Source organism: Aquimarina hainanensis (assembly GCF_042684685.1).
GTDB lineage: Bacteria > Bacteroidota > Bacteroidia > Flavobacteriales > Flavobacteriaceae > Aquimarina > Aquimarina hainanensis.
The window spans coordinates 173,014-288,356 of the sequence record NZ_JBHULX010000003.1; the positions used below are offsets into that span (position 1 = coordinate 173,014).

A 115,343-nucleotide genomic window follows, 5' to 3' on the forward strand; every position below is an offset into this window, starting at 1 on the left:
CTATTTTTCCGTTTTTAGATAGTATAATACTCCCCATAAATTTATTGTTTTTGTCATAAGCTTCTAATAGGCTGTCGATCTTGACTTGATAGTTCGTCGGTACTTGTTTTGTGGATTGCGTAGATTTTTTGTTTTCTGTACAAGAAAATAAGAGGGTGGTGAAGAGTACTATTAACAAGGTTTGATTATTCATTTTTACTGTTTTTTGATTGATTTTAATTGATATATCAATTAAAATTAAAAAAATAATTGATATATCAAATAATTGTTGTTGTTTTTAAGAAATACTTACTAAAAATAGGGGGGCAAGCTATAATGATCTAAGGGATGTATAGTAGCGGATTTATTAGAATTGACTATTAGTTAAATATCATCACCTGCCCATCTTCTGGGATTAATGTCTTTTCTATCAATCCTTGCCTGCTCAATTCATCTGTTAATTGTTTTCTTGTAATGGGACAATGATTAACAGCTTCTAAATGATTCGCTATTACTTTTCCTGGGGAGTTTTTAACAAATGTCACAATGTCCTCCATCTTCATTAATAATGGTTGAAAAAGGTCTAATTGAGCTCGTCCACTAGCTACAATACTAATTTCTGGTTTGTATTCAGATAGTACTTTGTGAACATCATCTGTATAAATTGTATCGGAACTTATGTACATGGTTTTTTCGTTAGGCAATCGGATATAAACCCCCATTACAGCTCCCATTGGTTTTGCTATAAACCCGTAGCCGTGAACCGCGGGGATACCTTCGATTGTTCCTCCTAAAAACTCAGAAGTTTCCCAATAATTAATTACTTGTGTTATGTTTAACCGGCGTTTAAGAAGTGTTTTTTTATCTTTAAAGCTGCATATCACAGGAATGTTTTTTGATTTTAAAAACTTTTCGGCTTCTTTATCTAAATGATCGGGATGTACATGAGTTATTAAACAATGTGTAGTTTTTTTCACTATTTCCATTGCATTAATTGGCAGGTCAAGTATTGGGTTTCGTTTGGGTTTATACCTAAATAATGTGAAAGAAGGACCGGCGGTTCCTTTTTTGCCAAGCATTGGATCTACTAAAATTACCTTGTTGTGGGTCTCGATAACCATAGTAGCATTTCTCAAATGATGTATTTTCATAATTTTATCTTTTCTCAACGACAAAATTAGAGTGTCAATTCTCTGATTACATTGATTTGAATCAAGAAATACGTTTGCGAATCCTGCTCAATGTTTCAGGGGTAATATTTAGGTAAGAAGCTATGTGATACTGAGGAATCGTTTGTAACCAATTTGGTTTGTAAATCAGAAGCTCGTTATATAATTCTTCGGATGATTTGGTTATTCTGTTGAATTCAAACAGTTCTTTTTGCTTTAGTAGTTTTCGAAAAGACAGATCAATGAATGACTTTCCACATTCGTATTTTTTTAGGATGTTTCTAAACGAATTTTTATCAATAACCAACAACTCTACAGGGGTTAACGTCTCTTGATATTTTTTTGTTTTGGTATCGTTGATAAACGAAGGCAAATCGGTAATAAATTGTGGTTTTGTATAAAAATTTATGTTAGTTTCTTTATTGGCAGAGGCATAAAATTCTCGAATACCCCCTTTGTTTAGAAAGCGTAACTGATTTTCTTCGGTGTTTGCAGCAAGAATCAGAGTGTTCTTTTTGAGCTCTTTTGTGCGGAATAAATCTAATAACTCTTTTAAGCCTTCTCTATTGAGGGGGTATTCTGTTTCAAAAAATGATATTATTTTGGTTATATCTGGTTTCATTCTGCTTGTTGTTAACAGCTTTGTACGTAGATAGTAGGTGATTTCATGCACTTCTTTTTTTTCGATAAATATTGTTCAATACGGGATATTAATTCATAAACGGAGCAGGGGTAACGTTGGGAATCACAATAATATAATCAAAGCCATGCAATGTTTTCTTTAAGGTTTCATCCTCAATTTGAAGTTTATCAGATTTAATTGTTTTCAGAATCTGAGAAATATCGAATAAACTCCAATGTATAGCATCTGAAGCTTCAAAGAAAGGCGCATAATGCTTTAAGTCATTACCAGATGGGTTTATTTTTTGAGGTTCCATCCCTTCAAAAGGGACTCCTTGTATTCCATTTTTTCCTATTATCATAATGTGTAGGGAACTTTCAAAATTTGCATCAGATATATTAGAGACGAAATTACCGATATCATATCCACCTAATATGCTTTGAGCCTTGTTTACGTGAATAGCCCCGTACTTGAATAAGTTTTTACCAGTATTGAATGCTTCAATATTCTTTAGTATTTCATTTTTCATCAATTGAATTCTCAGATGATGATTTTGGTCACGATATATTTCTCGAGATAGTTTTAAGCTGGCTATGATCTTCTGTTCACTGGCACTTAATTTAAGCTTTTCAAGTTCTTGTAGGTTTTGTTCAAATTCATCAGTGAATAAATATGGGCTTCCTTTTCCAGAGGTAAACAACCCAAACTGTTTTTTAGAGTTTATTGCGATATTCGAATAAAGCTCTTTGGCTTTCTTATGTTGTGTGATTTCTTTTAATTTAGAAGCTATTAATCCATCTGCGGTTAATGCTATTTGATCTGTACCAATGATGTTTGTACCTTTTTTTATCAATTTTTTCAGCAACTGGAATTCGGGTGCTAATGCATAAAAAGAAAATGCGTACTTATAATCCGTAATAAATTGATCCAGCTTATCCTGAGGGAGCTTATGTATTTTTTGAGAAATAAAATCTCCAGAATACGGGTCGATCTCACAGAAAAAGTTATCAAATTTTATTTTGGATGTGATTTCAGAAACAAATAATGGGATCTCATTAAAAAAGTGGTCTTCTCCAATTAATGTATTTTTATGAGATGCAATCTCCGTCATAATTTTATCCCAGCCATCACCTTTGAACTGACCTTGCTGGCATGAGAACGTGGCTTTATTAGTATTGATTACTTTTGCTAATGCTGCCTGTCCATAAGTATTTACGGCAAGAAAAAATAACGTTAGTGCTATGTATAGTTGTTTCATTCTTAACTTTTTATTAATAGACGAAAAAATAATTATTTTGTTACTCCAGTAGTTGTTAATACTTTTAGTTAGACAAGATACTTAATAAAAACAACAGCGGTTTAAGTTCACTCCTAAACCGCTGTTGTTTTTATATGCTGTTGGCTATTGGTTTTGCCTAATAGAATACCTCATAACCTAACTATTTTTTTCCTTCATTTAAATTCTCGATTATTTTTAGGGCGACCTCTCTGGATGACAAATAATTTTGCCCGGTTATTAACTTCCCATCGACTTCTACGTGCGCTTTATTTCTGGGAGAGAATTTAAAAACAGCACCTCGGTTTTCTAATGTTTTCTGAATTAAAAATGGAAAATGCCTAAAGTATTCTGCATCTTGTTTCTCGAATGAATCAGGATATCCGCTAACGACTTTATTCTTAAACAGATAATTACCCTCTCTAGTTTTTAGATTTACAATTCCCGCTGTTCCATGACAGACAGACGATACAATCCCATCATGTTGCTCATAGATCGTCATTACTAATGTTTGAATTTCTTTGTTTTCCGGAACTCCAAACATCGCAGCTCCGCCACCTATGTAATGCACGGCTTTATAATTAGCAGGAATGATTTCATCAGGTTTGTTTGTGTTTTTTAAAGCATACATAAAATCGGAATTATATAGATATTTCTTTTCCTGGTCCTTCCTTTTCCCAACGTTTTAGGTCAACAATTTTGGAATTGTCAAACAGTCCTATATAAAAGTTCATAGCCTGTTCTGCATTTTCTTTTTGGAATGTTAAGAATGTTGCGATTTGTCCCTTCATAGTATTTGAGTTTTCTCTTTTTAATTTATTTAAGCTGTCAAGTTCAGCACGTAATTGCCTCAATTCCTCAATTTGTTCATTATTTTGCTTATTTTCAGTACAATTGAATGCTAGTAAAGCTAAGAATAGGATTAATATACTTTTTTTCATAGTTGGTGCTTTTTTCGCCTTTAGAGAATGTCTACATATATGAATAGTAGTAATATATGTCTTACCATTCTAGGGGGTGTTGATTTTAAAATTACAAAACTGCTTTTGATTTATCCCTTAACTCCCTATTATTTTTATACTTTGTAAGCGGTGATATTATTTTCTAACCCAATCTTTAAATAAGGGAGTCCTATTAACGGATGTGATTAATGTACTGTTTTTATTTCCAGTTAATTTGATAGCCACTTTATTCTTACCGTATTGCTCATACATTGAGATAAACTCAATATTGATGAGTTGAGATTTATTGATTCTAAAAAAACATCTTTGGGGATAGGGTTGCTTCGATATGACTCAGCGTTAAGGTTTCCTTTATTATGAATTTCTTATCAGATTCAGTATGCGCGAATAAAACACCTCCTTCAATTTCGATTAATTTAACCAGGTTTACTTTTAGAATACTTACCTTTCCTTTTCCTGACTGAACTACAATACGCTTTCTATAATCGGGGTCTCTAAAGATTTGTAGTGCTTCTATATTACGTTCATTTGTGCCTGAAATTTTTGTTTTTAAAGTAAAGTAGTTTGCCATTACTTTTGAAAATTGTTCATAGGTATATGGTTTTAATAGATAACCAAAACCGTGATTTTCAAGAGCATTAAATGAGTAATGATCATAAGCAGAAATGAATATGAAAGGACAAACGACAGGGGTCTCAGTTAATAAATCAAAAACATTGCCGTCTAAAATTTCAATGTCCGAAAGTACTAAATCTATTGAATGATTAATAAGTGTATGTATAGCTTCTTTAAAAGAACCAGTACTCAACACTATATTTATGGAAGGATCATATCGTTTTATATAATCTTCTACCTTTTTTCGGGATTGTATTTCATCTTCTATAATGAGTATCTTCATTGAGGGGGTAGTTTTCGATAATTAAAGGAATAATGATGGTAAATATATCGTCTTTGTCTTGTATTATTACTTGTTCATCAAGACTAAGTTGATATCGTTCAACTAAGCTTTTTAATCCAGTTTTATTAGAGGTTGATATAGGTTTCTTTGACACTTTCTTAGGGTTGCTTATGATCAATGTTTCGTTTCGTTTTTCAATTGTCAATTCTAGTTTTTCGCCCTCCTTACAGGTATTGTGCTTTACGAAATTCTCAATTAGAACCTGGAGCGTATTAGGGACTAAAAATATGTTTTTAAAATCGTCAATAATAAATCTGATTTGGTAGCAATTGTTGAATTTTACATTAATAATATTCAGGTATTTCTTAGCGAAACTAATTTCCTGACTTAGCGGAATGATAGCTTGATTATTTGATTTTATGATATGACGGTATAAAACAGCAAGGTCTGTTATAAAATCTTTCGCCTCGTTTTTATCTACATCTACCAGATGATGCAATATATTTAGATTATTGAATAAAAAATGAGGTTCAAAACCTTTGTTGAGCAAATCGAGTTGATTTTGTAATAGTGCTTTTTCATGATCGTCTATCTGTTTTCGTAGTGTTACATTTTTATGCATATAAAAATAGCCGAGCATTAAAAGTATAATCGGAATTCCAAAGGATATTTCCCAGTCAAGTGCATTAAGTAATATCAAATTGAATGGGATACCGATGCCTCCGGAAAAGATAAATCTAATAAGCACAAAATAAATGAGAGACCAAATTAGTGTAAGAAATATGGCTAAGAGTAATATAAGAATGTATTGCCGGATATTTGGGTAATAGATTTTGGTATCGAAATACTTAATGACCGGGAATAATACGATTGGAGTTAATATACAATAGCACAGCAGAATTAAATGAATGTCTAGTCTATAAAACTGGACATCTCCTCCGGTTGTATATGTATACTTTATATAATAATTGACGGCACTCCAAATTATAGCATATACAATTAGAAGCGCCCCAATTAAAATATTTTGTCCGGTTTTACTATTTCGAATATTGGTGTACCACATTTCCTTTCTCATCTAAAATTTGGAATACAGCTTCGTCATTATCGTCTACTTTCAAAATAATGCGGGCATTTTGTTTGCTATCATACAGTGTCAATGCAGCATTATGATTTTCGACTCCTAAATTGACTCTGGAAACCATCTGAGATTGTAAAATTTTGAGTTGTTCTCCGGGTTCATTCGTATTAATCTTTGAGTTTCTGGCTTCTTCAAGAAACTTCTTTTTGTCAAAACCAGCATCTTTTCTTGGACTGTCTAAAACCACAAAATGTGCAGCAGAGGTTTCAGGGGTTTGAATTCGGTTATAACCAATTGCCTCTAAGGGAACACCCGTGTAATCCAAACTATTCAAAGCAAATGACATTTCCTTGGTACCTCCGTAACCAATACCGCCAACTTCATCTCCGTCTGGACCTATAAATATAATGGCAGCCATATTGGGAGGCACGTTTCTTTCTATTTCTTCTCCTCCAAAAGGTGCGGTAGTTAAGTCAGTTGTCATTCGGATTCTTTCTGTCCCTAAACTATCGATCATTGTCAGTTTCTTAACCACGATTTCATCAAAATGCTGAACATTGGTGCCTGAGCTTTTAAAGGCGGATATAATAAGGATTATAGAGAATATACCTATGATGGTTACCACACTTTTTAACAAACGATTTTGTTGTTTGATGGCATCATAATTAGAATGTGTATTCATTTTACTTTTTTTTAATTAGTTAAAAATATTTTGATGCAAAATTGTTCTGAATACCTTCTTATTACAAGTGCTTTCCATTTAACTTAGGTATTTATAGGTTTAACTTGGTTTAATCAGGGGTAACTGTTTTTAGTGTATGATTTTGTCATGTATTGGCGGAACTAATTTAGTAAATACAGACAGTATAGAAAACCTGTATGAATTTTCATAAATAGGAGAGTGCTAACTATATTTTATACGCCATGTTGGGAATAATTTTTTATGCTTTCTAAAATTGCTATTGTAAATAGAATAATATCTATAAAATAGGACGTAAACTACCACGTGTTACCAGGTAGAGGGCGATGATGATTACATACAATGTTATATTTTTTGCCAATTTATTTATGCAGGATATGTTCATCTTACTCTAGGGAATCACCGATTCCATCTAAACGTATTTTTATAACCTTGTTACTAGACATGGTGTAAAAACCGGATGACTCAGAACTTTTTACGCTAAGATCATTCGATGAGTTTTCTGTCATACTTATGTCTGATCCAATAAAGCAACGTTTCTCCAGATCAAAATAATATGTGGAGATGCCAGTTATTTTTTGGGTATAATGTCCTTCCAGGTCCTTTGTTAGCTTAAGGGTTGAAATATCCAATAGCCCTTTCAAAATGGCACATTTTCTACCTTGTATCGTTCTAATTTTAGTAAAAGTTATTGTATTAAATCCTTCATTATATAATGAGGGGTCCTCTTCAAGAGGAAGCTTAAGTGGAATTTTATAAGATTCTCCTCTTTGTATATTTGAAGCGGGAAGGGGCATTAAAAGTTTAAAATACATATCAGCATCTGATTCCCCAAAGTTTCCATTTGGTGTTATATCGGCAATAGTTTTTGTAGGAATAGTCAAAGAAGATGAGTCGTTGAGAGTCCCATCTTCTTTGAACCATTTATACTGTAATTGTAAGTCTTTTATACTAAAATCGGCAAGTTGATTTGGCTTTGCCTGAACAGTAATAGTACTCTTTTCGACTATTGCCGATTTTAGCAGAGGACTGTTTTCTGACTTCTTAAACTCACTTGATACCGTTACTTTTAGTGAATAGACGTATGTATTGTTATTACTGAAATCCCAAATTAATTTAAAGGCTTCAGAATCATTATTGATATTTTTCTTTGGGCTCCCACAACTGGCAATTACTATACTTAGTAGTATAAGTATTGTTTTATTCATATTAATTTAGTTATCTATAACAGTAAATATAACAAACGTAGTTGAGCTGAAGAGGCATTATGTTTTGTTATATTGTGTCAATAGCTTTTATTTTTTAATTGCTGGTACAATATATTCACTTAGTAGTTTAGATGTTTGATTATGAGATTTCATTCCTCCGTTGTAAAACGAACTAGTCAGAACAACGACCATATCTAAATCAGGGAAAACAACTACTTTATTTCCACCTGTTCCTGTCATATAATATGCTTTTTCATTACCAAAATCTGAAATCCACCACAAATAACCATATTTATATTCTCTATCTACATTGAATTTTGCTTTGGGAGTTGTTGATTTAGTTACCCAATCTTTAGAAATTATTTGCGTTCCTTTCCATTTACCTTGATTTAAATAGAGTTGACCGAATTTGAGTAAGTCCCTACTGCGAAGCCCTAATCCACCGCCAGTCATTGGGATATTTATTGGAGTCATCTGCCAATGATAATTTGATATACCTAATTTATTAAACAATGATTTCTTTGCATAGGTGTCTAAATTACCGGAAATATGATTTATAATATCCCCCAAGACAACCACTCCGGCAGTACAATAACTAAAACTTCTTCCGTATTCAGAATTTTCAGGTTTTGTTACCCATTCAGGATATCCTTTTATAGGCAAATCCCAGTAGAATTTTACCCAATCTTCTACTAAATACATCCGTTCTTCATTTCCTCTTGATAGTTGATTCCAGTCATCACATTCTAATGATGACGACATTGTAAGCAAATCTTCGATGGTAATACTATCTTTTCTGACATCAGGGTAATAGATGTTTTTTCTTTTTGAATACTTCGAAGCAAATTCCTTTTCGGATGTCAGTTTCTTATCATCAATTAAACAACCAATTAGAGTTCCGGCAATCGTTTTGGTAGCAGAACGGGTATTGTGAAGCGTTGAATCTTTAGCCCCGTTATAATATTTTTCGAACACTAAATTTCCTTGGTGGGCAATAACAATACTGGTGATTTGTTTAAAATGACTGGAAGCGATAAGGCTATCCATTTTTTTTAAAACCTTATTCCCAGTTAAGGAATTACTTGTATTCCAGCCATCTTTTAGTTGTCTGGGAGTGAAAGAGGTTTCTTGTCCAAGAAGTACTTGAGAGAAAATGAGTATAAATAGTGTTAGCTTGAATTTGTACATTATGATGTTTTTTTAGCAAAGAACTCAATTCTATTTCGTAAAAAATTGGAAATTCTTAACCTAGAATTTTAATCACCTCTTTCGGGGTGTATTTTAGGTGTTTTTTAAATTCTAAAATCATATGACTTTGGTCGTAATAATTCATTAAATATGCAATGTCTGTTAGCGTGTGTTTTTTGGTCAGAATAGCATTCAGTGTTTTATTTAATCTAATCTCTCTGCAATATTGACCAAAAGTTTTTCCATAGAACTTATGAAATGTTCTGGAAAGATATACTGGATGTAATTTCAGTTCATTGCTTATTTGCTCAAGAGTGATTCTCTCTTCTGAATATTCGTAAATCAATTCTTCGAGTTTTTTAAACCAGTGAGGCTTTTTTCTATCGGTCTTTTCATTCGATTCCTTAATTCTTGATAATAGCTGTAATAGTAACAATTCAATACTAGCTTGATTAAAATTATCTGATTGTTTTGATTCGAGTAAAATTTTGAAAACAAGATTCTTGGAGAATGAATCTTGAACTTTTATGCTCCCTTCAATATTGGCGATGTCAAAATTCAACTTCTTAGCCCAATTTCTATTGATTTCTATATGAGCTCCTCTCGTAAATTCGGGAGGTTTTATATTTCGATGAAAATCCTGCCAGTTGTGAAATAAAAGAGCCCCTTGAGATAAGGTATACTTTTCTTTTTTATTTTCTTCAATTAGTTTGCCCTGAAGTAAAAATGTAAAATAAGGGTTTTCGTGTGAGTGCCAGTCCACGTAGTCATGTGTGTATTCTGTATCAGTTACTGTGATTCCATTAAAACTCAGCTTATGATTTAACTCTCCAAAATACTGTCCTTCTTTTAATTGTTTAATCATTTTTTGATGGGGTCTAATTGATACTATGGTTTCCTATATGTATCGTAGTAATGCAAAATGTTACTGCACGGTTCTATTTTTCTATGCAGTAGCAATTAACATTTTCATTGAATAAACATTGTACTTTATCAAAAATACAGCAATCATTTGATTGATTCCTTAGTTGCTATAATTACATATAATAATGATGTTAGAGTATATTATTTTTATTTTACATTAGATTTTTACTTCAATCAAATTCAGTTTTTTTCATTTCTTAACATATCTGCTCAAATAAATTAACCGTTTCTAGTTTTAACTAATAAGCCGTATAGGAGAGGTCATAGTTCCTATGAATATTTTATATTTTGCGGATAGTTGTTATCTAGTTAATAGAATTTATGTACGGCACAATTTTAGAGTACCTTCTCAGACTTGAACATTTCTTTTCTTGTCAACACCAGACCGATAGCCATCAATATGCAAAACATAAAAGGGAAGATAAAGAATGGTACTCCCGTCTCGGTAAAAAACCTAAACACACTATACGCATCCTGAAAACCGAGCCAGATAAGGGCGACCAACATATACCACCAAGCCCACTTATGACCATCTCTTAAAGCAAAGCGACTAATCATAATGATTGAGAAAGCCCCTATAATTATGTTGACAGAGCTTAGGGCGGAGATGAGGTCAAGAAAATCACCAGAATCCTCTGACACGTTGATCATATCATTATAACTAAAGTCCAGCTTAGCGATAACCAAATCCCAGGTGGAGTCCGGATTACTTTTAGACATCATCGAAGTAATGAACATTGTCCAGCCTGCCATGAAAGGAATAAAACCAGCTGCAAAATTCCACTTCCAGCTTTTTATTTCATTGTGTTGTGTTGTTGATTTTTTCATCTTACTGATATAATTATTGCAAGTATTGAATGTATATGGTGAATTTATTAAAATTCAAACCCCAGATGAAACCCCATTGTTCCTTCTACTTCCTCTGAGATAACTGTACCGATTACGGGACCGAAATGAAACCAGGCTGTCGGTCTGATATTGATCTCGGATTCGGTATAGGCTCCAAGTTTAAAATCCCTATGATCACTTGACAAAGCAAGGTTTACCCCTGCATTGACAGTAATCCAGGGGGCTGGATTTATACCTCCAAGTAACGCTATATCGTGCAAGGTTTCCTCTTCTTCAAATTTTGCAGTATAAGAAAAGCCTGCTCCCCATTTATGAGTAAACCAGTAAGTAAAGTGAATTTCTGTACCTATTACTCCTTTGTCACGTTCAAAAGAATAGGCATAAATACTGGAAGTTATGATTTCGTAAACACCTGTTTCCTGTTCTTTTTCATGTTTATGCTCTTGTGCAAAGGACAGATTACCCATGCTTATAAAAAAAATGCATAATGTGATTATGATGCCTTGTCGCTTCATTTTGTGCAGATAACTTGTGAATTAAAATTATGTACTGGCCTTTTGGCTATTCAAAGAAGTTGTGCCAGCGAACATGACACAACGGTCTCATCATAGTTTGAAAGTCAATCAGCTGATACTAAATATGGAAAACTATCGGTAAAGTTTGCTGTTTTTACATCAGTATAGTTAGGAAATGGTTTACCTACCAGGATTTCCAGAGCAGTATCCATTGCATTGTCTGTAAGGTTTCTCCCGTTTATAACAGGCATCGTATAGGAAGCAGGTGTACCTACAATATAGGGGACATAATCCGGCAATAGTAGTTCTGCCATTTTTTTAGCATAAGCCTTTGGGTCTGATTGTGATTTTGATAAGCTCGCATAGGTCTCTATTACCCTAATACAGTTTTCTCTTCGTTCATCATCATCTAGTATATTCCCTGCATTTTGTTTATCTCGATCTCCTTGTGTTTCCATATACAGATGAGGTAATAGTACATGACCAATTCTGTTGACTCGATGCCAGTGTGCGTGATCATGTCCTTTTTCAGTCCCCTTTATTTTAGCTGCTGAAGAAGCATGGTAGTAAATTTTATTTCCCAACATTTCATTTGGTACATCCACCACTATGGTTGCAATTTTAGCCGTTTTAAATAAGTCATTTCCTTTGTCTGAGGAAAATACAGTTTCATCCCATTCTCCTTTTTCAACAGTTGCCTTCAGTTTTCCATATAAAGCTTCTCCATTTCCATTAAAAGGATCTTTCACAATACCAGCCCATACTCGCATCCCATTCTTTAAATGAATAGTTTCATTGATAGTACCTTTGCCAATTCTTTTTCCTTTATCTCCTAATTGAGGATTGGGACTTGGAGCGGCATAAATTCTGATATTGTTATTAGAAAAACTAAATCCGAAAGAAATACCACGATCCATATTTTCATCAAAGCCAATGTGTAGTTGGCGATATCCGTTTTTGTCTCCAAAGTTTTTATAAAATGTAGAATCTGTAGATGCCTGCGGGTTGAAATCTACAATAAATGTGGTCATGCCCTCATTGGAAGAAGGGAAGCAATAAACATCTGTTAAGTCGTACATAGGGTACTTCTGAGCCAATTCGGTTTCGAAGTGATGTCCTGCGGTTAGTATAATAAATCCTAATGCCAGTAGCGGGATATACCTTAACTTTTGAATTTTAGACAGCATGATAAAATATTTTTATGAATTATTGGTGCAAAGGTAGGCTAGGGGGCAGGATTCGTTGATAGCATTTTTCCCTTTTGATTTAGCATTATCTCAAAATGTTTTGAGATACAGGATAGTAAAAGTGATTGATATTGAGGGGGATGCTTTTTCTATTTTGTTAATTGCTTTATCTTTTTCCTATAATGTGAGGGAGAAATTCCTGTATTTGTTTTAAAAAATCTGCTGAATGTATAAATGTCTGTAAAACTCAATTCTTCGGCAATTTTACTAATTGATTTAGAAGTATGCTTTAGTAGTCTTACCGCTTGCAATTGTCTTCTTTCTTTTATGATTTCAAAAGGAGTTCTGTTATCGTATTTTTTAAAAAGATTGGAAAGGGATTTTGGAGAAATATGAAGCATCTTTGCATAAGCTTCTACAGTTGTAATCGTTTTATAGTGTTTTTCAATTAAAAAATGATACTCTTTAATGATATCTACTTCAAAATTAGTGGAAATGAATTCGATATTTTGAACTTTGAAAGCTCTGGTAGATACTGCAATAATCAGGTCAATCGTACTTTGTAATACAGGTAATTTATAGGCATCTCTATTCTGCAATTCCTCAAATAACCAATTCCATGTCCATTCGCAGAAAGATAGCATTTCATTTGTTAATGAAATCTTTGGAATATTAGCCGATCCAAAAAACAACACGCCTTGACAACCAAGCTCTGAGTGTTTTTGGTCTTTGCAAAAAAAAGCATGATTGAAATGCATGATGCGTAATGTAGTAAATTTTGTATGCTCTATTACATTTGCTTCGGTAAGGAATAGAACACAATTTTGTTTAATGGTAACCAATTGATTATCTATATGAAAGGTAGCGGGTTCTCCCACATTCCATATAATACAGAAACTCCCTTGTGTTAAGTGATTCAATTCATCAACCTCATGATACTGAACTTCTAGCATTGTAAACACTTCATTTATCTCTGTTTGGTAATGTGACGAAATCATATTAGCTATTTTGGTACGGTTCTATAAAGGGGATAATATCACCTAAATTAGTATAACTTAGTTTGTCAGTTTTACCTATTTATTTGTCAATGCTTCAAATTATGGGCTTTGTTTGTTTTTTTATGACCACCGAGGATTCGACTATAAATAGTTGCTTATAGTTATAAGGTAGTAAAAAGTAATAAAGCGAGGAATATTCGCAAGAATATTCCGATTGGCACTTACATACTCAATTATTAATAGCTTTATTTTATGTCAATTTCTTTTACCATTGACTTAACAGGAATTGCTGTGATCTTTTCTTTTGTTTTCAAAAAGAGATATTCACTGGTTTTCCCAATAAGTATTCCTTTTCTTATATCTCCATCATTAAATTTTACTCCAATCGTTTTGCCTTCAGTTTCAATTTGTTTTTTAATGGAATTCCCATATCCATCTGAGGCAATGTACAGGTAGCTCAAAAGAATGATAGAGTATACGGTATATCTAACCGGGTTAAACCATTTTTTCTTATCCATTCCCATATTAATCTTTGAGTAAGATTCTGGATTCTTTTTTTTCCAATAAACATCAAACCGGATTAAAGAGAACCCAAAAAATATTGAGCCAAAGGAAAACAATAACACTTTTATGTCAGAAAACGGAGCGATTAAAAAATCAAAGATATCTGCATACTCGAAAATATTAATTCCAAATTGGTGATATTTTTGAAATGAAAATAACATTCCTATCCCAACGGTTATAATATAACTTATCGACATTAGGGTTTGTAATTCTCCAATGATTACTTCGTAAGAGTTTTTTATTAGTCCTTCGTCTGTTTGTTTCATATTACTGTTAATGTTATGTATAAGAAACGTAAGACTGGTAATAAGCGATACGTTCCGGGTTGGTATTAAGTCAAATATAAATATTTTGCTTTTATCATTTTTTGATATATCTAAAACTTTTCTATTTCCGAAAACTTATTGGGGATGCTCTATCCTTATTTGACAGATTTAGGTAGAAGTCAATATAATATTTTGTTTCCTGATTTTTCTGAGTGATATACAATATCGGTCTTAGCCGTGATTTCGTTATAGAGTTATCAGGGAGATATTTCGTCGAAATTCAGTCGTTTTATTAATATGTTTGTTCGTTGTCTATTCCGTATAACCCTAAATCCTTCCAACCCGTGTTTTCCTGGCAGGCTTTTATACCATGACGCATTTTTCTTTGTAAAAAGAATACCATCCGGTTTTACTTTTCTGAATTCAGAAAACGCAGTATCAATTTTTTCTGTTATTATTTTTTCAAGTAGCGTATAATACTTTGGAATTGTTAATAGCGATTTTTTTTGGTTAATTATTATCTCCAATTTGATAGAAAAGAATTCTTTCGCTCAGGTAACTTTTACTATAAATTAAAATTCCAATATCTCTAAAGTCATGATTTATATCTTCAATTTCGAAAAAGCCAAATTCTTCGATATCACAATTAGGAATGTTCGTTAGAAATAATTTGAAATCCTCGATAAAATTATCAAGAAGAGCTACTCTATCTCTCATCATGTTTCCATGGAGTATTTTTTTGAATTTTAGACAGATATTCTCAGGATTCGTTTTTTTTAAATCTGGATTAAAAGTTGCCTCTGGAAATAAAATTTCTAAAAACCTAGCGCTAAAAGAGCTTTCAAGTTCATCTTCTCGATTTTTAAACAATTCTTTGTTGTCTTGATAAATTTCAGTTTGATAACCGACGGTATTTATTTCACCAAGTATTTCCTTTGTTTTCGTATGTATATCGTTGTTCTCGAAGCTCCTTTCATACAATAATTCATTGGTTGTTTTTAATTCATTTTCAGCAAAGGAATAAACATGGTTTGTAAATATTGTGGGGATATACCCACTAAACTTAGTCCAATTAACAAAAGCTTCTCCATACTCACTAAACAGGTCATTTCCGTATTCTTTGTAATAATCAATAAATGTACGTCTCATAGTTTACTTTCTTACTACTAACTGTTATGGTTAGTACGGGAATTAAAAAACAATTAACTTCTGGTTTAGCGTTAGCCAAAATTTTGCTGTTGTTTTTATTTTTTTAAAGCCAAATATGAGTTCATGAGTACTGTTGAAAACAGGCATTCTGCGAACTACATCAACGATTCGGCGGATACTATAAAAATACACTAAACTTTGGATTCTCCCTCAAACTCCATGTTAATTATACTCCATGAAGTGTGTCATTTTACTTTTCTAGTATCTATACCTGACATTTCTTTTCCAAGGACTTTAAAACAATGCTAATTTTCCGGAACTCCTCATCAGATTCCAGGGTTACTCTTTTTTTATCCGCAGTACTTTTCTTCTTGGGCTCTAACAATAAAGGGATACATCCATCTATTAAGAGATGCTCTAATTTCATATCCTTTAGGAATTTCTGTATTAGAGGATGAAAGAGCTTCTGGATTTGATTTTTTTAATCTGTTTTTAGAATAGTTTCCGAATTGATCTTAATAATTAATGCTTTTTCAATGTTTTGATTCTGCCATTTTACAATCTTTTTTTCGATTGTTAAATGATCGAATTGCCAGCGGTTCATTTTTAACTTATTACAGATGTGAAACAAAAAATTATCTGAAGAACTAATATGTTCAAATCGCACTATTTTCTACAATGTTTCTGGTTATTAAAATAAAAAAGCTACTCAAATAAGGTGTTGGTTCTTTTTTCCAGGGTTTCAAGGTCAAAGTTATCATAAATCGTTTCAAATCCGACTACTTTTTTATTTAGAATCCAGCAGATCTCTCCATATCCGTGAAGTCTGTTTTTAGGGCTAAACTTTTTGATAGTCATAATTCCTTCTTTTGCCCAATCTCCATTCTCTTGTTTACGCAACCAATCAGGATAGTAACTCTCAGGACCAATAACAGAACAGTCTATAAGTATTATTTCCCGCTTGTATTGTTTTTCCCATTTCTCCACAATCTTTTTTGAAATTACAGAATAACCAGACCAATTAAAAAAGCAGAAAACGATGCATTTATTTTCTGTTTCAATGAGCTTGGAAAAGTCTGCTTTATTTTGGATTGATTTCAATTGTATTTTATTTTATTTCTGAGAATTATACCTCATGTTTTGATTATATGGTGTTTTAATGCAGTTTATATTTTGTTTACTTTTCTACCTGATTATTGATCCAGATCATTAATTGATCTTTATTTATTGCATTCCAAGTTGCCTGGGTATTCTTTTTTTGTGATTGATTATCTTGTGGTTGCAATACAATTAATTCGGTGTTTTTATTACCCATCAGTTCCAATTCGGCTAAAAAACCAACCATATCGGTCGCATTATTTTCATATAAAGTCCTTAGTTGATTTTTTAGCTTGTACTTTATTGCAGGTTCTACATACGCTCTAACAGCATAATCTTTATAAGTCTTAATATTTCTATTCTGTTCATCAAAGTAACTGTAGGATGAAAAATCATAATAACTCTCTGGATTTGTTAGGGGAGTACCTTTCAAATAGGTTTCCAACATATAATTTATAAATTTTGGTTCCCAAAGGTCAATTCGGTTGATTCTTATATCTCGTTTATGCTGTTTCCATTTTCTTGTAAAGTCTAATGTAAAGTTGCAAATGACAATACCTTTTATGTCGAGTCGAAACTCGTAATCACTCTCTGTCATAAATTTAATATATCGCATTGCTCTATGACCGACTAAACTGGCTCCTAAAAAGAAAATATTGTCATTTGGTAAATTATATTTTTCAAATACTTTTTGAATCAGATTATGAACAGAATTCATAGATTCTTTAGAAAAGTAAAAATCAAGAGGGGTTTCAGTTGAGACCGACAATACAGCAAAGCCTTTCTCAGAGGCTTGATTATACAACTGTTTTGAGCTCATATTTTTTTTGTCATACGTTGAATCCTCCAGGAAGATGAGCACTCCTTTACTTTTCTTATTTTCAGGAAGCATTAGTGTATATCCTTTTTGGATAAAAGGCAAAAAATCATTTTCTCCAGTTCCGATTCTAAGACTATCTTTTTTTGCGGGTGCATACTCTTCAATTATTTTCTGCGAAAAAGACTTGACACTGAAAATGATAAAGAATAGGAAAAAGAATGATTTGAACGATATTTTCATTATCGATTATTTTCAATTGTGTATAGGGTTTCTTGGATGATGTGTTTGCTTTCCGAAGGAGATATATTTTAATCCCAAATTCCATTTGATTCGGTTAAAACTATAGGTTTATAATCTGTGATTAATATTGTTTGTTCGTGTTGCGTTACATACCCACCTTTATTACCAACTAAGGTCCATCCATCACTTAATTCCACCGCAACAGTAGACTTTGTTGCTATAAAAGTTTCTATTGCAACGGTAGTATTCTTTCTAAACCTTTCTCGATTTGTTTTAACCCTATAGTTTAAAATATTTTCCGGGGCTTCGTGTAAACTTCTCCCAACACCATGACCCGCTAAGTTTTTAATTACTTTAAAACCTGATTTTTTAGCTTCGGTTTCTATTAAATATCCAATGTCAGAAATTCTTACTCCTCCTTTGATATTGTTTATTGCTTTGCGTAAAATATTTTTAGAGGCATTTACCAGCGGTTGGTGATTATGGATGTCTTTTCCCAGGACAAAGGAGCCTCCGTTGTCAGACCAAAAACCATTTAATTCGGCAGATACATCAATATTAATCAGATCACCTTCTTTCAATATTTTTTTTTCGGATGGTATTCCGTGAGCAGCTTCTTCATTTACACTGATACAAGTGAATCCGGGAAAATCATAGGTTATATTAGGGGCTGATGTTGCTCCATAGCTTTTTAAAATTTCACCCCCATATTCGTCCAGTTCTTTGGTAGACATTCCGACTTTAGCATATGCTCTCATCAGTTTTAGTGTGGTTGCGACTACCTCACTCACTCTTTTCATTCCAACTAATTCAGATTCTTTTGTTATTGACATGCTATGTTCATTTAATTGGTTACAATGCTAAATATATGAATAGGAGAAAAGCAAACAAAGTTGAATCAATCAATTTCTCTGTGAATTTTTATTTCTTATTAAACTTATAAAAATTTGGCGTCACTGCAAAAACCAAATGAACCTTCCATCTGAGACTAAACTTTGCTCTGATTTTATATATAATGTTAGCCATTGTTTTTTATTCGTTTGATATTTTTGATCAAACTGAAAACCCCAATAATAAAAAATAAACCAGTCAAAAATTGCCAAAAAGAAAATTCATTTATTTTCCAAATGAGCAAGGGTGTCAATATACCTGTGAACAGAATCAAAAAAATACTGAACTTAAAATCTTTTTTATTGTAAAATCCAATTTGATAAAAAAGTCGCTTGCTTTTATTCTCATTCTTATTGTCAATTACTAGGACTAAACCAATTAGTGAACAGAGTAAAGTCAAAACAATTCAACCATTGAATTCATCTGAATTATTAATTAAGTCAATCGTCCAAAATCCAAATCCGATAAATACAGTAATACCAGTGAAGAAGTTAGTAAAGTTCGTTGAGTTGTTGTCGAATGAGTTATTTAGATTTCGTTTGATTTTTTCTTCAATTTCATCAGTTTCAAATTTGTCTGCACTTTTTAATTTCTTCAGTATTTCCAAATCAAGTTTTAATTCTTGTTTCTTTTTAGTAGAAGCAAAAAATTCCCTCAGTTTTCCGAAAGCTGCTGCTACTCCAATTATTCCAATGATAATTTTTAAATAAACTTCTATTTGAGTAATACTATCCATTTTTTTATTCAGAAGCAGACTTTGGGTCTTCGCAAAGTTTCCACCACTCGTCAAACTGGCTAAAGTCAGTTAAAGGTTCTTTAGATTCCTTAAATTCGATCATATCAATAATCATAGTATAGTCTTTCATTATGATTTCTGTCCTGATTGAAGCCCTACCGTTAGTAGCTTTCATTTTGGACACAAAATCAAATGCTTGATGATTTAAATATAATTTGGGGTCTATATAGAATCCGTCAGTAACGTATTGATGATAGGTAATGTTTGGATATTCCAGAACTATCAGTTCACATTCTACTCCGTTTATATTGAAAGAACCATTCTTTTTATATGATTTGGTTAAAGTATCTCCCTTATTTATAGAATAGTCCTGGCAAGAAATATTACTTTGTTTAAGATTATATCCTAAACAACTATTTCTTTCACTATCGTAGGTATATATTAGTCTATTTTCTCCCGTAAAAGTTATTCCTTGATAAATGTTATCATGAAAATAATAAATATCTCCAATTGATTTGTTTTGGGCTATTGAATCAGCTTTGTATTTATCACTTTTATAAGAGTGTTTGTGCTTTATCATGCCATTAAAATATTTGGAGGTTTGTCCAAATCCTAAAAAAGAAATCAAAAGAATAAAGATTAAAAATGTTCTTTTCATGTTTTGTAATTGTGGCTAATGCTAAATATATGAATAGGAGAAAAGCAAACAAAGTTGAATCAATCAATTTCTCTGTGAATTTTTATTCCCTGTTTAATTATTAAAAGTCTAATGCCAGTAAAAAAGAAGGATGTTAATTTAATACATTTTTGCACAGTGTTGGCAAATGACTTAGGTTATTGTTTTTCTCCTCTAAACCCATCCCATCTTCTAGGTTCAATTAATTTAATACCGGAAAACGAGCTGTCATTGAAAACAGTCAAGGCTAGATCGGAAACAACAATCAATCTCCTAAAAAAGGTTACTCTGCAAATAGCAGAAGTTGTAGGCTGTAAAATGAGTTTATTGATTCTTCTAATCCCTCTAAGTTTTCCATTTATTATTCTTCCCTTGAATTCAGATTGTTCTGTGTCTATGCATGATTCTAATTTTGAAATGTTTAAAGCATAAAAATTTGAATAATGATCTTTATTATAAGAATTAAGAACTTGAGCTGGATAAAAATGAATATTTTCAATTTTTTCTTCCTGTAGTTTATCCTTTAGACGTTCTGATACTAATGGGCATCCTATATCACTTATCAATAAGTCAATCTTTTTTTTAGGGGGAGGACCTTCACAGATGAACTCTAAGTTGGATAAATCATAAATATTTTGATCGATATGACCACCATCTTCCCAGATCATTTCGTAACAACTAGCCTTATCACTTAGTGTTATATTGGGCGTTTTTTTTATATCAGGAAAAAGTAATTTTTGCATGATCAAATGTATTTAAAATTTGTTAGTGAAATTGGCAGATATCTAAACAGATTAATCAGGCTATTACGATAAGGAATGTAAACTTCAATTTGTTATTCTTTACTATTTGCTAGCAGTTTATACTTTGTGACTGTTACATGATTTATTTTTTTATTAAGTGTTTTAGCATAGTATCAAAAAGATAGTTGCGAAACGGTTACCATTGTTTGTAGTCGTTATTTTTCTATCATTTTTATAAACTCTCCGACATATTTTTCCTCATAGTCATAAATTCCCATAATATGTTTACTATCAATATCCCAGAATCTAGTATTGTTTTTATTTGCTTTTTCAAATATCTTTTTTCCCAATTCATATGGAACCTGCTTGTCGGATTTGCTATGTAAAATCACAGTTGGGATCGTTAATTTTTTTATATTTTCTTCTGTAGGGAAATCATTATTCATTATCAAAGGAACTATCCATTTAAAATTTTCTAAATTCAGTGCGTTCGCATAAACTTTTCCGATATCAGGAAATGAACTAAAAGTTCCTTCTAATACCAAACCCTTTATTTTTTCTTGTCTTTCACTAGCATTCATAGAGGCAAATGCTCCACCTAATGATTGTCCCCATATTAGAATTGGTTTGTTTACAACATTATCCAATTTTATAATTTCATCAAAAATGAATAAAGCATCTTTCTTTAAAGTTAAAGAATTAGTAGCATCGCCATTTGATTTTCCAAAATTTCTACGTTCAAAACAAAAAATTTGAAATCCTTTTTTCAAAAGCGGTTTGTATGATTCTTGAATAGAAGACATTAAATGCATTCCTTTTCCAGAGTAATGAAAAATTGTTCCTACCGAAGCAATTGAATCAGGTTTAAAAAGTACTCCGTGTAATTTCACATCATCATCTACATCAAAATAAAATTCTTCATGATTCAAGTCGGTTCTAAATTCTGCATAATCGGTTCCATTCATTTGATAAATCATTTTATCAGAAAACCTTGAAAAACGAAGATATAAAATGGATAAAATTATGAATGAAAATGTTATAATTACTACCCATTTTATGATTTTTAAAAATTTACTCATATGTTGATTGTGATTGTTGCCCGACCCAAAATATTTTAAGAGTCATCCTTAGTTATTGTTAGTGATAAAATGTTTACGGTTTTGCTCAGTATTTTAATTTAATATCAAAAAAATAGTTGTGTAACCGTTACCGTTGTTATAAAGCATATGCTTTTGACTTTTCTAATTAATTGTTTTAGCCATTAAAAGTATTTCTTTGTTAATTTTTTCAGCATTCTCTTTTTTTGTAATTATAGAACCATGAGTTGCATCCATATAAAACTGTTTTCCTTTAGTGGATAGTTCTTTTAACTCTTTTTGCATTTCAAACCATATTTGAGATTCTCCATACTGTTCATTTGCGGTAAAAACCAAAACGGGTAATGAATCTAATTTACTTGCTTGACCTGCTCGCGAAAGTATATTTTCATTTATTTCATTTTCCTTTAGATACCTGCGGTAGACATCCCCGGAATAAGCAGTAAGGCTCAGTTTGCGATTCTGGCAATCTTTTGGCAAATTATCATCTATAATTTTTGGAGTGCTTATTACATTATAAACTCCCATAATTCCTATATCGGACAGGATTGCAAGGTACTTTATAGTTTTCATTTGATTTTTTTCAAACAATCCATTCTCTGCTAATCGTTTCCATTGTTCGGGATGACTCGAATCCAGAAAAACAAGCCCTTTTACTTCATCTGGATATAAGTCTCTGAATATGCGGTTATAAGGACCGCCCATAGAGTGACCTACTAATATATAAGGTGGTTTTTCACCATTTTTTTCTAGTAATTTATGTAATTGGTGAGCATAAAATTCTGATGTAATACTGTCATTACTAGGTTCACTAAACCATTTTCCTTCTCTATCATAACGGACAACTCTCAATTCTTCTTTTAATCCTTCTGCAACCCAATGAAACACATCTGTATCATTTCCTGCTCCTGATTCTAGAACAAGGGTTGGTAGATTATTTTTTGGGCCTTCGGCTCTTATATGAAGTTTGGTTCCATCAACATCCACTAATTTTCCTGGAGGAGTGGGGTTTGAACTAAATAACCGAAAGCATACTCCTGATAGTAATATCAACATTATAAGTCCGCCTAAAATTTTACCAATCCACTTTAAGGTTTTTAACATTAATTTCATTGTTGTCTTCAATATGTTTTACAGCGATCTGGTCAAGTGTAGTTTAGGTATTGTCAGGAACAGTTATTATTCCTCTATAAATTCAAAAACAACTTGATCTAATGTCTCTCTGGAAATAGATTCGTTGTTTGTAATTGTTTGCCCTCCAATTAAATAAAACTTGTTGTTGTGTTTTACAGGGATAGAAACATATCGACCTTCATAAAAATTATTTTTAACTTCCTTAAACTCGTTGGTAGTAATATTGTAATAATAGAATTTATCATTATTGCCAACGGCAGCTTCTCCTCCTAATCCAAAAATAATATTATCATTGTAAACAAAACCGGCTCCTTGAGCTATGTATTCTGATTGATATTCATTGAGTAATTGGAACTTTGTAAAGTTATCAGTCCATTTGTATATTGAAATTTTGTTATAGTTAGATAGTTTTGTGAAATAATAAGTTTCTCCTATTTTAAAAACAGACTTGACTAACTGTCCATAATTTTTTCTTTGGTCAAATGTACTGTGTTCAATCAGGGTATTGTTCTCAAAATCATATTTGTATACTTTGTCGAATATGTCTGAAAATAAAAAAAGTGAATTATTGTGATATATTCCAATTAAGGATATTAAAGCGTTATCAGTAAATTCTTTTATTTTTTCCCAGTTATTAGTCGAGAAATCAAAAGTCCATAAAGCATTTTCATTGATAATGTTCCATTTTCCTTCTCTAATAAAGCTAACATTATAGTCAAAATACGGGAAGAGAGCGACTCCAACACTATTTGTATTAACTGTTTCCCAATTATTAGAACTGAAATCATATTTATATGTATTCATTTCATTAACCACATATAGGTCATCATCAAAAATAATTGCTTCTCTAGGCTTAGAAAAAGGGGTGTTCGATATGCTCTTAGAACTAGTTATTGTTAAAGTTTCGACAGGCTCAGAATTATTTTCGTCAATCGTGTTATTGCTATCATTATCACTTGAGCATCCTAAAAATGTTAGGACAATTATAATATTTAAAATAAGTTTAATTTGTACTTTCATTTTTTCAGTAATTATTACGAATGGTTACTATATATGTCGTGGCAAGGCAAAATGTTACCAAATCATTGACTTTGTTCTGCGTAGATCGCTAACTTTTACACCCAGGGAGTATTGCATCTTATCAAAAATAGAACCCCCATTTTATTAAAACTCGAACTGTTTGTTATGGTCATATATATGGTGTAGTTGTTACTTAACTTAATTTTTTTTAGAATTATCCTTATGTTATTTTCTGCGCAAACAGAACTAATCGATTTTTAGTAGTAAAGTGTTTGTGGTTTTGTTCGGGATTTTAAAGTAATACCAAAAAGGATAGTTGTACAACGGTTATTATTGTTAATTACCATATTTTTCTATCAGTTTTGGTAATTTTTCATTCAAAAACTTCATTTGTTGTTCAATTCCGTTTGGCGTGTCATGATTGTGGGTAGTAACAATAATTAGTTCCATATCAGGAATCATAATTATGAATTGCCCACCGTATCCCATTCCGTAATCAACTTTATTTCCTCTAAATTCAGAATGGTACCAACAAAATCCGTGTTTGGAATTTCTTAACCCCCATTTTGTTTTAGACTTTTCATTTTCATCAAATAGTTTTTGGATCCATTTTTTTGATATTATTTGCTTTCCATTCCAGATCCCATTTTTTTCTAATAATTGACCTATTTTAATTAAATCAATTGGTTTCATTTTAAGACCAAGTCCACTTCCATCATAATAGCCTTTATTCCTTTTTTGCCAATTAATCAGATTTATATCCAGAGGGTGGAACAGCACTTTATTTCCGAATTCTAAAGCTGTTTTTCCTGTGGTTTTACTTATAATTACTGATAATAAATGTGTAGCACCAGAATTGTAATTATAATTTTTGCCAGGTTCATATTCTAAATCTTTGTCTAGTACAAAAGAAATGGGATCTTTGCTGTTCAGCCATTTTTCGTGTTCTAAATATCCTTTCCAAGATAGACCTGATGTTTGGTTTAAAATGTGCCTAATTGTAATCAGGTTCTTTTTTTTGGCTGTTACATTTTTAAACTCGTTCGGGAAGTACTGTGCGATAGGCTCATCTACATTTTTAATGTACTCTTTGTCAATTGCTATACCAATAAGAATGCTCATAATACCTTTTGTCAGAGATTGAACATCACAAAGACTATCTTCCGTTTTTCCATTATAATATTCTTGAAAGACAATTGTTCCACTTTTAGAAATCAGGGTAGAGAAGATATTACCTTCTTTAGGCAATACTTCTTTAGATAATTCTGTTTCTTCAATCTTTTCTTTCTTGATTTCTTTACAGGAAATGGCTCCAAATAATAGAGCGGTCAATAAAAAATAAAGCTTGTTTTTTGTTGTCATTCAAAATGTTTATTTATAAGGTAGTAGCGTCTTGACTGTGGCTGGCACTGGCATTAAAAGCAATTAACTTTTGATGAAGCACTTGGTCAAAACTTTTTATTTTGTTTTATCTTTTTTATTCATAAAACCAACTTCTTTTCATATTTCCCTAACGGGGAATCTAAAAAGATTTGGTAGGCTTTATAAAAATACACTAAACTTTTAATACTCTCTCCTATATTAATTATCCCACCTGTTATATGCTGTTTTAATTTATTTAATTAGCATAGGTCTTATTAGAATTAAACTTTTCTGTAAGTGAATTTGATTCTAAAATTTTGAGTAGCACTTCTCTAACAATAAGATCAATATCTTTTGAAGTGTTAATGATTTTTTCTGTTTGTCGGTTGTATTCTTCTGAATCTAAGATGTTTCCGTGAATTGTTTTAGACCTTAAATCATAAGCTCTAGCAACCTTGGAACGAATAAAATTGTAATCTTCCGTATTAGCAGTCAAGAATTCAGCTACTCGGTTAATCAGGTTTTGATAAATGCGTTTACCATTATCAATAAATAATGATTCTAAAGCTGTACAATATAGCGTAATTTTAATTCCAATTTCTTTATTCATTCGAGCTCCCTGCAAATAATAAAAAGCTCTTGAAATACGCGTGCTTTTTTCTGTTAATTCGGTATTTAGATGTGTACTGTCATTAGTCTGTATTTCTAATAATCTGGGGAAGAAACTTTTGGCTTTTTCGAGTTCAATAGTATTAAAATGAATTACCTGACCAATTCCGTTACTTGTTGAGTTTATATGTGCAATATAATTACTGTGGAAACAATCATTGTTTCTTCCATATTTAAGAAACGATATTTGTTTGTAAACACTATTATCTTTTACTAACCATAGGCAATGGTTAAACATATGTAATTTAAAAATGAATGTTTCTAGCGCGTTTTTTTCTGTTTTTGGATTTAATTTTTTATCAGAAATAGCAAATGCTAATACGGGAATATCAAAAATTGATTTATATTCTAGAAAACCTAAAACACCAACGGAATTTTTTCCTAAAACCTGCTGTTTTATATGATTGTCTATTGTTAAATAAAGTCCCTTTTCTAATTCAAATACAGGCTCATTTGATATTTTCAAATTATGTAAAGAACTAAAGTATGTACTAAGGTTATCTGTCAAAATTGTCTTTATAAATGATTGTTTGTTGTTGTATCAGAAATTATGTAAACACATTGGGAGGTGATTTCATTGTACGATCATTCGAGAGTACTACTCCGAGAAAATACCAGACCTTTATTGCAAGATAAGAATGTACGGTTAAGAAATTACACAGTAATGAATTATAGGTGTTGATACCACCCGTTATTTTTTGATTTTTTTAATATTATTCTATGCTTTTCACTTCCAAAATTCAATATCTCCAGTCCTTTTTTAGTAACATTTACTATTGGACACATCTCGATTCCATAGTAGTAAGAGGTCATATTTAAAAAATAGAAACCATTTATTTCAGTTATGATATATCGAATAAGTTTTTTGTATTTAAAAATTGTTTTTCCCTTTTTAAGTTCTTCTTTTCCAGAATCAAAAAAATACAAAGAGTCCTTCGAAGATGTTATTAAAAACCGATTACTATTAGTTTTTTATTTTTCATTTGCTCTCTTGACTACTTCAGCTCTTATATCATTTGCTTTTTTTATAGAAGCCTTCTGTTCAGCTAATGTTTCTACTCCATATGCAATACGTTCTTTATCTGTTACTTGGGTTGTGTCAATTTCAGCATGTTTAATTAGATAATTATCCATGGTTGTAAATATTGTTCCGTATATCTGAGGTTTACCTATGCTTAATAAATATTGGTCAGTTATTGTAGCGTATGTTTTTTTATTGATTGTAGAATCCATTTCTACAGCTATTTTTATCAGATTAAGGGCTTTTTTGAGATTAGTGGAGTCCTTTCCGTGTTCAAAAACAATGGCTGCACGTTCAAAATCATTGGCTGTTTTTATTTTATTAGAATCTAACAGTTGATTTACCCTCATCCTTCGGATACTGTCTAAGTCAGAATCTATAATGCCTGAATCCCAACTTGTTTTATCTTCGTAATAAATATTATATAATTCTTTATTGTCAACTACCATAGTTTGTTCTTCTTTATTTTCCTTTTTTTTCTCTTTACAGCCAGAGACTATAAAAAATAGAGTAATAATGAATAATAGTTTTTTCATGTTACTATTTTAATTTTAAACTTTTTTTGTGTTAAATTACTGACAACGTTTGCTATATGTAATTTTGGTATACGTGCTTTGTTGTTAATGTTTTTCAGAATTATTAAACTGCCACAATACATTTACGAGTTGCCATTTTTCATTTAGTTTTACAATGTGCATATAATCAATCCAATCATCTGCTACTAGTTTGACAGAAGCTACCTTATCATAAACATCAAGAATAATAACTTCCTTTTTAGGGTTCTCAGGAAACTTGTCTTTGTCCTGATTATAAGTTTCTGCTAGTAGTATCATTGCATCAGTAAAAGTTTCCCTTAAGTATTCCTTTCTTGTTTTTTTATTCATCCAAAAAGTTCTTTTCACCATTCTTGGATGAGCAGCTCGTTCAAATTGCTCAGGTTTTACATTATGTTGGGATTCAATATAATCTAATGCTACTTGCCTAATTGCTATAGAATCTTTTTTCGTTTGCCCATAAAAAGAAAAGCTAATCAGGCAGATTATAAAATTTAAAGTGAATACGTTTTTTTTCATAATTTCATTTTGTAATGGACTGCAGCGTTTACTGTATGTGTTATAGGAACTTAAAATGTTACCTGACTGGGGACATATCTACACATTGGTTGCTTACTTTACGCTCAGCAAGCGTTACGTCGTACCAAAAATATAAAGACCATTTTATTAAAACTCGAACTGTTTGTTATGATTACCATATTCAGACTTTAAAGGAAAGATTATGTCCCCATGATTGACTACTTAATTAAGAAACAAACTTCGACTTGATGAACCACCGTATACGAGACCCGTACGTACGGGGGTGAGGCATACTCTTCTCAATTATGGAAAGAATCGTCTACTCGATTACCATTTTGTTGCTTTTCCAAATTCAATATTATCTAAGTTTTAAAAGTAAATACTACTTATGATCATTGAGGTCATTATATATTTTATAAGTTAAGTCATTAAGTTTTTGATTTACTCTTATTGAGGACTGATTAGTAAAAACTATAATTCCAATTTTCTTTTTTGGAAAGATAGCAAGCACACTTTTTGCTCGGGAAATACCGCCATCGTGCCTAAAATGTAAATCGTGATTTTGATTACTAATTATCCACCAATAATAACCTATCCAATAATCAGTATCTATTTCAAATATTTTTTTATGAGACTCATTAACAATTTCATTGTTTGTAAATTGATAATGAATGTATTTTAGCATATCAGACGTCGTAGACTTTAAGGCACCTTCAGCGCCCCAGAGAGTGTTAGCAAGATTAGACTTAGGCATAGGCTTACTAAGTAAATAACCATTTGCGAGTCTATTCTGTTTGTTTTTTGATACATTAAAATGAGTGTCGTTCATTTTTGCTTTTGATATTATTTCACTCAATATCAATTCTTGAAAAGGTCTGTTGTAAACTAATTCTAAAATATATCCCATCAGGTTGGTTCCAGAATTCGAATAATTAAATGTTTTACCAGGTTTTTCAGTTATTTTAAGTTTTGATAACTCTGTTAAGAATTTAGGTTTTGTTTGTTTATCCTCAAGACTTAAATGCATTGTTGCATATTCAATTTCGTTTTGTTTGGTAAGACGTATTTCATTTTTCGTGCCTAAAACTCCATTAGGTAATCCGCTTGTATGCGTTAATAAATGCTTTATTTTAATAGGGTTTCCGTTATGTTCTAAATTCGGATATGGTCTGGGTAAATATGTTCTTATGTCATCTTCTAAACTTAATTTTCCTTCTAAAACGGCTTTTGCGGCTAGAGAACCTACAAATGTTTTTGTTATTGAAGCAATTTCATATATAGTGTTATGTGCTGGTATATCTCCTTTTCCTTTTGTTAATTCACCATAATTAAAACAAAAAGATACATTGTTTATGTGTAGTCCAATTGACAAGGAATTTATTAAAGAATCTTTTAAAGTTTCTTTCGCATTTCTATCTATGATTTGTTTTATCTCTTTACCAATTCCATCACTATAAATTTCAATAGATTTATTATTGTTTATGATTACTCTGTTTTCTTTTTTGTTTTGAGATTTACAACTTGAACATATAGAAAACAGAGATAGAAGTATTAAAAATGTTTTTTTCATATTGTTATGGTTTTTATTCGATAAACAAATGAAAGCATATGGTTCTTAAAAAAGGTTCGACTATATAAAGTCGAACCTTTTTTAATCATATTATAGAGTCTTTAAGCGGAGTTATCTTGCTTTTCTATATTCCGAAGGTGTTACACCAGTTTTCTTTTTAAAAGCTGAATAGAAAGAGGATTTAGAATTAAATCCTACAGCATACATAATTTGCTGAATTGTTAATTTGCCTTCTTTCGAGTTAACTAACATTTTTTCTGCTTTCTTAATTCTATATTGATTAACAAAATCAAAAAAATGTTGATTTAAATTACGGTTGATTAGTGTTGAGATTTCATGACTTGATAACTCTAATTGTTCAGAGAGATTTTTTAGTGTTAATGAGGCATCTAAATAGGGTTCTTCATCTTCCATAAATGATAGTAATTTATGAATATCATCTTTGGTGCTTTTATTTATATGTTTGTGGTCAGAATTACTATTTATTAGTAAATGATCTGTATTAATATTTCTAAATAATTGAGGGTGATACATACTTTTTAAAACGATCCAAGTAAAAAAGCCAACTAAAATCAGAGTAAGTATTAATCTTGAAATGTTTAAAATTTCTACATCTGTGCCGAATAATTTATAAACCTGTTTGAAAAATGAAAAACAAAAAATAATACTTAACAAGATAAATAATTGATATAGCCATTTAAAATTAAAAACAGATTTGTTTGAATAATTTTCTAACAATAATTGTTTGTATTTGCTTAACTCTAGAAACATCGCGATTAAATAAAAAAAAGAAATGGATAAGCCAAAAATTATAGATAATTTTCCTTCAGGTGTATCATTTAAATTTTCCAGTAAGAAGTTTTTTGTACTCGTATTTGCGAAATAAAACCTTGGAGAAAAAATGAATACCTGAATTACAAATGGAAGTACATGCAATAGATGTTTAGGTTGTAACTTAAAATCTGAATATATGGAAGATACTACATATAAAAATAACAAGGGACTTGTGAAAAAAGCAATATGGTCACGAAGCATTTCTAAAACAGCTGGTAAAGTGATATATTCAGAATAGAAAAAAACACTAATGTGAACTGCAAAAATTAAAAAATAAACACTTAAAAACATATTCGCTTTTTTATTAGAAGTTTTGACTGTTAAAAGGAATAGTGCCAATAAAAGGGAAATGAAAAGTATAAATATTGTGGTTATTGCTAACATTGAAAAATTCATGGTAAGTCAAATTAACAACTATAAATTATAGTGCTTATTTATTGATAAGTATTATAGGGCTGTTTAGTTAAAATCGTATTCGGGTTTTTATTTTTGAGTTCGCTTTGCAATAAATGGCAATGGTCTTGTATCTAATTTGTTACGTATTTCGAACATCTAATTTAGTAAATACAAATCTAATAGAAAATCCGTGAGAATTTTCTTAAGAGGACCTAAACTAATAGTAAATTATATATGGTGTTTTGCTAGGTTTATTGGTTGTGTTTTGTGCAGGTATTATTTTTTTAATCTTATAACTAATGATAAGTGTTATTTATTTTTGATTTATAGTTTTCAAATATAATTGAACTATCGGTATTAGTTTTTTACCTGTAGGACCATAAGAAGCATTTAAAGTTAAAGCAATAGTTGATTTGAATTTTGGAATGTAAACAGCCATTGAACGAAAACCATCAATGGCACCATCGTGTCCATAAACAGTTATTCCATTAAAGTTATCTACAGAAATTCCCATTCCCATTCCTTCTTTGGGCGTTGTCATTAATTGCAAGCTTTCATCAGAAAGTAACTTTCCTGTAAAAAGTGCATTGTAAAAAATACTTACATCTGTTGCATTTGATATAATTCCACCTGCACCCATAGTTCCTGTTAAATTTGTGTGAAACGCAATGGGGTACCAGATACTATTTTCTAGATAATAACACATCGCTTCATTTTTAGAAAGATCGATATCCTTACCAAAGGAAGTGTTTTTTAAATTTAGCTTATTAACAATTCTTTTTTGTATAATTTCTCCAAAAGTCTGTTTGTCTATATCTTCAGCTATGTAAGCCAATAAAACATAATTAGAATTTGAATACTGTGTTTTAGAATTAGGGTCAAATGAACTTTTGTATTCTTTGATTTTAGTTAGTATTTCTTTTCTATTTCGAGGTTTACTAATCCAGACTTCAAAGTTTTTTTCAGTAGTAATATTATAAATTCCGCTTCTGTGATATAACATATCAGCAATGGTAATTCTTTCTGAATTTGGAATTTCTGAAAAGTATTGATTTAGGGAATTATCGAGTGACAATTTCCCTTCATCGACTAATTGTAAAATAATGGTCGCTGTAAAAGTTTTACTGATAGAGCCAATTCTAAATTTGGTTTCAGCATTATTTTTTTTGTCTAATTCGATACTAGAATATCCAATAGCCTTATTAAAGAACTCCTTCCCATCTTTTAAAATGGAAACAGCGCCCATTGTATTATTTTCTTTTTCGTAATTAGATAATAAGCTATCTAAATTTTGATTTTGAGTGTAGCTATAAGAGTGAGCAAATGCCAAAACAAATAGAAATATTTTTTTCATAAATAAGGTGATTTTAAATATTCGAGTTTTTTGATTTTTTGCTCAAGATTGTTTTTTTATCTACTTAGAAGGAAAAAAAACGATAAATAACTAGTTTTTTATGCTATTTGACTAAAAGAGAAGTATTATCGAAAATCGCATACATTTCGAGATAACTCAAACTGTTGCCCAACGTTTTGGTTAAGCTGGGTTTTAATGCAGTTTATTATTTCTCCATTTCATATCGATCTAAAGATTCGGAATAGAATTTGGGTTTTATGTTGATTACTTTGAATCCGTATTTTTCGAAAAAAGGCGCAATATCTTGTGTTGTCGCCAAACATATCTTCTTGTCTGGGAAGTTCTGGGAAATAGATTTGATTCTATATTCAAGTAGCTTTTTACCATATCCCAATTTTTGAAATTGACGCTTGACCATTCCCCAGGAAAGGTATATTTCGTTCGAATTCTCTACAAGTAAGTATCCTGCACAACCTAGAATATCGTTGTTATTTTCTAGTATGAAATAGTATTCTTTTTCAGAAACAGTGTAAGCTAATAATCCGTTTTCTTGTGCTATTAACCACTCTTTAAAAAGAGCAATCTCCTCGATTGCAAAAAAATCAGGGGTATTACTCTTAATTATTTCCATACAAGCTGCATGGTCCTTTTTCTGATATTTTCTAATGTTCATTCTAATTGTAAATAACGACTTTTGTATGTTGTGTTTACCTGTCAAAGACTACAGATGCAATATACAAATTGTCAGCTGTTTTTGTTTTTTCTGAATATCAACAGAATGTCAGCAATTGGATACGCCAAAGCGATAGCTATTGCGAATATTCCTCGAATTAATTGTCCGTCTTTTATTAATCCGACTATCGAAAAATAAATAATTACTAAGCAAAAAGGATAGAGGAGGAGTCGTGTAATAATTTTAGCAAAAGTCCATTCTTTAACTTTGGATTTATTAGCTATGTTTTATACACTGTATTAAGTGTCGTTTTTTCGGTCGAGCTGTTTCACCTTGTTTTCTATTAAACGTCTGAACTTTTTCAACTCAATAGGTAGTTCTTCTGTGTCAATTTCATACTCATCAATTGTGATTTTCTTTTTTAGTTTTCCATCAGATACTTCTAATATTAATTTATCTTCATTTTTGTTTCCAATGGTGTAAAATCCTTTTAACGATTCATCTAGGATGTCATTAGGTACCTGGTTTATCAAATTTTTGGCAATTTGAAATTGCTCCTCAGACATTATTTCTCCCTTAAAGGTATAACCAGCCTGAGTATGCCTTTTATTGTGCCATATTTCTCTTCTGTCAACAAATAATGCGGAATGAGTCAATTTGTAAATATTATAAGCTCCATAATTGTCACTATAGAATCTTCCAAAAATAAGATAATCAAGGTTTTCGAGATTCAGTTTCTTGTCATTCTTAAAAAGACTATGTAGCACTTTGTTCATTTTCTGTTTATTCAGTTGAGCTTTTAATTCTATCTAAGGAATTTGTATGAGATTAGTTGTGTATTTTCAGTATTAAAGCTAGCAATTAATTTTATACGGTGTTGGGAATAACTTTTTATTTCAGCAAATTACTTCTACAGACTATTCAATTCCGTTAATTTGTCAAGCAATAGATTTCTATAGTTTTCTATATAATCTGGATATACCGCATTTTTAAAACGCCAGGATTTATGAAAACCAGTATCATCTTGATATTCTATATAAAACCCACCATTTTCATTGGTACAGTCAGAGCAATCTAAGTATCCATTCGGTTCATTAAATATTTCAGTAGGCAATTCAGTTTTTAATGTTTCAAAATCCTGATAATTTGCATTGTTCATAAGTTGAAAATTACCTTTAAAAAATGTGTTTTCAGGATAAACAAAATCGATGTCTTTATAAAGAGCTTCAGTATCTATTTTATAAATTGTAGAACAATCTCCAGAACAGTTAACATCAGCAAACCAACCAAAAATAAGAGTTCCATTCCTTTCATTATTTCCATCTCCATTGTCATCTGAGCTACATCCGGTTAATAGAAATAATAAGCTTAATATCAAATTCAGTTTTTTCATTGCGTAAAATTAGGTTAAAATTATTGCCGACGTTTTGAGTAAAATGTGTTTTAAGGCATTTTTGTATAGTGTTAGCGGAATTCCCTGTTATCTACCTTTCTCTCCATCCCCATCCCCATTTTAATTTGGGTAGTTTTGCAAAATCACCATACATTTTCTTCACTTCTCTACGTCCTCGTAATGCTAAGTACTCTAGGTTATTTAACTCTAGTATAGGGGAATAATCTTTAGTTACTAAAATTGCGGCAAGCATTCTGTAGCACTTTAATTGAGGCATTTTTCTTAAAAAATCAATACTCTCAATTCGGATATTTTTTGGTGAAGTTCTATCTCCATCGATAAAAAGGCTCTCTAACGAGATGAGTTTTGAAAAAGCTTCGTAATTAGATATTTTTTGAAAATTTTCAACTTGAAGCCCTTTTAGTTTTTTTAATTCAGTCAAGGGTTCAATACTTTGAACAGCCGATCCGGCACCTATATCTAGAAATTCGATTTCGGTTAATTTTGAGATACTTTTCAATGAATCGTACACTCCCCATTTAATCTCTAATCTTTTTAAACCTCTCTGATGACAAACAGCTTCAAACAATTCTTGAGGCATTCTGGTGCCAAAATATAATTCGTCAAAAGCATTTGGGTTCTCTTGCAGGAAACTGCACCATTCAGCTAAAATTCTTTTTTTATCCTTAGCTTTTTTACCATTTTTTTCAATCCAATAATCGAGTTGAGTACAGTTGATTGATAATTTTCTTTCTCCATTAAATTCGTTTAACTCAACAACACTTTTAATCTTATTGGCTTCATCAGGGAAATAATAATTAAATCCATATTCAATTTGTCTCTCAGTTAAACTCATTTTTAGTATTTGTTGTGTTATTACTGTTAATGGTTTCGTATAACCGTCGGTTACGGATTTTAAGATACTAATTTTCGGTTACACACTGACGCTGGCAATTCCGAGTGGATTCGGACGTAGTCGAATCTGCCGTAATTGCGGTTACACATTGTTGGGATTAGTTTTATCTACTCCATTATATACATTCGGATTATGTTTTTCCATATAAAATTCAGGATTAGGTATTTCCATAAATCCAAACTTTTTATAAAGCCATTCAGCTGTATTAGTTAATAAAATCCAGCGTCTTAGTCCTTGAAGATCAGGGTGTCCCATTATTTCACTTATCAGCCACTTACTTAATCCCTTTCCTCTATATTCCTTTAGAATATAAACATCTCCCAGGTATGCAATAGTTGAATAGTCTGAAATTATTCTAGCAAAACCAATTTGTTTATTTTCGTAATAAAGACCAAAATTCAAAGAGTTTTCAATTGATGTTTTTAAGGTATTGATTGGAATTCCGTTAGCCCAGTCAGTTTCATTTGCCAGGAATTGGTGAATGCTCAAAATATCTAATTTATCCTTGTCTGTTGAAATGGTATAATCATTTTTATGTGCTTCTCTAATTTTCAATTCTGATTCAGTTTTCTAAATGTTCGATAAAGTTTACTATATGTGTCGTAGGAGGACAAAATGTTATCCTGTTTTTTGATGTTTTTACACGATGGCTGACTTTTCCTTTTTGCAAGTATTGCGCCTTCCCAAAAATACAATCCATTCGATTGATTACTTAGCTGCTATGATTATATATATGGTGTTGTAAAACGATTTATATTCCTTCCAACTTACAAAGTTCCTCTCCAGTTTTTAGAATTTTGTTAGTTGAGCAAATATTGCTAATTCGTCCATCCGTAATACTTTCAAATTCCATTGTGATTTTTTCATTTTCTATTTTACATATAACATTCCCTTCTTTCACTAAATCTCCTGTTTGAAAGTACCATTTAACAACTTTGAAGTTACTTAAGTTCCCCAATTCAGGAAGCAATACAGGTAATATTTCGCCTTTTTTTAATATAAACCTATTAGACTTTTTTTGAGTATTTCCTGCTAATTCAACCTCTTCTTTAGTTTTAAATCCTGGGATAGTTTTTAATTCCTCAATTAACTCGTTCTGTTTTTGGGTAGAAGTAAAAAGTTTTTGAATTAGTGATTTTATCATTTTATCTCAATTAGTTACAACATATTTGTGTATGATTAGTTGCTGTTTTTTTATCAAATGTAGATAAAAATCATTGGTTTTTATTTTTAGCGATTATGTTCTAAAGTATCCTTTGTCAATTAATTATACATTGTGTTGTAACACCTTATTGGATTATGGAATTCATATATAGATACTGAAAAGTAATTACTTCTAATTGTAATTTTTCAAAAAAAGATAAAACACCAATTACAGTGGTATCAGACAGGTGAAAATTTATAAAGTCCAACGGATTTCCGTCATAATCTCTAAAACTCGACTTTGTATCAAATTTAGATACATTGTAATTTTTTAACTCCTCCTGAGATGAATTTAAAACCTCCATAGAAACCTCATGGAAATATTGAATTTTTTCTTTCAATGCAAGCCCTCTCTTTGATAAATTATTTTCATTATCAAAAAGTATATTCCTGTAAAATAGAGTATCAATCATCATTTCGTAATTATAATGATCAAAATAATCTGCTTTGGCTTCATCTTTGAACGACTCTATTACCTCATTTAACTCAGAAACCAAAGCCTTAACTTTGTCAGATTTAGATTTTAAATCACCGTATTTTTCTGGTTGAGCAGAGTTAAGCTCATTTAAAGTTTGAACTTTATCATTTATTACATCCTGATAATTCTTAATTGTTAATCTATATACTTCGTTCGCTTTGTTTAATGAGTTTATGAAAGGAACTAATGTCTTTTTTAGTTTAGTATTGCAATCGTCTTTTTCTTGGGCATATGAATTAAAACAAATTAAAACGATTAATAATCTTAGCAATGTATATTTACTTTTCATTTTCTTAAAATGTTACAACGTTTTGGTTCAACTGTGTTTTAATGCAGTTTAAGGGTAGTTAGCTTTTGTTTTTATAATCTTGAATATAAAATATACCCTCCTCCAATTATTAATAGAGGAGAGGCAATTGATAGTAATATTATCGTCCATCTATATAATCCCCAAAATGATATCACTTTTTTTTCATCATTATCTTTAGAGTATACAATATTTACAATATCTCCAACATTATGTGACGGAGGACTAGAACTAACGTCACTTTTGAATTTAACTATATTGTTTGCTCTATCCGTATACTCAAATACAGGTTTATATGTGTATCCATCATCGCCACTTATTTCAATTAGCTCAATAACTTTTGCTTTGGTTTTTATTCCGTTTGTCATCAAGTCCTTTGAAGTATTATAATGCTTAACTGCAAAATAAATCAGTACTACTGATAGTAATAACATTCCAAGGTATAAATATTCTATCATTCTCATTTTTGTTTAATAAAGGTTAACAGCTAGGCTATGAGTAGTTGCGAGAGTTAGTATTTAACTTAGCAAGTACACACCCAACTGAAAATCCGCAAGGATTTTCAGAAGTAGGCGAGAACAAGCAATTACTTATAACCATTGTTACAAACAGTTATTCTGTAAAGTATTTTAAGACTTTATTCTGCGAAATAGCCCAAACTACATTATCGTTATAAGAAATATTCTTAAAGTTTGAAGTGTTGGTATATTCTAATGTCCAAGTTGTGCCACCATCTGTGGTACTGAATATTTCTTTATCTTTAATACACCATCCTCTAGTTTCGTTTTTGAAAGAAAATGCCCCATATTCAAAATCATCTGAAATAATTTGCCATGTATTACCCCCATCTATAGTTTTACATAGTTTATTTCCAGTGGTTGGGCTGAAAATTTGTATAAAACCTATTGATTGAGATATAAATTGAATTTGAGTTACTTTAACATTATCTCCAGGAAGATTTATTTCAACTTCTGTCCATATACCATCATCCAAAAAAAGCAATAGTGGTTTATTTGAATCAGAAGATCTTCCGCCAGCCCATATGTGATTATTATCGATAGCAAAAAAATGTGACAATTCAATATTACCACTAGAGTTATTATAAGTTTCATTAAAATTAATTCCATCTATTGTTTGATATACAACTTTATCAGAAGTTATTATTGTTCCGTTTTGCATATTATTGTTCACATAAGTAGCAATAATTCCAGAATTTATGTCATCAGGATTATCAAATATGAAATTTAAATTATCAGAACCTCCTACTGGAATTCTATTTAAATTAGAAAAATCACTCCACCCTTCATCATTTGAAGTAGCATGAAAAGTACCATTAAAACCAACAGGAGCCCATCTTTCCCAGGATAGACCTCCGTCTATTGTTCTATAGACTTGACCACCGCCGCCATTATCATTTAATGAGAAATATGCTTTATTTCTATTAATAGTTTGAGTTCTCCAAATTCTGTCATCTGAAATATTAAAATCGATACTATGCCATTGATTTATGGAATTTGGAAGTATTCCAATATTACCATTATATTTATTATCAACATTATTGATAATTATTCTGTTTTCAATTTCTATTTTTAAAACAGGTATTGTATTAGAGATAATAGGTAGTTTAACATCTATTTCTAAATTGTTTACAGAATTAATTTCAGCTTCTGTATTATCAAATAATACTTTCACTTTGTCTACTTTATTCGTGAAATTAGTTCCTCGAATAATAATGTTTTCTCCACTGTAACCATAATTTTCAGAATAGGAATTTATAGTTGCTTTTTCTGGAGTAATTGGCTCATCTGTAATACTTTCATCGTTAGATGAGCAAGACATAATTAAGATTAAAATAAATGATAAAATCCCAGTTTTAGTAATAACTTTCATTCAATATTTATGTTTTAATTTGTTTGTAAGGTTTAGTTCTAAAAAGCGTTTTAATGCAATTTTATATAGTGTTAGTGGCTTTTTTTAACTTTTCTATTCCTTTCATTTTCTATTTCACCCGCATTTGTACCGAAGCCTTTTTCATTAAATCCATTCACAAATAGTTTCCCTGTTTCTCCTTTGTTTAGATATGAGATTTGAAAAAGTATTTTTAGATTTTTTTGTCTTGTCTCAGATGCGATATCAGCTTCAAAGTATAAGTCATTTGTTCTCACTCCGTGATAAACAACTTTTCTTAATTCATATTCCGTAGCTATTTTGAAGTGTTCGATACTGTCCTCGAATATTTTATATTTCAATATTGTCTTACCAAGTAAATCTATATTGATTACCTTATTAAAAACGGTGTCAATTTTTTGGGTTAAGAGAATGTTAGTTTCATATTTATTTTTGGCAGAATCTATACGAGGGGTAATGCTCATAAAGTATTTCTCATTATACATCGATAAATCATGCTCATAGATTGTGAAATCTCCTTTAACTTCAGGGGTATCCTCAAGACTGGTATCAATATTTAGAGCGTTATTCTGCAGGTTGATGTCTTTCTTTTCATCAGTATTAGTAGTCCGATGACACCCAAAACAAATAATTATTAACACATATAGTAGTATGCCCTTTTTCATTTTAATTCTCCATAACATTTACTATAAGTGGCGTAGCTAGGCAAAATGTTACCTTTGTGTTGAGTTTTTTCTACGGATTAATTACTAACGTTAACTTTCGGCAAGCATTGCACCTTCATAAATATACAACAACCAATCGATTGATCACTTAGTTGCTATGATCACATATATGCTGTCATTACCTATTACAATCGGCTGGCTATTTCCAATTTTTTATTAATAAGATTCTTTTCACTTTTTTTGATCGTACACTTTAAAGCTTCACGTAAATACTTTCTTTCCATTTGATTGTTACCATTGATTTTATGTAATTCTGCCAATAAACAGTAATAATGGTTGTTCCCATCTAATTCTAATTTATTTGCTTCCTTAATAGCTTCATGTACAGAGTTCGTCTTAGATAAAACATAAGCTCTGTTTAATGCAACAATTGGCGAATACTCAATAGTTAACAATCTGTTGTAAAGTTGAAGAATGTTGTCCCATTTTTTGGGGTTATCCGTTGTGTGCCAGAACGCTATTGCCGCTTCTAAATGATACTTGGAGATAACGCTTCCATGGGATGCTAAGTTCAAATATTTTTTACCTTTCTCAATTAAAGGTTTATTCCATTTAGCTCTGTCTTGTTCATTGAAAAGTAAATCTTCGTTTGAGCTGTTCATTCTTGCATGAATTCTTGAAGAATGAAAGGATATCAATGCGATTAATGCATAGGCAGCAGTTTGTTGTTCGACTTGTATTTTAGACAAAAGCAAAGCCAATCTTAGTGCTTCCCAACAAATTTCCTCACGTACATTATGTTCTTTTATACTGCTATAATACCCCTCATTGAACAGAAGATAAATGATTCGTAGAACAGTATCGTATCCTTGATTGTAGTTTTCTAATTTGAGATTTGTATTTAGTATTCCATTTTCGTTGATTTTCTTTTTTGCTCTATACAGAATCTTATTAATTGCTTCATCATTTGATAAAAGTGCTTTTGCAATTTCATTAATATTAAATCCACATAAGATTCTTAATGCCAAACATATTTTTGCTTTATCACGTATTCTTAGATTGCAAACTACGAAAATCATTTTAAGTTGGCTATCTTCAACTATGTCATTAGAAATTTCTTCAGGCTGGATAGAATTTGTTTTTGATTCTAAATTGACAAGAATTTTCTCCTTATAGATTTTACTTCTTTTATAGTAATCTTTTAAGTTGTTAACAGCCACCTTTCTTAACCAGGCAGTAGGCTTATCAGGAACTCCTTTATGAGCCCACGTTTTCATTGCTTTTAAAAATGTTTCTGATACAATGTCTTCCGCTAATTGCACTTCAGTTACCCCATAATATTGACAAAGTACAGCAATTAGTTTACTGTACTCTGTCTTAAAAATTTCTATTAGTTGAGTATCGTCTATCATTATACCCTTCTTGTAAGATTACATGCCTTCAAAATTCATAATATCTCTTACTTCTACTTTTCCGCCATTTTCTAAGGCAGGACAACCTTCTGCAAGTTTAATTGCATCTTGTATCGTTTCAGAACATACGATAATAAAGCCTCCAACAATTTCTTTAACTTCTGCATAAGGTCCATCTGTAATTGCCCCATCGGGGTGCATTATCTTTCCTTCGAAACCTAATGCCTCTCCAGGGTTTTTGAGTTTGCCTTGTGCATCAATGGATTTCATCCAATCTTGCCATGCTTTTACTTCAGCTTGAATTTGTTCAGGAGTTGGAGTAAGGTCAGGGGTAGGTTCGCTATGAAATAGCATCATAAAATCTTTCATTTTAATCTTTTTTATTGTTAACATAAATAATTATCATATACCTGACGATTGAAATCTATTCAATTGGACATTTTTTTTAATTTTTTTTGATTGCTGATAGGCGGCTATGATTTCATATACACTGTTGCGCTTTCGTTATTTTTTGTTTTCTATTTCATTCTCCAAATCCGTAACTAAACTATGATATTCTGATTTTAAGCTCTTACCTTTTGTAATTACATCACTCATCTTGTTAAGAAGTAGTATGTACATATTCCTAACTTCTTGTGAATTAAAATTTTTAGTATATGAAATTCTATCTCTATTTTCTTCCTCATAAGTTCTTTCTCTAAGTCTAGCTAAAACCTCTGGGTTGATATTATAATTATTGATAAAATATTTTTCCAAATGTTCCTTTGTGTATTCTGTTATTTCATCTTCACTTTCCTGATAATCTTTTACTTTATCATAAAGTTTGGATATTTTATTTTTTAGAGAATCATTTGATATTAACTCTATTTTACCCGAATTAATCATGGAGTTGTAAATACCAGTAGAAGGGTCGAATGTGTGATTCCTGACATTTGTTGTTATTAAAGAATCAAGGTAACTAAGTTGTAGGTCTGAAACCTTAATGAAGATAACTTCTTGTAAGCTACCATTTCTTTGAATTTGAGCAGTGAGAATCTGGTTAAACTCTACAATATTGATTTTTATAGACTCTTGTATGCTTTTTAAAATCTTTAGTTCATCTTTTTTTAATTGTTCATTTTGATTCCAATTATTTATTTGGAGTGCAATTAAAATCCCAATGACGACAAGTATGATTTCACCAATTGCATATTTTAAATATTTTACAGTTTTTCCTTCTGAAAGCGAGTTTTGTCTAATATTTCTAAAGAATTTTATCATTAATTAGCGGTTTCTGATAATGAAGCACAACATTTTATATAAGTAGCGTAGCAGGGCAAAATGTTACCTCTGCGTTGAGTTTTTCTACGCATTGATTGCTAACATTAACTTTTTGCAAGCATTGCACCTTTATAAATATACACAAACCAAGTCAATTGATTACATAGCTGGGATGATCACATATATCGTGTTGTGCTACGTTTTTTATTCAGTTTTATAATGTAATAGTCCCTTTGCATAAAGCATATTTTTGAATTCTTTAGAATTGCAATTCACCTTGTCTGTTTGTATTCCTCTTCCAATTCCATAAATGAAAGGTCCTAGTCGATTACTCCAACCTTTACCAAATTCTCTTGGTTCATAACCAGCGATTCGTCCGCTTATTAAAATCCGATTTTCGTCCGTTATTTTTTCCACGATCAAGTCAACACAAGGATAAATTTTTTCTTCTTCCAGATAAACTTTTTTAGTAATTAATTCGGTCACATTATTTTTTCCCGCTGCTTTTACTTTTTGCGCTAAATGCCATTCAAATTCAAAATCATTAGGAAGTTCTTCCCCAGAATGTAATTCAGCATAAAGTTTCAGTTCTGAAAGGGGCTTTTCTATATGTTTTTTGAATTCGTTTTGAGTCATTTTTAATGTTGCGCAACGTACGCGTGTACAATGCGTTTTAGTGCTTTTTGATATAGTGTTGTGTATAGAATTAATTTTTCATTATTCGTGCTAAGTACATTTTTTTATCTATCTCCAAAGACAATATTTTATAACTTATTTCTTGTCCATCACAATTGAAATGAACCACACCAAAATGACCCGTTACATTTGGTTTTGAATTATCTTGTTGAAAATGAGAGTTTTTTATCGAAACGGTTTTAAAACCTTTCATTTCTACTACAAATGAATTTACGGATTCATTCCATTGATCAATCATTAATTGAATTTTTGGGCGTTCTTTTACCAGCATTTGTTTCTCTTCTTCAGGAGCTGCTGACATAAAGGTATCAATATTTAAAAGAATTCGATTTAAAGCTTTTTTGTCATTTATCCCTTGAGTCAAATCACCGAGGAAGTCGTTCTTTACTTTTCTATCATCTTTAAGGACAGGTTTACCAAAGAAACTACTTCGTTTGATTACTTTTAATAAAAACTCATGGGAGTCATTCCCTTTATTAATTCCCATAGTATGAAAAGTGTAATATTGACTTTTATAAAGACCGATTGCATAGGACATGGTCCAAATTCCATCTTTCTGGTCTTTGTAAACTTCCTGCTTTGAGTAAAAATTATTCTCATTTATTTTAAAGATACTATCTGTTGAGGAAATCAATCTGGAGTCTTTAAATTTTGTATTCCCAAATTCATAAAACCATAGTTCTTTTGGAGATTTGTCATCATAATTATATGACTTTCTTATTGATAATTGACGAGCAAGTTTTCCTGATTCTGAAATTTCATATTGTTTAATAAGGATTTCGGACATATTGCTTAAATCGATTCCCATTGTTGAGTCAATACATATAGAATAATTCCATTTACTCTCCTTAATTTTTTTAAAACAGTTTAATTCCGTTTGAGCTAGGCTTAGGTTGCTTAACAATATTGTTATCGCAATAAGTTTAAATTTCATTTGTCTTATTTTACACACAACGGTAAATATAACAAACGTTGCCGTTCTGAGGGGCAGTTATGTTTTGTTATATAGTGCTATCTACTTTTTTATTATTTCAGCTCGAATTACACTTGATCTATTCATCGCATTTTGAGCATCTCTCATAGTTCGGTATTTACGAATGCGAGTAAACTCAATATCTCCATAGAATCTATTTGTTATACGAACTACAATTTCTTTTTTAGAGGTTTTTCGTCTTCTAAGATTTTTAATTTCTTCGAATTCTGATAAGCCTTTACCGGTTTTTCTCCAACGTTTATTTCCAACTCTTTTCAGATATGGTCTTAGATGTTTTGACCATTCACCACTTCGGAAGTTTCCTTTATGATATGTTTTGTTCAGGTTATTCATTTCAAATATTTCATAAACTTAATTCCTCCGATTCTTTTATTCGTCAAAATATCTAATATTAGTTCACCCTCTTTTTTATCGTGTAAGGTTATATTTTTTTCAAATTGCCATTAAGAACTAGGTTGATTAGCATTTTTAGGGTCAACAAAATATCCATACGCTCTACTTCCCTAATAAATTTGAGTGTAATTTCGGATGGATTGTATAATCTCAACTTTTTCAGGAGTTTGACTTTCAGCCAACCATTCAGAATTATATTTCCCCCATCTGATTTAGAGTACTTATTTCCGCATTACGCTTATAAATTGTTATGGGCTGATTTTAACTTATCCAACCTACCTTTTTTTTCCATTCCAGGATTTCCTGTTTTCTTTTTTCAAAATCAGTTGGTGGTTGTCTATTTTCGTTTTTTACCCTTTCTTTCATAATTTCCGTTTGTTCTTCAAGTAAATTAAGACCAAGAGCTTTTCTTCTTTGATTGACCTTTGCTATGTCATCATATTGATTAGGGTTCATTTCTCCATTTTCGTCCCAATCAAATTGAGTTCCGTAGAGTTGTGGTTTTCCTTCAAAAACAGCTATTCGGTCGGTCAAATATGCTAAACCTTTAGGATTGGCTTTGCTTTCGTTAACAGCTATTTTCAATAATTCTGCGGATTTTTTCATAAAGTAAGGTTGTCCGATAGAATGTTGAATAATTAACCAAGCTGCTTCACTCGCTTCTTTACCTACTTTGTCAACTGTTGGATAGCCGATTGTGTCAATTATTTCATCTAATATTTTTGCATTTCTGCTGTGCAGATTCGCCATTTCTTCGTTATACCCTTCGTCAAGTTGTCCGTTTTGAATAAGTTTGTCACGAAACTCCAAGTCTGCATTCTTCAGTTGAATAATTTTTTTAGCTATTTCTTCGTTGTTCATTTTTGTTGATTGTATCCTGTTCAACTTGCTTATACACCGTGTTAGCAAACAGTTTAATTGGTACTTCCTATCATTGGTTTACGTATCATGAATACTCCAATCCATAAAAACCAAACTATTTGACTTATTCCAAAAATTTCTGTAAAAATATCCAATGGATAGGCAGTTAGTATTCCCGCCACTCCCACTAGAATACCCAAAAAATTTAGTGGTTTGGAAAACAAATTCCCCTTTAAGGCAGTTAGGCTTAATAATAAGACCCAAATTCCTCCAACTATTTCATTCCCTCCTCCGAGACCTTCTGTAATGATATTAGTTGCGGAAAAGACTAACATTGCATTTTCGGGCTCTTTACTTCCCATTTCAATAACAGTGTTGAGACTTATATTGTCGATCATTCCACTTGCAATTACTAACCCAGCCCAAATTATTCCAAAAGCTGATATTATTTGTGAACGAATTGCCGAGTAAGTTTTTAATCGGTGATGAATTGCAACAACCAATACCACTAATAATATCCCAAATAAAATATAACTTGTAAAAGTCAATAGTGAAAAAATCAGATGATTTTCTGCTAAGAAATCGAGCCTTTCATTTGCACTCGCATTGGTATCTGGATAAACTAGTATTGCTCCGTAAATAATGAAGGCAACGATATATATAAGTCCCTCAAGAATTGCACAAACTCCCCCCGTTTTTTGTAATTTCTTTTCATTCATATTTTCCTATCCTTTAGGAGGAAGACGATTCAAAACTTATTCTGTTACGGCACTTGGTCTAATGTTTGCTAACGGCATTTTTTATAAGTAGTTGCGAGAGTTAGTGCTTAACTTTTTAGAAATAGGCGAGAACCAGCAATTACTTATAGCCATTGTTGTACTTACGTTATTTCATTTTTTCTTTATTAATAGTATTTCCTTATTTTAATTAAAGTTTCGAATTAGACTTTATCATTTTGAAATTTTTCAGCTAGTTTATAATAATCAATTAGTTGTAATTCTCTTACGTAGATTTCATCTAACCTATCTCTAAATAATTGTAAGTTTTTGTTTGCCTGCTCCACAGAATTAAATTCAGTTGATAGCATTAAGTCAATAAGTTTTGGAACAGATTCATATGTGAATTTCTGTTGATTATAAATTTTTGATAGTATAAATAATTTATCATAGTTCATATTCACAATTAAAGGGTGAGACTTTGCAATATCCCAAGCATCGCTGGAAGGAAAATCACTCATAATAGTTCCTTTGCTGAATGCTTTGTAAATTGTAGACTTGTCTTTTATGAATGCCTCAATAAAATTTTTATCACTAGAAAGACTATCTATTCTATTAACTATTTCCTTATGGTAAGGAACCCAATAATCCAAAAGCTTTTTATTAGTTATTAGCTCTGAATTTATTTTCAAAAACAATTCCTGAGCATTTCGTTCATTTTTTTTATCCTCAATTCTTTCGCTTAGATACAGCCCTAATACTACACTAAAAACAATGAGAATTACTTGACCAAAATATTTAAGTATTAGGTTTTTTGTAATGCTTGATGTTCTATTATTTTTCATTCAATTATTCGGTTTTTTTTATGGTTCTTTATAATGAAGCACAACGGTTCGGCTCAACTGCATTAAAACGCAGTTTAGGTGTTGTTGTAGGTACTTCTTATTCGTAAAACATCTTTTTTATCGTCTCCTGTATGAAAAATAAATTACTTACTGTAAAAAGCCCAATTGATTCCTCCAAATTACTGTTATTTGGTTTTAGCTCTATATTTTCATCAGAACCTATTAGGTGAATTTGTCCTGCCAAATCGGGTTGATATTTCATTCCGTAAATGGCGAAATTAGCAATGCGCATTTTTCCATCATTAAATTTCTGACCTTTGGCTCTTAGTTTGTTTAATTCTCCCATTTCAGGTATTGTTTCAAATACTCCATCATAAAATTCAAGAATTGGAGCTTCATTAACTCCAGTCAGTTTATGGATGTAAGCGACATAATATTTAACATCTAATTTTATTGAAACAATATCATTCGCTCTGAAGAAAGTAAGATTGTCTGGTTTTCTTGGTTTCCTCTTTAATTCAGAAGGTTTTGTTTTCAAAAAGTCTTTTATCCGACCAGATTTGTTAAAAAAATCATCACTTAAAACTACATCATCATTCAATTTATCTATTGCTTTAATTGCTTCATCAGTTATTGATTTATCAGACAATCCATATTTGTGAAATAAGATGGCTAATGTCAAAGCAACCTTTTCCTTATAGTATTGAGAAACCCCTTTATCTGCGAATAAAACACAATTCCATCTTGTTAGGAGAAGAGGTATGGCATACGCAGAAACATCATTAATACTTCCTCCTTTTTTGAAGGACATAGCAATATTAATTACCCTGGCTAGATCTTCCTCTACTGCTTTAGCAAGTTGCTCGAACCCAATTTTTTCTAAAATCTGTTTATGTGTCATTTTAATTACCTATAACGGTCTCGTATAACCGTCAGTTACGGGTTAATATACGTTAATTTTAGGTTTGGTACAGACGTTAGCAATTTTGAGTGGATTCGGACGTAGTCGAATCCGCCGTAATTGCGGTTATACATTGTTGGGCAACGTTTTTAATTTATTATTTTATTAGCAATTTCCCGTAATTTATCATCATTTGCTCTATTGCAATCATGGGAGGAGATATAACCTTCATATTTTTCAAAGTATTTCGCCTGTTTTGACAAAAATGGCTTCCAAGTTTTCAAGTCCGAAGTACCATGCATAGGAAAAAGTTTAACATGGGCATGATCCACGCCAAAGCCTTCCATCATCAGTCCAGTTCTACCAACATCATCTAATTTTTTATCTAATAATTTTCCCACTTGTTTTGCAGCGACGGTCAATTTTGATAATTCTTCATCTGTCAAATCAAAGCAATAACTGCTTAAGTGTTTTTTAGTTGCCACAACTGTAAAGCCTTCTGTATTAGGAAAAATTGAGAGAAATGCTATATGTTCTTCACTTTCCCAAATTTTGAATGCAGGAGCTTTTCCATTAACGATATCACAAAAAATACATTTACTCATAATTTATTCGAATGTTGCCTAACGGTTTGTGTATGGTTAGTTGTGTATTTTGACCCTAAGTTAGCAAATAAAGCTCAAACTTTGGTTAAGCAATTATTTTAAAAAAAATAGAACCGCAATGAACTATACCCTCACCTCATGTTGGCATTAGTTATTTTTCGTTAGTTTTTTAAATATGATTGGGATACCTCTGTTAGAAGTCATTTCAAACTCATTCTTTGTTATTTTTTTAAAAGTTATGGTTTCATTATTTCTTTCAGAGAAAAAAGTATTCTCGTTAATTTGCATTAATGATAATAATCCGAATCTTTTACTCTCTAGGTATAGTTTGCTTTCTTTTTCTACTATGGTTTTAAGCTCTTTAGATAGCAACGAGTGATATGCCCCAGCATACTCTCTTAAGAGTATTTTGTTTGGGTATTTCGTATTAGAATATTCGGAATTAAGTAACATTGATGCAATTCTAATTGGTGCACTATATGATAATCCAAGATCAAATTTACAATATCCACAATTTCTTAAATGTGCTATAAAAAGGTTTGATTTTGGAAAATACAATACTACAGAGCCATACCCCCAACCTAAACCATCATGTAGTATATAATTATGTCCATTTAAGTTCCCAGTAAATACGCCATATCCATTTCCTGCATAGCTACCATTGTTGTATTTTACTGGCATAATAAGCTTTTCTACATTAGGTTTATTTATTATTTTATAATTCATTAGTGCGTCATACCAAATTGATAAATCGTTAACTGTAGACATTAGTCCACCTGCTGAGTAAAAATAAGAATCATCACTGTCTATTTTTCTAATTTGATAGTCATTTTCGTTAAACGAATCGTATCCAATTGCTCTATTCTCAATAACTTTGGCAGAGTTTTCTAAAAAAGTATTATTCATTTTTAGAGGAGTAAAGAAAACCTCTTTTAAATATGTTTCATAGGTTTTATCGCTAACAAGTTCAATAATGTATCCCAGTAATTGATAGGCTACATTGTTATAATCATATTTATTTCCCGGTTCTGTATCAAACTTTTCTTTTGTAAAATATTCAAGAATAAAATCAGAGTCATTTTCATTTCTATTTCTAATTGCTCTTTTAAAGTCATTACGTTGCTTTTCATCGTTCTTGTATTCCATACCTGAACTATGAGATAATAAATGCCCAATTGTAATATTTTTCCCTTCTTTTGGAAAGTTGGGAACAAATTTTGAGACTTTATCTTGTAAAGAGATTTTTCCTTTTTCTATTAATGTGAAGATTGCTACTGCGGTGAATGGTTTCGTAACAGAAGCAATGTTAAAGACATTATCTAATTGCATATCTATGTCTAATTCAAGATTACTTTTCCCAAGTGCTGCCGAAGCGATATGTTTTCCATTTTGTGTTACAAGAAAAGTTCCTCCTGGTTCATCCGTCGGAAAAAATGATAAAATCTCGGCAATTTTTTTACCATTTATTTTAATTTTTTGGTTTTGTTTTTTTTTAAACTTTTTGTTTTGAGAACAGCAGGTTAACGAAAAAAAGCATAACGTTATTAATGTAATTAATTTATTAGGTTTCATAATTGTAAAAATATTTTTATTGCTAAAAACAACTATAAAACAGAGTTATACGACCGAATAATTTATTCGAACTCTTTTTTTTGAAACTTTTTTCTGTATATGGTTGGTGTAACTCCTGTTGCTTTTTTAAAAGCCGTATTAAATGAAGATTTAGAGTTATATCCTACTTGGTATAAAATTTCGAGTATTGTAAGTTTTGATTGTGATGTATCTTCTAATATTTCTTTTGCTTTATTGATTCTATGTTTATTTATAAATTCGTAAAAGTTCAAATTCAATTGTGTATTTATTAAAATCGAAAGATTTCTTTCTTCCATTTGCATTTGATCGGCTAAACCCTTAATGGTTAAATCTGAATCTAAGTAAGGCTCTTCTTCAGACATAAATTCTTTAAGTTTTGCTTTTTGGCTATCCCAGAGGTCTGTTTCAGGAGTAGTTTTTTCTGCTTTTAATATAGATGCTAATTGTAAGTTTGAAGAAATTCCTCTAAATAATTTAGGGGCATTTAATGCTTTAAGAATTAGCCAACAAGTAAAGCCTAGCATTATTAAAGAAGTAGAGAATCTTAAAATAGAGATAAAACCAAAATGACTCCCAAAGCGGTAAATGTTTTTTACAAGTGCAAAAATGAATAAGAGCAAACAAATCATATTCATTTGAAATAACCATTTATAATTTATGCCTGTACTTTTAGAATAGTTTTCAAATAAAAGTTTTTTATATCTAGTAAGTAAAACAAAAGTGACTACGATGTAAAATAAATTTTGAAGATGTGCTAAGATATAGGATAATTTACCTTCTAATGTATGTGTGTAATTATGATAGAATAAAAGCTGTTCACTTTCATTTGCCAAATAAAAATTTGGAAGTAATAATATGGTGTTAGCAATAAATGGAGTTAATAACAAAAGATGTTTTGATGAGATTTTAAAATCGGAATATATTGTTGATAGTGTAAATAAGAAAAGTAATGGTGCTTGAAAAAACGCACCAATATCCATTCTTAAAATATCAATAATTGGTGTTAATTCTAAATTAAAAGTAAATGGAAGTATATCTACAGTTCTAATAATTAAAAAAACAGCTAAAAAAAAATTACCTATTCTATTCTTTGATTTCACGTAGAATAAAAAGAAAGCAAAAAATAACGAAGTAAAAATTAATAGAATATTTGTGTAATGAAGCAGTAAATCAGCACTCATAAATAGGAAGGTAGATTATTAGTTTATGCACTGACTTGATTTTCATAATTAATGCCAACGGTTTGTGTATGACTCGTTGCGGAAAATGTCCGCCGGACTTTTCCGCCGTAGCCGAAAGATAGCAAATTGCAATGAATTCCGATTAGGAATTCATTGCAATTTGCTATACACGTTGTTGCCGACTGCTTTCTTTTTCATTTATTTAAATTTATCTAATCCAACAGTAACAATCATTTCGGCTAAGTCATCTCCATTTATTACTCTGATTCCATTATCATTCGCCATATTTTGCGCCTTTTCTGTAAATTTCCCTGAAGTTACCACCCAACCAAAAATTGGTTTAGAGTTATCTTCATTATCAATTTTTATTGCTTCGACTATTTGATTTACAGCTTGTTCATCAGAACTTTCTTTATGCTTTTTTACTTGAACATATATTTGTAATCCTAAATGAACGAAATTTGCTAAAATATCAACATCAGCAATTGAATTTTTGTATTTGTTTTTTGTGGGTATTTCGCTTGTTGTTGCTCCAAGACCTAACATTAGTTGTTGCACGAGTTTTTCAAATTTTCGGTCATCTAAATACGCCTCTTTTGAAGTCAAAAATTCAGCTACCTTCTGTTTTAAATTTTCATTCAACTGATTTTTGAAGTTTGGTTTACTTTTCTTTTTTGAAGATTCGAGAGCCAATTTTATATCTTCAATCAAATCCGTCGCACTAACACAAGTTCCTTGATATTTCAATCTTGAAATTAGTCCTGCACCACAATAATCTCTTTGAATTGGTTTTCCGTTATTCATCCATTTCACATTTCTTCTGATTGCGGTATCTGCTTCAACCTTATTTTCAAGATATATTGTTGAACTTGTTATTTCACCTAAATAAAATGCTCTTGGTATTGGAACAATTGCCAAATCTCCAACTTTCATTTCTCTAATGAATCTCCACATATAGCCCGTTGCTTGTCCTAATGAGTATGGATTATTTTCATAGTTAGGATGATAAATTTCCTTTAATCGTTGTTTGAATTCATCTCGATTTAAAGAAGTATTGAACAATTCATCTTTTGTATAAGACCACCCAATTACAATTTGATTTTTCACCAATAATTCATCAAGCCGATTTATTCCACTTGGTGCACATCTTATTATGAATGCTTGTTGGTTGTTCATTTTTTTCTTTTTAGTTGGCGGTAACGGTTTGGCTATGGTTAGTACAGGAATTAAAAATAGTAAGCTTTTAGTTAAGTACTTAGCCAAAACTTTTATTTTTAATTTATCAATTTTAAAAGCCAAATCAACGATTTGGCGGTATTTGTAAATAGCACTGAACTATCGTAAACCAATAAATGCCCTATTTGCGATATACAGTGTTAGCGGTATTTTTTATGAACTCCATCCAAAGTGAAGAGCATAAATTTCATTTTCGCTTTCAAAGATTATATCATCTCCAACCATATCTCCGCCTATTTCATGAGCAAAATATGTATCAATTCCTTCCACTTTATAAGTCTTCAAGTCAGTCATGTTTGAGAGAAATTCGAAAATTGAAATTTTAAATAATTCCTCTTTTGAGTAATAAAATTCTGTTAGTTCTTCTCTGCAATCTAAACTTGTTCTATGTTCTCTCCAATATTTCAATTTATCCTCAATCAAATTTTTATAATCTGGAATTGACAATAGTTTCAAGTTTTCAATTTTTCTTTCTTCAACTACTTTTTGTTCATTACCAATTGTAATAAAGGGTTTTTTATATGCTGCAATATTCAGGAAATATGACTTAAGTCGATTAATTAAAATCTCTCCATTTGGTAGGTTCACTTTTGTGAAATGATATTGACCTCCACAGTTTGGAGATTCTTCTTGCATTTCACTTAGATATGAGTTTATTTTTTCGTACATCTCTTTAATTACCGCTAACGGTTTGGCTAAACTACGTTTTAATGCAATTTAGAGCAACTAGCTATTTTCAGTTAAAATGCATTTTCATTCCTTCGTGTGATTTTTTAAATCCCAATTCCTCATAAAACTTAATCGCTTTAGGTCGTTTTTTGTCTGTCGTTAATTGAATTAAATGTGCTTTGCGTGCTTTGGCTCTATTAATAGCCCATTCAAACATAATTTTTCCAATTCCGAGTCCTCTTTTATCCTTTCTAATTCTTACTGCTTCAATTTGTGCTCTAATTCCACCACGATAGGTCAAGTATTGTATAAATGATAGTTGAAGAGTGCCTATTATTTCCAGATCTTCATTTTCAAGAACAATTAATTCTTGATTTTCATCAGAGTTTATTTTCTCAAAAGCCTTTAAGTATTCAGAAGGCAATGGAATTTGAAAATTTTCCCTTTTCTTTCCAAGTTCATCATCAGCAATCATTTCCACTATTACTGAAACATCATTTTCTGTTGCTTTTCTAAACTTCATTTTACATTTCAAGTTTTCGCTTGTTGCTAACGGTTTTGTGTATGGCTCGTTGCGGAAAATCAGCTATGATTTTCCGCCATGACCGAAAGATAGCAAATTGCAATGAATTCCGATTAGGAATTCAGCAGCAATGAGCTATACTATACACATTGTTGGCAGTAGGTTTTATTCCGATTAATTCCATTCAGTTTTTGTTCCATTTTTTTATTTTCTACGAATCATATAAGAGTTAAATCCTTTAGTTGCATCCATTTGTTGATACCAAAAAATAACAGGAATAATTCCGCTAACAGTTCCAATCGCACCAAACATATTCCACAAAATAATAGCTGATATGATTCCAATTCCTACTCCGATGAGAATTAGCGTATTATTTGGTTCCGCTTTTATGTCATTCACGTGTTTCTTTTCTATTTTTCCACAGTTTTGGCAATTCACGTTAAATTCATCTCCTTTTTCCATTTGTAAATCAGGTCGAGTAGCAGCACTTGATTTTATTCGAATGTCTTTTTTACAAGAGCTACAGCGAGTTATTAATTTCATATTTCAGTCAGGTTATTTTTTAAAGTTTGAGTTGTCTAACTTACTGGCAACGTTTTGGATATGGTGCGTATCCCGCAGGGTATGCACTATACCTGTGGTTGTATGCTTTATTTTCTTTTTTCTCTTAAAATTCTAAATTTTTCGTGTCTTGGATCGGTAAGTTTATATCTTTCAGAGAGTTCGATTGGAATTTGTTTGTAATGATCCTCTGGCAGTCTCCTTCGACTTAAGTCAACAATTCCAATTTTTGAAGATTTAATCCTCCTTCTATAACTTTCGATAAAACTTTCTTGAGTTTGGTCTATGATTAGCCTACTATGTGTCGGATAATTTGGTGTTCGATTGCAAAGTTTTAAGATGTCAAGTTGCTTAATAACAAGTTCTTTATTTGCAAAAATATGTAGTTCTGCAAGTTGTTTCATTGAATTCAAGTCAAATCCAATTTGCTTTAGGCTATTATATGACAAATTTAGTTTCATTAACTCCTTAAGAGAATTCAATTCCTCAGGTAAAGTTTCTAATTTGTTATCAAATAAGGAAAGCGTTTGTAAGGATGTCAATTTTCCTATAGACGGAGAAAGCTTTTCGATTTCATTAAATCCAAGTTCTAAATATTCAAGTTTGGCTAATTTACTCAAATCGAAATCAAGACTTTGTAATTGATTATTGAAAAAGTTTAAGTGTGTTAAGTTTGCTAAATATCCAACCTCTTTAGGCAAATTTAGAACCTTGTTACTATGACCAAATAAGTGTTCAAGATTTGATAAATCACCTATTGTTTTAGGTAATGTTGTCAAATCATTTTGAGAAATATGTAAACGCTTTAACTGTTTAGAACTACCAATATTATTTGGTAGAGATTTCAGATTATTATTAGTAATGTTAAGTATTTCAAGATTCTTAAGTTCGAAAATTTCTTCTGGGAGCTTTTTGATATTATTCCCATTCAAATAGAGTACTTTGAGGTTTTTAAGCCTTGATATTTCTTTTGGAATGACCAGTATGTTATTATCCCTTAGATTAAGGTTTGTCAAATGTTCCAATTCAAATACTTCATTTGGAATATCAGTTAGTCCCTCTTTAGGCAAGCTAAGTAAGGCTAACTTTTCGGTTTTCGCTCGTTCTATTTTAGAAAGTACTTGGTTCATTTCATTTGCTCTTATTGCATACAACGTTTTTTATATGTGGCATAGCAGGGTAAAATGTTACCTCTGTGTTGAGTTTTTCTACACATTGATTGCTAATATTAACTTTTTGCAAGCATCGCACCTTTAAAAATATACAACAACCAATTGATTAATCCTTTAGTTGCTATAATCACTAATGTAGTGTTACCACACGTTTTAATTTGTCAATTTTTTGTATTCATATTGGTTGTCAAACAAATCATCTTTTTCTTTCAAAATTAGTTTTTTGTCTCCAACTTTTATCACTATGTATGTTCGATTTCCCATTGTCAGAACTGAATCGTTTAATTTGAAATTTGAATTTGATTCATTTCCTATTTGACTAATCAGTAATGAATTATTAGGTTTAAAAGTCAAAATGATTTCAGGAGGAGTTTCGGAGTCCGAGTCTGATCCGCCAATTGATAGCTTTTCTGAATCTTCAGGAAAAGAGTCCGATTTCGCAATCATAAGCCATTTTCCAATTAGTTTATCTTCCACATTAGATTGAGCAGAACAGGGGTGGAGTCCAAAAAATAAAGTTAGAAGTAATAATATTTTCATTTTTCCTATGTGTGGTAATGAGTTCGTGTATGATTAGTAGCGGATTTTATGCAACTGCTTTTCGTTTTATAATATACTTTATTTTATTCTAAAACGGTCCGAGTTAGTACGCAAACAGCTATTGTTTATAGTATCCATGAAAAAGCAGTAAGTCAAGTATCTTTAAGATATACTAAAAAAATAAAGACATGATTACTCAAATTACTGCTTTTACCAAAGTCATATATTGGTATTAGAACATTTATCAGGTTATGTTGGTTTAGCTCCAGGAATTCATCAGAGCGGTGATAGTCAAAAGAGTAGAGGAATTACCATGCGAGCACATCGATTAATGCGCAGTTATTTTATAGAAGCTTCTTGGCAGGCGATACGCACAGACCCAGTAATGCAAGCCTATTATCGTAAGCATATAGGAAAGAACTCAAAGACAATTATCATCAAGGTAGCTCGCAAATTGTTGAGTAGAACTTTGGCAGTAATTAAAACAGAGACTCTATACCAAAAAGGAGTTCTAGCATAAAAAAAAAGATAACAAAGCTCACAAAGAAGTAGCAAAGTCTGTATCACAAAACAACGTGGGTGAGCCCATTAACTTGGCATCACATATTTATAGCAAGTGGACAGGTTTATTATAGCTTATAATCATACAGATGCTGGTGACCGCTAAAAGAGCTGTATCACAAATAGGATGCTGAGCAAGTTATAAAGTATTTAAATGTTGACAATCAATCAGCAAATAGGAGCGAATTGCCAACATTTAAACACTCCAAAATAAATATTATGAGATAATTAAAAAATAAAATATTAACTTTGAAGAACTCAGCTAGTGCTTTTCATAGGACACATTGTTGGGCATAGTTTTATTAATTATTTTTTCAGTTAATAGCATTGCGGACACAACAGCACCTTCCATATAGCCGGGATATATAGGAGCGGCTTCTGCTGAAGAGATGAATAATTTGCCATTGAAATAGCTGGTTTGAAATAGTGGATTACCATTATTCTGATGGGGAAACAAAGGAACCTGATTTTCAAAAAATGTTTGCTTCTCCAGACTCCATATCTGTTCATTATAATCTGTGTAACTATTAATACTATTTCCAAAAACACTATTTAATTGTTCTAAAATTATTTTTTTACGTTCCTCAACTGTTAACCTTTTAAAACCGGAATTTACAAAACCACATAAAGCATATTTGTTTTCCTCGTAGTTACAATGATCGTATAGCTCTGTTATTGGACCTGTGTTGCTGAATAAAGTGCCAGATTGCTTCTGTTGTCTCCAAAATGGTTCATTGAAAGTGATAGCAACCTTTATACTGTCTTCCATCCATGTGTGCGTTTTGGTCGCGATATCTTTAAGTTCATTTGGTAATGATGGCGAAAAGTCAATGGTATTGCTCCATAATTTGGGCGGGATTGCCAAGATTATTTTAGAACCTTCAAATGATTTATCTTTGGTATAAACAGTTACGTTGTTTTCAGAAAAATCAATGCCCTTAACATGTTCATTTAATGCTATAACATCATTTCCAACTGCTTTTGCCAAAGCATATATTAAGGAAGATGTTCCTCCAGCTATTCTATAGCTTGGTGGTTGGCTGGGAATAGGTATGGCGCTTGCAGGAGAAGTAGAGAAGGGCTGAAAAAAAGAAGTACCTTCCATATATTGCTCGAAATGAGGAATACTGAGTTCATGTAACAATTGTTTTAAGTGAGTATGTTGGTCTCCAAACCAAGTGGCACCCATTTCTACAGGAGTATCGTTAGCACTCAACAGTGTATGAATGCGACCTCCAATTCTATGTCGAGATTCAATAATTTTAAAAGGAGTTCCTGCTAACTTTAAGCGGTAACCAAGAAGTAAGCCGGATAGTCCTGCCCCAATAATAAGTACATTCGAGTGCATGCTGAAAAAAGTGTATTTATTTGATTATAGTAATAACTTGATTGCCTTTTATTAAAGCCTTTGTTACTGGTGTCTTGTTTGCAAACACAAGTAATTTTTGTTGCTCGTTTTCTGATACTTTGTGTTCAAAACTAAGGGTTCGCTCAAACCTAAATGATTGATCCTCATTTTTATTTACTATAATTTTGATTTTTATTTCCCCAACATTTATATTTTCTTTCTCAGCTTTGTTTAGTAAATACATGGCTGTGCAGCTTGCTAATGCACTATTCATAAGGTCAATAGGACTTGGAGCTTTATTTGTTCCCCCTAAAGCTATTGGTTCGTCTGATTGTACAGAAAATCCTGATACTTTCGATTCTGTATAGTATTTGTTTTGAATCTTAGACCGTACAAGGCTAACATGTTGTTTCATTTTTTAAGTATTTTAATTGTGAAAGGGAACTAAGCTATAACAACTTAGTTCCCTGATGTTTTCTTCAGCTTTTGAGCTTCATATTGACCTTGTCAGTAATGGTTCTATAATTAGGTGAAAATTGACGTACATTGTTAATGATGTCGTTGTACTGTTCTTGAGTTCCATCACCGTCAACATCAAAGGAAAATTCAATGGTGTCAAAACCAATAGGACTTTCGGGGTTTACATTTAAAAAGCCTCTTAAGTCCAAAGTTCCTGTAATATGAAGTTTAACCTTGTTGAGTTTAATTCCTTTACCTGAAGCTCCGGCAACAAAACCAACCATCATACAACCTGCCAGGCCTCCTAATAAATAGTCTTGTGGTGTTGGTCTTGAGTTGTCGCCCAAAAGTTCATTAGGTTCACCAATCTCAAAACTAAAGTCCTTTTGTATTTCGTTGCTTCCCACTTTTTGATTGTGAGTCGTAATTTTTGTATTCACGCCTCCTTGCCATTGAGCAGTAATGCCATAACTAGAGTAGGCTTCTTTTTCTTCTTTTCCAATAAGGTCTGTATATTCTTGAAGACCTTTCAAATTTATTCCGTTTAACATGGTTTGAAATTTTTAACGTTTGATTTAGCACTTCTCCAACCTTTCAATGATCATTCTAATCAAAGAATTTGTATTGCTAAAACTTAAATTAGAAATAAAGGTGAAGGTTTGCCTTCACCTTTATCTAGAGTCAATTATTTTTTCAATCTATCTCTTAATGCTTCAGCAAGAGGTGCTGCAGATGCAGGACTTTGTCCAGTCATTAACGGACCACTAACGACCACATTGGGAGCCCAGTTTTTTACACTTTTATAGTTCGCGCCTCTTCTTTTTAACTCTTGCTCTAATGAGAATAGCAGGTGTCTGTCCAATTCTATTTCAGCATCCTCAGCATCTTTAAATCCTGTTAGATCAACACCTTCTACCAAATACTTCCCATTGGTTAATTTAACATCCCTTAAAATGGCTGGTGCGTGACAAACCATAGCAATTGAGCGGTCAGATTCATAGAAGTCGCGAATAAGTTTAATCAGGTATTGGTCGGAAGCTAAATCATTTAACAAACCATAGCCTCCCGGCACAAAAATCGCGTCAAAGGTATTGTAGTCTATGTTTCTAAGTTTTCTTGTTCTCTTAGCAGCGTACATAGCAACAGGATCATTTAAAAACTTATCGGTATAGTCCGTAGTAAATGGTGCTTTCATACTTAGCCAGTCTATTGGTGTTTCGCCTCCATCTGGTGATGCAAATACGACTTCATAACCAGCTTCTGTTAGAATGTAATATGGTGCAGCTAACTCCTGAAACCAAGTTCCTGTTTGTTTTCCACTAATCCCCATATCATCATAAGATGACATGATTAATAATACTCTTTTTTGTTTGTTGATTTTGAAAGAAGTATTTTGTGCATTAGCTACTATTCCTACAAAAAATAGGAATGTTAATAAGGCTGTTGTTTTTACTAAATTTTTCATTTTACTAAATTTTAATTGTTAATGTTTTAATGATTTGTCTTTTAATTTCTTCCGGCCATAACACCACCATCTATGTCCCAAATAGCACCAGTTACCCATGAGCTTTGGTCTGTGAGTAAAAAGTGGATTGTTTTGGCGATGTCTTCAGGTCTTCCCACTCTGCCAATTGGATGGAAATCATTGAATCCTTGTAGTGCTTCTTCAATTTTGTCTTCCTCAATGAATGCTCCGTAAATAGGTGTTACTACCACTGCTGGAGAAACTGCATTTACTCTAATGTTGTGTTCCGCTAATTCCATTGCTAAGTGTTGTGTTAAACTATGTAATCCAGCTTTTGCCATAGAATATGCCGATGAAGGTGTTGCCTTAATGGCTTGTTTTGCCCACATAGAACCTATGTTTACAATAGATCCACCACCATTATCTTTCATAATTTTTGCTGTCTGTTGAGTAATAAAAAAGAAGGCTTTATTAAAATTGTGATAAAGGTCATAGTCGTCAGAAGTGTGCTCTATGAATAATTTTGGACTAAAATACCCTGCCGCATTTACCAAATACTTTAAGTTAGGGGTAGTGCTGTTAAGGTTATTAATAAAGATTTGTAATTGCTTAGAATCAAAGAGGTCTAAACCTACTGTTTTAACAGTACCGATTTTTGATAGCTCTTCTTCGGTTGTCTTTAAATTTTTGTCTGACCTACCAATAATGGTAACTTCAATACCGTCTTTTAATAATAATTCTGCAGTAGCTTTACCCATACCAGTGGTACCACCTACTATAATTGCTTGTTTGTTCATAATATTTTATTTTTTGATTATTAATTATGAAACAAAAGTATATGCGATAAGTGGCTATAGATGGCAATTTAGAGCCTAAGAATGGTAATCTAGAGTAACCCCTTTTGAAACTGCTTTGGTGTGACACTTACTTCTTTTTTGAAAAATTTGGTAAAGTAAGTAGGTTGGTCGAATCCTAAACTATAAGCAACCTCTTTTATAGAAATGTTTTGACTGGAGAGCATTCGCTTTGCCTCCAATATTTTTAGTTCCTTAATAAGGTTTGCGGGGGTTAATGAGGTATACTGTTTTGTTAGTTTGGTTAAATGCTTTGAAGATATACCTAGGCGATCTGAGTAATCTTGAATCCCCAGGTTTTGGTCTACATTTTCAATGATGAGTTGTTTGAATTTAACAACCTTTGAAAAGTCAGAATTTGTATCTACATTAAACGAAAGAGAGTTCTTTTTGATTCGCTCAATATGGTAGAGAAGACTTATGAATTGATGAATAGCTATTTGTTGGTAGTTTGCTTTTTCTTCTTCAAGTTCTTGAAGCAAATCACAAGATATACTTTCAATAATCTTCGTATCTGTTTCTCCTAAAAAAATGTGAGGATCTCCGATTTCGTTAAAAATTGAAATGGTAAACCTTGAAAGCAATTCTAAGCTAAGGTTAGAGATGAAAGAATCGTTGAAATGGAAGAGGTAACCTTCATTGTTAGAATCGGGACAGAAATAATGTACCTGATTTCGATTGATTAAAAACAATGTATTTGCAGGGTGTTTCACCACTTCATAATCGATATAATGATTCCCACTGTTTTTAAACCATAGTATTTGAAAAAAACTGTGTCGATGTGGCTTTGAAGCTTTCTCTTTATTACGTTGAAAATAGGGCGCTAGTGCTTTTAACTCAAAATGGAGTTTTGTGAAATCATCTTTATGAAGGTCATATTTTTTCATTATTATCTAATTGTGCCCAACGTTTTGTATAAGATTAGTTGCGAGGTTTAAATACGAAATTTAGTAAATAAATCACAAATAAAAAGACCGTTAGGATTTTTGTAAATAATCAGCCTATGCTAGCAATTAATTTTATACCGTGTTGTAATTAGTATTGAATTCTAATTTAAATTATTGAATGAAATTGTCGGTTAAGGGGTATAGTTCTTCAAGTGATTTTTGAAAAAGCAATTTAGATTTTGAAATTTCTAAATTATTTTTAATCGCTTCATGATATGATATTGTGATAGAGTGTAGTTTCTTAATGAAATTTTCAATTTCACTAACATTTTTAAATTCTGAATCCATTATAAAATCACAAGCGTTATTTCTATCAATTTTTTTAAGTACAAAATATACATTATTCAGAGACTTAGGATAAAGTTCCTTTATAGGTTCATTAAGTGGTTTATTTCTTACTTCTTCCGTTCTATTATTAATATCACTGGCTATATGATTAAGAAGAATATGATTTGACCTAATTTCATTATATTTATTCAATATACCTTCACTAAGTAATTCGTTTTTATATGTTAAAGTACTACTTATATAATCAGTTTTTGGTAAATAAGAGTATTTATGTGATAGTATAGAAGCTACAATAGCACCATCAAAATTTGAATATACAGAAAAAGACATACCAAAAATTCCATTGTCTATTTTATACTGAACAAGTGGATTTGCAATGACACTATCTCCAATCATAAACTTCACTTGTTTTTTTAAATTCTCTGAGGAGAATTTAGATAGTAATTTTCGGTCATTAAATACTATGTTTAACGAAGAATTATTCATGGATATATTTTTTCTAGATTGATTTCGTATAATTTGAAAATCAGTACTGTCATTTATAAAAATATTTGATCCAGAGCCTTTTATTTTACCTGTGCCATTATTTTCTAGTAATGATTTTAATAATGTTTTATCAAATAAATTATCAATTTTGATATATATACTATCAAACTTCACTTCTGTTATTACTGTTGTTCCTGAATATTTTGCATAATAATTAAGGCGAGCCTGTATATTTTCAATATCGCTTGGCGTATTAGTTTTTATAACGTGAGCACTCATATATTTATCGTCATTACTAATTTTACAACTAATTATTGCAAATAAAAAAAATAGTGTGAATAGAAAATATTTAAGTTTTTTTATCATTTTAAGTTTTCTCCTATTAATTACAACGTTTTGGCTAAGCTGCGTTTTAATGCAGTTTAGGTGGTGTTAGCAAATGTTCTAGATTTTTAATGAGTCATTAAATTTCCTCTAAATTAGCGAGTTAATTGTTGTTAATCTCACTATTGAAAATCAATTGTTAAAATCCTTTTTAGCCTAAAAACAATAAATATTTTCATAAAATACTCTAATTTCAATATCGTTTATTTATTTCTAAAGGATATAAAGGCAAAAAAACTATTTAGCAAATACTATCCTACAATCAGGCAGCCATTCTTTTATATTTTCAATTTCCGATTTTGAAAAATTATTACCTGTTAAGTATAACTTTTTTAGTTTTTTTAATTTAGAAATAGACTTAGGTAACTTAGTTAATTTGTTATACATCAGATTCAATATTTCCAAATTAGATAAATTCTCAATTAAGAGAGGTATTTCTGATAGGTTATTATCACCCAATCCTAAACTCTTAAGTTTTTTTAAATTAGCTAAACACCTCGGGAAATATTCGAATTTATTATTACTTAAAATTAACTCTTCCAACCTTTCTAAGTTTGAGATTGAATTTGGCAAATCATATAATTTATTATTGCTTATATCCATATATTTAAGGTTTTTTATGTTATCTATAGCTTCGGGCAAATGAATTAATTCATTATAATCAAGAAACAACTCTTCTAAATTAGAAGAAATATGCTTTGGGATTAATAATTCTCGTATTTTATTTTGTGAAGCATAAAGCGTTTTTAAATTTTTTATTTCCCAAATTGAAAAATCCAACTTATTAAAAACATTTTCACTAATTCTTAATACTTTTAATTTTTCTAATGACTTTATTGAACTAGGTAATTTTGTAAGATAATTAGATTGTAATCCTAACGTCTCAAGATTTTTTAAAGAACCTATAGATTTGGGTAAGTTTTTTATTTTGTTAAAATTAAGGTGTAAATCTTGCAATTTGGATAGTTGGCATAAGGAATCGTTTATTTTCGAAATATCATTTTCATCAAGTTTTAAACTCAACAATTTTTTAAGTTGACCTATCGAATTGGGTAACTCTCTTAGTTTGTTTTTGTTTAAACTTAAATAAAACAACTTATTTAAATTACCTATAGTTTCGGGTAATTCAGATAAATTATTATTGTCTAAAGTTAAATATTGTAATTCTCTCAAACTTCCTATTGAATCTGGTAGTCTTTCAATTTTATTGTTATACAGTTCAAGAGTATGTATTTTTTTAAATTTAGAAATAGAATTTGGTATAGATGTAATTGTATCATCTACAAAAGTAAATTTCTTTTCCTCCCAAGAACCGTTTTTAATTTTTAACTCTATATCCTTAATAGACTCATAGTCATTTCTTAAATTTCGTTCATTTTTTTTAAAGACCTATTTTTACAGCTTACAAGAAATAAAAATGCGATTAAAATTATGTTAATTTTCATTATTAATATTTGCTAACGGTCTCGTATAAGAAACGTAGGGCAGGTAATAAGTGATACGTTTCGGATTGGTACTAAGCCAAATATAAATATTTTGCATTTATCATTTTTTGTAAACGCCAAATTTTATATTTGGCGACTTTGTAAATAAACACAGACCTTTGGGAAAGCCAAAACAGCCCTATGTTTTTTATACCTTGTTGTGCTTAGTTTATTTCATTTTTACACCAAATTCTTTTAATATTTCATCCCTTTTTTTCATAATTGAGACTTCGTCAACTTTATAATATTCGTCAGGATTACTTACTCCTGTTGTTAAACTCATATTTATAATTTCTTTCTGTTGTTTTGAATAAATAAAAGATGGTTCTTTTGGAATATGCATTCTTAATGAAGTAATTTCAGCTAATCCATAAAGATGAACTGAAAATCTTGATTCTCTTTTTTCTTCTGTAGCCAAGAATTCTCTATAATCTTCTAATATTCCATTGCTTAAGTAGTTTTTTGTTAAAAAACCGTCACCAATACATAAAATCATAGTTAAAGATTTAACTTTCATTAGAATTGTTTGTGGATAAATCATAGTTCTTAAATCAAAATTTTCATTTTTTGAAGTAAAAACATATAAACTAGAAGGAATACAAAAGCCTACACCATCTTGATATGCTTTTTGTACCATTTTAAAGTTATCACTCTCTATTATGTTCTTTGCAGTTTTAGTATATTCAGACTCTCCTAATTTCAAGTAATCATTATAAAATAGACCATAATAAATTTTAGATAGCCAAGTTGATATAAGCATTGTCAATGATTCATCAGGTCCATATCTCATTGATATTCCTGATTCTTCAGTTTTTAAATCAATATAAAGTTGTTTTGGATTGTCAAGTAATTCAATGATTCTATTTTCATATTCACTACCAAAACCGCTGTTACAAGAACTATGAGCTGGAACTTTTATTCTACTGTATTGGAAAGCTCCTTCTCCCTTTAATTCTACTTCTTTTATTCCTAATTTACCTAATAAGCTATTTGGGATTATATGCTCTAAAGTTTTTTTATCTTCTATTGGTTTAGAACAGAAGAAGCATATTTTTTTTATGTCTTCATGAATTTTAGTCATAATATCTGTTCTTTGTTTAGTAATTAAGCACAACGTTTAATATATGTGTCGTAGCAGAGCAAATTGTTACCTTGCTTTTCGATTTTTTTTGTGCATTGATTGCTAACTTTAACTTTCTGCAAGCATTGCACCTTACCAAAAATACAAGAACCAATTGATTGATCACTTAGTTGCTATGATCACATATATGTTGTTGTACACAGTTTTTTTAATTCTAACTAACATTAATCAGTCAGTATCAATAGAAGCAAAAAACGCATCGAGGTCATCATCTTCGTATTCATTCAGGATTATTTCTTGTTCTAATAATTTATCAATCATTTTTTTTAAATATCCACTGTAATTTACCTCAGACTCTTTGCTTATTTCTTCTCCATGAAAATTTGACTTGATATTCATCTTATTTTTTCCTAGAAAAGTAATTCTAATATGTGGTTCTTTGTCCAAACCATGCCATCTGTTTCTTGATAAAAGGAAAAACCATAGAGATTGACCAGCTCTTAATTCTTTATCAAGATTACAGTTTCTCATTTCTTTTATCAATCTAAGGGCATCATTTGTGAACGGGCGACTATCATCAGGATATTCTTGATAGAATTTCTCAATTAAATTCCAACTCTCAATAAAGTCCTCTTCAATTCGATTTTTATTTTTCAAAATGATTTTCGGTATTGTGTACAACGTTTTGGCTAAGCTGCGTTTTAATGCAGTTTAGGTGTTGTTGTACTCAGTTATGATTTTACAATAGGGTCTTTATATTCAGCTTTTAATTGAACTCTTGAATCGGTAAATTCTATAGCCTTTAAGTCATTTTTCAAACTCCAAAGTGTCTCAGTCATAAATTTATCTAAATCAGTAGGAATTTCCATTTTACTATCTTGAAATTGCTTTACTAAAACACTTAAATATTCTGCTATAGTAATCTGTCCATTAGCGTCAAGAAACATTTCTTGATACCAGTAATCCATTGTTGTCATTTTTATTTTTCCTTTTTCATCTTTTTCTAATATTGAAATTTGTTCAGAGTTAATCCAATTCCATTTTTTTATTCTTGAAAAATATTTGTCTTTGTGCTCATATGTTTCAATAAAGTCAAACTCAGGTATTGATTTATTCTTTTTAAATATGTTCTTAAATATTCCCATCTTGAATTCTAATTAGCAATTGAGTACAACGGTTTGGCTAAGCTGCGTTTTAATGCAGTTTAGGTTTTGTTAGCTATAGTTTTATGCTTCTCCATTAATATAAATTATATGAAAAGTATTTTTTCTTGTATCTATAATTGCTTGAAAAAAATCATCACCTCCATCATGTACTATCATATATTTAGTTTCTTCTCCATTATGATCAATCAACATTTCATCTTCTGATTCATTAAATCTGAAGCCAAATAAAAAATTTAAGTATATCTTTTTTGTTTTGTCTTTAATATCATAAAATCCAGCAATTTGAACACCATAATTACAAATATTTTTTTTCATTCTTTCAGTAGCTTTATTATTTGAAAGAATTTGAGTTTTAATAATTCTCATTATGTATGGTATTTCAGACTCATTTACATTTACTAATTGATACCTATCATAATCAATGTTGTCAATTATTCTTAGAGTTTCATTTTGTCCTGAAACAAAAGGATTTGAAAATTTAGTATCAATAATTTCAAAACTAAGCGAACAATCCTTTTTACAAGAAAAAAATACTAATAAGAATAAAATCAATACGTTTATTTTCATTTTTAATTATAGCTAACGTCTAGTATAAGGCAAGTAGGGCAGGAAAAGGAACTGACCTTTCGAGTTTGCACTAAGCCAAAACAAACGTTTTTACTTTTATATTTTCTTAAACGTCAAAACTTTGTTTTGGCGTGATTGCTAAAAGTACAAAACTTTCGGAAATCACCGAACGCCCTATTTGCTTTATACCTTGTTAGCGGTAGTTTTTCATTTTTTAGATTCATTTTCTTTTTGTAAGGTAATAGTTATTTTATTTTTTTTATGGCTTACAATTACAAATTGCCCACAATTAAATCCTATTTCTTTAAGCCATTTTCCACTTAATTTTATTTCTGGAAAGGTAACATACCTATTATAGTCTCTTCGGAACGCTTTTGAGATCACTTTTAATCGTCTTTCCCCCTTTTTTGTAATTTTCTTTTTTTGCGTCATGACTATTATTTATTGCTATAAAAATACAATAAATAGTGTTTAAAACAAAATTAATATGCATGAAAATATAATAAATTGTGATTTTGGCACAATTTTAGAACTCTTATATTTACACCAGAAGTCAATAAATTAACATTGTGGCGAAACAAAACTTAAATAGAATCAAATCTGTTCTTGCGGAAAAGAATACTAATAATAAGGAGTTAGCAAGTCATTTAGGGAAAACAGAATCTACTGTTTCAAGATGGTGTACTAATGAAGTTCAACCTTCAGTTGAAACCTTATTTGAAATTTCAAAATTTTTAAAAGTTGATATTCGAGAGTTATTGATTTCTACAGAGAAATGACTAAATGAAAATACAGAAAATACATATAAAAAACTTTAGAAGCATTAAGGATGAATCTTTCGATTTGTCAAATGATATTAATGTATTGGTAGGTGTAAATGGAGCTGGTAAGTCAACAGTTCTAGATGCTTTAGCTACTTCATTATCTTGGTTAGTAAATCGAATTCAAAGAGTTAATGCCTCTGGTCAAAGAATTTCTGATTCTGATATCAGAATAGGAACTAAATATTCTAGTATTCAGATTCTTGTAGAAGAAAAAGAAATGAATTTTGATTGGACATTGGTTAAGTCCGCTTTAGGTACAACAAGTAACGAGAAATCTGATTTAGTAGGAGCAACTGATTTAGCACATTATTTTCAAGATAAACTCTCTAGTGAATCGACTTTACCAGTAGTCGTATATTATCCTGTTGATAGAATAGTAAATAATATTGCTCCTGAAATCTCAGGTAAGGAGGGCATGTATATTCTAGATGTATATGAAAATTCGCTCGGCGGTAAAACAAACTATCAATCTTTTTTTGAATGGTTTAGACTTCAAGATGATATTCTAAATGAAAGAGTTGGATCTAGGCAGAAGTGGATTATAAGAAATAAAACTTGGGTTAAAAGAAAGACAAGAAGACTTCTAAGAGATATTGAAAATTTATCCGTTGATGACGAAATGGATAAAAGCGAGTTTAAATACTTTTTAAATCGGTTTCAAAAAGATGATTCTATTTATGAAGAGCCTAGATATCTATTTCGTGAGTTAGGAGAATTATTGCATTTATCTGGTCGTAGAATAAAAGGAAGACATCCAATAGATAGAATTCTTCATGATATCGAATATCTTCTCCATAAAATGGGAGCTTTAACCGAATCAAGAAAAGATGATTTAATTGATCCAAGAGCATTTCCTACATCAGCTATTGAAAAGATTTTTCATCAATTAGAAGAGTTCTTTTATGAAGAAGAGTCGAGAGATATTCAAAAACAAGTTGTAAGATTCGTTTGGGATGCCTTATCCTTTGCAATTTTACTGAGCTTGTGGTGGATGAGTAATAAAGGAAAAGAGGAAATTGAAAGAGTTTTCCGAGAGTTTAATCCAATACGAATAAAAGATAAAGAGAAGTTACATAAAGTAGCTTTTGATCTAATAGAATCTATAAATAATATTGTCTCTAATGATGCTGAAAGACAAGATAGAGCAACAAGAAGTGAAGGACGTGAATTAAAGTATGTAACTCATGCTATCGAGGAATTCGTACCTAATTATAGCAATATACGAGTTAAGAGATTACCTAGACCTCACATGCTTGTTGATAAGGAAGGAGTTACAATAAATTTGGATCAGCTTTCGGACGGTGAAAAGAATCTTATTGCTCTTGTAGGGGATATAGCAAGAAGGTTAGCGATAGCAAATCCAGGAAATGTAAATCCCTTAGAAGGAGATGGTATCATATTGATTGATGAGATCGACCTTCATTTGCATCCAAGTTGGCAGAGAATAATGATTCCAAAATTGACGAAATTATTCCCGAATTGTCAGTTCGTATTTTCAACTCATTCTCCTCAAGTATTAAGTCATGTTCAACCAGAGAAAATCTTTCTTTTAGAAAATATTAAAAATGAATTGTCCTACAGTAAAGCAATGGATTCCTATGGTAAAAATACGGATAGAATTCTAGAAGATTTGTTAAATGTGGATGCAAGACCTAAGAAAATTAAAAATGAAATTCATCAATTATTTAAATTGATTCAGGAAGGGCAATTGAAAGAGGCTAAAACTAAGTTAAATAAATTAACCAATCAAATTGGTGTTGATTCTGAATTAACTAAGGCTGAAGTACTAATAAAGAGAAGAGAAATTATTGGTAAATGAAGCATATTATAAAGAGTTCCGAACCTCAAGAATTTAAAGATTGGAAGAGTTTGGAAAATGAAAATTGGAAGCCTACTTATAATGATCTTCAAAATCCCGAGAAGCAAAAAGTATATAATTCATTGTTAAGTGAGCAAGGATATATCTGTTGTTATTGTGAAAGAAAACTTATTAAGAGTGATTATCATATAGAGCATTTCAAACCTCAAGAAGATAACAAATTTCCTGAATTACAGTTAGAATACGGAAATATGCTATGTTCTTGTCAAAGAAATGTTGGTAAGGGGGAGCCACTACATTGTGGGAATTCTAAAGGGAATTGGTTTGATGAAAGATTAGTATCTCCCTTAGATGATGATTGTGAAACGAAATTCAAATATACATTTGACGGACATATTATTCCAGCAGATAGAAAAGACAAATTTGTTGATATAACAATTCAAAAGTTGGAATTAAATATTGATAAACTTATTGATATGAGAAATAAAGTAATTGAACCATTTCTTGATCCTGAATTGACTGAAAAAGAATTAAGTGATTTTGTGACAGCATACCTTGTTGATAAAAGTAATAATGGAGGGAAGTTTAATCAATTTTATACAACGATTCAATACTTATTCACTTAGTAGTTGCTCTTAAGGTTACGTAATTACCGCTAACAATTGGATATGTGTACCGGTACACATATTTCCATTATATTTTTCCCAAATCTAACGGATTTCTAATTGATTTAAAATTATTTAGAGCAACTTGTGTGTAAATTTTGGTTGTTTTTGTGCTACTATGTCCCAACAGAGTTTGAATGTATCTAATATCTGTTCCGTCTTCTAAAAGATGAGTGGCAAAAGAATGCCTTAACATTTGCGGGGTTATTTTTCGTAAGATACCGGACTTTGCACTAGCCCTTCTAACAATTTTTGCTACCTGAGGCTCTTTCAAATTAATTAGGAAACAAAACGTTCCAAACAGCTGTAGGGGATCATAAATATTTGTTAAATACGATAGAGGAGTCCCTCATAAAGAAGTTCGACGGAGCGATACATACGATGTTTTATCACATGCTGTATAGCATCGCCATGCTTATTAGAAAAGAGGGGATAACAGCGTTTAGAGAGGAATTGCTATGAGAGAATAATAAAAAAACAGGCGGTAGCATTTATACTATCGCCCGTTTTTAGGAGAATTAATTCTGTGGTATTACCTACTTGCTTCAGTATGCTGAGCCGTTGTATCTGGCGTAGCCTTTAGATAGGTGTCCAGAAACGTTTTAATACGTTTATAAGCCTTGATCTGGTTTTCTTTTTTGACAAAACCATGTCCTTCATCTTCGAATAATACATATTCTACCGGAATGCCATTTTTCTTTACTCCTTCGACAATTTCATCGGATTCGATCTTAAGTACTCTCGGGTCTTTGGCTCCCTGTAATACCATTAATGGTTTCTTTACATGCTGTGTATGGAATAAAGGGGAAATCTTTTTGAGACGAACAGAATCTGCCGTATTGGGATCTCCCATTTCTGTATATAATGCCTGTTTAAAAGATTCCCACCAGGGAGGAATACTTTTTAAGGTACGTAGCCAATTGGTTACCCCGTAAATATTAACTCCCACTTCGAACTCATTAGGGGCATAGGTCAGCGCTGCCATGGTCATATATCCTCCATAGGACCCTCCGATGATTCCAATCTTACCGGCATCGATTTGTGCTTGCTGTGCCAGCCAGTTTTTTCCGGCGATGCAGTCTTTCAGATCTTTGTCGCCATGGTTTCTGTCATCCATTTTAAAAAAGCTCTTTCCATAACCGCTGCTTCCCCGGTTGTTCACCGCTAAGATGGCATAGCCGTGATTGACCAGGTACTGGATTGCAGATCTGAACCCTTGTCTGGATTGCCCTCCGGGACCTCCGTGTACCCATACCAGTGCAGGAACCTTTTGTGTAGCAGATGCCTGCTTGGGCAGGTAGTAAATTGCAGGGATTTCCAACCCGTCGAAAGATGGAAAACGAACCACCTGAGAAGCAACCAGGTCGTCTGCATTGATGTCTTTGTTTAACACATCTGTAAGCTGATGGTGCTTTTTGGCAGCGATGTCATAGCTGTATACATTGGTAGGAGTATTAGAGCCAGAAATATTGAGTAGTGCCATGGATTCATCCCGGGAGAAACGCGCAGAATTAATGCTCTTATTCTTAATCGCCGGAAACTCGATTGGCTGGTTGCTACTCACTTCGATTACTTCCATATGGGTTTTGGCATCTTCATTGGTAAACAATACCTGGTATTTTCCGTTTCGGGTAAAATAAAAAGCCGTAATATCCCAATCCTTAGCCAGTACTTTTTCTTTTTTTCCTGTAGCCAGTTCGTATTTCATCAGGTATTTGAATTCAGCATCGTGATCCGTGGTATAGTAGAAATACTTCCCGTCGGGAGAGAAATCCTGTGCCCCATTGGCACTTAGTGTATCATTGATCTGTACCTTTTTATTGGTTTGTGTATCCACCACATACAGGTTATTGTCATTGGTATTGATGGCTTTTCTGAGAACGACATAGCGACGATCGTCGGACATCCCCGAGAAATCCATCCCGTCTTCATTCTTATAGATCATTTTAGAGGAGAAATCCGATACCTGCATCTCATAGTGGTCCATGAATTTAGCATCCCTTTCATTACTGCCGTAGAAAAAACTCTTTCCGTCTTTTGCCCAACCTCTAAAAAGTGCTCTGACATTTTTTTCGGGGGTTAGTCGCTTGATCCCCGCACTGTCTTTGACAAACAGCTTGAAGATTTCATCCCCGTTTCCATCCATACGGAATAAGATTCTGTCGTCATTCGGGAAATAGGAAATCCCGAAAACAGAGGCACTGTCCGATTGGGTGACTGGTGTAAATTCCCCTCCGCTGGCGGCCGTGGTGTACATATTATAAATACCAGATCGGTTACTGGTCATTAATACCTTGGATTTGTCCTTGGAAAATCCATTGGCAAAGGCATTTTCATTGTCCATAAACTGCTCGATGGAATACTGAGCAATTTTGACAGGTTCAGGAGTGCTTTCTGCTTTTTTTTCGGCTTCCTGTTTACAGGATGCCAGCGCGAGGAAGCACAGACTATATAAAACGTGCGTTTTCATATGAATTGTTATTTGAGTTGGAATGATTTAATTTCTTTAAAAGGAGAGAGCGTTATTGCTTCCATACTTTTTTGATAAGGTCCCCAGCTGTCTGTAAAGAAGGTATTGGTCTTCGTCAATGCAGTTGATAAGGCATCTTTGGCTTGTTGTATCAGCTGTCGTTCTGTAGCAGTGATACCACTTTTTCTGCTGCCGGTATACCAGCTGGCAGTTCCGATACGCTGCATGACGGAAACCTCCGGGTTCCGGGTGATTCCCTGACGTTTATCTTCTTTTCCGATATATAAAGCAATGAGGGAATCAATGGCTTTACTGGTTTCCTGGGCAGCTTTGATCTGCTCCTTGTACTTCGTTTTATCTTCTTTTTGAAGCTTTTGCTGAAACGTAGTGGCAATTTCTTTGCTCTCCACAAGTTGTCTCACAGCGTCTGCTGCCAGTTGTGTCAATTGCTCGACTTCCTTTGCAGCGGTATATACTGCTGCTGTATGTGCTGCCGAGTTGGGAATTCTGGGGTCATTTTTGACGGTGATCTGTGTTGTTGATTGCTGATCTCCATAGGTCAGTACCACCTTGTAGGTACCGGGTTTCACCGTTACCCCTCCGGGCTCTCGTTTGTTTTTTCTGATTTTTCGGGAAGGGCGATCCACTCCCTTTTCATTGAGATACCAAGTTATTTGATGAATTCCTGAAGAATCCGGTGTTTTTTGTTTCAGCGTCCGGATAAGTCGATCCTGATCATAGAACTGTACCGTAAGACTGTCCCAGGTAATTTTATTTTTTTCAGCTGCTTCGCTTTCTGCCGCAGTTTCAGTTTCCTTTTTGGCTGTTTTTTTCTCTTTCTTTTGTACCTGAAGGTAGTAGGGGATATGAGCCCCTCTGGCTCTGTTGGTTCCGTTATAAAGGGCATCTCCTCCGAATCGGCTTCCTGTGGGTTGCTGATAAGCAGCTAGGTAGGAAGTAGCGGGTTGGAATGCATGGATTTTTTGTGCCAGTACCCGATTGTTTTTGGCAATAGCACGTAGCGGGCGAATATTGTCTAGTACCCAGGCAGCTCTACCAAAAGTTCCAATAATCAAATCGTGCTCTCTGGGGTGAATCACCAAATCTTTTACCGATACAGTTGGGAACCCCCGGGTCCATTTGGTCCAGGAATTTCCGGCATCCAGAGAGATGTATAAGCCATCGTCCGTACCGAGAAACAATAAGTTGCTTTCGACAGGATCTTCTACGATGCTCAGGGCATAGCTTTGTGTATCTCCTGTCGCGACAATGCGCTGCCAGCTTTTTCCAAAATCCGTGGTTCTGTAGGCATAAGGAGTATAATTAAATCTGCGGTAGTCATTAGCCACCAGCAAGGCTTCTCCTTTATTTTTATTAGAGGCTTTGATCTGAGCAATCCAGCTTCCTTCAGGGAGTCCTTTAATGTTTTTAGAGACATCATTCCAGTGTGTACCTCCATCCTGACTCAGGTGTACCCGACCGTCATCCGTACCGACCCATAAGAGATTTTTTTCGATAGGAGAGGGCTCGATCACTAAAATAGTACAATGGTTTTCTGCTCCGGTAGCATCCATGGTAAGCCCTCCGCTTTCGGATTGTTTTTGTTTTTCCGGATTATTGGTGGTAAGATCCGGAGAAATCAGGGTCCAGGTAAGTCCTTTGTCGGTACTTTTATGTACGAACTGGCTACCAAAATAAATGGTACTATTATCAAAAGGATCGATATTAATAGCCGCATTCCAGTTGAATCGCAATACTACCGTCGGATCAGGGTGCGTAGGGCGAACAGTATAGTTGTTTCCGGTTTGCCAGTCATAACGGCTGACGAACCCTTGCTGACTCATCGACCACCCATATCGGGAATCATCTTTATCCGGAATGACATCAAAACCGTCTCCGAATGAGATTTCCTGCCAGTAAGAATTGCGGATTCCCTGTGCTTTCCATACATATGCAGGACCTCTCCAGCTTCCGTTGTCCTGCATACCTCCATAAACATTATAGGGGAATTCATTATCTACATTAATGTGATAAAACTGAGCCACCGGGAGATTGCCGATAAAGCGCCAGCTTTTTCCGCGATCCCGGGTTATGTTTAGACCTCCGTCATTCCCATCGATCATAAAACTCCCGTCATCAGGATGGATCCACCAGGCATGGTGATCCGGGTGTACCCCGTTAGATACTCCGTAAGCAGGCATGAGTTGCTCAAAGTTTTTTCCGCCGTCTTCCGAGACATTTACATAGGTGAATATGGTATATAATCTGTTTTCATTTTGTGGATCTACGTAGATCTCCGAATAATAGAAAGGGCGATTTCCTATACCGTTTTTATCATTGACTTTTGTCCAGTGAAATCCCCCGTCTGTTGATTTATATAAGGCATTCTTTTTGGCTTCTATCAAGGCATAGATGATTTCCGGATTACTGGGAGCAATGGCGATCCCGATTCTTCCCAGAGGTCCTTCGGGTAAGCCGTCCGTTGCTGTTTTTTCTTGCCAGGTAGCTCCTCCGTCATGTGTAATAAACAATCCGGAACCTGCTCCTCCTGATTTAAAAAACCAGGGATCTCGCTTGTGTTCCCACAAGGCAGCGATTAATTTATTGGGATTGCTGGGGTCCATTACCAAATCAGCAGCTCCGGTTTTTAGGTTTCCGGATAGAATTTTCTTCCAGGTGGCTCCTCCGTCAGTCGTCTTATAAACGCCGCGTTCTTCATGCGCCCCCCAGGGAGATCCGATAGCAGCGACATAAACCACATCCGGATTGGTCGGGTCTATAATAACCCGATGAATGTGTCGTGTTTTCTCCAACCCCATAAGTTTCCAGTGTTTTCCCCCGTCTAAAGAACGATAGATTCCATATCCCCCATTCAGGCTGTTTCTGGGGTTTCCTTCTCCGGTACCTACCCAGATGACCGAAGGGTTGGATTGCTGGATAGCTACAGCTCCAATGGATGCCGTGGCTTCTTTTTCAAAAATAGGAACCCAGGTAGTTCCTCCCGAGGTGGATTTCCACAATCCCCCGGATGCAGTACCCGCATAGATAATATCGGGATTTGTTGTTACAACATCTATGGCAGTTACCCGTCCACTCATTCCTCCGGGACCAATATTTCTGGGAGTCATTTCCCGTAAAATGTCCATAGAGAATTCCTGAGAAACTAAGGAAGTTGTACAAAACAATAGTAATAAAAAGCGTATGTTTTTCATCGATAAGTACTAAATGATAATTGATATATAGCATAAAGTAACTAAATTGAAAATGAAATATTCTTAAACTGATGTTAATGAAAGTGACAGGGGAGAAATAATCCCTGAACAGTCTGATAAATATATGTTTATCTCCTGGGGTAATTGTCAGGATGCTTTTTGATCTTCATAAGAATTCTAAGGAACAGGATTAAGATGTACGGGAAGGGAAGTATATCATTATTGCAGAGACTCCTTGCTTAGAGCGATGAGGAAGAATTCATCTTCCGATTACTAATGATTAGCTTGATGGAGCGTCATACAGACGTATGCAATCTTAGTATCGTATGATTCGTCTTGCAGAGTATATTTTTTATGCATCTAAGCACTTGGAGTTTCCCCTGAATGCGTATATTCGATATGACTTCAGGCATTGATCCCGAAGTAGTTTTCAAAAAGTAATTATATATGAAATTTATAGAACTCACGTTACAAAATCACACCATTCTACACGGATTTGATGCCAGAAATCAAGAGATTACCGAAGCGGTAGCGGTAGAAACCCCTTCAAAGAAACTGGTCGCTGTTGATCGTATCTTATCTGTTAGCGAGCGTTTTATCCTGATTAAGTATGCATATGACCGCATTATTTATTGGGAATACTTAGACGGTTATGAAGAAGTCCTAAAAAAACTATCTTCCTAAAGCGGGTTGTTTTTACTATCTCTGACTGAAATAAGCGCAAAGTTCTTGTTGACTTTAATGGTATAAAAATGTCCGGTTTTTACATTAAACATTTTCCACCGGAATCCATAACTGGTTTCGAATATAGGAGAGCGGGCTACCTTTCTCAGGTCTATCTCTTCGATATTTTCTACGATCTGATTCGCCATTACATCCAATCCACGGGCTTTTTCTTCTTCGGGAGAAAGTTTTCTTTCTTCCTGAATAACAGTAGAAGCACAGGTGTCAGAGGGAACAGCGATGGCAGTAATTGTTGGAGTTAATAGGCTGGTAGCCAATAGCAATGGGAGTAGGTGCGTTTTCATAGGTTATAGCATTGTGATTATTCCTTAGAGGATAATCGGTTAATATTGACCAGAACAGTCATAATAATGCTATTATGTATACGAATCGTAAAAGTAGGGATATACAAAACTACAAAGGATTCTTGCTGTTTTCTTGTTTTTTTATGTTAAAAATGTATTAAAAATTAATGATTTTATTGAGTTAATTGATTTATTTTTAACAAGTTAGTAAGGAAACCACCATGCAATAAATAGTTTGGCAGGAGGGGTATTGGGTCTTTTGATCCAGACCATAGGTGCTTTTTGTTGGTCTATCTGGGCTTGTATTAACTCCTTGGCGATTTGATAGGAATACCAAGGGGTCTGGGCAGTGGGCTGACAGATCCAGTCTTTTTTTGAGGGAATATAATAGCTAGCATGGTGATAGGCTACTGATAGAAATGTAGAATAGGAAATCCAATGTCCCTGAATAGCATCAGGGTGTATATAAGGAGAAGAATAAGAAGGAGCAGATAAGGGAGGGAATAGCTGTGCAAAATAACAAACTTGTTGCCGGATCATGGAAGGGTCAATCCCCAGGGAAATGAAGTGACTCCTGGTTTCTTCTTTGTATAGCAGGGGTAATTGTTTCTGTAGCAGTTTTTCTGTTTTTTCTAACAAGGCATCTTTTCTGTTGGGACCGATCCAGTTGGCTAAGGGATGCGAATGCCTGACAGTCGTATCATAAATATAGAATTTATAGACCAATTCTACATGAAGAACCGTATCTGTATGTGTATCCAGGAGGAGAAAGTCGAGTTCTCCAATGGTAATTTTTTGACGAAATACCTGTATGTTTTTGGCAATGAGGGTATAATGGGGGTGGCAGCTGATATAATATTCGAAGAGCTGTTCTACCCGCTTTCCTAGTACTTCATTAGGGGGAATTACCAACGTAGTCGCAGTGGGTGGAGGGTAGGTAGCAGGTAAAGGGGAAAAGTCAAATAATGCAAAATCAAAGGGAACCTCTTTGGTGAATAAACAAGGGCTGGACAGAAAATCCCTAAAGTAGTGTTGAAGCATTATATCCATGGTTAGCCATCAAAACTACTAAAAATATTTTCGAATGATTGGCTTTAGAATCTTATGATCGATGGGTTTGGATACGAAATCGTCACAGCCGGCTTCCATGGCTCTTTGGATATCTTCTACTGTAGAGTAGGCAGTCTGGGCGATAATAGGAAGGTCAGGACGAATTCTTTTGATCATTTTGGTGGCATCATAGCCATCCATTACCGGCATTTTAATATCCATCAATACCAAATGGATGTTGTCATTTTCGCGACAAATATCGACAGCTTCCTTCCCGTTTTTAGCTCTGTGTATTAAAAAATTACAATGTTTCATCTTGGTGAGCAATGTTTTGAGTAACAGAAAATTAATATCCCCGTCTTCTGCAATGAGAATAATATGCCGGTCGGGTTTTGCATCAATAATATGAGTATTCTCTGCATGGAATTGTTTCACTCCGGGAAGTAAGGGGGTGTGTGGCAGGGTAATAGTAAATATGGAACCTTCTCCTACCTTAGAAGAGAACGAAATTGTTCCTTTCATGAGCTGTACGTTTTTTTGAGCAATGGATAACCCTAGCCCCAATCCTCCAAATCGCTTGGATACTTCTTTTTCTACCTGAGAAAAATTTTGAAATATAATTTCCTGATCTCCCGGTTCCACACCAATTCCTGTATCCTGAATACTGATGATTAATTGCTCCTTTTCGACCTTGGAAAAGATCGTAATGGTTCCTTCTTCTGTAAACTTGATAGCATTATCCAATAAGTCATTCAGGGTTTTAATCAATTTGGCCTTATCGATTAATATTTTATCCTCATCATTTCGCAATTTATTCTCCAGCAGGAGTTGGATGTTTTTTTGATGGGCTTTGTGATTAAAAACAGAAAATAAGGACATGAGTATATGAGAAAGATTGGTTTCTTCCTTCATGATTTTGACCTGTTTGGTTTCCAGGCGTGAAAGTTCCAGAATATCATCAATGATATTCATGAGTTGCTTGCTGCAGTTCGAGATCACCTTGATGCATTTTTCTTTTTCGGCAGTTGTTAGCTGTGGATCACTGAGAAACTGAGAAAAACCGATAATCCCATTCATCGGGGTGCGTACCTCATGAGAGATGTTATTGATAAAGGCTGTTTTGAGATGATTGCTCTCCTCGGCAACTTCTTTGGCGTGTTGCAACTCCTTGGTTTTTTGCTTGATTTTGAATTTGAGATAGAAATTGATGAGTAATATAGAGATAAGCAGGCTGGAAATAGCAACGGACAGTATGACCCAAAAGATATTCTTCTTATAGAAAGGTTTTACAATCTTATACAGCCAGTTGTCTACAATTTCTTGCTTTTCCTGATAGCTAATACTTTTTGAAGCTTTGGATATAATTGCATTTAACAGGGGATTCCCCTTATTGACGGCAATTCCGGGAGCATAGCTATGATCCATCTGAGAGATCACCTTGGTTTTGTCCAGATTATTAGCCTTGGTCAGGTAGTGTACTACTGCTTTTGGACCAATAAAGAGGTCGTAGTTTCCTTCCTGTATCTGACGCAGGCAGCTCAGGTCATCCGGAAATGTGGTCACATCGAGATATGGGTAGTTTCTGCGAATGTGATCTTCTATGGAAAACTCATCCGGAACAATGATTTTCTTGTCTTTCAGATCTTCCAGGGTAGTTCCCTCCGGAATGTCGTCACGACCAATCAGGACAAAAGGAGAGCGAAACAACTCTTCGGTAAAACGAAGGTATTTCATTCGTCCCTTGGTTTTTTGCATTTCCAGAACCACCTCTATTTTTTGATCTTTGACATCTTCCATCAGTGCTGTCCAGCTGGTATAGGGGACTTTATCAAAAGTATATCCCAGTTTGTCTTCTATGTGTTCCAGGTATTCGATAAGAATTCCTTCGACATCTCCATGGTCATTGATAAATTGATAAGGAGGATAATACGGAAACAGTGCTATTTTTATAGAATCATTGGTGTGCAGCCAGTTCGCTTCTTCTTTTGTAAGGACTTGTTCTTTGGAGCATGAGACAACACCTCCCAATAGCGCAATGAGAATAAGGAGGGGTAGGAAAAGTGATTTTCTAGGTGCCATGCGGTATCATTTGGGATATGAATGATCAAAAGTTACGGTGCTTCCATAAAGATACTACATTTTGAGGTGTTTTTATATTAAAAACACTGAAAACCAGTAAATAATGAATGAGAGTCGTATTTTTCATAAAAGTATCGTATTGGTAGTAAGTGGTCTTTGAAAAGGCAGATTGATAGAACGAATCGAATAGATTACAAAATGGATTTCTCTAAAATAAAATCAGGTTTTATGCATTATTTTTTTTCGTATGGGAGGTTGATGAACGGATAAGTAACCACTAAATACCTTCCCGTATATCCAATCGGTTTTGTCAGGTGTTTTTTTATAAATCACATAGACCCAAAAACCAGGTTTGTTGTCGATGTACTTTACTTCATGACTGAGTATACTTTTAATGGTTACTTGCTTTCCATACGGAACTTTAGCGATGATAGCATTATCATAAGGGTCTCGTATATGCAAGGTACTGGCGGTTACAAATCGCAGTGGAGGTGTCATAAGATACGCTACATTCTGAACCTCTTTTAGGTCGATGTATTGTATGCTGCTTTGATCTTCAAATTTAATTTGAGCTAAATACCGGGTACGGTTGTCTTCTTTTATACGTTTGATCGTACGTAGGTAGGCAAAACGAGGAGCATCATCATAGGGAGTTAAGATCTCGTAATCGTTGCGGTTGTACGTGTTGTAAATCCGTAAGGTATCTTGTACAGGTCTAAGTGCATATGAATAGGGAGAAGCAGTAAATAAAGGTAAGGGAGCAGGAAAATCCGTTACCGGGAAATTAGCTTTACTAAGCAGGATATCCATTTTTAGTAAGTCTTCCTGATAGGCAGTAGGCGAAGGAAAACAACCCATTCCATATCCATTGTAATTTCCGTTTCTGTAATGGACTTCAAGTTCTCCTGAATCCTGGTATCGCAGATAGGATCTTTTATAGATGTATATAGGGTCCACCTTCGTAAAAGCGTTATATCCTCCCTGCTCGAACCCTTTTATCCCGGTTACAGTAAATGTTTGATCATCGATGGCATATCCTATTTCCGTAGCACCATAAAAACTATCATATGCCTCACTGGGATTATACCACTTGTTTCGGACTACCCGCAGAAGCTGTTGTTTTTTATAAAATAGTTTAATCGTATCAAATTTTTCGATCAGGAAATACTCCATGTGATCATGAGGCTTATAATACGATGCCTCTGTCTCTTTTTTGGCTGATTGCTCTGTAACAAAATTAAAAGGGTTATCACAATTATTACAGGAATAGAAAGAAAGCGTGAAAGTGCCCCAAGATAACACGTAAAGATGTTTTAAAATTGATTTCATAGCAAAAAATAGGAAAAGAAATGTACGTCGATACTGTAATTGAATGAACACGTCATAATGAATGTTTTTTGGTTATGTCAGGTATGCGAATAAATACAGAGTAGATGAATCGCAGTCGAGCATTTCATCACAATAGATGTATCATGCCAATTATGTATGTTATAGCGGAGTAAAATGTTACCGTTCGTGAATAAAATCATATACCGAAGACAGGAGACACAAAGGGGAGAAAAACAATACGCACTAAACGTTTCTTTTTAGTGCGTATCTATATTAATTATGTTAGAAAGAGTTACTTTATTTCTATGGTACCATCGGCAAATTGTGCAAATCGTCCTTTCTCCCGATCGTGTACATGCTCATAAGTAGCCCAGGGCCATCCTCCGTATTGTGTTTGCTGGTAATCAGCCATTGCCTGTCTGATTTCTTCCATGGTATTCATCACAAAGGGACCATGCTTGGCTACAGGTTCGTCAATTGGTTTTCCCTGTAACAATAATAGTTTTGCTTTTGTATTCCCATTCGTGATGGTCAATGAGTTTACCGGATTGGTAATAATACGATGGTCAACCGGAATTTCATACCCTTCGCTATGGAGTGTATCTCCTTCATAAAAATAAAGAGATCTGTTTACACCTTCAGTCGCTATAGGGAATGTGTAGCTACTGTTAGCTTCCATGTGTATTGTCCATATTGCCACTTCATTATCAGCATCTGCGCCCCAGGAATCTGGTGGGGGAGCAGGGGCTGTTTCCTGCATGGAACCGGCATACATTTTTAGGAATACCTGTTTCCCGTTTTCATCTGTTACGACTTGCTCAGGAATGGTTTCATTCCACAGCATCTTGAAATGCGGAGTCACCATTTTATGCGCTTTGGGCAGGTTCAGCCATATCTGAAATAACAGAAATGGATTGACCGTATCCTGATTGAGTAAAGGGAACATCTCTGCATGTAAGATACCTTTTCCTGCGGTCATCCATTGGGCATCACCATTTCCGAATCGCCCGGCAGCTCCTAAGGAATCGGAATGATCTACCAATCCTTTCTGGACAATAGTTACGGTTTCAAAACCTCGGTGCGGATGTGCCGGAAATCCCGGTACTTTACTACCGTGATACATTCTCCATCCATCTTTTTTTTCAAAATCCTGACCGATAATTCGTCCTTCCAGAGAGACAGCGGGACCTAATTCCTGATTTCCTTCTGGGTACCTGTCTTCGTGATAGGCACAGAATAAAAAAGGATCGCTGGTCTCCCACGGAAACCCTAATGGTTTAATTTTTAATATACTGTTCATAATGACTAATATTTTGATCCTATATGGATATTAGTCGTAGAAGTTTCTATAAAATTTCTCAGGTCTTCATTGGCCTGAATCAGGTCTTCATTCCTCAGATACATCATATGACCGCTACGATATCCTTTGAAGTGTAACCGGTCGGTTAGTTTCCCGTTAATGTTTAATTGCCACATGATATATTTGGCATTAAAGTAGGTGGTGGCTCCATCGTAATATCCGGATTGGATAAGGGTATGCAGGTTGGGGTTTTTAGCCATGGCTGCACGAAGGCTTTTTCCACTGTTGTTCCGGGTTCTGTCCCAGGGATGTACCGGACCAAACATATTATAACTGAGGTCTGTTTTGAAATTGAGCTGCTCGCGGATATAGTAATTAATAGCCGGCGTAAAAGCATGAAGCCAGGAGGTGAGCTCGCTGTTGTAATCCGGAGAATCTCCTGCTTCTTTGATATCCATTCCTTTGTATCTGGAATCGAGCCGACCAATAGTGTACCCTTCCCGGTTACGAAGTAGTTCTTTCCAGAAAAAACGTTTGGGAACCTCCAGGTTGTGTTGTTCAATAAGGTGCTCCGACAAGCCGGAGTAATACGCCATTTTTTTGATGACTTCCTTTTTGGTAGCAGGATCCAGAGATCCTCCTCTGGCGATGGCAGGAAGTAATTGATTGATGGTGTAGTTTTCTACTTCGGGGAGTAAAGCCGTGAGATCTTTTTGCTGTAAGGCAAGAGGGAGTGCTTTGTGATACCAGGCTGCAGCAGTGTAATAAGGCAGTCGGTTGGCAGTCTCTACAGCTCCGTCGAATTGAAAGCCTATTTCTGTAGGGGATACCAGAATAACTCCGTTGAGGTACATCCAGTGCTTGTTTTGTAATGCGCCTGCCAAACCAGATACCCGGGTGGTTCCGTAACTTTCTCCTATCAGATACTTGGGTGATTTCCATCGGTTATATCGGGTGACAAACGTATTGACCCATCCCGCCAGATATTCAATATCTGCATTGACGCCAAAAAATAAAGCGTTGTCGGGCATTTTTCCTTCCTGATCAGGGAGCATTCTGGAATACCCCGTATTGACCGGATTGACGAATACAATATCAGCAACATCTAAGATGGAATTAGGATTAGGCTTGATACCATACGGTTGTACCGGAAATCCTTCTTCATCAATTTTTAAAATTTGAGGACCGGTATAGGCAATATGCATCCATACGGAAGCAGAGCCAGGTCCTCCATTAAAAGAGATGAGCAAGGGTCTGTTTTCATCATTTTTAATATCGCTTCGTTTGTAATAGGTATAAAATAAGGAAGCGATAGGGGTTCCTTTTTTATCCCATACGGGTTGGAATCCTGTAATGGCTGTGTAAGGGAACTGGGTTCCTTTTACGGTCAGAGTATGTGTACTTACGACAGTCGTATCTACAGGAACATGTATTTCCTGAGAAAACAGGGAAATGCTGATACAGCTGAGTAAGAGTGCTAATTTATTTTTCATACTGCTTTGATTTTAATACCATTTATTATTTGAATTTACCGGAACAAAATGTTCTTTTTCTGCTCGGTTTCAGCATAAAAATAGACCGTAGCCCAACGATGTATAATTTTCTGTATTATTCAAACAATAACTGTTATGGTTAGTGATGTCCTACATGGCATCCGCAATTTCCTCGGCTAAAACTATGAGAAGTTTCGTGCCAGGGGAATGCGGTATTATAGCGAATATTTTCCCACCAGAACTGTGTTCTTTCTTTGGGATGATTTCCAATTTCATGCATGGTTTCTGTGTCATAAAGTCTTCCATTGACCATGGTATATCGTACAGAGACTGTATTTCTGATATGTTCCAATGGGTTTTTGTCCAATACGATGAGATCTGCCAGTTTACCTTCTTTTAGAGAGCCGATGTCATTTCCTGCGCCTATGTAACGAGCCCCATTAATAGTCGCAGCCTGTAATGCCTGATGATTGCTCATACCTCCCTGATGCAACATCCACAATTCCCAATGTGCTCCTAATCCCTGTAATTGACCATGTGCTCCCAGGTTGACCTTCACTCCTTCATTGGCTAATGCTGTGGTGGTTTTTGATACGAGAATATGACCGTTTTCGTATTCTTCATCCGGTACCATAGTACGGTGTCTGGCACGGGCATCTACTAAAGCTCTTGGGGTGTACTTTAATAATTTTTCATTTTCCCAGATGTTCTCTTTTTGATAGAAATAATACTCTCCGTTCATTCCCCCATAGTTGACAATCAATGTAGGGGTATAACCGGTTTTGCTGTGTTTCCACAATTCTTTTACATCTTTATAGACTTTGGTTACCGGAATGTTGTGTTCAATACCGGTATGTCCGTCCATAATCATTGTCATATTGTGATAAAAAGTAGAACCTCCTTCAGGAACAACATTAATTTTTTGTTCTCTGGCGGCCTGAATTACTTGTTGTCGCTGTTCTCTTCTGGGCTGGTTATAGCTTTTTACAGATTTGGCACCAAAAGCAGCAGTTCTGCGTATGGAAGATCTGGCATCCTCCAGAGAGTTAATAACAGCTTTGAAATCTCCATCAGCTCCATAAAGTATAAACCCGGTGGAGTAGAGACGGGGACCAACCATGGCTCCGCTTTTGATCAATTCAGAAATGGTAAAGACGGTTTCCGTATTGGCAGAAGGATCGTGCGCTGTGGTTACTCCAAATGCAAGATTGGCATATAACTGCCAGTGTTTTTGGGTAGTCAGTCCATATCTGAAGGCTCCTACATGAGCATGTGCATCTACAATTCCCGGCATGATCGTTTTTCCCTGACTATCGTATACCTTAGTTCCCTCGGGAAGGGATACTTCTGCCGTGGGACCAATTTTTTCGATTTTATTTCCGTGAATAAGAATGGTTCCATCTTCTATTACTTCTTCGTTCTCCATAGTAATAATCCGAGCATGGGTAAAAGCAATTCTTCCGGTAGGAGTGTCCGGGGTGTATGATAGTTTGATATCGATTCCTTTTTGAGTTGGAGGACCTACTTTCTCAGGAGAACCTTTCAGGAAAGTAAATCGGCTGTGTACCGGATTCGAAAAATAGGTATCTCCAAGACTCCAGTATACTGTTTTGCTATCGGTAGACCAGTGCAGGTTTATTCCGGCATCTGCTGCAATCTGTGTAACAGGAACTACAGTGGATTTAGGATCGATATTAATTTCCTTTCCATTTAAGACCAGGGGAGCGAGATAAGCTTTATGGAGATGGGTAAAAGCAATCCACTTATTGTCAGGACTGGGAACCAACCTGTTTGCATATTTGGAAGTGATATGCGTTTTTTGATCAAACCCGTCAATATTGACAGAGTGAAGTTTTTTAGTCAAACTCCCGAAATAGGTTCCTCCGGTCTGATAGAAAATTCTCTTTTCATCTTTAGAAAAAGTAGGGTATTCTCCTTCTTTACTGATTCGCTTAGGGTGTCCTCCGCTTAAGGATTGAAGGTAGATACCTGCTTTTTTTGTAAAACTACGTCCCTGGTCATTATTACCGCTCTCTTTTTTGTAAAGTATTTTTGTTTGTGTGGCATTGAATACTGGTGTTCTGAAAATTCCTTTTTCAGTAGAAAGTTTTGTGGGAGTTCCTCCGGTGATAGGAACGGTGTAAATGCTTCCCAGTTGTTCATCATTCCAGCTCACATAGATTACTGATTTTCCATCCGGGGAGAAACTCGGTTCGAATTCGAAGTCAGCACTGTTGGTCAATCGTTTCGGATTGCCTTTGGGGAGTGTTTTGATCCAGATATGACCTAATGCACTGAATGCAATGGATGTTCCGTCTGGAGCAGTAGTAATATTGCGAATGACTTTGGCATCTACAGTCTTGGGGGCTACAGGGCTATCATAATGAATGGTTTCTGCTATTTTTATAGCCGCATCAACCTGAAACGGAATGATTGTGGCTTTTTGTGTACGGATATTGATTCTGTGTAGTTTCCCTGCTGCCCAGAAGATGAGGTCTTCAGTGGCAGGAATCCAGCTGTAATTTGGATATACTCCAAAAATAGCCCAGGCTTCTTGCTGGTCTTTATCTAATTGGTCGTATATCGGCCATTCTTCTCCGGTTTCCAGATCGTGAATGTACAAAACGGTTTTGGTACGAACACGTTTGGTAAAAGCTAGTTTTTTTCCGTCGGGGGATACCTCAGGACGTGCAGCCCCTCCGGGTCCCCCTGTAATGGTAATTGTTTTCCCAGTTTTGAAATCATACCTTTTAATCACATAAATTTGTTTATTCGGGTCTTTGTTATATTGAAAATATCCTCCGGGATACATGTCTTCACTGTAATACAGATACCTGCCATCCGGAGATATGCAAGGTTCATTTACATCTTGCTGGTCATTTTTTCGTTTGGTTAGCTGTGTTCCACTACCCCCGGTGATATGATATTGCCACAGTTCTCCAGCTCCCATAGAGCGCTGAGAAGTGAAGTGTTTTCGGGCGATGAGGTAGTGCCCGTCCGGGGTCCATACGGCATTGTTTAACAAGCGGAATTGTTCCTTGGTGATTTGTTTGGCATGGCTGCCATCTGCGTTCATAATCCAAATATTATCTCCCCCTCCGGCATCACTGGTAAAAGATATTTTTGTCCCATCCGGGCTAAATTGAGGTTGGATTTCGAAGGGAATTCCCGTGCGAAGGGGAGTGGCTTTTCCTCCGGAAACAGGAATGGTATAGATGTCTCCCAACATATCAAAAACAATGGTCTTTCCATCAGGGCTGACATCGAGATTCATCCAGGTTCCTTCATCCGTACTAAAAGAATGTGTTTGATAATTAAAAGCTTCTCCGGGATGAGCAACATCCCACTTATCCGGGTTGCTTTCTTTTTTCTTTTTTTGTGCATTTGCTCCCAGAGAACAAATAAAAAGAAGGGTGAAAAGGGTTCTTATAAACATGGTTTGTGTATTTGATCTACTATTATATTTTTTTAGTGTCTATATAGAAGTTAGGGTCTATTTGTATTTGATCTTCTTTGATAGGTAAGGTATTCCACTGAGCAGAAGGTTGAATCCACTTCACACGATCCCCGATATGAATGCGTATCGGCATATCAAAATCAGCTACAATACGGGTGTATCGATAGGATAGCTGTCCTTCGTTAATTTTATATTCGAGCAGCGGGATTCTGGTATCTCTGAGGTATTGATTAAAAAAAGCACACAGGTCGATCTTGGTTTCTTTACTCAGGAAATTTTCAATTTGGGTGGTGGTAACAGTCTGATGATAAAAGGTCTTATTTATTTTGCGAAGAATGGCTCTCCACTGTTCATCATTATCTACCAGTTGTCGTAGTGTATGCAGCATATTGGCTCCTTTGTAATACATATCACCGGAGCCTTCGTGATTGACATTATAGGCACCGATAATAGGACGGTCATTTCTGATGGATTTTCGGGTGCCAATCACATATTCGGAAGCGGCTTTTTTTCCATAGTAATAGTCCAGAAAAATATTTTCTGAATAGGCTGTAAAACTTTCATGAACCCACATATCTGCAATATCTTTATTGGTAATGTTATTGGCAAACCATTCATGACCAGCTTCGTGGATAATGATAAAGTCAAACTTTAACCCCCATCCGGTACCTGATAAGTCAGTTCCCAGATACCCGTTTTGATATTTATTTCCATAGGTAACAGAGCTTTGATGTTCCATCCCCAGGTAGGGAACTTCTACGAGCTTAAAACTGTCTTCATAAAAAGGATATGGACCAAACCAATGTTCGAATGCTTTCATCATCTTAGGAGCGTCTTTGAACTGTTTTTTTGCTTTGTCGAGATGATCCCTCAATACGTAGTAATCCATATCTAAGGTTCCTTTCTCGCCTTCGTATTTTTCGCCAAAATGGACATAGTCTCCTATGTTAATATTAACCCCGTAGTTATTGATCGGGTTATTGACAAACCAATGATAGGTTTTGGTTTTATTGGGATGTTCTTCTACTTTTCTCAGTCTTCCATTAGATACGTTTACCAGGTTTTTAGGAACAGTAACGCTGATAAGCAGACTATCTACTTCATCGTACATATGATCTTTATTTGGCCACCAGACACTGGCACCAAGACCCTGACAGGAAGAGGCTATAAAATGGTTGTTATTGGCATCTTTCTTCCATGAAATTCCACCATCCCAGGGAGCCCGGACTGCTTCCTTCGGTGTCCCGCTATAATGCACTACGATAGTATTAAGGTTGCCTTTCTTTTGTTTTTCAGGGAGTGTTACAAAATGCGCATTTCCCTCTGATACGACGTTGAGTTCCTGTTCGTTCTGGGTTACTTTTTCAATGTGTAAAGGGGGTTGTAAATCAATCTGCATGCGATTGCTAGGAGCCAGTACCTTATAAGCAATCGTATTTTTTCCTTTGATTGATTTCCGATCCGGATCTACTGCTATCGCTAGGTGGTAATAGGTGAGATCCCACCATGCTCTTTCGGGAGTAATGCTTCCTCTTAGCGTATCCTGACGCGAGAATTGCTGCTCTGAATGATTAAAAAGATGGGTTTGTGCTTTTACCGTTAGGGTAAAAACAAAGAAAAAAATAAGTTGTAAAACTTTTTTCATGTATTCGTATTTATTAGAGAGGGATTATTTATTTAAAAAGTTTCTGAAGGGAATACTACCGGACTTTCAAATCCATTTTTAGCAACAGCAGCGATGCCAAAGAAATAGTTATCAATAACAATTCCCTTTAGGGTATACTGATCTACATTTCCTACAAATTTGTGATGATCCCAGGTAGGGGAGGTGGTATCTCTCCAGTATATTTTATATCCGGCAATAGCGGGATCGGTACTTTTGGTCCATTTGAATTTTGCTGCGGGGGCTACAATCCCTCCTATTTGTACATTTTCAGGAACCGGAGGTGCCCAGGCCAAAGAGGCGAGGTTGATGGCATTGACTGCAGTTAGCTTAGCAGCATATTCAAAATTGACATGCTCGACCACATCGCCGTATTGGATACCGTTTTCTGTACGGATGTCTTGATGTTGTTGTGTATAGTTCTCATGGGCTTCCATGATACGAATTCCTGCATACCCGAGATCATTAAACGGTCTGTGGTGACCTCCTCTTCCGAATCGATCCAGTCGGTAGATCATCATAGGGTTCATTTCCGGCATATACATTTTGACATTGTTGTGTACATAGCGGGCGAGTTGCCTGGAGATTCCATCAACTTCACCTCCATAGAATCGTCGTTTTTTTCTTTTGGACTCGGAATCTGTCGGGTCTGTTGGTTCTGAAAAAATTCTAAAGGAACGATTGTCAATGACTCCATCGACTCCTTTAATATTACCGATCATATCATTGTTCAGGATGCCTATAATCTCCCAGTTATTCTTTTGGGCATACCGGGCTAAGCCCGCTCCTCCAAACAATCCTTGTTCTTCTCCGGATAATCCGACATAGATAATACTATTCTCGAAAGTATACCTGGATAACACCCTGGCTGCTTCTAATGTGCCAGCCATACCACTAGCATTGTCATTGGCTCCGGGAGCATCTGTGGTATAGTCCATCGTATCACTGGCTCTGGAGTCGATATCTCCACTCATGATAATATAGCGATTGGGGTATTTGCTACCTCTCTGAATTGCTAAAACATTAACCACCCAGGCATCTTTGGGAACTCTTTTTCCCATATCAGTGGTCACCAGATCTTTTTGATAAAAAACCTCCAGGCAGTTATTGCATAAGGCAGCTGTCTTTTCGAATTCTTTTTTAATCCATCTTCGGGCAGCTCCGATACCTCTGGTATCAGATAGGGTATCACTAAAGGTATTTCTGGTTCCAAATCCTGCGAGTGTTTTGATATCGCTTTCTATACGCTTAGCGGATACTTGATCTATAATATCATATAGTCTGCTATCTGTTTGAGCGGTTAACAATAGGGGCGATATCAGGAAAATACTAAGAAATACAGTTTTCATTTTGTGAATAATTAATCGCACAATTTAATTAAATTGAATTAATATGTGGGTTTTGTTAACATTTTTATAAGATCATAAAAGGTTTCCTGAATTTATTGAAGGTATGATAAAAAATAAAAAAGTGGAGAATTCTTTTGAATTCTCCACTCTGGGGGTATCTAAAGCTAGTATACGTAATAACAGATTGGTTAACTAAATAGAATATATACTTGTTGGGCTTGTGTTATAATAAACAGCAAAATGAGAGTTGAGTATGTGTGTATATGGATTCTATTTCTATGGCAATTATTCCACTCTTATTATCAGTATCATTGATATAGTGTTCAGTTCAGTTTCAACATAAGTTTTCATCAATGTTTCGCTTTAAATAACAGGGCTTTCCTTAGGGAAAGAAAGCCCTATTGTGTTACTAATTATATTCCGTATACAGAAAATCTAAAACTAGGATTTGCAGCATTTGTCAACAAGTATGATGGGTTATTTGTAAACCTGCTTTCATTCGTTTTTTCTATATAAAATCCTTGTGGATTAAATAATACTCCAAGCATGTTATTGATAGGAGTTGGATCTCCCACGATTTGCTGAAAATTAAATATAAATCGCTCGTTCTCTACTATTTCAGTAGTGAATATTACAAAGGTCTGACTTCCATCATTCATTCTAAACTGGAAATAGGAAATCCCTCCATTTGCAGCATCATCAAATCTAATATCTAACCTATTAAAAGAACTGGCTAATCCAAGGTTAAGAAATTCATCTGATGTGCTTTGTAAATAATTAGCTGAGGTGTTATCAAAATATATATAAAACTTAAAATCATCCTTAAAGGTATTAACAGCTGGGAAATATAAAAGACCAGGTGTTATACTATGAGTAATGATACTATTCAAGTCTCCATCGGCAGATACAAATATATTATCAGCCGCATCATATGTAAAAGTATGTATACTTTGTCCAGCTACTTCTAATGGAGTGATAAAATTAAACCCATCTTTAGTAATGATTATAGGGTATTCTTTTGTTTCGATAACATTTCCTGCACCTAAGTAAGAGATAGTAGCAACTCTAGAAAAACTGTCGAAGGTGAAAGAACCAGTTAGTATATTTTCATCTGCACTGTTCTTAACGATGATACTTCGGAAATAAAGAGAGGTTTCATGTCCGTCTTTTATTCTATTATCTAATCCTTGTAATGATTTAATAGCTTCTTTATCTTCTGCGGTTGCTTTGATTAGGGAAATTTTTGATTTTTCATCTCCCTGATCGGTCTTACTTTTTAATGTTACTTTATTTTCTGTAACATCATCAAATAAGAATTCGAATTCTGCGCCTAAACCAAAGTCACGCCCTAAGAATAAATCGTGAAAAACAGTGGAGTTCTCGAATATTAATTCCGGGAAGTGTCCAACGCCCACGCGAAAGGTTGAGGGAAGGTCTCCCTCTCCATTATTAACATCGGATACAATCTCTACCGTATCATCTTCATTAAATTTTAAAAAGATATTATATATCCCAGTGTTATCTTCTGGTTGGTATGCTACTTTCCATCCAAATTCAGAAGATACCAAGGTCTTTTTATAGCTATCTAGTTGTGCTGCCACACGAGTATCAATATCAGAATCGAATAGTGGCGCTACGTCATTATCATCACTACAAGCAAAAAAGCATAGTGAAATAATAAGAAGTGTATATGTTTTAAAGTTTTTTATCATTTTTTTTACTTTATAACGTGAAAATTTCACTAGTTAATACTTTTCAAAAATTCGTCTCTTAGCTTTATAAGATCAATTCCAACATCTTCACTCATATATTTTACTACGACATCATACTTTTGTTTGATTCGCTCTCTTCCTTTGTTTCTATCCAGACAATCTTGTCCTTCTCCTGTACAGTCTTCGGGAGTAATGTATTTCTCATCAAACTCTTCTGGGGTAGTAGTAATAATCGTAGCAATTAATTCTGCAAAATCTTCCCCTACAGCTGATGTTCCGTATGGGGTAACCATTCCACGAGTAATAGCGTCATTTTCTGTTATAGAGAACCAAGTACCATTAGAGGTATAATCATCTCCAGAAATTTGATAAAAGGCTTCTATGTCGAAGTTAAAATTCTGATCAATAATATGTGCAAATTCATGGTGGAGTGTATGAAATGTTTGTATTATCCAGGCATTGTTTCCAGGAGCGTAATTATTAGCCTGAGTAAGGGTTACTCGTACACCGGAATCAGCTGTTCCTAATACAATTGTTCCATCTCCATTAAAAAGGGGAGATCCCAGAATTACAATTTCTCCAGGAAAAAACTTTTTAAGAAAAGCTTCTCCCTGATCAGAGGCTTGATTATAAGGCTCTATCCAGGCTTGTTTAATCAATTCGGCAATAGGCTTAACGACTTCTTTTTTAGGTGGGACAGCCTTATATCGCTGATCGATATATCGGTCTATAAATTTATAAATGATTACAGAACCATAAGGGTCTCTGAATTCTTCTTTTAAATAAACATCTAGAGGATCCGTAGATTCTATTTCTTCAAACAGGTCTACAGGTTGTATTGTTTCTTCTCGTGTACATCCCAGAATGGCAGTAACACAAAGAACGAAAAATACTATTTTTTGTAATGACATAATATGTGTTTTCATAATTAGCAATATTTTATCGAGGATTAGGTGTTAATCCAAAAGAGATAGCATCTCTTGGTATTTGCACGGCTCTTCTCAGATCATTGGCAGGTAATTCTACTGTTTCTCCACCTTCACTAACAGGAAGAATATGGGTAACAGGTATGTTATGCCTTTTTATATCGAACCATCGTAATCCATGGAACCAAAATTCTTTTTTTCGTTCATCCAAAATAAGGCGTAACATACCTTCTGTTTCATCAGTAGCGTCATAATAACTGGTAATGGCAGCTATATTGGTATAGGTTTGCCCTCTGTATCTATTTTCTGCGATTATATTAATATCAGATAAAGCAGCATCCTGATTCCCTAAAAATAAATTCGCTTCAGCTCTGTTAAATAAGACTTCTTCTCCTTTTAATACTACTTCGATATGGTAAGGACGAACACTGTTAGAGCTTAAGTTTTCTCTAAAGGTATATTCCCAAATTCTGGGCAGATATATCCCATTAGATCCTATAGTTCCAAACAAATCATCTCTAATATCATTTATTCCTAATTGATTTTGATATACCTCAGAAAGTTGATTACTAGTTAGCCTGAACCCTCGATTAACTCTGGTGTAGAGGCTAAACTTTTGAATAACCAATAGATTACTAGGATCAGAAGGGTCTTCGTGCTTATTCGCAGTTTCCTGAAAGTTAGCACCTGTTATTTGAGTATAATCTTTGATATAAGTAGCTGGTGATCCATCAAAAAATAAATCGCTGTATTTTTTGCAATTCGCATAATCTTTTTTCCATAAATAAAACCTGGAAGCAAATGCTAATGCCGCTTTTTTGGTAAAATGATATTTTTTAGTTCCGATAAAGAATTTATCGTTGATTAAAGATAATCCTTCCAATAAATCTTTTTCTACTAAATCATATACTTCTTTTACGGTATTACGGGTATAGGAAGGTAAAAATTCAGTTTCAGGAGATGTGATATATGGTACCCCAAGATTTGTAGCTGCATTTTGATCATAATGTAAACCAAAAATATTAACTAACATAAAATGATGGTATGCTCTTGATAGTAAAGCTTCTCCTTTAATTGCATTTTTTTTGTCTTGTTCTCCTTCTAGGTTGTCAATAATTGCTAATACTTCATTTGTTTGAGCAATAGCAGCATAAGATCGATCCCAGTAAAAAGTTGGGGTTTCCTGAAAGATATCATTAACTTCTTCCCATTTGTATAATTGTCGGTCCTGATTTGTTATTATATTTCCTCCGGTATCTTGTACAATACCATTTCCATCTGGATTTCCGGTAGGACCAGCAAGGTCTGTATATGTTTCAGTAAAGAGAAAACTTGCTTGTGAGTATGAATCTGCTACTACCTTGGCGGCTTTGTCTAGGGTATTTAATTCCAGACGATCATCTGGAGACTCTTCCAAATAACTATCACAACTAACAAAAGCGATAGAAAGAAAGAGAGGGAGTATATATGAATATATTGTATGTTTTTTCATAATTTTTCTTTTTAGAATCCAACATTTAGAGATACTGTAATCGTCTTAGCTAATGGTAGTGCAGCACCTCCTGTATTAAAGAATTCAGGATCCTGTCCTTGTAGCTTATCATCAGAATACAATAAGAATAAGTTCTCTCCTTGTACACGTACTTTCGCAGATGACAATCCTAGCTTCTGAGCATAACTTTTAGGAACAGTATATCCTAGTGCAATCGATCGCATTCTGGCATATGTACCGTCGGCAACTCTGATATCACTGTTATTATACAGGTCATATGCGTTGTCATTTCTTAAAATATCTCTGGTAATTCTTCTATCGAGAATAGCAGGAATGTTTGTGGTATTTTCATCACCAGGAAGTGACCATCTGTTGATTAATTCTTGAGGTAAAGAGTTAAAATCAGTGTATCTAGAGTCAAAATTGCTGTTCAATCTGATTTTATAATCAAATTTAAAAGAAATATTAGCGGCTAATGTAAAGTCTCCAAAGGTAAAGGTATTGGTTAATCCACCTGCTCCTCTTGGTTGTGTTGGTCCTTCATACTTTAATATTTTCTCGATATCTTCTCTATCCTGTAAGTTGATATTGGTTACCCGATTATTATCAGCGTCAAAGAATGTTGGGATTCCAAATTCATTTAATCCGGCAAATCTGGTAGAATATAGGGCAGAAATTTCTCTTCCTGTAAAAGGAGCTCCTGTCGAAGTTATTAAATCTACTAACCTAGGATTAAAACGAAGTTCTGTAATTTTTTCTGTATTATATCCTACATTAAAATTAGTAGTCCATGAGAATTTAGGCGTTTTAATATTTACCGTTGACAGTGCAAATTCATACCCATCAACTTTTAAATCTGCATAGTTTCCTGTTTTAAAGGCTTCTCCTCCGACTCCACTGGTCTTGATCAGCCCTATAAGGTCAAAAGAATTACGTTTGTAGTATCCGATTTCACCAGCGATTCGGTTATTAAAGAACCCAAATTCAAGACCAGTACTAAATTCTTTTAGTTTTTCAAAGGTCAAATCATTATTCTCTAGGGATCTGATTCCTATTACACTTTCTACGTCTTGTGGGCGCAATGGTACACGAGCTCTTAGATCCAAAGAGGCACTGGTTAATGGTCCTCTTCCTCCTGATAGTCCATACGTAGCTTTTAACTTAAGATTGTTTATCCAATCCGCATACAAGAAATCTTCTTTATGAATATTCCATGCCCCACTAATGTTATAGTTGGTTAAATAACGTGCTTTACTGCTGGATCCTTGTAAGTTAGATCCATCATATCGTAACGTTCCGTTTAAGGTATATTTGTTCTTTAAGCTATATCCTGCATTAAAGAAGAAACCTACAAAACGATCTCTAAAATTTCTAATGCCAAAGTATTGATCTCTGCTATCTGTTAATTGGTCAATAGCGTCTGGGTTGGTATTTACAATATATCCATTATCATATGAGATACCAAAACCTGTATATTCTCTACTTTGTCTGGTGGTAGATTTAACCTCTTGCCCTAATAGAAATGAAAAAATATTATTGTCATTTAATTTTGGGTTCCAGGTAATAGCATTTCTAAGGTATGCATAATCTAATACATCTTCATTATAAATATTTAATCCACCTTCTGGTAAGATAGAATATCGAGGTCTTCTGGGATTATCCTGATCCTGATATAAAAACGGGTTGATATTGATTAAGACACCGTCATCAGCCCGATAAGCTTCTGCTTGATTCGAGTTGTCTCCAATTATATGCTCCCGTTGTGTAATTGCCTTTCTATAGTTAAAAGTGGAACTAAATGAAAGATTGTCTTTTATCTGATAGTTCAGATCGGTCTGGAATGTAATATCCGTAACATCAATATCAATGAAATTATTTCTTAGTTCGTGGATGATATTGAACGGTGCATAGTTCTTTCTGAAGAATTCCAGGTTTCCATTTGCGTCATAAGGAGTTACACTTCTACTATTAGTCAGAGAAAAGCTAAATGGGTTGATGTCAAATTCCCTTTCGAATTCTCCTGTAATAGAATTTAATTCTCTGTCATTTGTTCCCGGAGCTCTCTGATCTCTGATGCTTCCTACAATAGAGGTTCCTAATGTAAGTTTATCTGATAGATTAAATTTAGTATTTAGTCTGGCGGTATAGCGTTGTACCTCATCTCCGATCGTCTGTCCTTCATCATTTAAGTAACTTAAAGAAAAGAAGTATACAGCATCATCACTACCTCCAGAAATGTTTAAAGAGTGATTTTGTTGTATAGAAAGGTCATTAAATAATGTTTTAAACCAATCGGTGTTTGCTGTTTGATACCTTCTGAAATAATCATTGTCTAATTCTCCGTTAGGACCAACAGGGGCTTCATTCGTAGCTCTCAGGTTATAGTACTTCCCAATTACTCCGTAAGATTCAGCACGCTGAGCAGTGGTTAGATCGATTAATCCTTTATTAACCAGTTCTGCATATACAGATAATTCCTGCTGAGAGTTTAGTACATTAAAGTTATTATATCGAGGACGTAATCTATGAGAGAAACTACTGTTGTAGTTGATTCTCATCTGTCCTTTTTTACCATTTTTAGTGGTAATTACAATTACCCCGTTTTTAGCTCTGGCTCCGTACAAAGCGGTAGCAGAAGCATCTTTTAGAATGGAGAAAGATTCAATATCATCCGGGTTGATCCCAGCACTAGAGGATCCGATAAGAGAATTGATATCTCCTGAAGAAAGATCATCCTGATTTAATTCTACATTGTCTTCCAGGATTACTCCATCGACTACCCAAATAGGATTGTTATTACCATTAATAGAAGTATTACCACGAATTCGAATTCTTGGAGAAGCTCCAAAAGAACCAGAAACGTTATCTACCACAACTCCGGCATCTTTTCCTTCTAGCATTCTAGAAGCATCAGACACTCCATCTATTTTTACATCTTCTAATTTTAAACGAGTGGCTGCTCCGGTAAATAAGCGACGGTCGATTTTTTTATAACCATCTGTAATGATTACTTCATCAAGTGCCTCTACAGATTCTTTTAAAACAACTTTTAACTTCTTTTGATTGGTGATTGTAATCTTCTGGGTTTCAAAACCAAGGTTTTCTATAACTAACACATTGGCTTTGTTTACTTTTATTACAAACATCCCGTCAAAATCAGTAACTACCCCTTTTGAAGTTCCTTCGATACTTACGGTGGTACCTGGGATAGGGGAGCCGTTTTTATCAACTACCTGTCCTTTGATCTCGATTAGATCTTGAATTTCTTTTAATCGATTTTGTATTTCTCTATCATTAATATTGCTTTTGAATAGTACGATTTGTTTATCTACTATTTTATAAGAAATATTCGTGTTTTTTAGCGCTTTGTCTAAAATATATCCTATTTTTTGCTTTCTGGCTTTTAAGGTGATTTTTCTTTTAAGATTTACTTCAGAATTTTTATAAAAAATTTTGAATTCTGTTTTTTTCTTAATTAAGTCAAAAACTTTTTCAACACTTATATTGTTGATATCCATGCTTATTCGGGTGTTTTGCGAATAAGAGCTGGCATTTATTCTTAAAAGCGACACAAACAGGAGTAGTACTGTTAGCCTCATTTTTAAACTGAGTTTAGATTTAATTACACTTCTAGTGTAATTCTGTCTATTTTTTTTCATATTTTTAATATGATTTAATGATTTTGAACCGTTATTAAATTACAATTTTTCTAAATCGAGGAATGTTGCAGCATTTCTCGATTTTTTTCTTTTATGTCAATTTTTTTTCATGCATCCTTTCTTTTTTTGTTTTTTTATGGGTTAATTATTATCTGGTTTTCCTTTATTTCGTAGCTAAACAGGGTGTTACTTCTAAAAGTATTTAAAACATTTTCAATACTTTCTGTATCAAATTGCCCTGTGAATTTTTCCTTTTTAATAGTTTCATTATTGATAGTGATCTCTACATCATACGAACGTTCCAGTTTTTTCATGATATTTTCGAAACTTTCATTTTTGAATAGTAGGATATTATCAATCCATGCAATATATTGGCTAACATCTACTTGGCTGATTTTGATCTTTTTTCCAACACTACTAATCCTTGCTTTTTGATTAGGAGAAAGTCGTTTATCTGTATGTTGATCAAAACGCTCTTTGTCTTTAAACACACCAACACTTCCTTCTATTAATACCACTTCAGAAAAAGAATCATTCGCATATGAAGAAACATTAAATTCCGTACCGAATACTTCTGTATTAATTCCGTTAGTAGCTACAATGAATGCATCTTCAGGATTTTTGGCAACCTTAAAATAAGCTTCTCCTTCCAGAGATACTTTTCTGGTAGTACCAGCTATAAAACTAGAAGGGAATGTCAATGTCGATCCGGCATTGATATGTACAATGGTTCCATCTGATAATTCAATTTGTAGTTTTCTGCCTTTAGGAACTCTTAATGTGTTAATAATCACTTCCTCTAGTTCATTTTGCTGCTGGTAGGTAAGTTTGCTTCCTTTTTGTACACTTACCGTCATTCCATTTTCGTCTTTGATTTCTTTAAAAGTATCTTCGACTTTGATCATACTGACACTACCATCGCTAAGCTCTAAGCTTATTTCTGTAGTAATATCTTCAAGCTTTAATTCTGTTTTATCAGTAAAGAAGGTTGTGCAAAAAGCAATTCCAACAATTGCAGCAGCATATTTGGTGTACTGACCAAGTCTGGAAATAAACCCTCGGGTATTATTTTTCTTTTGTATGAAGTTGGAAAAAGCTTTGTCTTTATCAAAATCATTTTTCCCTAATTGAACATAGTGATCAGTAACGGCATATTGTTTAAATAATTCTCGATTTTCTTTTTCTTTTAACCAGGTATTAAACAGGGCTGTCTCCTCCTCAGATAATTCTCCGTTGAGGTATTTTATTATTTGATTTATTTCTAAATCTTTCCCTTTTTCCATTGTTAATAATTGTCTATATTTATAGCTAAGACTGTTAATTTTTTCAATACCCTTATTTTTTAGTTAAAAATTTTAATATTTATTTAAATTTGCCGTGACTTTTTGTTAATCTAGCGTTAAATTTTAGCTATTAAAAAAACATACTACTCATAGAAAATAATACCCAAATAGAAGAATTAAAAAAAGGAAATGAGTTTGTGTATAGGCATATTTATGATCTGTATTACAATGAGTTATGTTTGTATGTGCTAGGATATACAAAAGAGCGGGCACAGGCAGAAGACATTGTTCAGAATGTGATGTTGAGTGTCTGGAAAAACAGGAAAAAACTTAAGGTAAAAACTTCTTTAAAAAGTTATTTATATAAGTCGTGTTATTATGAATTTGTTGATTCATATAAAAAAAGAAGGAATGAATTAAGCTTTATCGATCAAACAAAAATGGAAGTGTTGGATGTCTTTATAGAAGAAGATGATGAATACATTCAGAAACGGATAAAAGATGTACATGCGGAAATAGAAAACCTCCCTCCAAAATGTAAGCATGTTTTTGTGTTGGCTAAATTTCAGGGACTGAGGTATAAAGAGGTAGCAGAGCAACTAAATATCTCCGTAAAAACAGTAGAAGGACAAATGACAAAAGCAATGACAAGATTAAAAGATAGGTTAGGACGTTAATTAATTTCTTCTATTGTATATAGACCATATGAATACACAGGTCACAGATAAGTTTATACTAAATCATGTGTAAAATACATAAAGAGATCATGGGGAATTGATATGCGAAAAAGCCTCACCTTCCCTAATAAAATAAATTGACAGGTACTTACTATTTATTAATAGGGGGAATAATGAGTTATTCCTTTAATACAAGAGTTCCAAAGGTGTTTGCGTTGTTTTTTAAGGATTGGTATTCTTCTTCATAAATAAAGACAGAGCCAATTTTGGAAGTGTCCGATGAGGTGTCTACATCGTTATATGCGATCATAAAACCTAATTTTTGATCTTTTTGCAATATGACCTGATCATTGACACCGTTTTCTTTATAAGATTGATCATATATCGTAATCTTAAATTCCCAGGTAGTTACATCATTAAAGGAGTTTTTCTGGGATTGTACATGATGATTGTAGAAAAGAAGTGCCCCTTTAGGATCAAAACCGATTACATTACCGTCAGGCGTAATGGTATAATTAAAAATATTATGTTGTTCAGGGAATTTTCCTCCAGAATTATCCTGATCAATAAATAGTTGGATATAATCATTTCCCTCTGGAGTATAGGTGTGTTTATTGATAAGGGTATCATCTTTGATCTCCACCAAAAGGTATAATGCTTCCGAGGTCCAACTCATTTTATACCGGGCAAAAAAGTCAGAGAAGGAATACGCTGCTCCTGACCATTTTTGATCAATAGCATACCATTGGGTGTTGTTCCAGATAGGATCATTTTTTGATCCGTCTATATCCGGGGCAATAATTGCTTTTTTTATATCCCTGAGTTGATGATCAACTTTTTTGTAGGTTTCCTGGTCTGATTGAGCAATAAGGGAAAAAGTAGTATGAGTGGTTCTTTCTTTACAGGCAAAAAGGCTGGCAATAATGAGAATAAGTGCTGTTTTTTTTAGCATAAATAGAAGGTTTCTGTAGTACAAAAATAAAAAAGCGATCTTTACTTTTATAATTAAAGTAATGACCGCTTTCGAAATTTAGAATTAAAAGCTTTTTATAACTGATTATCTGCTATGAAAAGTGGTATCCATTTTCCTTTGCTACACTATCTGCAATACATTTTCGTAATTCGACAATGTTAGGATGTGTAGGGTATTTGGTAAAGCGTTTTAATCCCATTAGCATCATACGTTGCTCGTCTCCTTCAGCAAAAGATACGATGCCTTCTTTGGCTTTTTGAGTAATCGTATCTACTGCATTATAAAGGTATAACTGTGCCATGGCAATTTGTACCTTTTGAGAATCTTCTCCATTTCGTTTGGCATTTTTCTCTGTTCTCAAAATAGTAGATTCTGCCATGTATATTTCAATCAAAATATCAGAAGCTGCTAAAAGAAGCTGTTGGTGTTCTTCTAGTTGCGGACCGTATTTCTGAATTGCAGCTCCTGCAACCATTAAGAATACTTTCTTTAGTTTCCCGATCAATTCTTTTTCCATAGAGAAAAGAGCACTGTAGTCAGGGGTGTCAAAAGAAGGAATTCCTGTTAGTTCATCGGCTACTTTCATGGCAGGATTTAAAAGATCTACATGACCTTTCATTGCTTTTTTTATAAGCATCCCGATAGAGAGCATTCTGTTGATTTCATTAGTTCCTTCATATATTCTAGAGATACGGGCATCTCTCCAGGCAGACTCCATAGGGGTATCTGCAGAAAACCCCATTCCTCCAAAAATCTGAATCCCTTCATCTGTACAGTTTTGTACGTCTTCGGATACAGCTACTTTGAGAATTGAACATTCAATAGCGTATTCTTCTACTCCTTTTAATTCAGCTTCCTGATGAGAGTTTCCTTCTTCTTGTCTGATAGCAATACGATCTTCGATATTTTTGGCAGCTCTATAGCATGCAGATTCATCAGCGTATGCGTTGGTCGCCATTTCTGCAATTTTTGCCTTAATAGCACCGAAATTCATGATTGGAGTTTTGAATTGAATTCGTTCGTTGGCATATTTAGTTGCCTCATCAATAATTCTTCGTTGGGCATCAAGACATGCAGCGGCTAGTTTTATACGTCCTACATTCAGGGCATTCATGGCAATTTTAAAACCATTTCCTCTTTCTGAAAGCATGTTTTCTACCGGGACTTTTGTATTGCTAAAAAATACTTGTCGGGTAGAGGAGGAGTGTATTCCCAGTTTCTTTTCTTCATCTCCGAGAGAGATTCCATTAGAAGGATCATTTTCTACAATAAACCCGGTGATATTTTTATCGTCTTCTATTCTGGCAAATACAATAAACAGATTGCAAAACCCTGCATTGGAGATCCACATTTTTTGACCAGAAATAAGATAGTGAGATCCATCATCAGAAAGTACAGCCTTTGTTTTTCCGGAGTTGGCATCAGATCCTGCTCCCGGTTCTGTCAGACAGTAAGCTCCAAACCATTCTCCACTGGCTAATTTTGGAACATATTTGCTTTTTTGTTCTTCATTTCCATATAAAGTAATTGGCATGGTCCCAATACCTGTATGGGCGCCAAATGCGGTACTAAAAGATCCTGTAGCACCAGATATATAATCGCAGACCAGCATGGTTGAAACAAATCCCATTCCTAGACCTCCGTAAGCTTCAGGAACAGCAACTCCAAGGAGCCCTAGTTCTCCGGCTTTTCGCATACACTCTTCAGTAAAAGCGTAGTCTTTTTTCTCAAAACGCTCCCAGTGTGCCCATAGTTCTCTGTCTACAAACTCTTTGGCACTGTCACGCATCATTCGTTGCTCTTCAGAAAAATCTTCAGGCGTAAATACGTCTTCGCAATTTGTTTCTTTTACAAGGAATTGCCCTCCTCTTAGAATATCTTTTTTTGTTGTACTCATGGTATTTAATTTTTTTAGTATAGATTCCTGAGAATCTATTAGTGTTGTAAATAGAATTATTGGCTGACTGAGGTTGTTTTAGTTCAAAAACTCATATACTCCAGCCGCTCCCTGACCTGTTCCTACACACATAGTAACCATTCCGTACTTTCCTTGCATGTTTCTTTTTCTCATTTCATCAAATAACTGAACAGATAACTTTGCACCTGTACAACCAAGTGGGTGTCCTAATGCGATGGCTCCTCCATTAACATTGACAATTTCCTGATTGAGGTCTAACTCCCTCATAACAGCGAGTGATTGAGAAGCAAAAGCTTCATTCAATTCTATCAGGTCTACATCGTTTTGCTGTAATCCGGCCTGCTTTAATACTTTAGGGATCGCTTTTACAGGACCTATCCCCATAATTCTGGGTTCTACTCCGGCAGCTGCATAATTGACAAGCCTGGCAATTGGTTCTATATTAAGTTCTTTTACCATCTCTTCGCTCATTACTAATACGAAAGCAGCTCCATCACTCATCTGAGAAGAGTTTCCGGCGGTAACACTACCTCCAGCAGCAAATACAGGTCTTAGTTTGGCAAGCACTTCTGTACTGGTTCCTGCTCGGGGTCCTTCGTCTTTGGTTACCGTATACGATTTTGATACCTTTTTACCATTCTCATCAACATATACCTGATCTACGGTAATGGGGACAATTTGATCTTTAAAACGATCTTCTGCCTGGGCTTTTAAGGCTTTCATGTGAGAATTGTAGGCAAATTCATCCTGATCTTCTCTCGAAACCTTGAACTGATTTGCGACAGCTTCTGCGGTAAGTCCCATACCCCAGTAGTAATCTTCATTTCCGGCAGCTGCTACCGAATAATCAGGAGTCGGTTTATATCCTCCCATTGGAATATAAGACATGCTTTCTGCACCTCCGGCAATGATACAATCTGCCATTCCTGATTGAATTTTTGCGGTAGCCATTCCAATAGTCTCAATCCCGGAAGCACAGTATCTGTTGACGGTTACTCCAGGAACATCTTCTACTTTTAGCCCCATAAGTGATATTAATCGGGCGACATTCAGTCCTTGCTCTGCTTCTGGCATAGCATTTCCGACGATGACATCATCAATTCTGGTTTTGTCCAGATTTGGTAATTCTTTCATCATATGTTCGATAGTTTCAGCAGCTAATTCATCTGGTCTTTTGAATCTAAAGACTCCTCTGGGGGCTTTCCCTACTGCTGTTCTATATGCTTTTACTATATATGCTGTTTTCATTTTTGAAAATAGATTTTAGAGGTTGTTAAAAAAACAAAGTTTATTAGTTACGTAGCGGCTTTCCTTTCTTAAGCATATGCTCAATACGTTCTAAGGTTTTACGCTCTGTCGTTAGCGATAAGAAAGCTTCTCGCTCTAGGTCTAATAAATATTGTTCGGATACCAGGGATGCTTCTGACAGATCTCCTCCAGCCATCACATACGCAAGTTTATTCGCGATCTTTTTATCGTGTTCTGATATGTATTTTCCTGCCTCCATAGAATCAGTTCCTACCAGGAACATTCCCAGGGCTTGTTTACCTAATACTTTTACATCTTTTCTTCGTACGGGCTGTGTATATCCCTGCTCAGCCATTAGTTTGGCATATGCTTTAGCGGTAGCAATCTGTCGGTTTTTATTGACCACGACGATATCTTTCCCATGTTGGAGGATATTCGTATCATATGCCTCATATGCAGAGGTAGAAACTTTTGCCATTCCTATAGTCAGGAAGTGCTCCTGAAGGCGGTTTAGTTCTACATCGTTTTTCTGGAAAGTATCAGCGGCTCTTAAGGCCATTTCTTTAGATCCTCCTCCTCCCGGGATAACTCCTACACCGAATTCTACCAATCCGATATAACTTTCTGCCGCCGCAACTACTTTATCAGCATGTAACGTCATTTCACATCCGCCTCCGAGAGTCATTCCATGAGGAGCAACAATGGTTGGAATTGAAGAATACCTAAGTCTCATGCAGCTATCCTGAAAGTATTTTACGGCCATATTTAACTCATCGTACTCTTGTTCTACAGCCATCATAAATATCATGGCGATATTGGCTCCGACGGAGAAATTCGCTCCCTGATTTCCTACTACTAACCCTTGAAAATCTTTCTCAGCAATATCAATTGCTTTGTTTAATCCGGCAAGAACGTCTCCTCCTATAGAGTTCATTTTACTCTGGAACTCCACATTGAGAATTCCATCTCCCAGATCTTCAACAACAACTCCGCTATTTTTGAATACAGCAGAAGATTCTCGAATATTATCAAGTATGATAAAGGCATCTTGACCAGGAACTTTTGTCTGTTTTTTAGATGGGATATCATAGAAATAAGTAGCTCCTTCTTTTACGGAATAAAAAGAAGTATTTCCAGAAGTAATCATATCATTAATCCATCCGGCAGCTTCATATCCTTCTGCTTTCATGATGTCTAACCCTTTTTCTACCCCGATAGCATCCCATATCTGAAATGGTCCGTGTTCCCATCCAAATCCAGCTTTCATAGCGTCATCTATCTTATAAAGCTCATCTGTAATCTCAGGAATTCTATTGGATACATATGCAAAAAGTGCAGCAAAGGTTTTTCTGTAAAACTCTCCTGCTTTGTCTTTTCCGGTAACCAGTACTTTGAATCTATCTATAACAGCATCAATAGTTTTTGTCAACTCTAGCGTAGCAAATGAGGCTCTTTTTTTGCTGCGATATTCCAAGGTGTCCAGGTCGAGAGAAAGGATTTCTTTTTTTCCGTCTTCTGTTACACTTTTCTTATAGAAACCTTGCTTTGTTTTGCTTCCTAGCCATTTGTTTTCCATCATAGTTCCTATAAAACCAGGAAGAGAAAATAGAGTATGGCGTTCATCATCAGGACAGTTTTCTGCAATACCATTGGCAACATGTACTAATGTATCAAGTCCTACAACATCTACAGTTCTAAATGTAGCCGATTTTGGACGACCAATAACAGGACCGGTTAATTTATCAACTTCTTCTATGGTTAGTCCCATATCCTTAACCATATGGAATAAACTCATAATACTGAAAATTCCAATTCTGTTCCCTATAAATGCAGGCGTGTCTTTTGCGACAACTGAGGTTTTTCCCAGATATTGTTCTCCATATCCATTAAGAAATGAAAGTACTTCTTCTGAGGTTTGAGGTCCTGGAATAATTTCGAAAAGCTTCAGGTATCTAGGAGGGTTAAAGAAGTGAGTACCACAAAAGTGTTTTTGGAAGTCGTCGCTTCTTCCTTCACTCATAAATTTAATAGGAATCCCTGAAGTGTTCGATGTAATGAGGGTTCCGGGCTTTCTGTGTTTCTCTAAGGTCTCAAAAACCTGTTTTTTTATATCTAATCGTTCAACAACTACTTCTATAATCCAGTCAACGTCTCCTACTTTTGCGATATCGTCTTCTAAATTACCTGTAGTAATTCGACTGGCAAATTTTTTGTGATAAATAGGGGAGGGTTTCGATTTTAATGAAGCTGTAAGTGCATCATTAACTAATCGGTTACGGACTACTTTATCAGATAAAGACAATCCTTTGCTCTTTTCTTTTTCATTTAATTCTCGGGGTACAATGTCTAGCAATAAGACTTCTACTCCGATATTAGCAAAATGACAGGCAATTCCCGATCCCATAATCCCTGAACCGATAACTGCTACTTTTTTTATAGTTCTTTTCATTTCTAACTACGAGTTGTTACTATGTTACGATTTTTATTTTGTGTATATTTTTTTAGAAGCGATCAAATCATTAATTGATTGAAAAACTTCCAAGAATATTTCTAATTTTTCTGGGGCTATATGTTCTTTTACAGCGTTGTCAAAAGCAAAAACTACTTCTTTGGAAAACTCTCTCATTTCCAAACCAAATTGAGTGAGGTAGATCAATACGCCACGACCATCTTGTGGGTTTTTTTTTCGGTAGATCAGCCCTTTTTCTTCCATGGTTTTAAGCGTTCTTGATAGACTGGTAGCTTCCATGCCCATTTTTGGACCTAATGAGGTGGAAGGAGTCCCATTTTCCGGGTCAATACTGATTAATGCAAACCCAGTGGCCATTGTACTTCCTTTTTTGCTGGCTTCTTCGTTATACATTTTAGCTACAGACATCCAAGTTGCACGAAGTACATAGTCAATTGTTTTTTCTCTCATTCAATAACTTTATTATAGGGTAAATATACTAAAATTTATTATGCATGCATAATAAATTTCTTTTAAAATAAGAGAAAAATAAAAAATATTGGGTGAATACTACTAATTTAATAAAAAAACTCCCTGATTATTAGGGAGTTTGTTAAATTATAGTTAAAAATAAACTAGATGTTGTTCGTGACTAGATAGTATTGTCACCATAGATCTTGATGTACAGCGCCTTGTACTTTTCCTTTATGACACGCCTTTTTAATTTCATAGTAGGAGTGAGGTGTCCTGCATCGATACTCCATTCTTCAGGGGTTAATTCGAATCTTTTAATTCGTTCCCATTTTCCAAATTTTTCATTATAGTGATCTACTTCTTCCTGATAACGATCAATAACAGTTTGGTTTGTAATAAAATCTTCTTTAGAATTTCCGATATCAAGTCCTTTTCGTTCTGCCCAATCTTCTAGAAATTCAAAGTTTGGTTGAATAAAAGCTGCCGGCATTTTTTCTCCTTCTCCGATCACCATAACCTGCTCTATAAAACGCGATTGTTTCATCATGTTTTCTATAACCTGTGGAGCAACGTATTTTCCTCCGGATGTTTTGAACATTTCCTTTTTTCGGTCGGTGATTCTAAGGAATCCTTCACTATCTACTTCTCCGATATCTCCGGTATGGAAATATCCATTTTTTAAGACTTCATTTGTCTTTTCCGGGTCTTTGTAATATCCCTGCATTACCTGAGGTCCTTTTATCAGGATTTCTCCGTCTTCTGCAATTTTGACTTCAGTTTCGGGAATTAACTTTCCTACGGTTCCTATTTTGAATCCATTATCTCTCAGGTCATTTACAGAGATAACCGGAGAGGTTTCTGTGAGCCCGTATCCTTCCATTACTGCAATACCTGCTGCATTGAATACACGTGCTAATCTGGGTTGTAATGCAGCACTACCAGAAGCAATGATTTTTAAGTTACCACCAAGTGCTTCTTGCCATTTACTGAAAATCAATTTTCTAGCAAGACCTAGCTTTTTCTCATATAACCATCCGTTAGCCTTATAAGGTTTGTATTGTAATCCCAGGTTTACCGCCCAGAAAAACAAAGCTTTTTTAACTCCGGTGAGATCCGTTCCTTTCGCTATAATTTTATCATAGACTTTTTCCAAAAGACGGGGAACTGCCGTCATTACATCTGGTTGTACCTCTTTCAGGTTATCACTAATTGTTTCTATAGATTCAGCAAAATAAATAGAAACCCCACGGTATTGATATAAGTACAATAACATGCGTTCATAAATATGACATACAGGTAGAAAACTTAATGATTTAGCTTGTCCTTCAGTGATAGGAAATCTACAGGAGCTGTTTAAGGCATTACTGACAATGTTTTTATGGCTCAATAGTACACCTTTAGGTCTTCCGGTAGTACCAGAAGTGTATATAATGGTAGCAATATCATCTTCTTTTACGGCTGCCATAAGCGCGTCTACTTCTCCCTGGTTGCTATCGTCTTTACCAAGCTCTAATACTGTATCCCAATTGGAGCAACCTTCAATTTCTGTAAATGAATATACTTCCTGTAGTGAGGGGACATTCTTTTTGATATTGTTTACTTTGTCGAATACTTCTTTATCAGAAACAAAACAGTATTTGGATTCTGAATGATTTAATACGTATTCATAATCTTCCTGAGAAATGGTAGGGTAAATGGGAACATCTTGTGCTCCTATCTGTAAAATACCGATATCAACAATATTCCATTCGGTTCGGTTATTAGTAGAGATAATAGCAATCTTGTCATTTGGTTTTACTCCTAAGCGCAATAAACCTCTGCTTATTTGATTTGCTTTTTCTATATATTCTTGGGTGGAGGTAGCAACCCATTTATCATTATACTTTGTAACTAAAGCTTCCTTTAGGTTGTATTTTGCTAATTGGTAATGCGGAAAATCGAATAATCTGGTAATCTTAGTCATAATTTGTTTTAAAGTATTATGCGTGCATAGTTTCGCAAAATATAAATAAATCTTAAAAAAACAATCTAATATATAAAAAAAGGAGCTATTTTTTAATAACTCCTTTGGTTAATTGCCGATTTTGTTTCGAATTTTTTAATCTGAAAAATCAGAGAAAATCCTATAATTTTAAAGCTTATTTTTATTCCTCTGTAGCTCAGTTTATTCCTCTTGCCTTTTCTCAATCCACACTTTGGCATTTACAAATGCTTCGAGCCATGGAGACACTTCGTCTTTTCTGTTTTTTGGGTAATTTGCCCAATTCCACTGGAAAATTGATCGTTCTATATGAGGCATCATTACTAGATGTCGCCCACTGGTATCTGTTAGCATAGCTGTATTGTAATCAGAACCATTAGGGTTTGATGGATATCCTTCGTATCCATATTTAGCAACGATGTTATATTGGTTTTCTTCTAATGGGAAATGAAACTTTCCTTCTCCATGAGATATCCATACTCCCAGGGTACTTCCTGCCAGAGAGGATAGCATCACAGAATTGTTTTCTTGTACCTTAACAGAGGTAAAGGCACTTTCGTGCTTTTTGGAATCATTATGAAGCATTTTCGGTTTTTCTTCATGATCAGGATTTATCAATCCTAATTCTACAAAGAGCTGACACCCGTTACATATTCCTACAGATAAGGTATCTTCTCTTTTGAAAAAGTTATCTAAGGCTGTTTTTGCTTTTTCGTTATACAAGAAAGCACCTGCCCATCCCTTTGCAGAGCCAAGAACATCACTATTCGAGAATCCTCCAACAGCTCCAATGAATTGAATGTCTTCCAGAGTTTCTCTTCCTGAAATAAGATCTGTCATATGTACGTCCTTTACATCGAAGCCAGCTAAGTACATCGCATTGGCCATTTCTCTTTCAGAGTTACTTCCTTTTTCTCTGATAATGGCGGCTTTTGGTCTTTTCTTACTGGTGGCAATTACGGGTTTTTTTCCTGTAAAATTAACAGGGAAATCGAATTGTAATGGCTGTTGGTAATAATTGTTAAAACGATCTTCAGCTAATCCATTAGCAGTTTGCTTTCTGTCCAATAGGAGAGAGGTTTTATACCAGATTTGACGAAGAGAGACAATATCCAGGTTGAGTGCATCTTTTTGATTTTTAATGACTAAGGATGCCTCAGAGGTAACATTTCCTATTTTATGGAATGTAATACCTTTTTTCTGAAGAATAGTTTCTATATTTTCTCCTGCAGCACTTTGGAAAACAATTCCTGCATTTTCAGCAAATAAAAGTTTCGTAGTATCTTTTTCCTCAAGTGTTGATAAATCTAATGTTGCTCCTATGTTAACATTTGCAAAACAAAGTTCTAATAATGTAGTGATTAACCCTCCTGAAGCAACATCATGTCCTGCTACAATTTTGTCATCTTTTATTAATTCTTGTATTGTATTAAAGGTATTCTTGAAAAAAGCAGCATCTTGTATACCAGGAGCTTCCGATCCAATTTTATTTAATACTTGTGCAAAAGAAGATCCTCCTAGTTTATGAGATTCCTGAGATAAGTTGATATAATAAATAGCTCCCTGATCTTTTTGTAATACAGGTTCAACTACTTTATTGATATCATTACAATTTGCAGCAGCTGAAATGATAACAGTTCCCGGAGAAATAACTTCTTCATTCGGGTATTTTTGTTTCATCGACAAGGAGTCTTTTCCTGTAGGAACATTGATTCCCAGTTCTATGGCAAAATCAGAAATTGCTTTTACAGCTTCATATAGTCTGGCATCCTCTCCTTCGTTTTTACAAGGCCACATCCAGTTCGCTGATAAGGAAACAGATTGTAACCCATCTTTTAGAGGCGCCCAGACAATATTGGTCAGTGCTTCTGCTATAGAGTTTTTGCTTCCAGCTTTTGGATTGATAAGCCCTGAGATAGGAGAGTGCCCAATACTGGTTGCAATCCCTTCTTGGCTGTTGTAATCCAAAGCCATTACCCCACAGTTATTTAAAGGGATTTGTAGAGGTCCTACACATTGTTGTTTGGCTACTTTTCCACCAACACAACGGTCTACTTTATTAGTTAACCAATCTTTACAAGCGACAGCTTCTAATTGTAGAACTTGCTCTAGATAGTGCTGGAAGTTCTCATTAGTATAGGTAATGTCTTTATAGTTATAAGCGACTGTTATGTCTTTCATAATGGTTTTAGGAGAACTACCAAACATATCATCTAGCTCCAGATCCATTGGTTTGTCTCCTTTTGTAGCTGATTCGAATGTAAATCTGTGATCCCCGGTTACATCTCCTACCTGATACATTGGAGAGCGTTCTCTGTCAGCAATTCGTTGTAGGGTATCTATATCTTTTTGACCAATGACCAGCCCCATACGTTCTTGAGATTCATTTCCGATGATCTCTTTTGCAGAGAGTGTAGGATCTCCGACAGGCAGTTTATCCAAATCAATTTTACCTCCGGTTTCTTCTACGAGTTCGGATAAACAATTTAAGTGTCCTCCGGCTCCGTGATCGTGTATGGAGACAATTTGATTAACATCACTTTCTACCATTCCCCGGATAGCATTTGCGGCTCTTTTCTGCATTTCCGGATTAGATCGCTGGATAGCGTTTAATTCGATTCCAGTACTAAACTCTCCGGTATCTGCTGAGGATACGGCGGCACCTCCCATTCCGATACGGTAGTTTTCTCCTCCGAGTATTACAATCTTATCCCCGGATTCTGGTGCTTCTTTTATGGCTTGTTCTGCTTTCCCATATCCGATACCTCCCGCTTGCATGATTACTTTATCAAACCCTAGTTTGCGGGCATCCTCTTCATGCTCAAATGTCAATACAGATCCTGTAATGAGGGGCTGTCCGAATTTATTTCCAAAATCAGAAGCTCCATTAGAGGCTTTGATAAGAATATCCATAGGGGTCTGATATAGCCATTTTCTTTCTTCTACAGCTTGCTCCCATGGGCGGTTTTCTTCTAATCGGGAATAGGAGGTCATATATACAGCAGTTCCTGCTAGTGGTAAAGATCCTTTTCCTCCGGCTAAACGGTCCCTGATTTCTCCTCCAGAACCAGTTGCAGCCCCATTAAATGGTTCTACGGTGGTCGGAAAATTATGTGTTTCGGCTTTTAAAGAAATAACACTATCAAACTCTTTTTCTTCGTAATAATCAGGTTTATCAGCACTTTTTGGAGCAAACTGAGTAACTCTGGGTCCTTTTATAAAAGCTACATTATCCTTATAAGCTGATACAATATCATTAGGATTTGTTTCAGATGTCTTTTTTATCAGTTTGAATAAAGAAGTCGGTTTTTCGTCTCCATCAATAATAAAAGTACCGTTGAATATTTTATGTCTACAATGTTCTGAGTTTACCTGAGAAAACCCGAAGACTTCTGAGTCGGTTAATTTTCGACCTATTTTTTTAGCGACATCTTCCAGGTATTCTATTTCTTCATCACTTAGTGCTAACCCTTCTTGTGTATTATACGCAGCAATATCATCAATTTCTAAAATTGCTTCCGGTGAGATATCGATCGTATAGATATCCTGATGTAGGTTACTGTACTTCTGAGACAACATCGGATCATAGTCTTCAAAATCTTTTTCTACAGCCTGAAATTCTTCAATTCGTATAATTCCATCAATTCCCATATTCTGAGTTATTTCTACAGCATTTGTACTCCAGGGAGTTATCATTGCTGCGCGGGGACCAACAAAAAAAGCGTCAATAGACGCTGCAGATATTTTTGGCTGGTTCCCAAATAACCAGGTCAATTTTGTACTATTTTCAGGAGTGATTTCCGAAGCCGATTGAACAGCAAATACTTTTTCTTTTGAGTTTCCGAAGAAATGAATCATACCTCGATGTTTGAATTGTTTAATTTGCCGCAAATTTACTCTTTTTAAAACAAATTAATATCATATTAACAGGGATAATAAAAGAGTTATCCACGCTATTTTTAACAATTAAAAATAGCGTGGATTGTATTTGGTCGAACGATTTAACTATTTACAGTGTTTTCAATTTGATTTTTCTCAGATTGAGGTATGTTTTCCTGTAATAATGAGATTACTTCTTTCAAGTCTTTATCTTCTAATAATACTTTATGAAACTTAAATTTTTTCTCTTTATTATTATTGGTTTTATAGTAGATTATGAATACTTTTTTCTCTATTAGTACTGATTTGATAGTATCATACGGAATCATTGTCTTAGAAGCGATAAGCCCTTTTTTAAATTCAATATATTTGGGAAATACTTGTACAACTTTTAGACTTTTATTGGCAAAACTCATCACCAGAAAAAGAGTTGCTAAGCCAATTAGCGAAGGTTGCCCAGATAACATAAAAATTCCAGCTCCGAGTACTAGAGCTACAACGCCCAAGATTGCTTGTTGATTTGTGAGTTTTTTCTTTAAAAAATATTGTTTTACAGGATTCATGTTTATGATAGTGATTTTAATAATTCTTCTTCTTTTAATTGATCTAATATTTTTCTAGCTCCTAAGACTCCAATTAATCCGGCAGGTACAAATGGGGCACTGCTAATAAGTATCATCCAGGCTCCAATTTTGGTTTGATTGAATTGTAAAAAAAGAATCCCTAAGCAATTAATAATCATAAAAGGAACCATTATCCAGAATAAAAAAGTGGCTTCTTTCTCCGAAGAAAAATAAAAGAAACAGGCTAATAGAGTTTGAATAACAAACCAGAGGATGATAAGTGCGTTTAGTGATTTCATAATACTGTTTTTATTTTGAAGCAAAATTAAGAGCAGTACACTTTTCATAAAACACCTGATACCGTATAAAAAAGCCCCCTGAAAAAGGGGGCAAATGTTATATGGTAGTTATTTAAAATAATAGCACCTTAATAAGACGATAGTTGTAATCTTCTATAGTCTATTCTTTTTTGGTTAGAAGTGCCATATAAAATCCATCAAATCCGGATTCATGAGAAAGTATTTTTTTATCCGAGACAAAAGAGAAGTGTTCTCCTGCTTCGGATTGCAAAAAGTTTTTGACTTGTTTTTCATTTTCTGAGGGCAAAACAGAGCATGTCGCATAGACTAATTTTCCTCCAGGTTTAACCATTCTGGAATAACTACTTAGAATCTCTTTTTGTGTTTGTCTGATGGTATCTAAGAATTCAGGTTGTAATTTCCACTTAGCATCAGGGTTACGTCTGAGTACCCCTAATCCACTACAGGGGGCGTCGATTAAAACACGATCCGCTTTACCGATGAGTTTTTTTATGTCTTTACTAGATTCGATCACCCTTGTTTCTATATTATGAGCTTTTGCTCTTCGGGCGCGCCTTTTTAATTCTTTTAGCTTATTGCCATAGATATCCATGGAAATAATCTGACCTTTGTTTTCCATGAGGGCGGCAAGATGTAATGATTTTCCTCCGGCACCAGCACAGGTATCGACTACTCGCTGTCCTGGTTTTACATCCAGAAATGCAGCTACTAATTGAGAAGAGGCATCCTGAACTTCAAAAAAACCATTTTTAAAAGCTTGTGTAGAAAACACATTTGCACGTTCTGTTAGCTGTAATGCATCAGGATATGTTTTGATAAACTCTGTATCTATAAGTTCATCTTCTAATAAACTTCTTACTTTCTTTTTATCACCGACTAAGGTATTGGCTCTAAGAACGACAGGAGCTTGTTTATTGAGGGCAGCTATTTCCTTTTCCCATTTACCTTTTAATTCCGTTTCTCCTAAGGTGTCTAACCAATCAGGAATTGATTC

Annotated in this window: 112 protein-coding genes and 1 pseudogene (2 of these 113 only partly in view); 7 read left to right on the forward strand and 106 right to left on the reverse strand. The window is 33.8% G+C overall.

The features are described from left to right. The 38 genes from ACFSTE_RS04880 to ACFSTE_RS05065 all read right to left on the reverse strand — a co-directional run. On the reverse strand, positions 1-193 hold the 5' portion of the coding sequence (locus tag ACFSTE_RS04880) for a serine hydrolase domain-containing protein (RefSeq protein ID WP_378255718.1). Its footprint begins 1,145 nt before the window's first position; the window shows 193 of its 1,338 coding nt (coding positions 1-193); it begins with the start codon at positions 191-193; its stop codon lies beyond the left edge, outside the window. A 166-nt stretch (positions 194-359) separates the two neighbouring features. Next, positions 360-1,130: an MBL fold metallo-hydrolase gene (locus tag ACFSTE_RS04885; protein WP_378255716.1), complete on the reverse strand. Its 771-nt coding sequence runs from the start codon at positions 1,128-1,130 to the stop codon at positions 360-362. Positions 1,131-1,191: 61 nt separating this feature from the next. Beyond that, positions 1,192-1,770 (reverse strand): Crp/Fnr family transcriptional regulator, encoded by a 579-nt coding sequence (locus ACFSTE_RS04890; protein WP_378255714.1) that lies wholly within the window; start codon positions 1,768-1,770, stop codon positions 1,192-1,194. Between the two features lie 88 nt (positions 1,771-1,858). After that, positions 1,859-3,028 carry a hypothetical protein gene (locus ACFSTE_RS04895; protein ID WP_378255712.1) on the reverse strand — a complete coding sequence of 390 codons (1,170 nt, stop codon included), beginning with the start codon at positions 3,026-3,028 and terminating at the stop codon, positions 1,859-1,861. Between the two features lie 181 nt (positions 3,029-3,209). Beyond that, positions 3,210-3,677, reverse strand: coding sequence for a type 1 glutamine amidotransferase domain-containing protein (locus ACFSTE_RS04900; protein WP_378255710.1), 468 nt, complete (start codon positions 3,675-3,677; stop codon positions 3,210-3,212). A gap of 10 nt (positions 3,678-3,687) precedes the next feature. Next, on the reverse strand, positions 3,688-3,987 hold the full coding sequence (locus ACFSTE_RS04905; RefSeq protein ID WP_378255708.1) for a VOC family protein: 300 nt from the start codon (positions 3,985-3,987) through the stop codon (positions 3,688-3,690). 156 nt (positions 3,988-4,143) lie between these two features. Further along, positions 4,144-4,338, reverse strand: a complete 195-nt coding sequence (locus ACFSTE_RS04910) for a LytTR family transcriptional regulator DNA-binding domain-containing protein (protein WP_378298021.1) — start codon at positions 4,336-4,338, stop codon at positions 4,144-4,146. After that, the gene (locus ACFSTE_RS04915) at positions 4,301-4,906 is read right to left on the reverse strand and encodes a LytR/AlgR family response regulator transcription factor (RefSeq protein ID WP_378255706.1); all 606 of its coding nucleotides are present in this window, start codon (positions 4,904-4,906) and stop codon (positions 4,301-4,303) included. The genes ACFSTE_RS04910 and ACFSTE_RS04915 overlap by 38 nt, the downstream gene beginning before the upstream one ends. Further along, positions 4,881-5,981 carry a sensor histidine kinase gene (locus ACFSTE_RS04920; protein ID WP_176029664.1) on the reverse strand — a complete coding sequence of 367 codons (1,101 nt, stop codon included), beginning with the start codon at positions 5,979-5,981 and terminating at the stop codon, positions 4,881-4,883. Before ACFSTE_RS04920 ends, ACFSTE_RS04915 begins: the two co-directional genes overlap by 26 nt. Next, positions 5,944-6,666: a hypothetical protein gene (locus tag ACFSTE_RS04925; protein WP_176029665.1), complete on the reverse strand. Its 723-nt coding sequence runs from the start codon at positions 6,664-6,666 to the stop codon at positions 5,944-5,946. The genes ACFSTE_RS04920 and ACFSTE_RS04925 overlap by 38 nt, the downstream gene beginning before the upstream one ends. 404 nt (positions 6,667-7,070) lie before the next feature. Then, positions 7,071-7,892, reverse strand: coding sequence for a hypothetical protein (locus ACFSTE_RS04930; RefSeq protein WP_378255704.1), 822 nt, complete (start codon positions 7,890-7,892; stop codon positions 7,071-7,073). Positions 7,893-7,979: 87 nt separating this feature from the next. Next, complete coding sequence (locus tag ACFSTE_RS04935; protein WP_378255702.1) at positions 7,980-9,080, reverse strand: serine hydrolase domain-containing protein; 1,101 nt, start codon at positions 9,078-9,080, stop codon at positions 7,980-7,982. Positions 9,081-9,135: 55 nt separating this feature from the next. Continuing rightward, positions 9,136-9,945, reverse strand: coding sequence for a helix-turn-helix domain-containing protein (locus ACFSTE_RS04940; RefSeq protein ID WP_378255700.1), 810 nt, complete (start codon positions 9,943-9,945; stop codon positions 9,136-9,138). Between the two features lie 395 nt (positions 9,946-10,340). Further along, positions 10,341-10,832, reverse strand: a complete 492-nt coding sequence (locus ACFSTE_RS04945; RefSeq protein ID WP_176029668.1) for a hypothetical protein — start codon at positions 10,830-10,832, stop codon at positions 10,341-10,343. Between the two features lie 47 nt (positions 10,833-10,879). Next, a complete protein-coding gene (locus ACFSTE_RS04950; protein WP_378297999.1) occupies positions 10,880-11,320 on the reverse strand; it encodes a hypothetical protein in 441 nt (146 codons plus the stop codon). Between the two features lie 152 nt (positions 11,321-11,472). Continuing rightward, positions 11,473-12,555, reverse strand: coding sequence for a DUF4331 family protein (locus ACFSTE_RS04955; protein WP_176029670.1), 1,083 nt, complete (start codon positions 12,553-12,555; stop codon positions 11,473-11,475). 149 nt (positions 12,556-12,704) lie between these two features. Next, positions 12,705-13,553, reverse strand: coding sequence for a helix-turn-helix domain-containing protein (locus ACFSTE_RS04960; RefSeq protein ID WP_378255692.1), 849 nt, complete (start codon positions 13,551-13,553; stop codon positions 12,705-12,707). A 245-nt stretch (positions 13,554-13,798) separates the two neighbouring features. Further along, the gene (locus ACFSTE_RS04965) at positions 13,799-14,383 is read right to left on the reverse strand and encodes a hypothetical protein (RefSeq protein ID WP_378255690.1); all 585 of its coding nucleotides are present in this window, start codon (positions 14,381-14,383) and stop codon (positions 13,799-13,801) included. Between the two features lie 510 nt (positions 14,384-14,893). Continuing rightward, a complete protein-coding gene (locus ACFSTE_RS04970) occupies positions 14,894-15,532 on the reverse strand; it encodes a hypothetical protein (RefSeq protein ID WP_176029675.1) in 639 nt (212 codons plus the stop codon). 265 nt (positions 15,533-15,797) lie between these two features. Further along, entirely contained in the window at positions 15,798-15,959 is a 162-nt protein-coding gene (locus ACFSTE_RS04975; protein WP_378255686.1) for a hypothetical protein, read from the reverse strand. Positions 15,960-16,013: 54 nt separating this feature from the next. Further along, a complete protein-coding gene (locus ACFSTE_RS04980; protein WP_378255684.1) occupies positions 16,014-16,136 on the reverse strand; it encodes a hypothetical protein in 123 nt (40 codons plus the stop codon). 101 nt (positions 16,137-16,237) lie between these two features. Then, positions 16,238-16,633, reverse strand: coding sequence for a hypothetical protein (locus ACFSTE_RS04985; protein WP_176029677.1), 396 nt, complete (start codon positions 16,631-16,633; stop codon positions 16,238-16,240). 76 nt (positions 16,634-16,709) lie between these two features. After that, positions 16,710-17,690 (reverse strand): hypothetical protein, encoded by a 981-nt coding sequence (locus tag ACFSTE_RS04990; RefSeq protein ID WP_378255682.1) that lies wholly within the window; start codon positions 17,688-17,690, stop codon positions 16,710-16,712. Positions 17,691-17,758: 68 nt separating this feature from the next. Then, positions 17,759-18,523, reverse strand: coding sequence for a type I methionyl aminopeptidase (gene map, locus ACFSTE_RS04995; protein ID WP_378255680.1), 765 nt, complete (start codon positions 18,521-18,523; stop codon positions 17,759-17,761). 464 nt (positions 18,524-18,987) lie between these two features. After that, positions 18,988-19,317, reverse strand: a complete 330-nt coding sequence (locus ACFSTE_RS05000) for a hypothetical protein (RefSeq protein ID WP_378255678.1) — start codon at positions 19,315-19,317, stop codon at positions 18,988-18,990. A 4-nt stretch (positions 19,318-19,321) separates the two neighbouring features. Next, positions 19,322-19,897, reverse strand: coding sequence for a hypothetical protein (locus ACFSTE_RS05005; RefSeq protein ID WP_378255676.1), 576 nt, complete (start codon positions 19,895-19,897; stop codon positions 19,322-19,324). Positions 19,898-20,151: 254 nt separating this feature from the next. Continuing rightward, entirely contained in the window at positions 20,152-20,736 is a 585-nt protein-coding gene (locus ACFSTE_RS05010; protein WP_176029680.1) for an imm11 family protein, read from the reverse strand. A 215-nt stretch (positions 20,737-20,951) separates the two neighbouring features. After that, positions 20,952-21,701: an alpha/beta hydrolase gene (locus tag ACFSTE_RS05015; protein ID WP_176029681.1), complete on the reverse strand. Its 750-nt coding sequence runs from the start codon at positions 21,699-21,701 to the stop codon at positions 20,952-20,954. A gap of 276 nt (positions 21,702-21,977) precedes the next feature. Further along, positions 21,978-22,946: an alpha/beta fold hydrolase gene (locus ACFSTE_RS05020; RefSeq protein WP_176029682.1), complete on the reverse strand. Its 969-nt coding sequence runs from the start codon at positions 22,944-22,946 to the stop codon at positions 21,978-21,980. A gap of 66 nt (positions 22,947-23,012) precedes the next feature. Continuing rightward, positions 23,013-23,987: a hypothetical protein gene (locus tag ACFSTE_RS05025; RefSeq protein WP_378255673.1), complete on the reverse strand. Its 975-nt coding sequence runs from the start codon at positions 23,985-23,987 to the stop codon at positions 23,013-23,015. Positions 23,988-24,323: 336 nt separating this feature from the next. After that, positions 24,324-25,349, reverse strand: a complete 1,026-nt coding sequence (locus ACFSTE_RS05030) for a serine hydrolase domain-containing protein (protein ID WP_378255671.1) — start codon at positions 25,347-25,349, stop codon at positions 24,324-24,326. A 256-nt stretch (positions 25,350-25,605) separates the two neighbouring features. Beyond that, positions 25,606-26,526, reverse strand: coding sequence for a hypothetical protein (locus ACFSTE_RS05035; protein WP_378298001.1), 921 nt, complete (start codon positions 26,524-26,526; stop codon positions 25,606-25,608). Positions 26,527-26,990: 464 nt separating this feature from the next. Then, the gene (locus tag ACFSTE_RS05040) at positions 26,991-27,575 is read right to left on the reverse strand and encodes a DUF6624 domain-containing protein (RefSeq protein WP_378298003.1); all 585 of its coding nucleotides are present in this window, start codon (positions 27,573-27,575) and stop codon (positions 26,991-26,993) included. Between the two features lie 84 nt (positions 27,576-27,659). Beyond that, positions 27,660-28,112, reverse strand: coding sequence for a nuclear transport factor 2 family protein (locus ACFSTE_RS05045; protein WP_176029687.1), 453 nt, complete (start codon positions 28,110-28,112; stop codon positions 27,660-27,662). Positions 28,113-28,494: 382 nt separating this feature from the next. Continuing rightward, complete coding sequence (locus ACFSTE_RS05050; RefSeq protein WP_378255661.1) at positions 28,495-29,682, reverse strand: serine hydrolase domain-containing protein; 1,188 nt, start codon at positions 29,680-29,682, stop codon at positions 28,495-28,497. A gap of 111 nt (positions 29,683-29,793) precedes the next feature. Continuing rightward, positions 29,794-30,900: a helix-turn-helix domain-containing protein gene (locus ACFSTE_RS05055; RefSeq protein WP_378298005.1), complete on the reverse strand. Its 1,107-nt coding sequence runs from the start codon at positions 30,898-30,900 to the stop codon at positions 29,794-29,796. 325 nt (positions 30,901-31,225) lie between these two features. Further along, positions 31,226-32,266: a serine hydrolase domain-containing protein gene (locus ACFSTE_RS05060; RefSeq protein WP_378255657.1), complete on the reverse strand. Its 1,041-nt coding sequence runs from the start codon at positions 32,264-32,266 to the stop codon at positions 31,226-31,228. Between the two features lie 205 nt (positions 32,267-32,471). Next, positions 32,472-32,897: a GNAT family N-acetyltransferase gene (locus ACFSTE_RS05065; protein WP_378298007.1), complete on the reverse strand. Its 426-nt coding sequence runs from the start codon at positions 32,895-32,897 to the stop codon at positions 32,472-32,474. A gap of 96 nt (positions 32,898-32,993) precedes the next feature. On the opposite strand from ACFSTE_RS05065, the gene ACFSTE_RS05070 reads away from it, so the two are divergent. Beyond that, positions 32,994-33,137 (forward strand): hypothetical protein, encoded by a 144-nt coding sequence (locus tag ACFSTE_RS05070; RefSeq protein WP_378255653.1) that lies wholly within the window; start codon positions 32,994-32,996, stop codon positions 33,135-33,137. Positions 33,138-33,238: 101 nt separating this feature from the next. Here the strand turns inward: ACFSTE_RS05070 and ACFSTE_RS05075 are convergent, their stop codons facing one another. The 28 genes from ACFSTE_RS05075 to ACFSTE_RS05210 form a co-directional block, all read right to left on the reverse strand. Beyond that, positions 33,239-33,715 carry a hypothetical protein gene (locus ACFSTE_RS05075; RefSeq protein ID WP_378255651.1) on the reverse strand — a complete coding sequence of 159 codons (477 nt, stop codon included), beginning with the start codon at positions 33,713-33,715 and terminating at the stop codon, positions 33,239-33,241. Between the two features lie 134 nt (positions 33,716-33,849). After that, positions 33,850-34,332 (reverse strand): hypothetical protein, encoded by a 483-nt coding sequence (locus tag ACFSTE_RS05080; protein ID WP_378255649.1) that lies wholly within the window; start codon positions 34,330-34,332, stop codon positions 33,850-33,852. Positions 34,333-34,423: 91 nt separating this feature from the next. Then, complete coding sequence (locus ACFSTE_RS05085; RefSeq protein ID WP_176029696.1) at positions 34,424-35,188, reverse strand: leucine-rich repeat domain-containing protein; 765 nt, start codon at positions 35,186-35,188, stop codon at positions 34,424-34,426. Positions 35,189-35,329: 141 nt separating this feature from the next. After that, positions 35,330-35,803: a GNAT family N-acetyltransferase gene (locus ACFSTE_RS05090; RefSeq protein WP_378298009.1), complete on the reverse strand. Its 474-nt coding sequence runs from the start codon at positions 35,801-35,803 to the stop codon at positions 35,330-35,332. A 196-nt stretch (positions 35,804-35,999) separates the two neighbouring features. Next, a complete protein-coding gene (locus ACFSTE_RS05095; RefSeq protein ID WP_378255643.1) occupies positions 36,000-36,392 on the reverse strand; it encodes a biotin/lipoyl-containing protein in 393 nt (130 codons plus the stop codon). 145 nt (positions 36,393-36,537) lie between these two features. Next, on the reverse strand, positions 36,538-37,218 hold the full coding sequence (locus ACFSTE_RS05100; RefSeq protein WP_378255641.1) for a hypothetical protein: 681 nt from the start codon (positions 37,216-37,218) through the stop codon (positions 36,538-36,540). 71 nt (positions 37,219-37,289) lie between these two features. After that, the gene (locus ACFSTE_RS05105; RefSeq protein ID WP_378255639.1) at positions 37,290-37,694 is read right to left on the reverse strand and encodes a DUF3592 domain-containing protein; all 405 of its coding nucleotides are present in this window, start codon (positions 37,692-37,694) and stop codon (positions 37,290-37,292) included. 154 nt (positions 37,695-37,848) lie between these two features. Beyond that, entirely contained in the window at positions 37,849-39,126 is a 1,278-nt protein-coding gene (locus tag ACFSTE_RS05110; protein WP_378255637.1) for an IPT/TIG domain-containing protein, read from the reverse strand. Between the two features lie 71 nt (positions 39,127-39,197). Next, positions 39,198-39,809, reverse strand: a complete 612-nt coding sequence (locus ACFSTE_RS05115; protein WP_378255635.1) for a hypothetical protein — start codon at positions 39,807-39,809, stop codon at positions 39,198-39,200. Positions 39,810-39,994: 185 nt separating this feature from the next. Then, positions 39,995-41,221: an RNA polymerase sigma factor gene (locus ACFSTE_RS05120; RefSeq protein ID WP_378255633.1), complete on the reverse strand. Its 1,227-nt coding sequence runs from the start codon at positions 41,219-41,221 to the stop codon at positions 39,995-39,997. A gap of 18 nt (positions 41,222-41,239) precedes the next feature. Next, the gene (locus ACFSTE_RS05125) at positions 41,240-41,578 is read right to left on the reverse strand and encodes a YciI family protein (RefSeq protein ID WP_378255631.1); all 339 of its coding nucleotides are present in this window, start codon (positions 41,576-41,578) and stop codon (positions 41,240-41,242) included. A gap of 147 nt (positions 41,579-41,725) precedes the next feature. After that, positions 41,726-42,481 (reverse strand): DUF6090 family protein, encoded by a 756-nt coding sequence (locus ACFSTE_RS05130; protein ID WP_176029703.1) that lies wholly within the window; start codon positions 42,479-42,481, stop codon positions 41,726-41,728. A gap of 204 nt (positions 42,482-42,685) precedes the next feature. Continuing rightward, positions 42,686-43,117 (reverse strand): hypothetical protein, encoded by a 432-nt coding sequence (locus tag ACFSTE_RS05135; protein WP_378255629.1) that lies wholly within the window; start codon positions 43,115-43,117, stop codon positions 42,686-42,688. 70 nt (positions 43,118-43,187) lie between these two features. Further along, positions 43,188-44,111 (reverse strand): hypothetical protein, encoded by a 924-nt coding sequence (locus ACFSTE_RS05140; protein ID WP_378298011.1) that lies wholly within the window; start codon positions 44,109-44,111, stop codon positions 43,188-43,190. Between the two features lie 81 nt (positions 44,112-44,192). After that, positions 44,193-44,504: a hypothetical protein gene (locus ACFSTE_RS05145; RefSeq protein WP_378255625.1), complete on the reverse strand. Its 312-nt coding sequence runs from the start codon at positions 44,502-44,504 to the stop codon at positions 44,193-44,195. 321 nt (positions 44,505-44,825) lie between these two features. Beyond that, complete coding sequence (locus ACFSTE_RS05150; protein ID WP_378258914.1) at positions 44,826-45,425, reverse strand: DUF6624 domain-containing protein; 600 nt, start codon at positions 45,423-45,425, stop codon at positions 44,826-44,828. 53 nt (positions 45,426-45,478) lie between these two features. Continuing rightward, on the reverse strand, positions 45,479-46,144 hold the full coding sequence (locus ACFSTE_RS05155; RefSeq protein WP_378298013.1) for a hypothetical protein: 666 nt from the start codon (positions 46,142-46,144) through the stop codon (positions 45,479-45,481). 221 nt (positions 46,145-46,365) lie between these two features. Then, positions 46,366-46,986, reverse strand: coding sequence for a hypothetical protein (locus ACFSTE_RS05160; protein WP_176029706.1), 621 nt, complete (start codon positions 46,984-46,986; stop codon positions 46,366-46,368). Positions 46,987-47,083: 97 nt separating this feature from the next. Then, complete coding sequence (locus tag ACFSTE_RS05165) at positions 47,084-47,887, reverse strand: hypothetical protein (protein WP_176029707.1); 804 nt, start codon at positions 47,885-47,887, stop codon at positions 47,084-47,086. Between the two features lie 149 nt (positions 47,888-48,036). After that, the gene (locus ACFSTE_RS05170; protein ID WP_378255620.1) at positions 48,037-48,492 is read right to left on the reverse strand and encodes an HIT family protein; all 456 of its coding nucleotides are present in this window, start codon (positions 48,490-48,492) and stop codon (positions 48,037-48,039) included. 147 nt (positions 48,493-48,639) lie between these two features. Beyond that, complete coding sequence (locus tag ACFSTE_RS05175; protein ID WP_378255618.1) at positions 48,640-50,064, reverse strand: serine hydrolase domain-containing protein; 1,425 nt, start codon at positions 50,062-50,064, stop codon at positions 48,640-48,642. A 62-nt stretch (positions 50,065-50,126) separates the two neighbouring features. Beyond that, positions 50,127-51,266, reverse strand: a complete 1,140-nt coding sequence (locus tag ACFSTE_RS05180; protein ID WP_378255616.1) for a helix-turn-helix domain-containing protein — start codon at positions 51,264-51,266, stop codon at positions 50,127-50,129. A 198-nt stretch (positions 51,267-51,464) separates the two neighbouring features. Next, entirely contained in the window at positions 51,465-52,565 is a 1,101-nt protein-coding gene (locus tag ACFSTE_RS05185; protein WP_378255614.1) for a restriction endonuclease, read from the reverse strand. Positions 52,566-52,655: 90 nt separating this feature from the next. After that, positions 52,656-53,171: a hypothetical protein gene (locus ACFSTE_RS05190; protein ID WP_378298015.1), complete on the reverse strand. Its 516-nt coding sequence runs from the start codon at positions 53,169-53,171 to the stop codon at positions 52,656-52,658. 67 nt (positions 53,172-53,238) lie between these two features. Then, a complete protein-coding gene (locus ACFSTE_RS05195; protein ID WP_176029714.1) occupies positions 53,239-53,694 on the reverse strand; it encodes a GNAT family N-acetyltransferase in 456 nt (151 codons plus the stop codon). 204 nt (positions 53,695-53,898) lie between these two features. Then, complete coding sequence (locus ACFSTE_RS05200) at positions 53,899-54,237, reverse strand: hypothetical protein (RefSeq protein WP_378255610.1); 339 nt, start codon at positions 54,235-54,237, stop codon at positions 53,899-53,901. A gap of 107 nt (positions 54,238-54,344) precedes the next feature. After that, positions 54,345-55,385 (reverse strand): leucine-rich repeat domain-containing protein, encoded by a 1,041-nt coding sequence (locus ACFSTE_RS05205; protein ID WP_378255608.1) that lies wholly within the window; start codon positions 55,383-55,385, stop codon positions 54,345-54,347. Between the two features lie 195 nt (positions 55,386-55,580). After that, positions 55,581-55,904, reverse strand: coding sequence for a hypothetical protein (locus ACFSTE_RS05210; protein WP_378255606.1), 324 nt, complete (start codon positions 55,902-55,904; stop codon positions 55,581-55,583). A gap of 289 nt (positions 55,905-56,193) precedes the next feature. Between ACFSTE_RS05210 and ACFSTE_RS05215 the strand changes: the two genes are divergently transcribed. Then, positions 56,194-56,487, forward strand: a complete 294-nt coding sequence (locus tag ACFSTE_RS05215) for a transposase (RefSeq protein WP_378255604.1) — start codon at positions 56,194-56,196, stop codon at positions 56,485-56,487. Positions 56,488-56,790: 303 nt separating this feature from the next. Here the strand turns inward: ACFSTE_RS05215 and ACFSTE_RS05220 are convergent, their stop codons facing one another. The 13 genes from ACFSTE_RS05220 to ACFSTE_RS05280 form a co-directional block, all read right to left on the reverse strand. Then, a complete protein-coding gene (locus ACFSTE_RS05220) occupies positions 56,791-57,876 on the reverse strand; it encodes a flavin monoamine oxidase family protein (protein ID WP_378255602.1) in 1,086 nt (361 codons plus the stop codon). Positions 57,877-57,892: 16 nt separating this feature from the next. After that, positions 57,893-58,291 (reverse strand): OsmC family protein, encoded by a 399-nt coding sequence (locus ACFSTE_RS05225; RefSeq protein ID WP_176029719.1) that lies wholly within the window; start codon positions 58,289-58,291, stop codon positions 57,893-57,895. A gap of 64 nt (positions 58,292-58,355) precedes the next feature. Further along, positions 58,356-58,886 (reverse strand): OsmC family protein, encoded by a 531-nt coding sequence (locus ACFSTE_RS05230; protein WP_378298016.1) that lies wholly within the window; start codon positions 58,884-58,886, stop codon positions 58,356-58,358. A gap of 134 nt (positions 58,887-59,020) precedes the next feature. Beyond that, a complete protein-coding gene (locus tag ACFSTE_RS05235; protein ID WP_176029721.1) occupies positions 59,021-59,800 on the reverse strand; it encodes a type 1 glutamine amidotransferase domain-containing protein in 780 nt (259 codons plus the stop codon). 41 nt (positions 59,801-59,841) lie between these two features. Continuing rightward, positions 59,842-60,597 (reverse strand): SDR family NAD(P)-dependent oxidoreductase, encoded by a 756-nt coding sequence (locus ACFSTE_RS05240; RefSeq protein WP_176029722.1) that lies wholly within the window; start codon positions 60,595-60,597, stop codon positions 59,842-59,844. Between the two features lie 89 nt (positions 60,598-60,686). Further along, a complete protein-coding gene (locus ACFSTE_RS05245) occupies positions 60,687-61,541 on the reverse strand; it encodes a helix-turn-helix domain-containing protein (protein ID WP_176029723.1) in 855 nt (284 codons plus the stop codon). A 171-nt stretch (positions 61,542-61,712) separates the two neighbouring features. Then, positions 61,713-62,654 (reverse strand): hypothetical protein, encoded by a 942-nt coding sequence (locus tag ACFSTE_RS05250; RefSeq protein ID WP_378255597.1) that lies wholly within the window; start codon positions 62,652-62,654, stop codon positions 61,713-61,715. Between the two features lie 342 nt (positions 62,655-62,996). Next, positions 62,997-63,932, reverse strand: a complete 936-nt coding sequence (locus ACFSTE_RS05255; RefSeq protein WP_378255595.1) for a leucine-rich repeat domain-containing protein — start codon at positions 63,930-63,932, stop codon at positions 62,997-62,999. Positions 63,933-64,412: 480 nt separating this feature from the next. Next, positions 64,413-65,324 (reverse strand): hypothetical protein, encoded by a 912-nt coding sequence (locus ACFSTE_RS05260; RefSeq protein WP_378255593.1) that lies wholly within the window; start codon positions 65,322-65,324, stop codon positions 64,413-64,415. 228 nt (positions 65,325-65,552) lie between these two features. Then, positions 65,553-65,981 carry a hypothetical protein gene (locus tag ACFSTE_RS05265; RefSeq protein WP_378298018.1) on the reverse strand — a complete coding sequence of 143 codons (429 nt, stop codon included), beginning with the start codon at positions 65,979-65,981 and terminating at the stop codon, positions 65,553-65,555. Positions 65,982-66,055: 74 nt separating this feature from the next. Further along, positions 66,056-66,469: a hypothetical protein gene (locus tag ACFSTE_RS05270; protein WP_378255589.1), complete on the reverse strand. Its 414-nt coding sequence runs from the start codon at positions 66,467-66,469 to the stop codon at positions 66,056-66,058. Between the two features lie 81 nt (positions 66,470-66,550). Further along, positions 66,551-67,057, reverse strand: a complete 507-nt coding sequence (locus ACFSTE_RS05275; RefSeq protein WP_378255587.1) for a hypothetical protein — start codon at positions 67,055-67,057, stop codon at positions 66,551-66,553. 207 nt (positions 67,058-67,264) lie between these two features. After that, positions 67,265-67,489 carry a SymE family type I addiction module toxin gene (locus ACFSTE_RS05280; protein ID WP_378255585.1) on the reverse strand — a complete coding sequence of 75 codons (225 nt, stop codon included), beginning with the start codon at positions 67,487-67,489 and terminating at the stop codon, positions 67,265-67,267. A 137-nt stretch (positions 67,490-67,626) separates the two neighbouring features. On the opposite strand from ACFSTE_RS05280, the gene ACFSTE_RS05285 reads away from it, so the two are divergent. Genes ACFSTE_RS05285 through ACFSTE_RS05295 form a run of 3 tightly spaced genes read left to right on the forward strand, consistent with a single transcriptional unit; the run spans position 67,627 to position 70,326 of the window. Continuing rightward, positions 67,627-67,836 carry a helix-turn-helix transcriptional regulator gene (locus ACFSTE_RS05285; RefSeq protein ID WP_378255583.1) on the forward strand — a complete coding sequence of 70 codons (210 nt, stop codon included), beginning with the start codon at positions 67,627-67,629 and terminating at the stop codon, positions 67,834-67,836. Between the two features lie 4 nt (positions 67,837-67,840). Next, positions 67,841-69,700, forward strand: a complete 1,860-nt coding sequence (locus ACFSTE_RS05290; protein WP_378255581.1) for an AAA family ATPase — start codon at positions 67,841-67,843, stop codon at positions 69,698-69,700. Further along, on the forward strand, positions 69,697-70,326 hold the full coding sequence (locus ACFSTE_RS05295) for a retron system putative HNH endonuclease (protein WP_378255579.1): 630 nt from the start codon (positions 69,697-69,699) through the stop codon (positions 70,324-70,326). Before ACFSTE_RS05290 ends, ACFSTE_RS05295 begins: the two co-directional genes overlap by 4 nt. 67 nt (positions 70,327-70,393) lie before the next feature. Here the strand turns inward: ACFSTE_RS05295 and ACFSTE_RS05300 are convergent. The 3 genes and pseudogenes from ACFSTE_RS05300 to ACFSTE_RS05310 form a co-directional block, all read right to left on the reverse strand. Continuing rightward, positions 70,394-70,660 (reverse strand): annotated as a pseudogene (locus ACFSTE_RS05300) (tyrosine-type recombinase/integrase); the annotation flags it as partial. Between the two features lie 237 nt (positions 70,661-70,897). Continuing rightward, the gene (locus ACFSTE_RS05305) at positions 70,898-72,835 is read right to left on the reverse strand and encodes a S9 family peptidase (protein ID WP_378255575.1); all 1,938 of its coding nucleotides are present in this window, start codon (positions 72,833-72,835) and stop codon (positions 70,898-70,900) included. Positions 72,836-72,843: 8 nt separating this feature from the next. Continuing rightward, positions 72,844-76,047, reverse strand: a complete 3,204-nt coding sequence (locus tag ACFSTE_RS05310) for a VPS10 domain-containing protein (RefSeq protein WP_378255573.1) — start codon at positions 76,045-76,047, stop codon at positions 72,844-72,846. A 447-nt stretch (positions 76,048-76,494) separates the two neighbouring features. Between ACFSTE_RS05310 and ACFSTE_RS05315 the strand changes: the two genes are divergently transcribed. Further along, a complete protein-coding gene (locus tag ACFSTE_RS05315) occupies positions 76,495-76,731 on the forward strand; it encodes a hypothetical protein (protein ID WP_378255571.1) in 237 nt (78 codons plus the stop codon). Here the strand turns inward: ACFSTE_RS05315 and ACFSTE_RS05320 are convergent. From ACFSTE_RS05320 to ACFSTE_RS05385, 14 genes are all read right to left on the reverse strand, one after another. After that, on the reverse strand, positions 76,728-77,075 hold the full coding sequence (locus ACFSTE_RS05320) for a hypothetical protein (RefSeq protein WP_378255569.1): 348 nt from the start codon (positions 77,073-77,075) through the stop codon (positions 76,728-76,730). The genes ACFSTE_RS05315 and ACFSTE_RS05320 overlap by 4 nt on opposite strands. A 204-nt stretch (positions 77,076-77,279) precedes the next feature. Continuing rightward, entirely contained in the window at positions 77,280-78,116 is an 837-nt protein-coding gene (locus ACFSTE_RS05325) for a DUF1853 family protein (RefSeq protein WP_378255567.1), read from the reverse strand. Positions 78,117-78,143: 27 nt separating this feature from the next. Next, positions 78,144-80,204 (reverse strand): hybrid sensor histidine kinase/response regulator, encoded by a 2,061-nt coding sequence (locus ACFSTE_RS05330; RefSeq protein ID WP_378255565.1) that lies wholly within the window; start codon positions 80,202-80,204, stop codon positions 78,144-78,146. A 219-nt stretch (positions 80,205-80,423) separates the two neighbouring features. Then, positions 80,424-81,506 carry a hypothetical protein gene (locus ACFSTE_RS05335; RefSeq protein ID WP_378255563.1) on the reverse strand — a complete coding sequence of 361 codons (1,083 nt, stop codon included), beginning with the start codon at positions 81,504-81,506 and terminating at the stop codon, positions 80,424-80,426. 319 nt (positions 81,507-81,825) lie between these two features. Continuing rightward, the gene (locus tag ACFSTE_RS05340; protein ID WP_378255561.1) at positions 81,826-82,833 is read right to left on the reverse strand and encodes a pirin family protein; all 1,008 of its coding nucleotides are present in this window, start codon (positions 82,831-82,833) and stop codon (positions 81,826-81,828) included. Positions 82,834-82,838: 5 nt separating this feature from the next. Continuing rightward, a complete protein-coding gene (locus ACFSTE_RS05345) occupies positions 82,839-84,326 on the reverse strand; it encodes a S10 family peptidase (protein ID WP_378255559.1) in 1,488 nt (495 codons plus the stop codon). Between the two features lie 139 nt (positions 84,327-84,465). Continuing rightward, on the reverse strand, positions 84,466-87,762 hold the full coding sequence (locus tag ACFSTE_RS05350) for an amidohydrolase family protein (protein ID WP_378255557.1): 3,297 nt from the start codon (positions 87,760-87,762) through the stop codon (positions 84,466-84,468). A gap of 22 nt (positions 87,763-87,784) precedes the next feature. Continuing rightward, positions 87,785-89,428 carry a M1 family metallopeptidase gene (locus ACFSTE_RS05355; protein WP_378255555.1) on the reverse strand — a complete coding sequence of 548 codons (1,644 nt, stop codon included), beginning with the start codon at positions 89,426-89,428 and terminating at the stop codon, positions 87,785-87,787. Positions 89,429-89,460: 32 nt separating this feature from the next. Further along, positions 89,461-90,795 carry a M28 family peptidase gene (locus tag ACFSTE_RS05360; RefSeq protein WP_378255553.1) on the reverse strand — a complete coding sequence of 445 codons (1,335 nt, stop codon included), beginning with the start codon at positions 90,793-90,795 and terminating at the stop codon, positions 89,461-89,463. A gap of 413 nt (positions 90,796-91,208) precedes the next feature. Beyond that, on the reverse strand, positions 91,209-92,507 hold the full coding sequence (locus ACFSTE_RS05365; protein WP_378255551.1) for a DUF4302 domain-containing protein: 1,299 nt from the start codon (positions 92,505-92,507) through the stop codon (positions 91,209-91,211). Between the two features lie 29 nt (positions 92,508-92,536). Continuing rightward, a complete protein-coding gene (locus ACFSTE_RS05370) occupies positions 92,537-93,433 on the reverse strand; it encodes a substrate import-associated zinc metallohydrolase lipoprotein (protein ID WP_378255549.1) in 897 nt (298 codons plus the stop codon). Positions 93,434-93,446: 13 nt separating this feature from the next. Beyond that, positions 93,447-94,925, reverse strand: coding sequence for a RagB/SusD family nutrient uptake outer membrane protein (locus tag ACFSTE_RS05375; protein WP_378255547.1), 1,479 nt, complete (start codon positions 94,923-94,925; stop codon positions 93,447-93,449). Positions 94,926-94,936: 11 nt separating this feature from the next. Next, complete coding sequence (locus tag ACFSTE_RS05380) at positions 94,937-98,584, reverse strand: SusC/RagA family TonB-linked outer membrane protein (protein ID WP_378255545.1); 3,648 nt, start codon at positions 98,582-98,584, stop codon at positions 94,937-94,939. A 134-nt stretch (positions 98,585-98,718) separates the two neighbouring features. After that, positions 98,719-99,867: a FecR family protein gene (locus ACFSTE_RS05385; protein WP_176029743.1), complete on the reverse strand. Its 1,149-nt coding sequence runs from the start codon at positions 99,865-99,867 to the stop codon at positions 98,719-98,721. A gap of 197 nt (positions 99,868-100,064) precedes the next feature. Here ACFSTE_RS05385 and ACFSTE_RS05390 point away from each other — a divergent pair, with 197 nt between their 5' ends. Continuing rightward, a complete protein-coding gene (locus ACFSTE_RS05390; protein ID WP_378255543.1) occupies positions 100,065-100,544 on the forward strand; it encodes an RNA polymerase sigma factor in 480 nt (159 codons plus the stop codon). Positions 100,545-100,722: 178 nt separating this feature from the next. Here the strand turns inward: ACFSTE_RS05390 and ACFSTE_RS05395 are convergent, their stop codons facing one another. From ACFSTE_RS05395 to ACFSTE_RS05440, 10 genes are all read right to left on the reverse strand, one after another. After that, complete coding sequence (locus ACFSTE_RS05395; RefSeq protein WP_176029745.1) at positions 100,723-101,496, reverse strand: sugar-binding protein; 774 nt, start codon at positions 101,494-101,496, stop codon at positions 100,723-100,725. Between the two features lie 112 nt (positions 101,497-101,608). Further along, a complete protein-coding gene (locus ACFSTE_RS05400; protein WP_176029746.1) occupies positions 101,609-103,414 on the reverse strand; it encodes an acyl-CoA dehydrogenase family protein in 1,806 nt (601 codons plus the stop codon). 78 nt (positions 103,415-103,492) lie between these two features. Next, complete coding sequence (locus ACFSTE_RS05405; RefSeq protein WP_176029747.1) at positions 103,493-104,683, reverse strand: acetyl-CoA C-acyltransferase; 1,191 nt, start codon at positions 104,681-104,683, stop codon at positions 103,493-103,495. Between the two features lie 43 nt (positions 104,684-104,726). Then, positions 104,727-107,132, reverse strand: a complete 2,406-nt coding sequence (locus ACFSTE_RS05410; protein ID WP_176029748.1) for a 3-hydroxyacyl-CoA dehydrogenase/enoyl-CoA hydratase family protein — start codon at positions 107,130-107,132, stop codon at positions 104,727-104,729. Positions 107,133-107,165: 33 nt separating this feature from the next. Further along, positions 107,166-107,603, reverse strand: coding sequence for a MarR family winged helix-turn-helix transcriptional regulator (locus tag ACFSTE_RS05415; protein ID WP_176029749.1), 438 nt, complete (start codon positions 107,601-107,603; stop codon positions 107,166-107,168). A 181-nt stretch (positions 107,604-107,784) separates the two neighbouring features. Further along, entirely contained in the window at positions 107,785-109,569 is a 1,785-nt protein-coding gene (locus ACFSTE_RS05420; protein WP_176029750.1) for an AMP-dependent synthetase/ligase, read from the reverse strand. Between the two features lie 201 nt (positions 109,570-109,770). Beyond that, positions 109,771-113,445 (reverse strand): phosphoribosylformylglycinamidine synthase, encoded by a 3,675-nt coding sequence (purL, locus tag ACFSTE_RS05425; protein ID WP_378258912.1) that lies wholly within the window; start codon positions 113,443-113,445, stop codon positions 109,771-109,773. 143 nt (positions 113,446-113,588) lie between these two features. Then, positions 113,589-114,029 carry a hypothetical protein gene (locus ACFSTE_RS05430; RefSeq protein ID WP_378255539.1) on the reverse strand — a complete coding sequence of 147 codons (441 nt, stop codon included), beginning with the start codon at positions 114,027-114,029 and terminating at the stop codon, positions 113,589-113,591. Positions 114,030-114,031: 2 nt separating this feature from the next. Next, on the reverse strand, positions 114,032-114,328 hold the full coding sequence (locus ACFSTE_RS05435; protein WP_378255537.1) for a hypothetical protein: 297 nt from the start codon (positions 114,326-114,328) through the stop codon (positions 114,032-114,034). A 160-nt stretch (positions 114,329-114,488) separates the two neighbouring features. After that, a protein-coding gene (locus ACFSTE_RS05440) for an RsmB/NOP family class I SAM-dependent RNA methyltransferase (RefSeq protein WP_176029754.1) crosses the window boundary here: on the reverse strand, positions 114,489-115,343 show its 3' portion. The gene runs 357 nt beyond the window's last position; the window shows 855 of its 1,212 coding nt (coding positions 358-1,212); the start codon falls outside the window, past its right edge; it ends in the stop codon at positions 114,489-114,491.

Excerpts from the sequence above, each read along its gene's own strand:
- ACFSTE_RS04885 (WP_378255716.1), bottom strand. The coding sequence starts at position 1,130 with ATGAAAATACATCATTTGAGAAATGCTACTATGGTTATCGAGACCCAC.
- ACFSTE_RS04890 (WP_378255714.1), bottom strand. The coding sequence starts at position 1,770 with ATGAAACCAGATATAACCAAAATAATATCATTTTTTGAAACAGAATAC.
- ACFSTE_RS04895 (WP_378255712.1), bottom strand. The coding sequence starts at position 3,028 with ATGAAACAACTATACATAGCACTAACGTTATTTTTTCTTGCCGTAAAT.
- ACFSTE_RS04900 (WP_378255710.1), bottom strand. The coding sequence starts at position 3,677 with ATGTATGCTTTAAAAAACACAAACAAACCTGATGAAATCATTCCTGCT.
- ACFSTE_RS04905 (WP_378255708.1), bottom strand. The coding sequence starts at position 3,987 with ATGAAAAAAAGTATATTAATCCTATTCTTAGCTTTACTAGCATTCAAT.
- ACFSTE_RS04915 (WP_378255706.1), bottom strand. The coding sequence starts at position 4,906 with ATGAAGATACTCATTATAGAAGATGAAATACAATCCCGAAAAAAGGTA.
- ACFSTE_RS04920 (WP_176029664.1), bottom strand. The coding sequence starts at position 5,981 with ATGAGAAAGGAAATGTGGTACACCAATATTCGAAATAGTAAAACCGGA.
- ACFSTE_RS04925 (WP_176029665.1), bottom strand. The coding sequence starts at position 6,666 with ATGAATACACATTCTAATTATGATGCCATCAAACAACAAAATCGTTTG.
- ACFSTE_RS04930 (WP_378255704.1), bottom strand. The coding sequence starts at position 7,892 with ATGAATAAAACAATACTTATACTACTAAGTATAGTAATTGCCAGTTGT.
- ACFSTE_RS04935 (WP_378255702.1), bottom strand. The coding sequence starts at position 9,080 with ATGTACAAATTCAAGCTAACACTATTTATACTCATTTTCTCTCAAGTA.
- ACFSTE_RS04940 (WP_378255700.1), bottom strand. The coding sequence starts at position 9,945 with ATGATTAAACAATTAAAAGAAGGACAGTATTTTGGAGAGTTAAATCAT.
- ACFSTE_RS04945 (WP_176029668.1), bottom strand. The coding sequence starts at position 10,832 with ATGAAAAAATCAACAACACAACACAATGAAATAAAAAGCTGGAAGTGG.
- ACFSTE_RS04950 (WP_378297999.1), bottom strand. The coding sequence starts at position 11,320 with ATGGGTAATCTGTCCTTTGCACAAGAGCATAAACATGAAAAAGAACAG.
- ACFSTE_RS04955 (WP_176029670.1), bottom strand. The coding sequence starts at position 12,555 with ATGCTGTCTAAAATTCAAAAGTTAAGGTATATCCCGCTACTGGCATTA.
- ACFSTE_RS04960 (WP_378255692.1), bottom strand. The coding sequence starts at position 13,553 with ATGATTTCGTCACATTACCAAACAGAGATAAATGAAGTGTTTACAATG.
- ACFSTE_RS04965 (WP_378255690.1), bottom strand. The coding sequence starts at position 14,383 with ATGAAACAAACAGACGAAGGACTAATAAAAAACTCTTACGAAGTAATC.
- ACFSTE_RS04970 (WP_176029675.1), bottom strand. The coding sequence starts at position 15,532 with ATGAGACGTACATTTATTGATTATTACAAAGAATACGGAAATGACCTG.
- ACFSTE_RS04975 (WP_378255686.1), bottom strand. The coding sequence starts at position 15,959 with ATGAAATTAGAGCATCTCTTAATAGATGGATGTATCCCTTTATTGTTA.
- ACFSTE_RS04980 (WP_378255684.1), bottom strand. The coding sequence starts at position 16,136 with ATGAACCGCTGGCAATTCGATCATTTAACAATCGAAAAAAAGATTGTA.
- ACFSTE_RS04990 (WP_378255682.1), bottom strand. The coding sequence starts at position 17,690 with ATGAAAATATCGTTCAAATCATTCTTTTTCCTATTCTTTATCATTTTC.
- map (WP_378255680.1), bottom strand. The coding sequence starts at position 18,523 with ATGTCAATAACAAAAGAATCTGAATTAGTTGGAATGAAAAGAGTGAGT.
- ACFSTE_RS05000 (WP_378255678.1), bottom strand. The coding sequence starts at position 19,317 with ATGGATAGTATTACTCAAATAGAAGTTTATTTAAAAATTATCATTGGA.
- ACFSTE_RS05005 (WP_378255676.1), bottom strand. The coding sequence starts at position 19,897 with ATGATAAAGCACAAACACTCTTATAAAAGTGATAAATACAAAGCTGAT.
- ACFSTE_RS05010 (WP_176029680.1), bottom strand. The coding sequence starts at position 20,736 with ATGCAAAAATTACTTTTTCCTGATATAAAAAAAACGCCCAATATAACA.
- ACFSTE_RS05015 (WP_176029681.1), bottom strand. The coding sequence starts at position 21,701 with ATGAATGGAACCGATTATGCAGAATTTAGAACCGACTTGAATCATGAA.
- ACFSTE_RS05020 (WP_176029682.1), bottom strand. The coding sequence starts at position 22,946 with ATGAAATTAATGTTAAAAACCTTAAAGTGGATTGGTAAAATTTTAGGC.
- ACFSTE_RS05025 (WP_378255673.1), bottom strand. The coding sequence starts at position 23,987 with ATGAAAGTACAAATTAAACTTATTTTAAATATTATAATTGTCCTAACA.
- ACFSTE_RS05030 (WP_378255671.1), bottom strand. The coding sequence starts at position 25,349 with ATGACAACAAAAAACAAGCTTTATTTTTTATTGACCGCTCTATTATTT.
- ACFSTE_RS05040 (WP_378298003.1), bottom strand. The coding sequence starts at position 27,575 with ATGAAAAAACTATTATTCATTATTACTCTATTTTTTATAGTCTCTGGC.
- ACFSTE_RS05045 (WP_176029687.1), bottom strand. The coding sequence starts at position 28,112 with ATGAAAAAAAACGTATTCACTTTAAATTTTATAATCTGCCTGATTAGC.
- ACFSTE_RS05050 (WP_378255661.1), bottom strand. The coding sequence starts at position 29,682 with ATGAAAAAAACATTTTTAATACTTCTATCTCTGTTTTCTATATGTTCA.
- ACFSTE_RS05055 (WP_378298005.1), bottom strand. The coding sequence starts at position 30,900 with ATGTTAGCAATAACCACAATATTTATACTTTTCATTTCCCTTTTATTG.
- ACFSTE_RS05060 (WP_378255657.1), bottom strand. The coding sequence starts at position 32,266 with ATGAAAAAAATATTTCTATTTGTTTTGGCATTTGCTCACTCTTATAGC.
- ACFSTE_RS05065 (WP_378298007.1), bottom strand. The coding sequence starts at position 32,897 with ATGGAAATAATTAAGAGTAATACCCCTGATTTTTTTGCAATCGAGGAG.
- ACFSTE_RS05070 (WP_378255653.1), top strand. The coding sequence starts at position 32,994 with ATGCAATATACAAATTGTCAGCTGTTTTTGTTTTTTCTGAATATCAAC.
- ACFSTE_RS05075 (WP_378255651.1), bottom strand. The coding sequence starts at position 33,715 with ATGAACAAAGTGCTACATAGTCTTTTTAAGAATGACAAGAAACTGAAT.
- ACFSTE_RS05080 (WP_378255649.1), bottom strand. The coding sequence starts at position 34,332 with ATGAAAAAACTGAATTTGATATTAAGCTTATTATTTCTATTAACCGGA.
- ACFSTE_RS05085 (WP_176029696.1), bottom strand. The coding sequence starts at position 35,188 with ATGAGTTTAACTGAGAGACAAATTGAATATGGATTTAATTATTATTTC.
- ACFSTE_RS05095 (WP_378255643.1), bottom strand. The coding sequence starts at position 36,392 with ATGATAAAATCACTAATTCAAAAACTTTTTACTTCTACCCAAAAACAG.
- ACFSTE_RS05100 (WP_378255641.1), bottom strand. The coding sequence starts at position 37,218 with ATGAAAAGTAAATATACATTGCTAAGATTATTAATCGTTTTAATTTGT.
- ACFSTE_RS05105 (WP_378255639.1), bottom strand. The coding sequence starts at position 37,694 with ATGATAGAATATTTATACCTTGGAATGTTATTACTATCAGTAGTACTG.
- ACFSTE_RS05110 (WP_378255637.1), bottom strand. The coding sequence starts at position 39,126 with ATGAAAGTTATTACTAAAACTGGGATTTTATCATTTATTTTAATCTTA.
- ACFSTE_RS05115 (WP_378255635.1), bottom strand. The coding sequence starts at position 39,809 with ATGAAAAAGGGCATACTACTATATGTGTTAATAATTATTTGTTTTGGG.
- ACFSTE_RS05120 (WP_378255633.1), bottom strand. The coding sequence starts at position 41,221 with ATGATAGACGATACTCAACTAATAGAAATTTTTAAGACAGAGTACAGT.
- ACFSTE_RS05125 (WP_378255631.1), bottom strand. The coding sequence starts at position 41,578 with ATGATGCTATTTCATAGCGAACCTACCCCTGACCTTACTCCAACTCCT.
- ACFSTE_RS05130 (WP_176029703.1), bottom strand. The coding sequence starts at position 42,481 with ATGATAAAATTCTTTAGAAATATTAGACAAAACTCGCTTTCAGAAGGA.
- ACFSTE_RS05135 (WP_378255629.1), bottom strand. The coding sequence starts at position 43,117 with ATGACTCAAAACGAATTCAAAAAACATATAGAAAAGCCCCTTTCAGAA.
- ACFSTE_RS05140 (WP_378298011.1), bottom strand. The coding sequence starts at position 44,111 with ATGAAATTTAAACTTATTGCGATAACAATATTGTTAAGCAACCTAAGC.
- ACFSTE_RS05145 (WP_378255625.1), bottom strand. The coding sequence starts at position 44,504 with ATGAATAACCTGAACAAAACATATCATAAAGGAAACTTCCGAAGTGGT.
- ACFSTE_RS05150 (WP_378258914.1), bottom strand. The coding sequence starts at position 45,425 with ATGAACAACGAAGAAATAGCTAAAAAAATTATTCAACTGAAGAATGCA.
- ACFSTE_RS05155 (WP_378298013.1), bottom strand. The coding sequence starts at position 46,144 with ATGAATGAAAAGAAATTACAAAAAACGGGGGGAGTTTGTGCAATTCTT.
- ACFSTE_RS05160 (WP_176029706.1), bottom strand. The coding sequence starts at position 46,986 with ATGAAAAATAATAGAACATCAAGCATTACAAAAAACCTAATACTTAAA.
- ACFSTE_RS05165 (WP_176029707.1), bottom strand. The coding sequence starts at position 47,887 with ATGACACATAAACAGATTTTAGAAAAAATTGGGTTCGAGCAACTTGCT.
- ACFSTE_RS05170 (WP_378255620.1), bottom strand. The coding sequence starts at position 48,492 with ATGAGTAAATGTATTTTTTGTGATATCGTTAATGGAAAAGCTCCTGCA.
- ACFSTE_RS05175 (WP_378255618.1), bottom strand. The coding sequence starts at position 50,064 with ATGAAACCTAATAAATTAATTACATTAATAACGTTATGCTTTTTTTCG.
- ACFSTE_RS05180 (WP_378255616.1), bottom strand. The coding sequence starts at position 51,266 with ATGAGTGCTGATTTACTGCTTCATTACACAAATATTCTATTAATTTTT.
- ACFSTE_RS05190 (WP_378298015.1), bottom strand. The coding sequence starts at position 53,171 with ATGTACGAAAAAATAAACTCATATCTAAGTGAAATGCAAGAAGAATCT.
- ACFSTE_RS05195 (WP_176029714.1), bottom strand. The coding sequence starts at position 53,694 with ATGAAGTTTAGAAAAGCAACAGAAAATGATGTTTCAGTAATAGTGGAA.
- ACFSTE_RS05200 (WP_378255610.1), bottom strand. The coding sequence starts at position 54,237 with ATGAAATTAATAACTCGCTGTAGCTCTTGTAAAAAAGACATTCGAATA.
- ACFSTE_RS05205 (WP_378255608.1), bottom strand. The coding sequence starts at position 55,385 with ATGAACCAAGTACTTTCTAAAATAGAACGAGCGAAAACCGAAAAGTTA.
- ACFSTE_RS05220 (WP_378255602.1), bottom strand. The coding sequence starts at position 57,876 with ATGCACTCGAATGTACTTATTATTGGGGCAGGACTATCCGGCTTACTT.
- ACFSTE_RS05225 (WP_176029719.1), bottom strand. The coding sequence starts at position 58,291 with ATGAAACAACATGTTAGCCTTGTACGGTCTAAGATTCAAAACAAATAC.
- ACFSTE_RS05230 (WP_378298016.1), bottom strand. The coding sequence starts at position 58,886 with ATGTTAAACGGAATAAATTTGAAAGGTCTTCAAGAATATACAGACCTT.
- ACFSTE_RS05235 (WP_176029721.1), bottom strand. The coding sequence starts at position 59,800 with ATGAAAAATTTAGTAAAAACAACAGCCTTATTAACATTCCTATTTTTT.
- ACFSTE_RS05240 (WP_176029722.1), bottom strand. The coding sequence starts at position 60,597 with ATGAACAAACAAGCAATTATAGTAGGTGGTACCACTGGTATGGGTAAA.
- ACFSTE_RS05245 (WP_176029723.1), bottom strand. The coding sequence starts at position 61,541 with ATGAAAAAATATGACCTTCATAAAGATGATTTCACAAAACTCCATTTT.
- ACFSTE_RS05250 (WP_378255597.1), bottom strand. The coding sequence starts at position 62,654 with ATGAGTGCTCACGTTATAAAAACTAATACGCCAAGCGATATTGAAAAT.
- ACFSTE_RS05260 (WP_378255593.1), bottom strand. The coding sequence starts at position 65,324 with ATGACTAAAATTCATGAAGACATAAAAAAAATATGCTTCTTCTGTTCT.
- ACFSTE_RS05270 (WP_378255589.1), bottom strand. The coding sequence starts at position 66,469 with ATGGGAATATTTAAGAACATATTTAAAAAGAATAAATCAATACCTGAG.
- ACFSTE_RS05275 (WP_378255587.1), bottom strand. The coding sequence starts at position 67,057 with ATGAAAATAAACGTATTGATTTTATTCTTATTAGTATTTTTTTCTTGT.
- ACFSTE_RS05280 (WP_378255585.1), bottom strand. The coding sequence starts at position 67,489 with ATGACGCAAAAAAAGAAAATTACAAAAAAGGGGGAAAGACGATTAAAA.
- ACFSTE_RS05290 (WP_378255581.1), top strand. The coding sequence starts at position 67,841 with ATGAAAATACAGAAAATACATATAAAAAACTTTAGAAGCATTAAGGAT.
- ACFSTE_RS05295 (WP_378255579.1), top strand. The coding sequence starts at position 69,697 with ATGAAGCATATTATAAAGAGTTCCGAACCTCAAGAATTTAAAGATTGG.
- ACFSTE_RS05305 (WP_378255575.1), bottom strand. The coding sequence starts at position 72,835 with ATGAAAACGCACGTTTTATATAGTCTGTGCTTCCTCGCGCTGGCATCC.
- ACFSTE_RS05310 (WP_378255573.1), bottom strand. The coding sequence starts at position 76,047 with ATGAAAAACATACGCTTTTTATTACTATTGTTTTGTACAACTTCCTTA.
- ACFSTE_RS05315 (WP_378255571.1), top strand. The coding sequence starts at position 76,495 with ATGAAATTTATAGAACTCACGTTACAAAATCACACCATTCTACACGGA.
- ACFSTE_RS05320 (WP_378255569.1), bottom strand. The coding sequence starts at position 77,075 with ATGAAAACGCACCTACTCCCATTGCTATTGGCTACCAGCCTATTAACT.
- ACFSTE_RS05325 (WP_378255567.1), bottom strand. The coding sequence starts at position 78,116 with ATGCTTCAACACTACTTTAGGGATTTTCTGTCCAGCCCTTGTTTATTC.
- ACFSTE_RS05330 (WP_378255565.1), bottom strand. The coding sequence starts at position 80,204 with ATGGCACCTAGAAAATCACTTTTCCTACCCCTCCTTATTCTCATTGCG.
- ACFSTE_RS05340 (WP_378255561.1), bottom strand. The coding sequence starts at position 82,833 with ATGAACAGTATATTAAAAATTAAACCATTAGGGTTTCCGTGGGAGACC.
- ACFSTE_RS05345 (WP_378255559.1), bottom strand. The coding sequence starts at position 84,326 with ATGAAAAATAAATTAGCACTCTTACTCAGCTGTATCAGCATTTCCCTG.
- ACFSTE_RS05350 (WP_378255557.1), bottom strand. The coding sequence starts at position 87,762 with ATGTTTATAAGAACCCTTTTCACCCTTCTTTTTATTTGTTCTCTGGGA.
- ACFSTE_RS05355 (WP_378255555.1), bottom strand. The coding sequence starts at position 89,428 with ATGAAAAAAGTTTTACAACTTATTTTTTTCTTTGTTTTTACCCTAACG.
- ACFSTE_RS05360 (WP_378255553.1), bottom strand. The coding sequence starts at position 90,795 with ATGAAAACTGTATTTCTTAGTATTTTCCTGATATCGCCCCTATTGTTA.
- ACFSTE_RS05365 (WP_378255551.1), bottom strand. The coding sequence starts at position 92,507 with ATGATAAAAAACTTTAAAACATATACACTTCTTATTATTTCACTATGC.
- ACFSTE_RS05370 (WP_378255549.1), bottom strand. The coding sequence starts at position 93,433 with ATGAAAACACATATTATGTCATTACAAAAAATAGTATTTTTCGTTCTT.
- ACFSTE_RS05375 (WP_378255547.1), bottom strand. The coding sequence starts at position 94,925 with ATGAAAAAACATACAATATATTCATATATACTCCCTCTCTTTCTTTCT.
- ACFSTE_RS05380 (WP_378255545.1), bottom strand. The coding sequence starts at position 98,584 with ATGAAAAAAAATAGACAGAATTACACTAGAAGTGTAATTAAATCTAAA.
- ACFSTE_RS05385 (WP_176029743.1), bottom strand. The coding sequence starts at position 99,867 with ATGGAAAAAGGGAAAGATTTAGAAATAAATCAAATAATAAAATACCTC.
- ACFSTE_RS05395 (WP_176029745.1), bottom strand. The coding sequence starts at position 101,496 with ATGCTAAAAAAAACAGCACTTATTCTCATTATTGCCAGCCTTTTTGCC.
- ACFSTE_RS05400 (WP_176029746.1), bottom strand. The coding sequence starts at position 103,414 with ATGAGTACAACAAAAAAAGATATTCTAAGAGGAGGGCAATTCCTTGTA.
- ACFSTE_RS05405 (WP_176029747.1), bottom strand. The coding sequence starts at position 104,683 with ATGAAAACAGCATATATAGTAAAAGCATATAGAACAGCAGTAGGGAAA.
- ACFSTE_RS05410 (WP_176029748.1), bottom strand. The coding sequence starts at position 107,132 with ATGAAAAGAACTATAAAAAAAGTAGCAGTTATCGGTTCAGGGATTATG.
- ACFSTE_RS05415 (WP_176029749.1), bottom strand. The coding sequence starts at position 107,603 with ATGAGAGAAAAAACAATTGACTATGTACTTCGTGCAACTTGGATGTCT.
- ACFSTE_RS05420 (WP_176029750.1), bottom strand. The coding sequence starts at position 109,569 with ATGACTAAGATTACCAGATTATTCGATTTTCCGCATTACCAATTAGCA.
- purL (WP_378258912.1), bottom strand. The coding sequence starts at position 113,445 with ATGATTCATTTCTTCGGAAACTCAAAAGAAAAAGTATTTGCTGTTCAA.
- ACFSTE_RS05430 (WP_378255539.1), bottom strand. The coding sequence starts at position 114,029 with ATGAATCCTGTAAAACAATATTTTTTAAAGAAAAAACTCACAAATCAA.
- ACFSTE_RS05435 (WP_378255537.1), bottom strand. The coding sequence starts at position 114,328 with ATGAAATCACTAAACGCACTTATCATCCTCTGGTTTGTTATTCAAACT.